The sequence below is a fragment of the Bradyrhizobium archetypum genome (assembly GCF_013114835.1).
Lineage (GTDB): Bacteria > Pseudomonadota > Alphaproteobacteria > Rhizobiales > Xanthobacteraceae > Bradyrhizobium > Bradyrhizobium archetypum.
On sequence record NZ_JAAVLW010000001.1, the window covers coordinates 1 to 115,343 of the forward strand.

Annotated in this window: 78 protein-coding genes, 1 tRNA gene and 19 pseudogenes; 40 read left to right on the plus strand and 58 right to left on the minus strand. The window is 58.3% G+C overall.

Annotation, left to right across the window (positions count from 1 at the left end; all coding sequences use genetic code 11):
• Nucleotides 1–61: 61 nt before the first annotated feature.
• The 3 genes and pseudogenes from HCN50_RS00005 to HCN50_RS33175 all read right to left on the minus strand — a co-directional run.
• Nucleotides 62–349 (minus strand): transposase, encoded by a 288-nt coding sequence (locus HCN50_RS00005; RefSeq protein ID WP_171707626.1) that lies wholly within the window; start codon nt 347–349, stop codon nt 62–64.
• 112 nt (nt 350–461) lie between these two features.
• Complete coding sequence (locus HCN50_RS34605) at nt 462–785, minus strand: aldehyde dehydrogenase family protein (protein ID WP_171707627.1); 324 nt, start codon at nt 783–785, stop codon at nt 462–464.
• 426 nt (nt 786–1,211) lie between these two features.
• Nucleotides 1,212–1,812: pseudogene (locus HCN50_RS33175) on the minus strand (aminotransferase class III-fold pyridoxal phosphate-dependent enzyme); the annotation flags it as partial.
• Between the two features lie 84 nt (nt 1,813–1,896).
• On the opposite strand from HCN50_RS33175, the pseudogene HCN50_RS00015 reads away from it, so the two are divergent.
• From HCN50_RS00015 to HCN50_RS00040, 6 genes and pseudogenes are all read left to right on the plus strand, one after another.
• A pseudogene (locus tag HCN50_RS00015) lies at nt 1,897–2,699 on the plus strand (IS5 family transposase).
• A gap of 218 nt (nt 2,700–2,917) precedes the next feature.
• A pseudogene (locus tag HCN50_RS00020) lies at nt 2,918–3,757 on the plus strand (transposase); the annotation flags it as partial.
• A 95-nt stretch (nt 3,758–3,852) separates the two neighbouring features.
• A complete protein-coding gene (gene tnpA / locus HCN50_RS34125) occupies nt 3,853–4,305 on the plus strand; it encodes an IS66-like element accessory protein TnpA (protein WP_171707628.1) in 453 nt (150 codons plus the stop codon).
• A complete protein-coding gene (tnpB, locus tag HCN50_RS00030) occupies nt 4,266–4,652 on the plus strand; it encodes an IS66 family insertion sequence element accessory protein TnpB (RefSeq protein ID WP_171707629.1) in 387 nt (128 codons plus the stop codon). Before tnpA ends, tnpB begins: the two co-directional genes overlap by 40 nt.
• Nucleotides 4,653–4,751: 99 nt before the next feature.
• A pseudogene (gene tnpC / locus HCN50_RS34610) lies at nt 4,752–6,334 on the plus strand (IS66 family transposase).
• Nucleotides 6,335–7,821: 1,487 nt separating this feature from the next.
• On the plus strand, nt 7,822–8,121 hold the full coding sequence (locus HCN50_RS00040) for a hypothetical protein (RefSeq protein ID WP_235976668.1): 300 nt from the start codon (nt 7,822–7,824) through the stop codon (nt 8,119–8,121).
• 553 nt (nt 8,122–8,674) lie between these two features.
• Here HCN50_RS00040 and HCN50_RS00045 read toward each other — a convergent pair.
• From HCN50_RS00045 to HCN50_RS00075, 7 genes and pseudogenes are all read right to left on the minus strand, one after another.
• Nucleotides 8,675–9,673, minus strand: a complete 999-nt coding sequence (locus HCN50_RS00045) for an NADPH:quinone oxidoreductase family protein (protein WP_171707630.1) — start codon at nt 9,671–9,673, stop codon at nt 8,675–8,677.
• A gap of 190 nt (nt 9,674–9,863) precedes the next feature.
• Complete coding sequence (locus HCN50_RS00050) at nt 9,864–10,547, minus strand: hypothetical protein (protein ID WP_171707631.1); 684 nt, start codon at nt 10,545–10,547, stop codon at nt 9,864–9,866.
• 287 nt (nt 10,548–10,834) lie between these two features.
• Nucleotides 10,835–12,082: a diaminobutyrate--2-oxoglutarate transaminase gene (gene ectB / locus HCN50_RS00055; RefSeq protein WP_171708386.1), complete on the minus strand. Its 1,248-nt coding sequence runs from the start codon at nt 12,080–12,082 to the stop codon at nt 10,835–10,837.
• An 830-nt stretch (nt 12,083–12,912) separates the two neighbouring features.
• Entirely contained in the window at nt 12,913–14,349 is a 1,437-nt protein-coding gene (locus tag HCN50_RS00060; RefSeq protein ID WP_235976726.1) for an MATE family efflux transporter, read from the minus strand.
• Nucleotides 14,350–15,024: 675 nt separating this feature from the next.
• Nucleotides 15,025–15,945, minus strand: coding sequence for a TauD/TfdA dioxygenase family protein (locus HCN50_RS00065; protein ID WP_171707632.1), 921 nt, complete (start codon nt 15,943–15,945; stop codon nt 15,025–15,027).
• A gap of 943 nt (nt 15,946–16,888) precedes the next feature.
• Nucleotides 16,889–17,514: pseudogene (locus HCN50_RS33205) on the minus strand (enoyl-CoA hydratase-related protein); the annotation flags it as partial.
• Between the two features lie 1,062 nt (nt 17,515–18,576).
• A pseudogene (locus tag HCN50_RS00075) lies at nt 18,577–19,258 on the minus strand (IS701 family transposase); the annotation flags it as partial.
• On the opposite strand from HCN50_RS00075, the pseudogene HCN50_RS00080 reads away from it, so the two are divergent.
• A pseudogene (locus HCN50_RS00080) lies at nt 19,249–19,651 on the plus strand (transposase); the annotation flags it as partial. The pseudogenes HCN50_RS00075 and HCN50_RS00080 sit on opposite strands and share 10 nt — an antisense overlap.
• A gap of 137 nt (nt 19,652–19,788) precedes the next feature.
• On the opposite strand, the gene ald reads toward HCN50_RS00080, so the two are convergent.
• Nucleotides 19,789–20,901 carry an alanine dehydrogenase gene (gene ald / locus HCN50_RS00085; protein ID WP_171707635.1) on the minus strand — a complete coding sequence of 371 codons (1,113 nt, stop codon included), beginning with the start codon at nt 20,899–20,901 and terminating at the stop codon, nt 19,789–19,791.
• 286 nt (nt 20,902–21,187) lie between these two features.
• On the opposite strand from ald, the pseudogene HCN50_RS34615 reads away from it, so the two are divergent.
• Together HCN50_RS34615 and HCN50_RS33210 are read left to right on the plus strand one after the other, a co-directional pair.
• Nucleotides 21,188–21,337 (plus strand): annotated as a pseudogene (locus tag HCN50_RS34615) (IS701 family transposase); the annotation flags it as partial.
• A 78-nt stretch (nt 21,338–21,415) separates the two neighbouring features.
• Nucleotides 21,416–21,640, plus strand: coding sequence for a transposase (locus tag HCN50_RS33210; RefSeq protein WP_311966950.1), 225 nt, complete (start codon nt 21,416–21,418; stop codon nt 21,638–21,640).
• A gap of 358 nt (nt 21,641–21,998) precedes the next feature.
• Here the strand turns inward: HCN50_RS33210 and HCN50_RS33215 are convergent, their stop codons facing one another.
• The 5 genes and pseudogenes from HCN50_RS33215 to HCN50_RS00110 all read right to left on the minus strand — a co-directional run bounded on the left by HCN50_RS33215 (nt 21,999) and on the right by HCN50_RS00110 (nt 29,645).
• Nucleotides 21,999–23,744, minus strand: coding sequence for an amino acid adenylation domain-containing protein (locus HCN50_RS33215; protein WP_311966951.1), 1,746 nt, complete (start codon nt 23,742–23,744; stop codon nt 21,999–22,001).
• Between the two features lie 750 nt (nt 23,745–24,494).
• Nucleotides 24,495–25,052: pseudogene (locus tag HCN50_RS34620) on the minus strand (formyltransferase family protein); the annotation flags it as partial.
• Nucleotides 25,053–26,023: 971 nt separating this feature from the next.
• Nucleotides 26,024–27,862 carry an ABC transporter ATP-binding protein gene (locus HCN50_RS00105; protein ID WP_171707637.1) on the minus strand — a complete coding sequence of 613 codons (1,839 nt, stop codon included), beginning with the start codon at nt 27,860–27,862 and terminating at the stop codon, nt 26,024–26,026.
• 138 nt (nt 27,863–28,000) lie between these two features.
• On the minus strand, nt 28,001–28,147 hold the full coding sequence (locus tag HCN50_RS33220; protein ID WP_376700233.1) for a transposase domain-containing protein: 147 nt from the start codon (nt 28,145–28,147) through the stop codon (nt 28,001–28,003).
• A 310-nt stretch (nt 28,148–28,457) separates the two neighbouring features.
• Entirely contained in the window at nt 28,458–29,645 is a 1,188-nt protein-coding gene (locus HCN50_RS00110; protein WP_171707638.1) for a TlpA disulfide reductase family protein, read from the minus strand.
• Nucleotides 29,646–31,510: 1,865 nt separating this feature from the next.
• Between HCN50_RS00110 and HCN50_RS00115 the strand changes: the two genes are divergently transcribed.
• Both HCN50_RS00115 and HCN50_RS00120 read left to right on the plus strand, forming a co-directional pair.
• A complete protein-coding gene (locus tag HCN50_RS00115; protein WP_171707639.1) occupies nt 31,511–31,693 on the plus strand; it encodes a hypothetical protein in 183 nt (60 codons plus the stop codon).
• A gap of 1,229 nt (nt 31,694–32,922) precedes the next feature.
• Nucleotides 32,923–33,117, plus strand: a complete 195-nt coding sequence (locus HCN50_RS00120) for a hypothetical protein (protein ID WP_171707640.1) — start codon at nt 32,923–32,925, stop codon at nt 33,115–33,117.
• A gap of 1,279 nt (nt 33,118–34,396) precedes the next feature.
• Here HCN50_RS00120 and dctA read toward each other — a convergent pair.
• Nucleotides 34,397–35,719, minus strand: a complete 1,323-nt coding sequence (gene dctA, locus HCN50_RS00125; RefSeq protein ID WP_171707641.1) for a C4-dicarboxylate transporter DctA — start codon at nt 35,717–35,719, stop codon at nt 34,397–34,399.
• A gap of 355 nt (nt 35,720–36,074) precedes the next feature.
• Nucleotides 36,075–36,276 (minus strand): annotated as a pseudogene (locus tag HCN50_RS33225) (beta-ketoacyl synthase N-terminal-like domain-containing protein); the annotation flags it as partial.
• A 572-nt stretch (nt 36,277–36,848) separates the two neighbouring features.
• Here HCN50_RS33225 and HCN50_RS34380 point away from each other — a divergent pair.
• Nucleotides 36,849–36,994, plus strand: a pseudogene (locus HCN50_RS34380) (DUF736 family protein); the annotation flags it as partial.
• Nucleotides 36,995–37,130: 136 nt separating this feature from the next.
• Here the strand turns inward: HCN50_RS34380 and HCN50_RS00135 are convergent.
• Nucleotides 37,131–37,431, minus strand: a pseudogene (locus HCN50_RS00135) (DUF736 domain-containing protein); the annotation flags it as partial.
• A gap of 917 nt (nt 37,432–38,348) precedes the next feature.
• On the opposite strand from HCN50_RS00135, the gene HCN50_RS00140 reads away from it, so the two are divergent.
• The 8 genes and pseudogenes from HCN50_RS00140 to HCN50_RS00175 all read left to right on the plus strand — a co-directional run bounded on the left by HCN50_RS00140 (nt 38,349) and on the right by HCN50_RS00175 (nt 44,082).
• Entirely contained in the window at nt 38,349–38,993 is a 645-nt protein-coding gene (locus HCN50_RS00140) for an anthranilate synthase component II (RefSeq protein WP_171707643.1), read from the plus strand.
• Between the two features lie 185 nt (nt 38,994–39,178).
• A pseudogene (gene pabB / locus HCN50_RS00145) lies at nt 39,179–40,380 on the plus strand (aminodeoxychorismate synthase component I); the annotation flags it as partial.
• A gap of 330 nt (nt 40,381–40,710) precedes the next feature.
• Complete coding sequence (locus HCN50_RS00150) at nt 40,711–41,013, plus strand: GNAT family N-acetyltransferase (RefSeq protein WP_235976729.1); 303 nt, start codon at nt 40,711–40,713, stop codon at nt 41,011–41,013.
• Nucleotides 41,010–41,654: an arginase family protein gene (locus tag HCN50_RS00155; protein WP_171707645.1), complete on the plus strand. Its 645-nt coding sequence runs from the start codon at nt 41,010–41,012 to the stop codon at nt 41,652–41,654. The genes HCN50_RS00150 and HCN50_RS00155 overlap by 4 nt, the downstream gene beginning before the upstream one ends.
• A gap of 77 nt (nt 41,655–41,731) precedes the next feature.
• Nucleotides 41,732–41,959, plus strand: coding sequence for an arginase family protein (locus HCN50_RS00160; protein ID WP_283812046.1), 228 nt, complete (start codon nt 41,732–41,734; stop codon nt 41,957–41,959).
• Nucleotides 41,956–42,267: a chorismate mutase gene (locus HCN50_RS00165; protein ID WP_171707647.1), complete on the plus strand. Its 312-nt coding sequence runs from the start codon at nt 41,956–41,958 to the stop codon at nt 42,265–42,267. The genes HCN50_RS00160 and HCN50_RS00165 overlap by 4 nt, the downstream gene beginning before the upstream one ends.
• On the plus strand, nt 42,267–42,845 hold the full coding sequence (locus HCN50_RS00170) for a hypothetical protein (RefSeq protein ID WP_171707648.1): 579 nt from the start codon (nt 42,267–42,269) through the stop codon (nt 42,843–42,845). The genes HCN50_RS00165 and HCN50_RS00170 overlap by 1 nt, the downstream gene beginning before the upstream one ends.
• Nucleotides 42,846–42,876: 31 nt before the next feature.
• Nucleotides 42,877–44,082 carry an MFS transporter gene (locus HCN50_RS00175; protein WP_171707649.1) on the plus strand — a complete coding sequence of 402 codons (1,206 nt, stop codon included), beginning with the start codon at nt 42,877–42,879 and terminating at the stop codon, nt 44,080–44,082.
• A gap of 163 nt (nt 44,083–44,245) precedes the next feature.
• On the opposite strand, the gene HCN50_RS00180 is transcribed toward HCN50_RS00175, so the two are convergent.
• The 3 genes and pseudogenes from HCN50_RS00180 to HCN50_RS00190 form a co-directional block, all read right to left on the minus strand.
• Nucleotides 44,246–44,884, minus strand: a complete 639-nt coding sequence (locus tag HCN50_RS00180; protein ID WP_171707650.1) for a J domain-containing protein — start codon at nt 44,882–44,884, stop codon at nt 44,246–44,248.
• Between the two features lie 295 nt (nt 44,885–45,179).
• A complete protein-coding gene (gene speD / locus HCN50_RS00185; protein WP_171707651.1) occupies nt 45,180–45,572 on the minus strand; it encodes an adenosylmethionine decarboxylase in 393 nt (130 codons plus the stop codon).
• A gap of 103 nt (nt 45,573–45,675) precedes the next feature.
• Nucleotides 45,676–46,179: pseudogene (locus tag HCN50_RS00190) on the minus strand (transposase); the annotation flags it as partial.
• Nucleotides 46,180–48,037: 1,858 nt separating this feature from the next.
• Here HCN50_RS00190 and HCN50_RS00200 point away from each other — a divergent pair.
• The 4 genes from HCN50_RS00200 to HCN50_RS00215 all read left to right on the plus strand — a co-directional run bounded on the left by HCN50_RS00200 (nt 48,038) and on the right by HCN50_RS00215 (nt 58,829).
• Nucleotides 48,038–54,505 (plus strand): non-ribosomal peptide synthetase, encoded by a 6,468-nt coding sequence (locus HCN50_RS00200; RefSeq protein ID WP_171707652.1) that lies wholly within the window; start codon nt 48,038–48,040, stop codon nt 54,503–54,505.
• Complete coding sequence (locus HCN50_RS00205; RefSeq protein WP_171707653.1) at nt 54,498–55,898, plus strand: MATE family efflux transporter; 1,401 nt, start codon at nt 54,498–54,500, stop codon at nt 55,896–55,898. The genes HCN50_RS00200 and HCN50_RS00205 overlap by 8 nt, the downstream gene beginning before the upstream one ends.
• A 658-nt stretch (nt 55,899–56,556) precedes the next feature.
• A complete protein-coding gene (locus HCN50_RS00210; RefSeq protein ID WP_171707654.1) occupies nt 56,557–57,885 on the plus strand; it encodes an MFS transporter in 1,329 nt (442 codons plus the stop codon).
• Nucleotides 57,886–58,622: 737 nt separating this feature from the next.
• Nucleotides 58,623–58,829, plus strand: coding sequence for a hypothetical protein (locus HCN50_RS00215; protein ID WP_210264785.1), 207 nt, complete (start codon nt 58,623–58,625; stop codon nt 58,827–58,829).
• Between the two features lie 335 nt (nt 58,830–59,164).
• Here HCN50_RS00215 and HCN50_RS33235 read toward each other — a convergent pair whose 3' ends face one another.
• The 11 genes and pseudogenes from HCN50_RS33235 to HCN50_RS00260 all read right to left on the minus strand — a co-directional run bounded on the left by HCN50_RS33235 (nt 59,165) and on the right by HCN50_RS00260 (nt 68,051).
• Nucleotides 59,165–59,455: a hypothetical protein gene (locus tag HCN50_RS33235; RefSeq protein WP_235976669.1), complete on the minus strand. Its 291-nt coding sequence runs from the start codon at nt 59,453–59,455 to the stop codon at nt 59,165–59,167.
• A 148-nt stretch (nt 59,456–59,603) separates the two neighbouring features.
• Nucleotides 59,604–60,305, minus strand: a complete 702-nt coding sequence (locus tag HCN50_RS00220) for a hypothetical protein (RefSeq protein WP_235976670.1) — start codon at nt 60,303–60,305, stop codon at nt 59,604–59,606.
• A gap of 27 nt (nt 60,306–60,332) precedes the next feature.
• Nucleotides 60,333–61,347 (minus strand): annotated as a pseudogene (locus HCN50_RS00225) (nucleotidyl transferase AbiEii/AbiGii toxin family protein).
• Nucleotides 61,340–61,933 (minus strand): DUF6088 family protein, encoded by a 594-nt coding sequence (locus tag HCN50_RS00230; RefSeq protein ID WP_171707655.1) that lies wholly within the window; start codon nt 61,931–61,933, stop codon nt 61,340–61,342. The pseudogene HCN50_RS00225 and the gene HCN50_RS00230 overlap by 8 nt, the downstream one beginning before the upstream one ends.
• Before the next feature lie 81 nt (nt 61,934–62,014).
• Nucleotides 62,015–62,245 carry a hypothetical protein gene (locus tag HCN50_RS33025; RefSeq protein ID WP_210264730.1) on the minus strand — a complete coding sequence of 77 codons (231 nt, stop codon included), beginning with the start codon at nt 62,243–62,245 and terminating at the stop codon, nt 62,015–62,017.
• A gap of 153 nt (nt 62,246–62,398) precedes the next feature.
• Nucleotides 62,399–62,527 (minus strand): annotated as a pseudogene (locus HCN50_RS33240) (nucleotidyl transferase AbiEii/AbiGii toxin family protein); the annotation flags it as partial.
• On the minus strand, nt 62,485–63,351 hold the full coding sequence (locus HCN50_RS00240; protein ID WP_235976671.1) for a type IV toxin-antitoxin system AbiEi family antitoxin domain-containing protein: 867 nt from the start codon (nt 63,349–63,351) through the stop codon (nt 62,485–62,487). The pseudogene HCN50_RS33240 and the gene HCN50_RS00240, both read right to left, overlap by 43 nt.
• 507 nt (nt 63,352–63,858) lie before the next feature.
• On the minus strand, nt 63,859–64,293 hold the full coding sequence (locus HCN50_RS00245) for a hypothetical protein (protein ID WP_171707656.1): 435 nt from the start codon (nt 64,291–64,293) through the stop codon (nt 63,859–63,861).
• A 127-nt stretch (nt 64,294–64,420) separates the two neighbouring features.
• The gene (locus HCN50_RS00250; RefSeq protein ID WP_171707657.1) at nt 64,421–64,786 is read right to left on the minus strand and encodes a hypothetical protein; all 366 of its coding nucleotides are present in this window, start codon (nt 64,784–64,786) and stop codon (nt 64,421–64,423) included.
• 164 nt (nt 64,787–64,950) lie between these two features.
• The gene (locus tag HCN50_RS00255; protein WP_171707658.1) at nt 64,951–66,432 is read right to left on the minus strand and encodes a hypothetical protein; all 1,482 of its coding nucleotides are present in this window, start codon (nt 66,430–66,432) and stop codon (nt 64,951–64,953) included.
• Entirely contained in the window at nt 66,417–68,051 is a 1,635-nt protein-coding gene (locus HCN50_RS00260) for a VPA1262 family N-terminal domain-containing protein (protein ID WP_171707659.1), read from the minus strand. The genes HCN50_RS00255 and HCN50_RS00260 overlap by 16 nt, the downstream gene beginning before the upstream one ends.
• Nucleotides 68,052–68,340: 289 nt before the next feature.
• Here HCN50_RS00260 and HCN50_RS00265 point away from each other — a divergent pair, with 289 nt between their 5' ends.
• Both HCN50_RS00265 and HCN50_RS00270 read left to right on the plus strand, forming a co-directional pair.
• A complete protein-coding gene (locus tag HCN50_RS00265) occupies nt 68,341–68,793 on the plus strand; it encodes a mobile mystery protein A (protein WP_171707660.1) in 453 nt (150 codons plus the stop codon).
• Nucleotides 68,790–69,380 carry a mobile mystery protein B gene (locus HCN50_RS00270; RefSeq protein ID WP_171707661.1) on the plus strand — a complete coding sequence of 197 codons (591 nt, stop codon included), beginning with the start codon at nt 68,790–68,792 and terminating at the stop codon, nt 69,378–69,380. Before HCN50_RS00265 ends, HCN50_RS00270 begins: the two co-directional genes overlap by 4 nt.
• A gap of 28 nt (nt 69,381–69,408) precedes the next feature.
• Here HCN50_RS00270 and HCN50_RS00275 read toward each other — a convergent pair whose 3' ends face one another.
• Both HCN50_RS00275 and HCN50_RS00280 read right to left on the minus strand, forming a co-directional pair.
• The gene (locus tag HCN50_RS00275; RefSeq protein ID WP_171707662.1) at nt 69,409–70,737 is read right to left on the minus strand and encodes a hypothetical protein; all 1,329 of its coding nucleotides are present in this window, start codon (nt 70,735–70,737) and stop codon (nt 69,409–69,411) included.
• A 69-nt stretch (nt 70,738–70,806) separates the two neighbouring features.
• A complete protein-coding gene (locus HCN50_RS00280; RefSeq protein ID WP_171707663.1) occupies nt 70,807–71,508 on the minus strand; it encodes a hypothetical protein in 702 nt (233 codons plus the stop codon).
• Between the two features lie 210 nt (nt 71,509–71,718).
• Between HCN50_RS00280 and HCN50_RS00285 the strand changes: the two genes are divergently transcribed.
• On the plus strand, nt 71,719–76,131 hold the full coding sequence (locus HCN50_RS00285) for an NACHT domain-containing protein (protein WP_171707664.1): 4,413 nt from the start codon (nt 71,719–71,721) through the stop codon (nt 76,129–76,131).
• 38 nt (nt 76,132–76,169) lie between these two features.
• On the opposite strand, the gene HCN50_RS00290 is transcribed toward HCN50_RS00285, so the two are convergent.
• The 9 genes and pseudogenes from HCN50_RS00290 to HCN50_RS00330 all read right to left on the minus strand — a co-directional run bounded on the left by HCN50_RS00290 (nt 76,170) and on the right by HCN50_RS00330 (nt 87,423).
• Entirely contained in the window at nt 76,170–77,102 is a 933-nt protein-coding gene (locus HCN50_RS00290; protein ID WP_171707665.1) for a hypothetical protein, read from the minus strand.
• A 312-nt stretch (nt 77,103–77,414) separates the two neighbouring features.
• Nucleotides 77,415–77,501, minus strand: a tRNA-Met gene (locus tag HCN50_RS00295).
• Nucleotides 77,480–78,151 (minus strand): annotated as a pseudogene (gene tenA, locus HCN50_RS00300) (thiaminase II). Before tenA ends, HCN50_RS00295 begins: the two are co-directional and overlap by 22 nt.
• A gap of 923 nt (nt 78,152–79,074) precedes the next feature.
• On the minus strand, nt 79,075–79,515 hold the full coding sequence (locus HCN50_RS00305; RefSeq protein ID WP_171707666.1) for a hypothetical protein: 441 nt from the start codon (nt 79,513–79,515) through the stop codon (nt 79,075–79,077).
• Between the two features lie 224 nt (nt 79,516–79,739).
• Nucleotides 79,740–82,556, minus strand: a complete 2,817-nt coding sequence (locus HCN50_RS00310; RefSeq protein ID WP_171707667.1) for an AAA family ATPase — start codon at nt 82,554–82,556, stop codon at nt 79,740–79,742.
• Complete coding sequence (locus HCN50_RS00315; RefSeq protein WP_171707668.1) at nt 82,553–83,140, minus strand: hypothetical protein; 588 nt, start codon at nt 83,138–83,140, stop codon at nt 82,553–82,555. The genes HCN50_RS00310 and HCN50_RS00315 overlap by 4 nt, the downstream gene beginning before the upstream one ends.
• Nucleotides 83,137–84,879 carry an ABC-three component system protein gene (locus HCN50_RS00320; protein ID WP_171707669.1) on the minus strand — a complete coding sequence of 581 codons (1,743 nt, stop codon included), beginning with the start codon at nt 84,877–84,879 and terminating at the stop codon, nt 83,137–83,139. Before HCN50_RS00320 ends, HCN50_RS00315 begins: the two co-directional genes overlap by 4 nt.
• Nucleotides 84,880–85,013: 134 nt before the next feature.
• Nucleotides 85,014–85,658, minus strand: coding sequence for a hypothetical protein (locus HCN50_RS00325; RefSeq protein ID WP_171707670.1), 645 nt, complete (start codon nt 85,656–85,658; stop codon nt 85,014–85,016).
• Between the two features lie 49 nt (nt 85,659–85,707).
• Nucleotides 85,708–87,423 (minus strand): PQQ-binding-like beta-propeller repeat protein, encoded by a 1,716-nt coding sequence (locus HCN50_RS00330; RefSeq protein WP_171707671.1) that lies wholly within the window; start codon nt 87,421–87,423, stop codon nt 85,708–85,710.
• A 180-nt stretch (nt 87,424–87,603) separates the two neighbouring features.
• Between HCN50_RS00330 and HCN50_RS00335 the strand changes: the two genes are divergently transcribed.
• From HCN50_RS00335 to HCN50_RS00350, 4 genes are all read left to right on the plus strand, one after another.
• On the plus strand, nt 87,604–88,305 hold the full coding sequence (locus HCN50_RS00335; RefSeq protein WP_171707672.1) for a recombinase family protein: 702 nt from the start codon (nt 87,604–87,606) through the stop codon (nt 88,303–88,305).
• 348 nt (nt 88,306–88,653) lie between these two features.
• Nucleotides 88,654–89,148 (plus strand): helix-turn-helix domain-containing protein, encoded by a 495-nt coding sequence (locus HCN50_RS00340; RefSeq protein ID WP_171707673.1) that lies wholly within the window; start codon nt 88,654–88,656, stop codon nt 89,146–89,148.
• A 350-nt stretch (nt 89,149–89,498) separates the two neighbouring features.
• The gene (locus tag HCN50_RS00345; protein WP_171707674.1) at nt 89,499–90,077 is read left to right on the plus strand and encodes a hypothetical protein; all 579 of its coding nucleotides are present in this window, start codon (nt 89,499–89,501) and stop codon (nt 90,075–90,077) included.
• 426 nt (nt 90,078–90,503) lie between these two features.
• Nucleotides 90,504–92,456 carry a DEAD/DEAH box helicase family protein gene (locus tag HCN50_RS00350; RefSeq protein WP_171707675.1) on the plus strand — a complete coding sequence of 651 codons (1,953 nt, stop codon included), beginning with the start codon at nt 90,504–90,506 and terminating at the stop codon, nt 92,454–92,456.
• A gap of 80 nt (nt 92,457–92,536) precedes the next feature.
• On the opposite strand, the gene HCN50_RS00355 is transcribed toward HCN50_RS00350, so the two are convergent.
• Both HCN50_RS00355 and HCN50_RS00360 read right to left on the minus strand, forming a co-directional pair.
• The gene (locus tag HCN50_RS00355; protein WP_171707676.1) at nt 92,537–94,375 is read right to left on the minus strand and encodes a site-specific integrase; all 1,839 of its coding nucleotides are present in this window, start codon (nt 94,373–94,375) and stop codon (nt 92,537–92,539) included.
• Between the two features lie 303 nt (nt 94,376–94,678).
• Nucleotides 94,679–94,949: pseudogene (locus tag HCN50_RS00360) on the minus strand (cation:dicarboxylate symporter family transporter); the annotation flags it as partial.
• A gap of 277 nt (nt 94,950–95,226) precedes the next feature.
• Here HCN50_RS00360 and HCN50_RS00365 point away from each other — a divergent pair.
• The 6 genes from HCN50_RS00365 to HCN50_RS33255 all read left to right on the plus strand — a co-directional run bounded on the left by HCN50_RS00365 (nt 95,227) and on the right by HCN50_RS33255 (nt 99,237).
• Nucleotides 95,227–95,433, plus strand: coding sequence for a type 2 periplasmic-binding domain-containing protein (locus HCN50_RS00365; protein ID WP_171707677.1), 207 nt, complete (start codon nt 95,227–95,229; stop codon nt 95,431–95,433).
• A 3-nt stretch (nt 95,434–95,436) separates the two neighbouring features.
• A complete protein-coding gene (gene modA, locus HCN50_RS00370; RefSeq protein ID WP_171707678.1) occupies nt 95,437–95,949 on the plus strand; it encodes a molybdate ABC transporter substrate-binding protein in 513 nt (170 codons plus the stop codon).
• 11 nt (nt 95,950–95,960) lie between these two features.
• A complete protein-coding gene (gene modB / locus HCN50_RS00375) occupies nt 95,961–96,647 on the plus strand; it encodes a molybdate ABC transporter permease subunit (protein WP_171580803.1) in 687 nt (228 codons plus the stop codon).
• Entirely contained in the window at nt 96,644–97,867 is a 1,224-nt protein-coding gene (gene modC, locus HCN50_RS00380; RefSeq protein ID WP_171707679.1) for a molybdenum ABC transporter ATP-binding protein, read from the plus strand. Before modB ends, modC begins: the two co-directional genes overlap by 4 nt.
• Nucleotides 97,868–98,037: 170 nt before the next feature.
• Nucleotides 98,038–98,784 carry a molybdate ABC transporter substrate-binding protein gene (gene modA / locus HCN50_RS34625; protein ID WP_376700234.1) on the plus strand — a complete coding sequence of 249 codons (747 nt, stop codon included), beginning with the start codon at nt 98,038–98,040 and terminating at the stop codon, nt 98,782–98,784.
• Nucleotides 98,785–99,057: 273 nt separating this feature from the next.
• A complete protein-coding gene (locus tag HCN50_RS33255; RefSeq protein WP_235976672.1) occupies nt 99,058–99,237 on the plus strand; it encodes a DUF2478 domain-containing protein in 180 nt (59 codons plus the stop codon).
• Between the two features lie 847 nt (nt 99,238–100,084).
• Here HCN50_RS33255 and HCN50_RS00395 read toward each other — a convergent pair.
• A complete protein-coding gene (locus HCN50_RS00395) occupies nt 100,085–100,300 on the minus strand; it encodes a hypothetical protein (protein WP_171580801.1) in 216 nt (71 codons plus the stop codon).
• A gap of 500 nt (nt 100,301–100,800) precedes the next feature.
• On the opposite strand from HCN50_RS00395, the gene HCN50_RS00400 reads away from it, so the two are divergent.
• Together HCN50_RS00400 and ahpD are read left to right on the plus strand one after the other, a co-directional pair.
• Nucleotides 100,801–101,355 carry a peroxiredoxin gene (locus HCN50_RS00400; RefSeq protein ID WP_171580800.1) on the plus strand — a complete coding sequence of 185 codons (555 nt, stop codon included), beginning with the start codon at nt 100,801–100,803 and terminating at the stop codon, nt 101,353–101,355.
• Between the two features lie 6 nt (nt 101,356–101,361).
• Nucleotides 101,362–101,889 (plus strand): alkylhydroperoxidase, AhpD family, encoded by a 528-nt coding sequence (ahpD, locus tag HCN50_RS00405; RefSeq protein ID WP_171707680.1) that lies wholly within the window; start codon nt 101,362–101,364, stop codon nt 101,887–101,889.
• A 231-nt stretch (nt 101,890–102,120) separates the two neighbouring features.
• Here the strand turns inward: ahpD and HCN50_RS00410 are convergent, their stop codons facing one another.
• Genes HCN50_RS00410 through HCN50_RS00425 form a run of 4 tightly spaced genes read right to left on the minus strand, consistent with a single transcriptional unit; the run spans nt 102,121 to nt 105,045 of the window.
• Nucleotides 102,121–103,656 carry an E2 ligase fold family C protein gene (locus HCN50_RS00410; RefSeq protein ID WP_171707681.1) on the minus strand — a complete coding sequence of 512 codons (1,536 nt, stop codon included), beginning with the start codon at nt 103,654–103,656 and terminating at the stop codon, nt 102,121–102,123.
• A 3-nt stretch (nt 103,657–103,659) separates the two neighbouring features.
• Entirely contained in the window at nt 103,660–104,148 is a 489-nt protein-coding gene (locus tag HCN50_RS00415; RefSeq protein ID WP_171707682.1) for a Mov34/MPN/PAD-1 family protein, read from the minus strand.
• Nucleotides 104,145–104,762 (minus strand): putative metal-binding protein, encoded by a 618-nt coding sequence (locus HCN50_RS00420; RefSeq protein WP_171707683.1) that lies wholly within the window; start codon nt 104,760–104,762, stop codon nt 104,145–104,147. The genes HCN50_RS00415 and HCN50_RS00420 overlap by 4 nt, the downstream gene beginning before the upstream one ends.
• On the minus strand, nt 104,755–105,045 hold the full coding sequence (locus HCN50_RS00425; protein ID WP_171580795.1) for a DUF2604 domain-containing protein: 291 nt from the start codon (nt 105,043–105,045) through the stop codon (nt 104,755–104,757). Before HCN50_RS00425 ends, HCN50_RS00420 begins: the two co-directional genes overlap by 8 nt.
• 994 nt (nt 105,046–106,039) lie before the next feature.
• Here HCN50_RS00425 and nopM point away from each other — a divergent pair.
• Nucleotides 106,040–107,778: pseudogene (gene nopM / locus HCN50_RS34385) on the plus strand (T3SS effector NEL-type E3 ubiquitin ligase NopM).
• A gap of 615 nt (nt 107,779–108,393) precedes the next feature.
• On the opposite strand, the gene HCN50_RS00435 reads toward nopM, so the two are convergent.
• The 7 genes from HCN50_RS00435 to HCN50_RS00465 form a co-directional block, all read right to left on the minus strand.
• The gene (locus HCN50_RS00435; RefSeq protein WP_171707684.1) at nt 108,394–108,690 is read right to left on the minus strand and encodes a ferredoxin family protein; all 297 of its coding nucleotides are present in this window, start codon (nt 108,688–108,690) and stop codon (nt 108,394–108,396) included.
• Between the two features lie 32 nt (nt 108,691–108,722).
• On the minus strand, nt 108,723–110,030 hold the full coding sequence (locus HCN50_RS00440) for an FAD-dependent oxidoreductase (RefSeq protein ID WP_171707685.1): 1,308 nt from the start codon (nt 110,028–110,030) through the stop codon (nt 108,723–108,725).
• Between the two features lie 10 nt (nt 110,031–110,040).
• Nucleotides 110,041–111,150, minus strand: a complete 1,110-nt coding sequence (locus HCN50_RS00445; protein WP_171707686.1) for an electron transfer flavoprotein subunit alpha/FixB family protein — start codon at nt 111,148–111,150, stop codon at nt 110,041–110,043.
• A gap of 940 nt (nt 111,151–112,090) precedes the next feature.
• Nucleotides 112,091–112,432, minus strand: coding sequence for a nitrogenase stabilizing/protective protein NifW (nifW, locus tag HCN50_RS00450; RefSeq protein ID WP_171707687.1), 342 nt, complete (start codon nt 112,430–112,432; stop codon nt 112,091–112,093).
• A gap of 194 nt (nt 112,433–112,626) precedes the next feature.
• Nucleotides 112,627–113,814 carry a homocitrate synthase gene (gene nifV, locus HCN50_RS00455; RefSeq protein ID WP_171707688.1) on the minus strand — a complete coding sequence of 396 codons (1,188 nt, stop codon included), beginning with the start codon at nt 113,812–113,814 and terminating at the stop codon, nt 112,627–112,629.
• Between the two features lie 173 nt (nt 113,815–113,987).
• On the minus strand, nt 113,988–114,482 hold the full coding sequence (gene irr / locus HCN50_RS00460; RefSeq protein WP_235976675.1) for a Fur family transcriptional regulator Irr: 495 nt from the start codon (nt 114,480–114,482) through the stop codon (nt 113,988–113,990).
• Nucleotides 114,483–114,504: 22 nt separating this feature from the next.
• Nucleotides 114,505–115,221: a nitrogen fixation protein NifQ gene (locus tag HCN50_RS00465; protein ID WP_171707690.1), complete on the minus strand. Its 717-nt coding sequence runs from the start codon at nt 115,219–115,221 to the stop codon at nt 114,505–114,507.
• Nucleotides 115,222–115,343 lie beyond the last annotated feature (122 nt).

The window sequence follows — 115,343 nt, forward strand, 5'->3', positions numbered from 1 at the left end:
TGCCGGCGGATCGATAGCCTCTCATGATCGCGCTGAAGCAATCCTCGGCGATCCGGCGCGCTCATCTTCCGGACCTCCTGGCTAAGAAATCTCGCTCGACAGTCAATTGTCCGATCTTGGCGTGGAGTTTCTCGACCTCCAGTTCGTGGGCCGCCTCGCCATCCCGACCAGCGCCCGCGTCGAACGCCCGAACCGCTTGATCCTGAAGCTGCTTCTTCCACGCATAAATCTGGTTCACATGCACCTGGTAGCGCTGCGCCAGATCCGTAACCGTTGATTGCTCTCGCAGCGCCTCCAAGGCGATCTTTGCCTTCAGCGCCGCTTCGATTTTCCGTCTCGTCTTCTTCATGGTCCGCTCCGTTTATCAAAACGGAACGGCATCCGCACCACCTAAGCCGCCGGTCCAAAATCCGGGGTCCACTTCAGTTGACCTCCGAGATCGAGGACACACCGCTGCATTGTCAGCCGCTAGCTTCGCCAGTTGCTAACTGCCCGCCGTCCATCTCGTGAATGTCTGGGCTTTCACGACCGATGATTTTAAGAATGGTCGGAGATCTGCGCCGGCGGGCTGAATGCCAGAAGAGGCACGCCGACCGAGGATGCCTGCCTCCTGCAAGGACTCTGCGATATGGCCGGCGGCACTCGGGCACTCCTTCAGCACCCTTGAGGATCATGGGACAGCCGGCTGCGAGGGCCGCGGCGAGCTTGTGGGCGATCAGAATGACAGAATAGTTCCCGGGCGTGAAAGTGGCAACGACGCCGGACGGCTGCGGCACGATCACCACGTTGCATCCATCGGGATCGAGCGCATAGCTCCTCGGCCTGCCCGTTCGATTTCAACATTTCCACGGCCCTGGCGAAGCTCTCCTTTCGCATCAGCTATGGTTTTGCCCTGTTCATCCGACAAGGCCTTTGCAGGGCCCCGAGCTTCACACGAAGCATCCCGGCGGCGGCAAACCAGGAGCGCGCCACGCTGCCGGCGCGGCCGCCCAAGTCTCGCGCTCCGCTCTCAAGCGGCCTCGTTTAGATCCAGTCGTGGTGCCAATGCCACACGAGCGAACAACCTCCTCCGTTGCCGGATTGATCAGGGGGATCGAAGTGCCATGGCTACCGCCACGCCGCGCGCCATTAATGAAAACACTCGTAGCTCTTGCCATGGACATTGCGTGCTTTGTTGCTGCCGAGCCAGAGGTCACGGTTCTATAGGATGGTTATCTTTGCGTCAGTCTTTGTGGTCGCTTTAAGGCATGCTCGTCCATCACCGGGCACACCGCCATCTCTGCGATTGCCATTATCTCATCAAGTTCGCCCATTGTTATCACGAGCGGCGACGGGAAGTCGAAAATAGTGCGCCATTGCATGTGTGACCGGGGAATTGCGCAGATTTCGGCTTCAACCGCTTCTGGAGATACGCACCGACCTCACGTGCGTTGCCCGGAAGGTCCTTCCTTCAACTAAATCAAGGACTGCGCTTGCAGCCGCCGCCAATTGGATGACCAGAGTAAGTGTAGCCGTGCGAGAACGTACCGACCCGATCCGCGCCCTCTTCAGCAACCTGGTAGACTTTCTCCCTACGATGGCGGCCGACAGCGGAAGGTGGACCGAGTCAGGCTTTCGCGAAGTGATCAGGTCAGGTTCAATACAGTAGTTGTTGCGATCCGAACATAGAGACTGTGCGACCGACGCCCGTGATAACCTCGTCCGAGATCAGATATCGTGCTTCCTGAGGACCAGTTGGATGGCCTGCTAGTATCCTTCCGGCGGCGGAGTTACGCCGCCAGTACCGAGGACAGGCTCGCCGATGAAAGCGCCGTGTCCGGACCTTGACGTGCGATCGGCGATTCTTGTCTGGAGGCTGTTAGGAGCTGATTAACCGTAAGATCTGAGGCTTGCGGGATGTCGATTTCCCGCAAAGCCTATCCCTCTGACGTCTCTGATGATGAATGGGCGTGTCTCGCGCCGCATCTGACGCTTCTGCCGGCGGAGAGCACACAGAGGGTCCACGCCTTGCGCGAGGTGTTCAACGGTCTGCGCTATATCGTGAAGATGGGCGCGCGCCATGGCGCTGGATGCCGAACGATCTGCCGGCTTGGGAGATCGTCTATCAACAGGCACAGCGATGGTTGCGCGCGGGCTGCTTTGAGACCTTGGCCGAAGATTTGCGCATTGTCCTGCCCGTTGCGGTGGAACGAAACGCGCAGCTGACTACCGCGATCATCGACGGCCGAACCCTGCGCTCGACGCCCGAGAGCGGTGCTCGCTCGGGTTATGATGGAGCCAAGCGCAAGAATGGGGCGAAGCTGCACCTGGCGGTCGACACGCTTGGTCCTCTTCCGGCTCTCAATGTCACGCCCGCCAATGCCGACGATCGCGCCGAGGTCCGCCCGCATCGCCAAAGCCATTGAGGCGGAGACCGGCGAGAGTGTCGAGATCGCATTTGCCGATCAGGGCTACACCGGAGAAAAGCCAGCGGCAGCTGCAGCGGACATGGCATCGCCCTCGATATCATCAAACTGCCAGAAGCCCAGCGCGGCTTTGGGCTGCTGCCCAGACGCTGAGTGGTCGAGCGATCCTTCGCATCGGCCACCCGCTTCCGAAAGAGTACGAGCGATGCGCACAGACCCTCGTAGACCTCCATCTCATTGCCTTTGCTTGGCATCATGTTCAAAAACGTCGCTAAACTCGCCGCAGGTTCATAATAGCGAGCGGAAGCGTATAGACATGATCGATCGGTCAAAAACGTCATCAGATCGCCGATTGTGTTGAAAAACTCGCCTGTTGAAGGCGCGGAAGATCGCTGATTCACTTTGTCCTAGTGGGCGGGAGATGTGAATCGATGATGGGTCCGCGGCAGGTTGATCAGGCGGCGCTGTTTTACGAGTTCTCGCTTGAGCGGCACGTTCCGGCCACCCACCTGCTGCGCCGCTCTGTTCGGGAGTACCTCGACACCCTGGATGAGGCCGCTTGGGGCGCCGCGAGTGATACCGTGCCGAAGTTCATCTCGAAGTCGGACCCGGCCGCGCAATGGACAGGCGCTCACAAGGGGCATGCCTTCTTTGCCTATGCCAACAACTACCTGATCGATTTCAAGGCAGCGATCATCGTCGATGTCGAGGCGACGCGCGCCATCCGGCAGGCCAAGGTCGGCGCGGCACGCACAATGATCGAGCGCACTGAAGAACGTCTTGAGCTCTGTCCCGAACGCGTCGTCGCCGACAGTGCCTATAGGACCGCAGAGATGCTAGGCTGGCTGGTCGACGAGCGGTCGATCGAACCGCACATTCCGGTGTTCGACAAATCAGCCCGGACGACGGCACTTTCTCGCGAAGACTTCGCCTATGATCAGCAAAGTGACGTCTACATCTGCCCGGCTGGAACGGTGTTGGCTTCCACGGGGACCTTGGTGAATGATGGAGCCACACTGCTCTATCAGGCTAGCAAGCATGACTGCGATCCTTGCGAACTGAAACCGCGGTGTTGTCCGAAGACGCCCTCCCGCAGGGTCCCGCGTTCCATCCATGAAAAGACCAGAGACGTTGCGCGCGAAATTGCGCAAACTGATGCCTATGTCAGATCCCGGCGCGATCGAAAGAAAATCGAGATGCTGTTTGCCCATCTCAAGCGCATCCTGCGCCTCGACCGGCTCAGGCTAAGAGGTCCCTCAGGCGCTCGCGACGAGTTCCTCCTCGCTGCCACGGCGCAGAACCTACGCAAGCTCGCAAAGCTGATCCCGCTGCCCACGCTCCAGTCCGCCTAGGCACAATCAACGTGCGCGTCATTCAGGGACCACATGCTGAGAGCTGATCTGGTCGGTTAGGAAGATCTCGTGGATTGGTTCGTCACGAGGTCACCATGTCAAAAGATAGTTGTAAGGATGGCGATAAGGATAGGCATACGCCTATCCTCGAAGACGGCGCCGACACGCTGCCGCGTGTCGAGATCATCACCGGGACCGGCCGGCGCCGGCGCTGGTCGACCGATGCGAAAGGGGCGATTGTCGCAGAGAGTTTTGCGCCGGGTGCAAGCGTGTCCGCGGTGGCGCGGCGACATGACATCAGCCCAAGTCTGTTGTTTCTGTGGCGTCGTCAAACGACGCGGGCGAAGGGCGCGGAGCGCGGGGCCGGAGACGTGCCACCTGGCTTTGTGCCGGTCGCGATCACCGGCTGCGGGGGCAAATTGCGGTCGTGCGAGCAGCAGGCGGCAATCGAGATCGAGGTCGGCGCGGTTCGCATCCGTGTGAGAGAGACGGTCGACCGGCGGGCACTGTGCGAGGTGCTGGCGGCAGTCGGGACGGTTGGCCGCTGATCGGGCTGCGACCCGGGCTGTCGATCTGGATCGCGACGCAGCCGGTCGATTTCCGTCGCGGCATGGACTCGTTGGCGATGATGATGAGCGAGGCGTTTGGAGCCGATCCGTTCGACGGCGGACTTTATATCTTCCGTTCCAAGCGCCGAGATCGCGTGAAGATCCTGACCTGGGACGGAAGCGGTCTTGTCCTTTACTACAAGCGAATCGAGGGGCAGTTCACCTGGCCGCCGATCAAGGAAGGCGTCATGCCGCTGTCTCATGCTCAGTTCTCGGTGCTGCTCGATGGCTCAGACTGGAAGCGTGTGCCGATGCGTGTTGTGGATCAGCCAGCACGAGCTGGTTAATCCTTATCAAGAGTAGTTCGTCATTCATGCGGAGTTGTTGTACGATTACGCTGCATGATTGATTTGCCTTCCGATCCAGCATTGCTCCGACAAGCCGTGATGGCGCTATCGTCACGGCTTGCGGCGTTGTCGGCGGAATGCGGCGCGCTGGCAGCCGAGCGTGATGCGGCGATCGCCCAACGCGACGCTGCGGTCCAGGAGAACGACGAGCTCCTGATGATCCTGTCCCAGTACAAGCGCACGATCTTCGGTCCCCGCTCCGAGTCACTGGATCCCGGACAGCTGTCTCTCTTCACCATCACGGCGCAGGCGGCTCGTGCCGCCGCCAACGACGACGTGACAGGAGGCAGGCTGCCTGATGGAGCGGAAGGCCGAGGAAAGCGACCGGCGCGACGCAACCGGGGAAGCTTCCGGAGCACTTGCCGCGCATCGACGTCGTGATTGATATCGAGAGCCACATCTGCCCCTGCTGCGGCGAACGGCTGCACAAGGTCGGGCAGACCGTCAAGGAAGCCTTCGATGTTATTCCGATGCAGTACCGGGTCAAGCGCATTGTGCGTCCGCGGTACGGCTGCCGGGGATGCCGCCAGAGTGTGCTGCAGGCACCCGCGCCGGCCCAGGCGATCGACGGCGGGATGGTGACGGAAGCCTTGCTGGCACCACATCGCGGTGATGAAATATGGCTACCAGTTGCCGCTGTATCGGCAGGAACAGATGCTCGCCGCGCAAGGCATCACGCTCGACCGGCAGACGCTGGCCTCGTGGATGGGCCGCGCCGCCTGGTGGCTGAAGCCGCTTCACACGCTGTTGCGCGACACAGTGATGTCCTACCCGCGACTGTTTGCCGACGAGACGCCGCTGCCGGTTCTCGATCCCGGCCATGGCAGGACCAAAGTCTGCCAGTTCTGGGCGATCGCCACCGATGACCGTCGGTGGGGCGGCCTGGCGCCGCCGGCGGCGGTCTACATGTTTGCCGAGGATCGCAAGGCGATCCGCGCCAAGCAGCTGTTCGGGGGACTACCACGGCATCCTGCAGGTCGACGGCTATTCCGCCTACAAGGGCCTGATCAGGAACGGCGGCAGTCTGGTGCAGCTGGCTTTCTGCTTCGCGCATGCGCGGCGGAAATTCTGGGACGTTCACGGCGCGACGAAGTCGCCGATTGCCGCGGAAGCGCTGCAACGGATCGCGATGTTCTACGCCATCGAGGATCGCATCCGCGGTCTGCCGGCGGCGCACCGGGCTGCGTTGCGGCAAACCGACACCAGGCCGCTGATCGACGGACTTCAAACCCTGGCTCGAGGCGCGACTGCTGGAAGTCTCGAAGAAGTCCGGTCTGGTCAAAGCCATCCGCTACACCCTCAAACCATTGGGACGGCCTGACGCGCTTCACCGATGACGGACGCATTGAAATAGACAGGAATACGGTCGAGCGCAGCATCGAGCCGATAGGCCTGGGAAGAACTACTTGTTCGCCGGCAGTGAAGGCGGCGCCGAGACATGGGCCATTCTCGCGTCGCTCATCAACACGGCAAAGCTGCAAGACGTCGACCCGCGGCACTACCTGAGCGATGTTCTCGAGCGCATCGTCTCCGGGCGTACAAAGATCAATCAGCTGCACATGCTGTTGCCGTGGAATTGGAAGGCCGAGTGCGACAGTTCGCAGGCAAAGCTCGCCGCCTGATCAGTTCGACGGCAGGGCATCTGGCACTTCCTGCGCATCGCTGGTCGTCATAGATCTCCTCGCGGATCACGCGCAGCGTCACCTCGTGCAGATAGACTTGCAACGCCCTCTCCAGCTCGCTGAACTCCGGCAGCAGAACTTTGTCAACGAAGCCTCGTGACGCACGGATCATCACCGTGTTGCGTCGCTGGCGGTGATAACGAAACGGCCGCAGCCCGTACCGGCGGCAAAGCGCCAAGAACAGGTGCCGCACCATTGGTTAGAAGTGAGAATTGCTGCTCGATCGGTGGATCGTGGCGAGCCAGCTCCTCGACCCGGGCACGCACCCGCTGTAGCGCAGCTTCCGCCGCAAGGCGCTCACCAGCAGTTCAGCACCCGCAAACAACGCCTCGATCTTCCGAAGCTTCTCGCGTAGCTGCGACTCGCTGGTCATTCCGAGGTCCCGTTGTCCGCTCCACCCGCGATCACCCCATCATCACGCTATGGCAGCGTCAATCACCTCGATCGGACAATCCAAAGCATTCCGCGCAAGTCAAGGCCGGGCACGGTGATTCTCTCGTGACGCTCACCAATCAACGACCCCGTGCGCCCGGCGCGTTGTCGGACCCTAGATCATCAGTTCGCGGGCTTCTTCAACACAATCCGCCAGTTGAAGTCGCCAGTGGATTTAAACGCTGGTTTTGCCGCAGGCACGATCGAATATTTTGAGCAGTTCCAATTTTTCCATGGAAGCCCGGACATTAAGTGCTTCAAGACGATGGGATAGCGCGCCAATGCCAAACGCATCCTGCATGAGGACACACAAGGTCGTGATCCTCAAGCGAACGTTCGAGCTCTGTACCAGGCGACCGGCATCATCTTTCTTCCATTCTCGTCGTGCCGTCCATGTCCCATTGCAGACCCCTGATGTCGGAAAGCCACCGACAAAAGCGACACGACCGTCCGCCGGACCTTAGCGGGCAGTGCGTTTCTTTCGTCAGGCAGGGCGCGCATCAGGTTTGACGAGTGGCACGCCAATTGCTGGGATGGAAGAGAAAGAGCCTCCGTCAACGCTAGGAATTTCGCTCCAGAGATTGCCCTGACGCCTTCCATACTGATCCTAATGGACGCGTCGATAAAGCTTGTGCTTGACAGCGTCGAAGCGGCAAGCATCAACGCGGTTGCCGCGAACTTCACCAAGCCGACCAGGGACATTGCTGGCATTTTCGACAGAACACCTGCCAGGAGGTTGTGCTTGGCTTCGGCGCAAGTGGACAGTTTTACAGCCAGAGCAAACCAGGCGCGTCGTTCCGGGTGATTCTCGCGGCGGACGATCGCCGCTCTGAGGAAACTGACTGAACCATGGTCTCGCAGTACCGCACGGCAGATATTGGATCGCGGCAAGTCAAAGCTTACGACAGGCTGATACTTTTGAAGCGGCTATAGTACGGATTTGGAAATGTCGGCTGAGGAGCATACTCTTCTAAGGTCATGGACGGATGATGATCATGAAGTGCGTCGAACCTCCTTCGTGCAACTCCACGGCGCCGACCGTCTTTGTTGGTAGGAATCGTCGTGGCGCCTGGGTCGTCCGCGAACAGAACGGCACTTTTGGTGGCCTGTTCGTGACCCGCGCCCAAGCGCTGAAATACGCGCGGTTCGAGAATGGCCATCATCCAGAAACCATCGTGGAGGTGTCCCGCGAAATTGAACTCGATATCCCCGCCGACACGTCGGCGCAATCGAGGACGGTCGAGGTGACTGAACCTTGCAGCGCGCCTGCGGGGAGCAGATCGTTGATATCGTAATTCCGCTGACGCGACCATCTAGTTTTCATAGGGTGATCATCACGGGCGGCGAACACTCTAGCCAACCTCAGATCATTTGCAGTGGATGGCAGCAGCCCGCCAAGGCCCATGGCCGCGAATTCTAGGCCGACTACGTCGCTCCGCGTTGCCGATGGACGCTGGTATCGCAATAGTTTCGAGCACAGCCTTACCGAGATCGAGGGGCCGGCTCTCCTAAGGGATCGATCTCGGATTACTCCACGACGCCTTGCGGCGTGCGCTGAAACTCTGAACACGTGGAATTAAATCATCGGATCAGGAAGGCGCCTTGAAACGCGACCATATCATGCCCAACGTTTCAAGCCTCCGTCGTTTTTTAGCAGGGATCGACTAGCGCGCCTAGGATGCCTGGCCGAGCCGCGGCCGACTCCGCTAAACGGAGCCATGGCACGCCGGCCTACACAGCGCACTGGCAACCTCGCCGCCCTGTCATTATCGAAAAGCGATGAGCTGGGCGTCTGCGATTGCAATAACCAGGTCGAGCTCGCACGCCACTCGAATGCTACTTGTGAATTCAATCGATATTGACGACGATCTTTCCCATTGCCTTTCGAGTTGCCAGTTGGGCGATGGCATCGCCCGCTTCTGCCAAGGGGAAGCGCGCCGATATGCAAGGTCGCAGCTTGCCAGCTTGATACCACTCGAGTAATTCGGCTGCAGCGCGACTAAAATGGTCAACGCTACGGTCAAGCCACGGCCCCAAGAACACCCCGACGATTTTGCAAGACTTAAGTAAAGCAAGATTGAGCGGAATCTGTGGGATGCCTCCGGTGAATCCTACAACGAGGAAACGACCATCCCAAGCTATCGCGCGCAAAGCCGCCTCTGAATAGTACCCGCCTACAACGTCACATACGACGTGAGCTCCGTGGGGATCGCAAGCCCCTTTGAGAAGGCGTGCAACTTCTCTGCGGGAGGATGCATCGAACGGCGCAGTTGGATATATCACCGCGCGGTCTGCTCCGTGCTTTCGGGCTAACCTCGCTTTCTCAGGTGTAGAAACTGCGGCCACAACGCGAGCACCCATCGCTTTGCCAATTTCAATTGCCGCAAGGCCGACGCCACCAGCCGCTCCAAGCACAAGGAGAGTTTCACCGACTCTCAGTGCACCCCTCTCCTTCAATGCGTAGTAGGACGTACCGTAGGTCAGAATGAACGCGGAGGCTTCGTCAAACGGCATTTCGTCCGGTATCACGGCACAACGGCTCGCGCTTATGGCAATCTTCTGCGCCATTGCCCCCCATCTGGAAAATCCCATGACGCGATCGCCTAGTTGAAACGAGGAAACGCCGCCACCAATCGCTTCGACTATGCCAGAAAATTCGGCACCCGGAGAAAATGGCCGCTTTGGCTTGAATTGATACTTGTCCTCTATGATCAGTGTGTCCGGAAAGTTTACCCCGCTGGCTTTGACGCGAACGACGATCTGGCCGGGGGCAGCCACCGGGTCGTCAACCTCTTCTAGAACAAGCGTCTCGGGCCCCCCGATCGATCTACTCATAATCGCTTTCATGCCTGCTCCGTGTGAACGGTGTAAAAGAGAGACTCGAACCAAAGGAGCGTATGAATAGCCAGCTCATCATGTACTCCTCCAATGTTGGGTGCCTAACGCTCTCCCACGTCTTAGCGACAGCGTAGCATACAAAGATTAAGTGGCACCCGGTTGCGCCGGCGAAAATGATGGGGCTAGAAGAGCCCTATGTCTATCGTTGATCAATCTCGCTCCTCAACTCCTCGCCGGTTATCCAAATAAGCCAATCGTCGTCCACAATGTGGTATGCTACCAGCTGCAATATCGACCCACCGGGTTCACAATGTGTATATCCGTTTTGCGCAACAACGCCCTTATCAACTCGCCAGCGCGGCACAAGTCCACATACGAAGTCAGGAGCCCACATTGCAAACGACACGCCGCGTGCTATTCCCGATATGATCTTGGGTATGCCCTGTCCTCTAAAGTCTCTGCGCACCCAAAGATCCCCGTGATAAGCTACTTTCCCGGTTATCTTCTTCGCGCTTGGTGCTATGCAAGTACAACGGTCCTGAGGATGCGCATGCACAGTTGGGTCGGCGTAAAACGCTTTCAGCGAATGAAGATGTTCTGCAAAGTTGCTGTGCGAAAGGTCATAAAGTCGAGCAGCCTCTAGAAGCGCAACCTCGTCATACTTATCGACGCCTATGATCCAATATCCGTCGCCGGATTTAATTGGCGAGCGATCTGGCCGGAAATTTGGATATGTCGGCCCCTTTGTTGGAGTGGCGCCCGTGATCGAGACGTACTCATGAAAATCGAATCCTATCGAAAGCTTGATGCCTTTTTGAGCGGCGGCGCCATCATATACCCGAAGGAAACGTGAGACTTGCAACGGATTGACCACGCCTGTCATTGCTATACCTTGGTCCTGTGGTGACGAGCTGCGTTCTCGCTATACGGCGCATTACTAACTGACGGTACATCATTAACAACGGATCGTTTGGCAATGCCACGTTTCGAATGTCGCCGTTTCAACTCTCAGCGGCCTAGGCTGCGCAAAATCCTCCATCGGACGATCAGCTGAGCAATTTCGGCCAGCTCCGCCGATTACCCGATACTCTCCCCGCGCGGTCACGCGATCCTCCCCCGACTCTCATCTCGTCTGGCTGAATGCTGGAGGTCGAGTCACTAGGACCCGGCCTATCTCACTGTTTCGGCCAAAGCTTCCTCGAATATCTCAAGCCCTTGGTTCAGTGTCTGAACGTCGATCGTCAGCGCAGGCAAGAATTTTACGACCTGATCAACAGGCCCGCATCGCTCAACAATCAATCCCTTCTCAAAGGCCTTCCGAGTCGTAGCCTCTGCAACTTCAGTCGTGCGGCAGTCAAACCCCAACACCATGCCCCTCCCTCGAACAGCAAAACTATTTTCGTACTCGGAGGCGATGGCCTCAAGTCGGCGCCGCATAAGTTCTCCTATGCTTTGAACCCCCTGCGAGAACGTCCTGCTACGCCAATAAAGATTTATAGCTGCGGTTGCAGATACAAGTGCAAGGTTGTTTCCTCGAAACGTGCCCGTGTGTTCTCCTGGCCGCCAAGCGTCGAGCCCCTCTTTGATCAATAGCATTGATAATGGCAGACCGTACCCGCTTAGCGATTTCGACAATACGACAATGTCTGGCGACAAAGCTGCGAACTCGAAGCTAAAGAATTCACCCGTGCGACCACAGCCCATCTGGATATCGTCAACGATGAAAAGCGCGCCAACATCCTTTGCTGTCGCCTGAATTGATTGCAGCCACTCCTTGCTAGCTACGTTTATACCGCCTTCCCCCTGCACAGTTTCGACGAGAATGGCAGCTGGACGATCGATGCCGCTGCCCTCGTCCATTAATACCGTTCGCAGATAGTCAGCCGTATCAACAACCTGCTCAAGATAGCCATCAAAGGGCATGAAAGTTGCGCCTGATAGAGAAACGCCGCTGGCTGTGCGATAAAAGCGGTTACCGCTCGCGGCAATCGCTCCTAAACTCATGCCATGATATCCATGCGTAAATGAAATGATGTTTTGACGTCCTGTGACTTTGCGTGAGAGCTTTAAAGCTGCCTCAACAGCATTAGCACCTGTTGGCCCCGTGAATTGGAACCGGTACTGCATATCCCGCTCCCGAAGTATGACAGAGCTGAAAGTCTGCATAAATTCGAGCTTTGCAGGAGTGGCCATGTCAAGCCCGTGGACTACGGCATCCGATGCTAGATACTCAGTAATAGCTTCTTTGATCCGGTGGTTGTTGTGGCCATAGTTAAGCGCTCCAGCACCGGAGAGGAAGTCAATGAGTTTCCGACCATCCTCCGTTAGCATAATGGAGCCGCGCGCTCGACTAAGAATGGCCGGAAACGAACGTGAGTACGAACGGACATTTGATTCTAGGATTTCGAAAGCCTGCATACTATGTGACTCACCAATCGATCCACCCATGGCCATTCCTTCGCAAGTATGAGACTCAATGAGCACGCTCGCTTCTGTCAAATTGCCCGAGCTGTGGACGTAGCGATCTCGGTGGGACCCATGTTGCACGACGCGTGTCTCCCAAAATGGCTGCACTAACGTACCTGAGAACCGGGCAAAACGAACCTATTAATGCTAGTAGTCTTTCAGAATTTTGTATGTACCCTGCCCTGTAGGCCGCGTGTCAACCCCTGGGCGGCGACACTGCGATAGTTGCCGCGGCTGTTCTTCTTGTCTGACAAGCCCGAAGAAGCGCTCGACCCGGTTGAGTCATGAAGAACTGAGCGGCGCTAGGTGCACGAGCCAAGGCGACCTTTAGCCACCGCTTGCCCTTGTCGTGATAATCTTCTTCATGGCGTTACTTTTCTTCTCGTGGCTTCGATACCCCGAGCTTAAGAGCTCAAGGCGAGCAACGCCGCTCCTCCTATTTCAACGGCCGACGGGACATTCCCCAGGCAGACACTTACTTCGCTAGAATCTTTAATCTTTGGGATCTGGGCGAATTCCGATATCCCTTGTCAGGTTAAGCGAGGTCAACGGGGGCAACCGAATCGCCGTTGTTCACGACTACGAGAATTGATTGACAGCTCGTCGCCCCGGACGTCTAGTCCGCGTTTTAGAAGAAGCCCCGACAAAAGCATTTCCCAATACAACTCTTTGACAATCTTCAAGGTTTGCGAGCAGAGCCACTTCATCGAGCGTCCGGCATTCATCGACTCCAGGGTAGCGTGGCCGTCTGCTGCAGATCGCGCAATGTCCATCTGGCGTGATCAAAGATGTTGGGATACACCGCAGCGCTCGCCTGCAATAGGATCGTCCCGCGCAGTCCTTTGTTGGTTCTGAAGAGCAAGCCTATTTACGAGCAGGTGGAAACGCAGGACGAGGAGCCCCGCATAGACGGTCACTCCGATTGATAAGCCAATCCAGATACCAATGGCACCAAGGCCGATCTTCAATCCAAGCACGTAGCTAAAGGAAAGGCCGATCAGCCCTAGAGCGGCCCCGGCAAACAGAAGCGGCACCCGCGTGTCCTTAAGTCCGCGCAAACTGCCCGCCGCAATGACTTGCACGGCATCACTGATAAAGTAGCTCGCGCCGACCGAAAGGAGCTTTGCGGCTAGTCCGATCGTCGCGTCGGTGTCGCGGACCGATTTGTCCAGAAACAACTCGGCAATCTCAAAACGCGCGGCGATTACCCCAAGTGTTAGCATCGCGACGATCACGATACCGAGCAGCATCGCGGCTAGACCTGCCCTCTTGATGCCGGGACCGTCGTTGCGGCCGACCGCATGGCCAACGCGCACGGCCGCCGCCATGCTGATGCCGAAAGAGATCATGAACAGGGTCGCTGAGACCTGAAGCGCGATTTGATGAGCGGCAAGCGTGATGGTGCCGATCAGGCCCGCAAAGAGCGCTGCGACCGACACTAGTCCGTACCCGATCAATGAGGCGATTGAGATCGGCGCCCCGATTACGATCAACTGCCGCATTCGGAGCCAATCAAAGCGCCAGAGATGTGCAAGCACGTGGTAATCGCGAAAAGGGGGACGCATTGTGGCGAACCACAAACCGGCCAAAAAAGTCCCACAATTCACTAGGGTGGTCGCGACACCTGCCCCGAACAGCTCCAGCCGGGGCAGGCCGAGCTTCCCATAGATCAGCAGATAAGCCAGCAGGGCGTTGACGGGGACGGCCGCGAGCGTGATCCACAAAACCGGCTCCGGTCGGTTGACCGCGCCCATGAAACTACGGATGGCCTGAAAGCATAGCGCGGGCGCCACGCCCGCGGTCAGTCCGAACAGATATTGCTGGGCGAGGCGCGCCGCATCCGGAGCCTGGCCGAGACCGAGTAGCAATTGCTCGCCCCGCAGCGCAACCGCCATGATCGGGAGCGACAGCACCAGCGCCGCCCACAGCCCCATGCGCAGCGAACGCCGTACGAGGGATAGATTATTTGCCCCAAACGCCTGCGCCGTCAATGGTGCGATCGGCGCCAGCAGACCGACGCCGAAGATGAAACTAACGAGATAGACCCTAACGGCCAGTGCTGCCGCGGCAAACGCCTCAATGCCGATGCGCCCGATGAAGGCAAGATCGGTCGTCATCATCGCGACCTGCGCAACCTGGGTCAGCACCATCGGAAACGCGAGTTTCGCGGTTTCGCCGAGCTCGACAGCGAGCTGATGGCCGATCGCCCGTCTCGTCATTTCGTGTCGCGAAGCCGATACCGATTCTGTTTCGCCCATATTTTGCATGGAAATCAAGCTGCCCGGCTGCTTCGGCGACAAACGATCTCTTGTTTCACCGCGAGATCTCCGCTCTGAATTCGCGATGACCCGCAAATGCATACGCTGGATTGAATAGCGATAATCTCATATGCCCTCGCTGCGACTCCGTGATCATGCGATGCTGGATGACATCTCCTCTTCAAGGCTCGTGCCACCTTTGAGAGCTCGACTTATATGGGCTGTCGGCTCAAGCGGACGCGTCGTGGCCGGACAGCATGTCGCAAATCCGACGGTCGGTATCGGAGGCGCTTGAGCCAAGGCGAAATCATCGCTCTCGTTCGCATTGCTATCGGGCCGGCCTATCGGGTGCAGTTCCATCCGGAATACGTCCTCGAGAAGGACAGACACAGCTTGGACTTATTGCAACCTAGCACACGCTCGCTGGGCGTGAGGACGACCTGCCCCGCCCCTTGGTAAGAGCCTGTTCCAAGGGCGTAGGCTACGGCTGGGTGGACAAGAATGGCCGCAACGACGAAGGCCCGATCGCCTTGCCACGCGCGGCCAGTCTGATCTGCAGATACTGTGAGCAGCCAGCGCGCACGTAGGCGGAGCAGCGCCTGCATCGGCCGGATCTCCGTGAAATTTGCGACCGCGCTAGACGACCTTTGCGGGCGGCTGCTTCGTCAGCTTGGCACGCGATATACTGCATCGGCCGTCGACGCCGACGGGCACCTCGCCATCGATAGCCGCGCGACGAACGACGCGATCCTGGTCGCCGTAATCGTTGCTCGCACGATGCATCGTGGCGCGGTTGTCCCACATAACGACGTCGCCTTGCTTCCAGTTCCAGCGCACGGTGTTTTCCGGCGCGGTAATATGAGATTCGAATAGATCGAATAACCTTTGGCCGTCATATTTCGGGATATCAACAAAATGTGTCACATAAGCGCCGAGCACCAGCGCGCGCTCGCCGGTCTCGGGATGGACACGCACTACTGGATGCTCGGTCTCGTACTTAGCTCTGGCGTTGAGCTCGTCATAACGCTTCCTATCGGCTTCGCTGGGGCGGACGGTGACGGCGAAGTCGAACGCCATGCTGTGGACAGCCCAAAGGTCATCGGCAAGCCGTTGCAGCGGCGGGGGCAGGTCGAGATATGCGGCCGCGGTGTTTGACCACACTGTGTCACCGCCGACTGGTGGGATCACAACGCCTCGCAGCACCGAAATCTTGGGATAGCTATCCATGCAGGACCAATCGATGTGCCAATAGTCAGCCCTGACACCTCCGCGTGCAATCTCAAAGATCGCCGTCGTTCCCTCGGCAGCACCTAGCGGCGGCGGCGCAAGATTTCCGAAACGAAGAGCAAAGCCCTCCTGCTCGGAGTCGTCGAGATGACCCTGGTCGCGGAAGAAGATGACCTTATGCTCAAGCAGCAGACCATTTATCGCAGCGATCGTCTGGTCCGGCAAATCGCCCGACAGCTTGACATTCCTGATTTCAGCGCCGATGCGCGCCGCGCGTTTGATGACATCGGCACGCGGAATGACATTATCGATCAACGCCTTTTCGCTCATGGTATATCCTCCAAGGTTACGATTTCTCCACCAGACCAAGCCATTCAGCCGCGACAGATCCTTCGGTGAGCTTCTCACGATCGCCGAGGCTGTCTCGTTTGGTCCAAGCGAGTTTGAAGCGCAGCGAGCGGAACGGTAGGTAACATTGCTGGCTTTCATGACGTGATCCCCAGCAAGGGCCATGCCAGCCGCGAAGACCGCGCCTCAAGGCGTTCATTACCCAAGGAAATGGCTCATGTTTCCAGCGACAGCACAGCCTCGCGCGTTGGTTTGTCTTCCAGCCTTGAGCACGATCATCGGCGTGACCGTATCACCTCACACATCGGCGTGAGAGCCTCTATCCTCGAGGGCGGTGCGCGCGAACCCGCCGTCGATTCCCGGCGGAGCGTTTTAGTTCGGGCGCGTACTAGGCAAGGCTGATGGCCGGAACAAGACAGCCATTGTCGGGCTTCAATCAGCCGCACCAGTCCGGGAACAGGTGGTGCGCGGCGAGCCGCCACGGTGCAATCGAGAGCCGGCTGCTGATTTCGCGCGACTCGCGCCGGTGCCGGCGCCAACACGGCTGATGGTTGTGCTATCTCTGACGGCGGTGCAGCGGGGCGATCAAACACCGGCAGAGGACTGCTGGCTAGTCAGACGAACGAAAGCGCCGAACAGCACGACAAATTGCGGAGGCGCAGCGGCCGAGGGTCTTGGGAGCTCGGGAAGGGCAGACCGTCCGCTCCGCGGTTGCAGGAAGTCCTACGCGCGCGCCTCGTGCAGCTATGTTCCGATCGAATCCGACTTTTCGGCTGGAGACGTACTCCGTCGCAGACGGTTTTTGCTCGTATTGCGGTAGTCCCATCTGCTAGACTTGGCGCGATACGCCTTTTTAGTGCTGCAGGAGATATCTGGGCCAGCGAGGCTAGGGCGTTTTGCAGAGCAAGTGTTTTAAGGTCGTGTTCACCGCCAGATACTCGCGCTGGTGGGCCATCGCCTTTCAGCGAGACGCCAAGGCCGCGCTGCATCGTCTGCTTTGACGCGCGGATCGATGTTGGCGAGTTCTTGCAAATCACTTCGGCCCAGAGCTCCGCGGCTCCAGTGCTTCGCCCGCTACGGTACCACCTCATTTACAAAGCCGAGCTAGTATCCTTTGTACGCCGAGACTTGCTGGGCGGTCCGGATCATGCCAATGGCGTGCTTCGGGCCGACTTGTCGCGGCAGACGGAGTAGGCCATACCTAAGCGCTGCCAGTCCGATGCGCCGCTCGTGCGGCGCACAAGTCGCATTCTCAGAGGCGATGATAGGTCGCAGGCGAGCGAAAACTCAAACCCGCCGTCCAAGGCGACGTCATCGACGGCGCCAATGATCCGCTTGACGCATTCGAAGCGCGAGGTGCCCGGCAAAGGCGCCCTTGTCGTTCCAACTTCGTTTTCCTCCGGCGACCTGCCCTTGTCGTTGCCGGCGCAAAACGCCTTGTCGCCGTGCCCGTGACGATCGCGCTCCATTGCTTGGTTCGGCAGAGAAATCGTCGAACACCGTGTTGAGCTCGAAATCCGCCTCGATAGGCAGCGCGTTGTACACCTGCGGACCGCGACGGCGTGACGGAGATGCGGCTTTGCACTCTCTTTCGAAAATCTCAGATCCATGTTGACTACCTTGCGTTTTCTGTGGCACCTCGACTTAGCCCGGTCCATGACCTCGAAATCCGCGAACCGCATCAGCGCGCTGTCGCACCCATGTCGCAGATCTCCTGCACCACGCAGGGCCGGGGACTCCACCTCTCGAATGCTTAATACCGACCTTCGCTCCATACTGCACGAGCTCGATGTCGATCCCCCGGCCGGCGTCGATGACGAAATGTACCACTTCTTCGCAGCATCGCCAGACTCCTCTGAGGGTCGTTTTGGTGATTAAGCCGTCAACCGCGGTTAGCCAAACGCCGATGGCGGCGAAGATGACCGGGTTGATGTCGATCTCGTCGGCTAGATCGGTGCAGAGAGTGCCAGACCTGAGGATACAGTACGGCCCACGCCATCCAAGTTCACTGCTCAGCAGTAAATTGACCCAATGGACCAAGAAGAGACATACACAGCGCAGTAATTGTCGTCGGCCCATTGTTTTTGGCTAACGTCTTACTCTCGACAGCCTAGCATCTTTGAACCGGTTCGCGTGCCCTGCCGAGGAATTCGAGTGCAATCATTCACCTCATATCGCAAGTTCGTGGGTGGATTGATTGTAAATTTTGCGGTAAAGTCCTTGCGATAATTGCACGCGACGGTACGAGAAATGTCAGACATCCTTGCAACTGAAGTAATCGCTTCTGCCATATTTGCACTCTCTCGCGTGCAATGCCGGATCTATATGCGACAGTGCTTCACACCGATTCCTGTTACCTAGCGTAATAATCATCGCACTAACGGCAGGAATGGTTGGCACCCGGCGGCGCACGCGAAGCGCGACCTCAAGCCAGCGCATCAGCAGAGTCCCCGATGCCTGCGTAGATTTCATCTAGTCTTACTGCGTCATAATTTTCGAGGCCTACTTCGACTTGAGATCAGTCTGACGCAACAAGGGCATCGAGATAGTGTGGACACGAGAGCCGCGTTCAATCTTCTCCGAACGGTGGCAATTGAATTTGGAACGTGCCGTTCAGGCCGCAATGGCGGATCCCCGCGGTCGATAAGTTCCGGGAATTGCAGCTTCCTTGAACAGCTTGGTGGAGGCTGTTTCTGAGGGGGAATCGTTTCTCGCTCGGAGACCAGAAATCCGTAGGCGGCAATGCACAGTGTTGCGTGGTGGTGGAAGCCACGCCAGCTTCGCCCCTCAAAGTGACCAAGGCCAACTTCCTGTTTGAGTTCATGGTAGTCGCGCTCAATGCGCCAGCGCAGCTTGGCAATATCGACGAGATGGCGGAAGCCAATGTTCGCCGGAAGCGTTGACAACCAATATTTGGTCGGCGCCTCCTCGCCCGCCGGCCAGTCGATCAGTAGCCATTCCTCCGGCCGGCTTTCGGCGAGCCAGTAATCGCGATGTGCCGGACGGACGCGCACACGGGCAAAGCGCGAGGACAACCGTTGCGTCGTACCCTCACGCCACGCGATCTTGTGCCAGGCATGCGCTGGCAGTCCGATCGCAAGCTTCTTGGCCGAAATCGGTCGGTGCTTGCTATCACGCCGCAACAACTTTGGAGGTCGCCCATTCCCCGACCACTTCTTCAGCGGCCGCGGCCCAGTTCCAGAGGCCATACCGACGTTTGTGGGTGAATGCTGGCCACATAGCTCAGGCCAAGTGCGGTAATATTCCCACGCAGAGCGGTGTCGGTATGACGGCCACACGCTCGGCGACGTCATCGAAGCCACCGAGAAGCTCACCGGCTGCGGGATCGAACGCGCCTATGTCGATAAGGGCTATCGCGGCCACACAACCGCCAATCCCCCGACGCGTCTTCATCTCCGGCCAGAAGCGCGGGGTCTTCGGTGTGATCAAACGCGAGCTCCGCCGCCGATCCGCCATCGAGCCCGTGATCGGCCACGTGAAGACCGACAGCCATCTCGGCCGCTGTCACCTCAAAGGCCGCGACGGTGATGCTGCCAACGTCGTCCTCTCCGCCGTCGGCCACAACCTCCGCCTCGTCCTCGCCTGGTTGAGGATGCTGTTGCGCCTAATCCTGATCGCCCTCTGGCGCCGGCTCACCGTCCAAACCGCGATCAAACAGGCTTCTTAACGAACGACGACTTAATCTTCGACTCCCAAGGACAAGTCTAACCACGCTTAGTAGATTGATAGTGTCTCCCCAAAAAAAGGCCACTCCGAAGGAGTGGCCCAAGTCAGGGAGGAAACGCCCTCAACGGGGCTCTGGGATCAGGCCGCAGCCTGTTCGATCGGTGAGAATGGCAGGCCGAGACTCTCGGCCACGGCCCTATAAGTTAGCCGGCCGCGGTGGACATTGAGTCCTGCGCGCAGATGCGGATTTTCGAGCACAGCGGAAAATCCCTTGTTGGCCAGAGCCAAACCAAATGGCAGCGTGGCGTTATTCAGGGCCTGGCTCGAGGTTAGCGGGACAGCTCCGGGCATATTGGCCACACAGTAATGAATGACGCCGTCCACCTCGTACGTTGGATCTTCGTGGGTCGTCGGACGGGATGTCTCGAAGCAGCCGCCCTGATCGATAGCCACATCCACGATCACCGAGCCCTTGCGCATCGAGCTCAACATGCCGCGGCTAACAAGTTTCGGCGCACTCGCCCCGGGAACGAGCACCGCGCCAATGACTACGTCTGCCGCAAATACCTCTTCCTCCACGGCGTCTATTGTCGAGAATCTGGTACGAACACGCCCTTCGAATAGCTCATCCAGCTCCCGAAGCCGGGGTATCGAGCGGTCAATGATGGTGACCTCGGCACCCAAGCCCGCCGCCATCCGTGCCGCATGCGTACCGACGACGCCGCCTCCAATCACCACGATACGGGCCGGCTGAACACCGGGCACGCCACCAATCAACAGCCCCTGCCCGCCTGTATACCGCTTCAGGGCTGCACCGGCCGCCTCGATCGCAAGCCTGCCGGCGACCTCGCTCATCGGCGCAAGCAGCGGAAGGCTGCCACGTGCATCAGTCACGGTTTCGTAGGCGATCGCGGTGCAGCCAGACTTTATGAGGCCCTTAGCCTGCTCGGGGTCCGGCGCCAGATGCAGATAAGTGAAAAGGATCTGATTCTCTCGCAGCTGGGTCCATTCGGGCTGCTGGGGCTCCTTGACCTTTACGATCATCTCGCTCGATGCAAAGACTTCGTGCGCGGAGTCCAGAATCGTTGCGCCGGCCCTGCGATAATTGTCATCTGTCGCGCCAATGCCGGCGCCTGCATTAGTCTCGACTACCACCTTGTGACCGGCCGCCACATATTCACGGACGGCTCCAGGTGTCAGGCCCACGCGATATTCGTGCGTCTTGATTTCCTTGGGAACGCCGACCTTCATTTGCAATCTCCTTAGCTAGACCCTTTCTAGCCGGAAGAGCGATTCAAACCCGCAACGCAGATGGCCAAATGGCGAAGAAATTCAGCGAATTTGACACCATAACGCCGGTTTCCGAACAGTTAGACGCCGACTAGTCTTACTGAGTGTGCGCCGGGAGGCCGGCAAGGAATAGATGGTGAGAGTCCATTACGATGAAGGAGTAGCGACCCACATCGGCCCCAAGCCGTGCGGCAGCGTCCGTGAGGGCGCTGGCGAAGCGTCGGCAGGGGAGCATGCAGGCCAGCCATTGACCAAGCTGCGCTGGCGCATCGAGCGCGACTATCAGGAACTCAAGCAGGAAGTCGGGCTTGGCCATTACGAGGGACGCGGCTGGCGCGGTTTCCACCACCACGCGACGCCATGCATCGCAGCCTACGGATTTTTGATCTCCGAGAGGGAGACGATTCCCCCCTCAGAACCTGCTACCGCCGCCCTCTTCCCGGAATTTGCCGAGCTCGCCGAGATCATCGAGAGCGTGCCGGGGCTTGGCAAGATCACGTCGGCTGGACTAGTCGCGGCGATGCCGGAACTCGGCCAGGTGAGCGACAATGTCGCCGCTGCCCTGCTGGAGGTGGCTCCTTACGATGACGACAGCGGTCAGCGGCGGTGCGACCGCCACATCCAGGGCGGCCGCCGCAAAATCCGCAACCTCTTCTACATGGCCTGTCTCGGAGCTGCCACACGGCAAGGCCTTCGATGATCGCCTGATCGCCAAGGGGAAGGAGCCGAAGGTTGCGCTGACCGCCTGTATGCGCAAGCTCATCTGCGTCCTCAACACCATGATTGCATGGCGTCAGAAATGGGATGCGACCCGCGACAAACTGAGCGACTCCGCTCGGCTCCTGCCGAGCGCATGCCCGGCCTGAAGACCTGCGAGCGGACGGAGTCAAGGCCGTTAGCTGCCGGAGGCGGTGGCGCAGCGCCGGCCTTGAGCCCGGCCGATCACAGGTCTAGTTCAACACAGTTGCTCCCTGCACCACCACCACAGCGCCGCGCGCCGACAGGTGCTCAGTGAGCCGCGCCACGATCTCACCTGGCGATCCGCAAGCCGCGGATCTTCACCTGGTCGTCGTTGCGGCCAAAAGCTCCAAATTCCCGTCCGGCAGATACCGCACCAGGTCGCCGGTCCGGTACATCCGCGCCCCCGCCTCATTGCTGAACGGATCGGCCACAACCCGCTCCACCGTCAGCTGAGGTCGGTTCAGATAGCCACGCGCCACCCCCGCGCCGCCAATGTAAAGCTCCCCCACGGCCCCAAACGGAACGGGTTCACCATGACTATCAAGCAGGTAAACTCGCGTGTTCGCGATCGGACGACCAATGGGAGGCAATCGCGGCCAACATGCCGGGTCAGCCACAAGATGGTGCTCCGTAACGACGTGGGTTTCTGTAGGCCCATACTGATTGATCAACCTCGCCCTTGGGTGCAATTCGAAGAACGACCTGAGCATTGGGGTGACCCGCAATTGCTCACCCGCTGTATAGATCTCCCTCAGAGAGGGTAGCAGCACTCCCTTAGCGCCCCAGACCTCGACAAAATGATTCAACGCGACGAATGGGAGGAAAAGGCGTTCGATCGCTTCACCCCACACAAATTCCAGCAAGGCGGAGAAGTCCGCACGTGTGTCTTCCTGCACGAGCACGAGCAGCCCTCCGTCCCTCCAGCAACTGAACAATTCCTGGAACGACACGTCGAAGTTCAGAGTCGTGAACTGAAGCGTGCGTCGTTTGGGCGCGCCAAGCTCCGGTGAGGACCAGAGCAAATTCATCAGTGAGCCGTGGGACATTTCGACGCCTTTGGGAGTGCCTGATGATTCCAAGGTGTAGATCACATAGGCGAGATGGCGCGAGGTCAGACCAAGCGCGCGCGCATCCGGATTCGAGGCCGGCAGATTTGCCCAAGGCGGTGTCGCCGTCGCGAGATCGACCACCGTCAGATCGACGCCCACATCACCAAGCGCGACGTGCCCCGCCGCATCAGCCAGCACCAGCTGCGGCGCCGCATCCTCAAGAACCTGCCGCAGCCGCGCGGGCGGATAAGCCGGATCGAGCGGCAAATACGCGCCCCCTGCCTTGAGGATCGCAAGCAGCCCCACCACCATCGCCACGCTGCGCTGAAGGCAGATCGCGACCGGCTGATCCGGCTTCACCCCTAGCGCGATCAGATGATGTGCGAGCCGGTTCGCGTGCGCATTGAGATCGCCATAGCTTAAGTGCTCGCCCGCATAGGTCACCGCCATCGCATCCGGCGCCTGGCGCACCTGCGCCTCAAACAGCTCATGGACGCACCGCTCCGACGGATAGGGCGCCGCCGTCCGGTTCAGCTCCTCCAAGAGGTATGCGCGCTCCTCGGACGAAAGCAGCTCAATTCGCCCCACCGGCTGCTGCGCATCGGCTATCACAGCACACAACAAGTTTTGCAAATGCTGCGTCATGCAGTCGATCTGCTTGGGCGCCAAGCGACTGGCATCAAAGCGCCACCGAAAGCTCCCATGGAGAGCGCTAACTTCAAACGTCAGCGAATCACCGGAAAGCGCTGTCTCAGAATTCGGGCTTGAAGGTAAATCACCAGCGGCAGAACAGCTATTTGTGGTCACCGTCACGCCAATCGGCCAAGGTCGGCGCGATTGTAGCGCCTCCTTGCCGCGCAACGTCGGAGAGCGCGCGATAAGATCCCGCGGAAAACTATCGTTCTCCTTCAGATCCGCGCATTCGGCCGCGACCGCCCTGCGTACTCCTGCAAAATCACGACCGAGATCGATGGTCATTTGCATCGGCACGACAGGGGCGACAAGCACCTCCACCGCCCTCATTCCGCCTCGCGATCCATTCGTTGCGGGAGTCCACCCCAATTGAAGCTCTGATTCTCCCGTGATGCGGGCGAGATAGATCAGGCAAGCACTCAGCAAGTACTCAGTGCGATCAGCTGGCGACAACTCGGCCAAAGCACTTGGAAAGAGCCAGGAACTCGACTGCCATCTCGGGGTAGCCACAGCTTCTGAAGACGACAGAAATGGAAGCTGCAATGTCTTACACTGCTCAAGCCGCTGCCGCCAAAACTTCTCCCGAGGCGCCAATATTCCATGGGCAACGGTTATGCTCCGCGCCTCCTCATCGCTCAAAATCGGGAGGCGATCGCCTACATTCAGACCGGACTGCCTCGCGAGCGTCCGTGCATCCAGAGTCAGACCGTCTGAGCTGGCAAACCAAACATCAACATCCTCTGTCCTTGTCGCCACACGCCAGTTGCTGCGGTGGATGTCAACCAGGGCCCCTGCCGGCAGGCCGCAGCGTCCAGCAGATACCTCCAAGCGCCTGACTGCGACAACATCATCGCCCAGGAGCGCCTTGGGCAGACACCACGGATTGAAATGATATGGCCCATAGTCTAAGGGGCGTGTGATCGCTGAGATGTCTTGCGCGGATCGATTCCATCGCAGACAGCCCGCAGCATCCGGGTATCGACGCCTCGGAAACACACTTCCATGCGCTAGCGCCTGCGGACCAGCATGGAGCTCTCCATTCGTTAAGTCAGCTAGAAGCTCTCGGAAAGCTTCGACAGCGGCTTCATGACATTTGAGGTTCAGGGTCAACGCCGTATCGGTTGACGCAATAGAAACTTGGCGCTCAACCACCAACTCGCCCGGATTAATACCATTATTGCCACGATGCCACGCGACGTCATAGTCGGTCTCTTGGGCTTGCCGCGCCCAAGACACCGAATGAGCTCCCACATATCGCGGCAAGGGACCGTCTTGATAAATGAAAGCGCCTTCACGGACTCGGGCAAACACATCCGGTGGCAATATGAATGGATTTCCGACGGAGAATATCCACTCTACCGGATCGGCATTCATTAACGCGGAGAGCTCTTCAACATTCTCTACGCACAAGATATTGGCGCGAGCAGCCCAATCCCGGAATATGGCGTCCGCGCATAGCGCCGCGCAGACGACATGACCCATCTTACCTACTAGCTGAGCACATCTGATAGCTAGAGTACCACCACCAACAAAGATGCTGGAGCGAATTGATGCGGCTGCAGGTAGTTGGCCATCCCAATCGCCCGATTTCCAAGCGCCTGCGAGCACCGAAGCAGACCAATGTGCCATGTTTAGCTACTCCATACTGTAGGTTGGGGAATTATCGCCGTATGCGCCGCACCACATCGCGACTTAATCCGGTCACACTGGTTTGCATTCGCTCGGGAGTAACAGGGTTGAACGCTAGTCAAAGCCGGCCATTGAGAGGTATCCAGCGCGATCAACACAGTGGCCCCCGTGATGGAAACGGCAAAGCTTCACTTGATGAAGGTGCACTCAACAGTGCAGCCCTCATGACGTGGATTTGGATCAGTCAAGCAAGCTTCATCTGTCTCCGGAGGCGGGCAGCTGCGGGATCGCCATGATCGCAACAGATCTTTCACCGTCTCCCAGCAATCAGCGTGCCACCCAAAACATTGAGCAGGCCTGCTTGAAAAGGAACAACTCCATGCACTTCGCGCCGAGGCGGAGAATACTTAAGTATTGGTGTCGAGTTGCGGACAGAACGTCCTCAACTGGACATGGCTGAACACGACATACAGGTAATCAGATGACGAACGTGACCTCTTGAGGCGAACTTGCACGTCTGCTTAAGGATGACGCTCAACGGATGACGAGGTCCCTTCGGTTTTTGACGACAATCTTGTCTTGAAAGGTTTCTCGTAATGAGCGCCTGAACATCAGATCCGCCGCTAAAACCCTTATCCAAGTGGCGCAATTCAAAATCGCCAGGCGGGATCTTGAGCAATTCACTGTCCTGAAACAGTCGCACAAAAGTCGAAAATAGCCTTGGTCAACCCTGCCAATTTTATCCGACAGTACATTCACATCGCGCTTGAGGACGAACGAATAGCTTCTTTTCGTTTGGTCATAACACTCGCCAGCAAAAAGGCCCTCTCCGATGTCCTTCATTAGGCTATTGCCGCTTTCGAGACGTTCTCCCTCAAAGACAATCCATCCTACAGCTTCGCGATGATTATCGATGCAATGCCGGAGGGCTGACCGGCGCGATGCCAATCAGCTACAGAAGGTAAATAGCGCTAAGGCTTCGAGGATGCGGCCACCCATGCTTTAGTCTGGCCTGCCGCCGAGATCTGACCGAACTCGATGGCCTGCCGCTCGAACAGCCCGCGATAAACGCCGCCCGGCCACGCGATCAGCGCGGCGTGGGTGCCCTGCTCGACGATCTCGCCGCGGTCGAACACCAGGATTCGATCGAGGCTGCGCACCGTCGACAGCCGGTGTGCGATCACGATCGAGGTTCGTCCCTTCATCAGCCGCTCCATCGCCTGCTGGATCAGCGCCTCCGATTCCGAATCGAGACTGGAGGTCGCCTCGTCCAGGATCAGGACCGGTGCATCCGCCAGGAACGCGCGCGCCAGCGCGACACGCTGCCGCTCGCCGCCCGACAGCTTTACGCCGCGCTCGCCCACCAGCGTGCCGTAGCCCTTCGGCAGGTGCAGGATGAAGTCATGCGCATTCGCGAGCCGTGCCGCTTGCTCGATTGCCGCCATGCTGGCGCCGGGCCGGCCATAGGCGATGTTCTCTGCCAGGGAGCGGTGAAACAAGATTGGCTCCTGCTGCACAATCGCGATTTGGCTGCGCAACGATTGCTGCGTCGCTTTCGCGATATCCTGGCCGTCGATCAGGATACGGCCGCCAGAGACGTCGTAGAGCCGCTGCACCAGCTTGACGAACGTGGTCTTGCCGGAGCCGGAACGGCCGACCAGACCGACCCGCTCGCCGGCGCGGACGGCAATCGACAATCCCTCGTAGAGCGGCGCGCGATGCCCGCGATAAAGGAAAGTCACGTCCTCGAAGATGATCATTCCGCCCTGAATGTCGATCGGCTTGGCGTCGGGCGCATCGGCAATGCCGATCGGCTCACCATGGATGGTGACAAGCTCCTCCATGTCGTTCACCGAACGCTGCAGATTATTGATGTGCATGCCGACGTCGCGCAGGTAGGCGTGGATGACGTAATAGCTTGTCAGCACATAGGTGACGTCTCCCGGCGAGGCGCGGCCGGCGATCCACAGCAGGATCGCGCCGCCGATCACGGAAGCGCGGAAGCACAGCAGCATCACTAGCTGCACTGTGCTGCTGGCATTGTAGCGCAGCCAGCTGCGCATTAGCCGCTTCCGCCAGCGGCTGACGACACGGTCAAGCCGAGCATCCTCACGCGCCTCCGCGCCGAAGGATTTCACCACAGCATTGCAGGTGAGCGAGTCCGCCAGCGTGCCGCCGAGCCTGGTGTCCCAACTGTTGGAGACGCGCGCTGCCGGCGCGATGTAGCCGATCGTGAATGCCATAGTCATCGCGACATAGATCACCGCGCCGAGGCCGATCACCCCGCCGAGGATCGGCCAACGCAGACCGAGCAGAATCATCGAGCCCACGAGCACGGCCAGGGACGGCAACAACGCCATCAGGATCGTGTTGTTGAGCAGGTCGAGCGCCCACATGCCGCGCGTGATCTTGCGCACGGTGGAGCCGGCGAAAGAGTTGGCGTGCCAGTCAGTCGAGAACCGCTGCACTCGCATGAAGGCCTCGCGCGCCACATCCGACATCGTCTTCAGCGTGAACGGCACGATCGCCCGCAAGCCCGTAAACCGGAGTATGATCGAGAGCAGACCAAGCGCGAGGATGCCGCCGAATGCGACGAACGCCGCCTGCCGTGCTGCCTGGTCGGACGCACCTGACGTCAGCGCGTCGACCAAGTGGCCGGAATAGACCGGCATAAACAAGTCAGCGACCGTCGCGCCTAAGAAGCCGAGGAGGACGATCGTGACGCGGACGGGCTGCCTCAGCCAGTGACGGAACATGAACGGGATCACCACGCCGATTGCGGTGGGTGGTTTGTCATCTGCAACGATCATGGCGCCAGCAGTTTCTGCCACGCGCGGCGTAAGACCCTTTCGATCAAGACGCGATGTGCCCAACTGCTTGGCGCTACCCTCCGAGGCGACGCAATAATGCCCGGAGTTTGGGGGCTGCGATCGAAATCTTCTGCCCATTCATCCCCTCTTTGCATAAGCGTAGCTGAATCCTTTCAAGGTTTGAGGGTTCCTCAAGCTGAGAGCATCGATCTGAGACATCGGCCAGCCCTGCGCGATCCGTTCGATAGTTACTGTGAGCCAGGCATGCGGATCGGCGTGGTTCATCGTCGCCCGTCTGCAGAATCATGTTGATGGCCGCGTAAGTCCGGCCGCCGCCATGGCTGTACGCAAGGATGCATTTTGGTGACGAAGGAGTCGTTCAGCATTTTCGCGTAGACGTTAAGACCGTCAGAGTATTTGCGTCATGGGATGACGGCGCGGCTTTACCTACAAGATCACGTCCGCCTCGATCCGGCCGGAGGTCATCGCAATTTGAACTCGAACCTGCGCAAACGATCCAGCGCTGTGCTCGATGATCTTTAGTTGCCACTGGCCCGCCGGAGAAATGGACGAATTGGCCAATGAGCAATTCCGACTACGATTCTTTTTCAGGCTTCCTCTTCCGGCGCCTGCGCTTTGATTCTTTCGGAAACCCGTCTTGCGGAGTCGCACAAAGTGCTCCGTAGCAAGCCTTCTCACCCTTGTAGTTGGCAAGCGCTTGAACCAACAGCGACATAACCTGCTGTTTCAGTTTGTCGGGGATAGGCTTAGGACCGTCCAACGACTTCAGCGCCACGTCGACTAACTCGATCGCGCGATCCTTGTTGCCGCTCTCATAATAATATTGAGCGACCGCCCCATAGGACAGGAACTTGGAGCCGTCGCCGCGTTGCGGAGGATTCAGTGCCAGGATGTGTTCAGACAACTCCTTACCCATCGCAAAGCGCTCGGCAGGCGGGAAGTGAGAGTTGTCATTCGCCGGATCGAAGAGTTGGCGCATCGCCCCGGCCATCCACAGCTCGGATTTTTCATCGATCGCATCGCGAACCAATTGGCGCATGACTGGCAAGCCGGTCTGCAAGTCGCGCATTTTGTGAAGCAACAGATCCGCATGGAGCACGCGGAAGTTGACGTCGTCCGGCATCACAGCGACGGCCTCCTCGACCGCCGAAAGCGCCGTCGCCCAATCGTCGGCCTCCATCGCTGGCCGAAGTTTGGCGTAGATCGGCTTAGTCAACGCTCTCTTGCGCGTCATTTCGCGCATTGTGCGTTCGCCTTCGACGACCCGTTCTGTATCGGCGGCTCTAGCTTCATCGCTGGTGCGCCAGCCGCCGTTAAGAATTTTCGGCAGAACGTCATCGAGTTGCGTCGGAAAACCGATAAAGGCGATGTGGCCATCACGGTCGACGACGAACGAGGTGGGAATCCCGACAGAAAAGCTCGGATCCATCCAAAGCTTGTTCATTTCGCCTGTGTAGTCGAACCCGATCCGGTAGTTGAGATTCGAGAAGTTTTCGGTCAACCATGCGTCCAAGTTGGTTCGGGCCTCGTCCGCCGTTCGAGCTCGTTCACAAGCTGCGACTCCGAGGACCTCAACTCCGCTGTCTTTGTGTCTCTCTTGCAGCTGCACCAGATGGGGCATCGCCGCCACACACGGTTTGCACCAAGTTGCCCAAAATTCGACGATGTACACTTTTCCCGGCTGAAAGGTCGTGAGGGGCTGGCCACGCAGCCAGTTCTCCACCTTGATCGGAGGAGCTGGGGACTCCATGCGCAGCACCATGTTGTTCTCCATAACTTTGCCAAACGTTGCGCGACTTTTTGCGCCGGCTTATCTCTCTCTCAGAACGGGGCACACGGGTTCAAGGGAAGGAGCATCGCTCGTTTTGCGCTCTGGATGCACTCAGCCCTGACTCAGTGTTGCTGGATCTCAACAGCAACAGCCGTGCCATCTTCGTCAGCGCGCATTAAGCGTCTGACTACGCTTTGAAAAAACTCCACGGCGCCCAAGCCGACCGCTGTTCTGAACTTGACGGGCTTTGTGCCGCTGTCAGGTGTTGGACACGAATTGCGCCCTTCGCGCTGCCAGAAAAGCCGATTTGATGTTGTGAGTCACCGAACGAAAACTTGCTAACCCCTCTCCCTGCCCGACAGGATTAGAAGGCGAGCGATGCTGTAGATCGGAGTCGAAAAGCCAAGGCCGTGGACCGGCGACGCGTGTTCGTGTCTATGACGACGGAACATTCGCGGGGCACTGCAGCGGGTGCTGCTTGTCGGTGCGCCTTAAAACTGCCAGTGCTCGCCATCGCACCAAGCAGTTCCTGCACCACACACAGGCTAGTACTCCGATCAGTTTTGCTGTCCAGTCGCGGGTACGGGGGTTACCTGACACTCCTATCCCGTTCTAAACTCATTGCCTCCGTATCGAAAAATATATCGCCGCTCGCCTCGATGCGGGTTTATGAGGGCGTTCATCTCACAATTTTCTGACAGGAGACCCGGCTGGGCCCCCACCCCGCTGGCCCCATGAACACTCTCGTCCTAGCGCAAGCCCTGCGGATCGCCATACCGCCGATCGTCGGCTTCATAGTGCAGACCATCGAGAACATGTCGATTGCTCCGCCTACAGTTCGAGAATAAACGTCCCGATCGATCCTGCGCGCTAGATTGTCCGTAGCGAGGCCAGTTCCCCTCTGTCAATCAAAGTCAGGCAACGGCAGGCGTCAGCGGCTTCTCGCTGACGGCACTTCGCGGCAAGCGCCTAGGTAGAGCGCCTTGATTTCGTCTTGGTTGCGCAATTCGGTCGAAGGGCTGGATAGCCCGGTCACAAGAACGACCGCATGGTCGGAGCGTACCGCGACCGTTCGACTACCGTTCAGCTACCAGGATCGAGAGGCCTGTTGAGCAGATTCCGGACGATTTTTTCCTCAAAAACACCTATTATCGAGTTATCGACAAACCAAGTGCCTCTTGGCTTTAAGCCGTGAGTTCGGTGTTCTTATTGCCCTGCGTGGGCCAGTGTTGGCTTAGCGGAGTCGATCATGCCCCCAACTAACCCAATCATTCAGGAGTCGCCCGGAATTCGATTTTCAAGGATCGTCAGTTTTCTCTACGGATCGGCCGCGGACATCGCTTTCTTCATCACAATTCTATGTGCTCTCGGTTTCGCGAGCGGTTTACTCGTGCCGAAGACGATCGACACGAGCCGGCAGACATGCATGGAATCGCTTGCCGTAGAGGGGTCGGATGGCTCCGTTTGCCATGCAACACAGCGTCTTAACGCGCAAGCGCTTCAAAGACTCCTGGACACAATAAGTGCCGAAGCGCATTGAACGAAGTACTTATTCGCTGCAAGCCTCACCCAATCTGGTAGTGGCATCCGGCAGGCCGAGCAAGCTATGGCGCGGTGACGGCAGTGACAGTTTCACGTCGGCTGAATGGTCGTGTTCACAAGCACGTTTCTGATCGATCATTTCGAAGTGTTCGGATTATATCAAGTAGCACCCGATCTCGCTAGCCGCGCAAGCCAGCGCCGCATTTCGCACCCCGCTACACCACAGATTTGTGCGGCATCTCATCTATTCGGCTTTATCATCGCGTCTGAGCTGCGCCCGTCAGACGATCGGGTATCTGCTATTTGCAGCCGTGATGACCACTTACATCTTTGTCGGCATCTTCTCAATCATCAAGCAGTCTTCTGCGGCTAACGCGGTCGTCGGCGTTGGTGACAAATATGTCCCGCGGGAGATAGAGCCTCTCGCGAACGGCTGTGCCGCCGAGAGAACTGCCATTCCACCAAACCGTGATGTGCGCCTGCATTGGTTTCCTTGAGCTCTGCCACCGCCAAAACCAACCGGTTCGCTGCACGGCGTCCATTCGGACACATGGAAGAACGACGGGCTTATCGACCGGGCAATCAAGGCAAGGTCCGAGCGCGGCGCGAAGGTAGCCTAAAGGGCCTTTTCGATCGTGACGAGTCCGGGATGTTCAGCTCGCTGATCACGAGCATGGGAAGCGTGTCGCGAGGACGGAGCGAAGGCCTGGTCCCACTCGTGGAGCTCAAATTCGAGGGCTGCGGGGTTCGAGAAGACAGCGTCAAGGGCGTTCTTTTCCGAAATGATGCCGCTCGAGAGCATAACTTTATCTCAGAGGATGTGTCGAGCGATCTCACGAGAATCTGCAGACACTTGAGCGTGGCGAGTGAAGGACCAGTCAAGCCGCATTTCAAGCGGCAGGATGAGACGAGAAGGTTCTCAGCCTAAACAAATGACAATCTTAAAAGGTGCTTAGCCGAACTTGAAAATTGGCTGAGGCGGTCCAACTAGAAGCTAGACGCCACCTATCTCGGCGACTTCCTGATCGGGTCTGATCTGAGCCCCGCGCGCACTTGCGACAAGGATACGATCCCCGCGCGCGATCAGATCCTCGGTCAGTTCGCCGAAATTCCTGATCCCCTTTGGATCGCCGAAGTCGCCGCCGGCTCACCGGAGCGGCAAAGGGCAACGCCGCCGACATGCCTAGGCTTACGAGAGAGCGCCTCCGCACGCATCGCGGCGCCTAGAACTCGATCGCTTCACCGAGCGCGATCCGTCGTCAGAACTGAGGCTGGCGCAGCATGTTTGCATGAGCGGATCGTCCGTATCGGGAATTGCTCACGAACCCGAGCGAAAAGCATCCATCGCGTGGGCCAATAGTATGCCGATGCTCAAAAGAATAAGAGTCCCGACAAGAGCCGAATACATATGCCACCTCCATTCCCACGTCCTTTGAACTGCGCGACCGCTTACACGTCAAATTATTTCCTGAGCACGAACTGGGATCGCAGCCAACTGATGAGTCTGAGCCACAGCGGCTAGCTGGCAACATGTGGAACGATCAAAGGTAGAAGCTGTAAAACCCAGCTGTTCTGTTCAAACCGACGTGATAGGCGTAGCGCGGGTGACCGAAAACGCGTGTGGCTAATGTGCAACGGATACTTGGTTTCTGGCGGGAATGTCCGAAACGAACGCTCCGGCCCTTGAGATGCCTGTAGCATCTGCGCGCAAGAATTGGGGTGGCGGATGAACTTTTCAAGCTCGAAAGATGAGAGCTTATTGTCTCTTTGGGAAAGTGTGCGGCGGCAAATGTTGGCCGGTCGCGCGAACGCCGGACGTTGCCGCTTGGTTGGTAACAATCTGCGCACCTATGCTGAATTGCTTCGTTCGGAAATGGACCGGCGGGAGCTGAACTACAACCCGATTAATTGGTCTGAATAGGCCGCTCCTGCGGCATATTGATGAAAGACCTGCAGAAGCACTTGAAAAAGCTCCGCACTGATGCAGCCGAATGAAAATTGATCAGCGATCTGGCGACTGGCCTGGAAAAAGCGAGAGCTGTTCGCACGGCTTACGGATAACTTGAGTTCTGGCGTCCGAGCTCGAGCACGCCATATCTGCGAGAGTCTCCAGCACGGAGCCGGAGCAAAGAAGGTCGCATGATGCCCAAGGATCGGCTCTGGGTTCACGACAGCCGCACTTATGTGAAATTGAAGAGGCCACTAAGCTGACGCACGATTTTGCCTCTATTGCTGCCGAGATTGTCCATGATTAGACGTCGCCGGGACGAAGCGTCGGAAGGAGAGCTTCCTCGACGTAGAGGCGGAAACTGTCGCCATCCTTCGGGTCCTCGAGGAATCATGGCACCTCGATCCGGTCGTGCTGCAATGCGCCAGGAAGTCATGGTTTTCCAGCGCCGTTGCTATCACCTTTTTCTTTGAAGCTGAGCTTCTCGGCGTGGACGAACCCACTAAACGATAATCAGCCTTCCCGCGATTAGCGAGCTCGGCGACCAATCCGCGCAAGGTGAAGTCCACTTGATTCGTCCTAAAACCCAGACACGGTGTTCGCCGGAAATCACCTTCGGCCCGTGGCCGCCTATCCTGCTGGGCGCGAAGCTGCCGGTCTCCGACGCCGTCGCACCATCCAACGGCCGTGCTGACCGCAACACCGAACTGTTTAGCCGCCGCGTTGCAGGGCAATCCGCCGGGAACAACTTACAACGACCCGCTTCCATATCCTCGAGTAGCTTGCCTATCCATGCTGGCCTTCAAGCCGAGCCCTCATGGTAAAACCAGAATTCTCCTGATTTGAGAACCCGCGATTTAAGCTGCCCTCATCACGCTTTAGATTAGTCCGTCCGCGGCTTTGTTCCACGGCTTCTTTAGACCCCCTTCGAGATGGCGTCGCTGCACTTCGCTAAAACTTTCCCTCATGCGGTTGAATAGATGGCTTCCACTTTCAAGCAGTCGTTCATAGTCGGCACGCATGAGAAACCGCCCGGGAAACCGGGGATTTCTTCCCCTCGTCTAACGGGCAGCCTTTTAGACGTTATTCCGGGCGCTCAAGAAGCGAGCGAACCGTCAATCCAGAGATCGCGGCGAGAGATTCCCGGGTGCGCAATCCAAATCGGCTGCTGCCGACTTGCCCCACTAAGACTCGGGAATTCGGGTACGCCCGAGTTCGACGTGCCGTGGAATGACGGATAGAATGCAGCCGCCTACCCCGTCGTCTTCGAGGTCTCGCTCTCGGTGGGATCGATTTTCTGGTTAAGCCGCGCATGCAGCGTGGCCTGGTCGAGTTCGCCCTCCCACCAGGACACTAATACCGCGGCAATACCGTTGCCCGTGATATTAGTAAGGGCGCGCACCTCGCTCATGAATTTGTCGATCGAGAACACGATTGCCATGCCCGGCACCAACGCCGGATTAACCACTGAAAGCGTCGCCGCGAGCGTGATGAAGCCGGCCCCGGTGATACCACTTGCGCCTTTCGAGGTCAGCATCGCCACGACGAGAATGGTCAGCTGCTGGCCGAAGCTGAGATCGACCCCGAGCGCCTGAGCGATAAACAGCGTTGCCAAGGTCATGTAGACGTTGGTGCCATCGAGGTTGAAGGAGTAGCCGGTCGGCACCACGAGGCCGACCACGGGCTTGGAGCAGCCCAGCCGCTCGAGCTTCTTCATCAATTGCGGCAGCGCGCTTTCAGAGGACGAGGTGCCGAGCACAAGCAAGAGCTCGTCCTTGATATAAGCGATAAACTTAAAGATCGAAAAGCCAACGAAGCGCGCGATCAGACCGAGCACGACCACCACGAACAGCGCGGCCGTGGCATAGAACAAGGCGATAAGACCGATCAGATTGCCGAGCGCCGACGGTCCGAACTTACCAATCGTGAAGGCCATGGCACCAAACGCGCCGATCGGCGCTGCTTTCATGATAATGGCGATGACGCCGAACACCGCGTGCGCCGTGTCGTCAATTATGCCGCGCAACTTCTCGCCGCGCTCACCAAGGGCCATCAGCGAGAAACCGAACAGGATCGCAAACAAGAGCACCTGCAGGATATCGCCGCGCGCCAGCGCGCCGACCACGCTGTCGGGAATGATATTGAGGATGAAATCGACGCTTTTCGAGGCTTCCGCCTGCTTCACGTAGTTGGCGACGGCTGCGGCATCGGGCTTGGCCGCAAGGCCGTGGCCGATCTGAAAAAGATTGCCCATCACTAGGCCGAGCACCAAGGCAAAGGTGGAGACGATCTCGAAATAGACCAGAGCCTTGAGGCCGACCCGGCCGACCTTTTTCGCATCCTGGATGTGCGCGATGCCCGAGACTACGGTGCAGAAGATGATCGGCGCGATCACCATCTTTATTAGCTTAATGAAGCCGTCACCGAGCGCCTTGACCCAGTCGTTAGTGGCGAGCGACGGCCACAGCCAACCGACGAGGACGCCAATCAGAATCGCGATCAGCACCTGAACGTAGAGGATTTTGTACCAAGTTCGCGACGCCCGCGCGGTCGCCGCAGTTGCGATGGTGGTCATGACGCTCCTTCCCATACGAACTCGAACACCGAGCCGTCGCGCGTTGAGAGGCGACGGCATCAGACGAGCCTTTCATGCCAGCCGTGTGCGATTGAAGACGGCAATGTCGGAAATCCGACAGCCTGCAGCGTGATTCCAAAGGCAGGCTGGCTGTTACGTGTGTTTTCTCTCGTTAAGCAAGACGCGCACCACGCGCGAATCCATGCGGCCGTTCAACCCGCCAGACGGTGAACCGACAGTCTCCTGACTAGCTTGGCCGAATGCCAAAAACCGTTCGTGCCACCGAAGGAAGAGACGTTGTTCAGCGCCACGCGCACCTTGCGCTGGCGCAGCACATTGGACATGGCGTCGAGATCGGCGGGCTGCTTGCGGTCGATGTCATGCTCCGATAGCGCCTTGAGGTCGGCGCCGATCCTGACCTTCAGCTCGTAAAGCTCGGAATTGACGATCGGGCCGATGGCGGAGCGGCCTTCGCGCATCTCTTTCCAGCTGGAGGCGGCGCAGGTGCCTAAGCCGCACAGCCCGCCCATTCCGGTAATGACAACGCGCCTCCCCATTCAGGCCTTCTTAGCGTGCAAGCCGTGGACAGCTTCAACCATGTCGCCGATATGCTCAAGAGTCGACCACGCATCATCCGTGTTCATCTCGATCTGCATGCAGTTGGACTGGTCCAGGTCGTAGATGAGGTCGTCAACTCCGGCGACTGGATGCCACGCAAGGTAAGTTCCGTGTCGATCGTTGTCTCGACGCCGCCCGCGGGTATTCCTTGGTTTTGGCGATGATTTCCATCGCAAGTTTGATCTGCCATCCTGTTGCTTCCATCAGGCGCCTCGACGCGAACGCGACGCCGTTCCTCAGCCGAGCCGCGTCGCCGATAGAAGCAGTGACGTAATCGGTTGGGTCAAGTGCTGTTGCCAATGCAACATTCCGCAACATTGGTAAAATTGATTTTTTGGATGGTAAGCATCCACGCTCCGTATCATTTCCTCGCGCAGGACAAGAAAGTCGCACCCTGGCCGCCCTCGACAGCGGCCGGCCCCTTCGGGTGCCAGTCGACCGCCTCCGGTCTGCCGCCAGCCATCGGGGCCGCGATGGGCGCGGCCCAGGAAAGTGAAAACAAGACACGATAATGGCGACCATCGGCACCTTCACCTCGAATGGCAATGGCTTTTCCGGCTCGATTCGCACCCTCGCTCTAAAGCCAAGGCCAAGCTGGTCCGCGTCGAGAACCCCTCTGAAGGCCCGCACTTCCGCATCTTGGGGGCTAATGCCGATCATGCGTAGCGTGGGATTATGCGGAGTCGTTGGCTGTTAGTCCCGGTTTTCGAGGTCTTTTGTCGCTGTGCCGCTCCGCATAACGGGCTGCCCTCCGCGGTGCCTCGCCTGTTGCGAGGCACCGCGGTGTCGGCCAGCGCGACCAGATCAGCGCAAAGTCGCCATCGTCGCCTTCGAAGAGGTTGGCGTAGATGGGCGCGGTGAAGGACCGATCGTCGAGCTTAACCGAGTAGTAGGTGCGGTTGTTCTTCGAGGTCCGGCGCCAAGCGGCAACGATCTCGACCCCGGAGACGATCACGCGCAGGTAATGGCGCCTTGTCGCTGGTGGAGACGGGCTCGCTGGGGACAACGCGCGCCTTGGCGTCGATCGCAAGCGTCTTGATGGTGCCGGTGTAGGTGCCATCGTTGCTGCGGGTGAACGAGCCGATCTGGGACATGGTGGATCTCCTGTGCTGTGTTCAAGCAGGCGACCATCGCGGCCTTGTGGCGATCTTGAGCCCCGGGGCGGCCGACCCGCACCGTCAGGCCGCCGCACATGCGGAGGACGGCGTGCGGCGATCTTGTTGCTGCGCGAGGAGCGGCGCAGCCGCGTGCAAGAAGATCGCCGGCACGCTATTGCGGGGAACAGGCCGTCTCGCAGACCACATCTCGGGGTCCGCCCAGCAGGGCCCGTCGGTCGCAAGGCATCACGGCACGCCTGGAGAACCACCCGCTCCGTCGGGCTCGCATGGCATGATGACCTCCGGTCCTCTTCACAGCGTCAGGTCGGCACAGTGCGCATGTCGGCCATCGGCGACGCGATTAATGCGTCGCTGCAGTCAACTACCAACGCTAGTGATTGATCCAAATGAAAGACACGGCAATCATTCGTGAACGTTGGGCCGATCGAACACCACGTGGCGCGAGCATCACATGCAAAGACTTCGGCATGTAACATCAACCAAGGGTCCGCTCTCGCAAACGAACTTGGTGCGCCGATTCGCCGGTCGCAGAAATGCCGCGTGCGCAGGCTCGATCCGGCATATTTTTCTCTTGGAGGTAGATGAACTGTTCAGTGTGATCGCAGCCGCAGGCCCAAAGGCCTCGCGCATTGGCCTGTCAATCGTCCGCCCTCTGGGCTGCCGACAGCACCTCATGATTCCAACTTCGCCGACGTAGGCGAGCACATCGTGGACTCAATCGTGGCAGCTCTCGGGCAGATCAACTCGTGAGCCGCCCGAATGAGGCAGAGCTCGGCCAAAGAAGATTCAAAGAAGGCAGAGCATCCACGTCAGTATTCTTTCACGCCGCCGCATTTCGGCGCAGCTCAGTCCTCTCATAGAATGGATTAGAACGTTCGCAGCAGGGAACGAAGATGGCAGCAAGCGAGACAAGCTTTAAGCAATCGGTGATCCTGATCGACAACTTCGATTCCTTTACGTTCAACATCGCCCAGATGGTTGGCGAGGTAAATGGTAAAGAAGCCACTGTCTTGGATAACACTGTGCCGTGGAGGGAAATTCGCAAAATCCCTCATGACCGCATTATTCTCTCGCCGGGACCAGGAAACCCCCAAACTTCAAAGGATGTCGGCTCGACGATGGATGTTCTGGCCGGCAGCGCCGTTCCGGTCTTGGGCGTGTGCCTGGGACATCAATGCATTGCTCATTTCCATGGCGCAGCCGTGTCCCGAGCACCGGAGCCGCTCCACGGCCGGATCCGCAGCATCACAAACTCCGGAACAGATCTTTTCAAGGGGCTGCCGCGTTCTTTCAATGTGACGAGATACCATTCTCTGACAGTGACAGGTGATCTTCCGCAATGCCTTGAATGCACGGCCATGAGCGAGGATGGCATCATCATGGGGCTGCGCCATCGGCAGCGGCCCCACTACGGCGTGCAGTTTCATCCAGAATCCATCTGCTCCCAATACGGACGAGAGATCTTTGTCAACTTCCTCTCCGATGCATGCGCCCCGTCGGCAACCCAAGCCTCGCTTGCGGGCCTGGAAGTGGCCTGATGACCGAGGACGTCTCGCACCTCCGCGACTTTCTTTTCGAGACGGTCACGTATGTGGCGAGAAGTTCAACGATCTCATGCAGGGTAAGCGCTGAGGACGTTTTCGTGCGCCTCTTCGGGGGTACGCAGCCTGCTTTCTGGCTGGACAGCAGTAGGCTCGTGTCCGGGCTGTCACGCTGGTCCTTCATGGGAGAGCTTGGCGGGTCACGCAGCTATCTGGCGTCCTACGATGCTTCTCGGCAGGAAATCCGGATCGCGCGAGACGACCGAGGCTCTCCGACAACCGTCTCCCGATCGATTTTCGACCTTCTTGCCCATAACCATGCCGCTCACAAGCTGCGGGATCCAGGCGATGTGCCCGATATTCCCTTTAAAGGCGGCCATGTAGGCTATTTCGGCTACGAACTGAAGTCTCTGACCTGTGGCGTCAGTTCCCCACCCTCGAAATATCCGGATGCCTGCTTTATCTTCTGCACCAGATTCCTCGCCTTCGATCATGAGAATGACCGCATCCACATCGTTGCGCTTTACCCCGAAGCCGAGGCGGTATCCGACGAGGCCGCCCTCTGGGTCAGCAAGACCCAGCGTGACATCGAGCGCATCGAACCGGCCCCCAGTGTCACACCATCGTCTCCCGCAAACAGCGCTCCGCTTCAGTTCAAGCTTCGTCAGAGGCGGGCCCGGTACTTGGAAAACATCGAACGATGCCTTTCTGAAATCCTTGCCGGCGAGACCTACGAGGTCTGTCTGACAAACGAGATTACCGTTGAGACAGAGATCGACCCGCTCGGTCTTTATCGGATCCTAAGACGGAGAAACCCGGCCCCATATTCCGCTTTCCTCAGGCTTGGAAATATCTGTGTTGCCAGCTCTTCCCCGGAGAGATTCCTGAGGATCGACAGCAACCTCATTGTCGAGACCAAACCGATCAAGGGAACCGCGGCTCGACATGCAATCCCAGAGGAAGATGAGCGGATTGCAGAAGAATTGCGCCTGGACGAAAAGAGCCGGGCGGAGAATCTCATGATCGTGGACCTGATGCGAAATGACCTCGGCCGCATCTGCCGCACCGGGAGCGTTCATGTGCCAAGCCTCATGCACATCGAAAGCTACAAAACCGTCCACCAGTTGGTAAGCATCATCCGTGGCGAACTGGCCTCGCCAGACGATATCATCCCCTGCATTTCTGTGTGCTTTCCGGGCGGATCGATCACGGGGGCGCCCAAGATCCGCACCTTAAAATTATCGATGAGCTCGAACAAGCACCTAGGGGCGTCTACACGGGGGCGATCGGCTATTTGTCTCTCTGCGGGGAGGTGGACCTAAACATCGTCATCCGAACTATCGTCTGCCAGGGACGGCACTTGAGCATCGGTTGCGGCGGCGCCATCGTGGCGTTGTCCAACCCCAACGCGGAGTTCGAGGAGATCCTCCTCAAGGCGCGCGAGCCGATCCGTGCAATTGCCGAGGCCGTAACAGGCGACCCGGATCATGCCCTGGTGATCCATGGCGCAGATAATGATGCGAGCGAGGAAATAGTACCCAATTCCGCACATCGTGTTCGCCTGGCGAGATTCCAGGATCGGGACACTATTGCTAAGTGTGTGCAGGCACTTCTCACCGAGCTCGGAGGACCGGGACCGCAATTCGAGCTACAGGCCGCGGTCGGCATTGCTGGGCAAATGGCCATGGATTCGCGCCTCGGCTTCGCCTTGATAATGGAGAATGTGCCGGCTGCCGAAGTGATCGGCATTGCCGTCGTCTCCCAGGTCTCCGCGGTCAGGGCTTCAGGCCATTATGGCATCCTGCAGGAGCTCTGGGTCGATCCGCGCTATCGCTCGGCTCAACATGGGAGAGGGCTTCTGGCGGCCGTGGACCGCGAGGCGCGAGCGCGGGGATGGCCCATGATCGAGGTGTCTCTTCCCCTGGCCGGCCGCCCCGGCGCCGAGAGGTTGGTCGCATTCTATGAAAGCATGGGCTTCACACCTGCGGGCCAAAGGCGACGAAGGAGGCTTCTGTGACTTGGCTAACCGTACACCTGACACCGGCCTCCTCCGGCCCTGCGGGCCTCATCGCCGATGCGACGGGTTCAATTAAGTCTTCAAGGGAAGTGGAGGACCGAATCAACGAGATCCGGACAGGATTGCAGAGCTCGCCCGGTGTTCAGTCTATCTCGCCCTCTGAAAACATCGCGGACAAGGTGATGACGATCCTGGGGAGTCTTCATGATCCAGGTTACCTTGAGGCGCTCCGGCTCGGGCCACATCCACGAGAGCCCGAAATTACCGAGCTTGCCAGTCGATATGCAGCAGCCGGTGTGCCGCAGAACACATCCGTCGACGCCGGAAGCTATCAGCGCGCGCTTTTTTCCGCCGCTACCGGCTTCGCAGCCGCGACCACGATCGCCTCTAAGCGAAGTCCGGTCAGCTACGCACTGTGTCGGCCGCCCGGGCATCACGCGGGGCGCAGCTTCATGGGCGGGTACTGCCTGCTCAACAACGCTGCTGTCGCGGCCCTGAGCCTGCGCGCGTCGGGCTTCCACAGGCCGGCCATCATCGACCTCGATTTCCACCCTGGCAATGGAACAAGCGATGTGCTGAGCGCACACCCGTCCCGCAACTTCAACCAGCACTCGGCAGCCACAGGTATCTTGAATTTCTGACCGACCCGAGCGCGGCAGAATACATATCGGCGCTTCGCGGGCTTCTGGAATCCGACTGGGCTATCACGCTGGATGTTCTGGTTGTCAGCTTGGGCTACGATATCGTCGTTGGAGATCCGCATGGCGGCTGGACGCTTCCGCCAGACGTCTACCGAGAAATCGGCCTGGCATTGGCCACGATCGGCAAGCCGATCTGCATCGTACAGGAGGGCGGCTACCGACTGGACGCGTTGTCGGCCTGCGCAGCGCATTTATCCGCGGGCCTGCGAATTGGAATGAAGGAAACAGGCAGGAGCCATACATGAACGACACCTCAGCCCCCGATGCTGGCCTTCTTCCGTTTCGAGACCTCATCAACGAGTTGGACAACCAACTGGTGGAGATCCTCAGCCAGAGACTCTCCATCTGCGCTAAGGTGGAGCGTTACAAGAAGAAGCGCGGGATCGCGATGATGCAACCCAATCGAGTTGCAGAGGTAAGGGCACGCTGCGCCGAGCTTGGGGCGGAACGCGGCCTGCGCAGGGAATTCACTGAAGATATCTATGATACTATCATAGAAGAGGCCTGCAAACTCGAAGCCAAGATCATAGACGAGGAGAGGATCGTCTCCTGATGGTCCGCATTTACACGCTCGGCCCGGCGAGAAGCTGTCACCATCATGCGGCCCTCAAATATCTCGACTTCCAACGGATCGAGCTGCGAGACATCATACTCGTTGACGAACTCGTCGCTGCGGCGGCGGAGGCCGCAGATCGCGGAGACAGCTATGTTCTCCAATGCAGCGCGCACCTGAATGTCCACCTCCTAACCGAGAAATTCCGCAATCGGCTGCAGGTCGTGGACACCTTCATACTGCCTACTCAAAGCATCGCGGTCGTCAAACGCAAGGATGTGAAGGAGCCTCGGACACTGGGACTCCCCGAGCCAACGGTGGGGTATATCGACCCAAAAGCATGGAATAAGCTGATTTTCGAAACAACAAAGCCGGTTGTAGAGAAAAAACTCCTTGAAGGCCTATATGATGCGGGGGTTGCTTACAGCAGATCGGCGCTCGAACATCCCGACGAGCTTGAGATCATACAGGAGATCGGCGAGGTGGTGACGACGTGGCTGCTATACGGCCCTCGTCCCCGCTATTCGGGCACGATTATCGCCAGCCCCTATCCTGAGTTGCATGACCTGCTGCCTTGAACACATCACAATAAGCTGAACCAGCACCGTCATGAGCTTATCCCCTCCTGATACGCGAACGAAACTGATCCTTGCCGCTCTGACCATCGCTGCGTTCGCGATTGGCCTAGATACGTTTGTCGTCATCGGGGCACTCGAAGTGATTTCTCGTGACCTCAAGATTTCAACCGGTGCGGCGGGCTGGATCATCTCGATCTACGCACTCTGCTACGCCGTTTTCGCGCCGCTGAATGCCTGGATGTTCAAGGCCGTAAGCCGCCGCAATGTCCAGATCCTATCCGTTTCAATCTTCATCGTCGGCAACCTGATCTGCGCAATCGCTCCGAACGTTCTAACCCTCGCTGCAGCTCGCGTCATTTCGGCCTACGGCGCAGCGATGTTCACCCCGGCGGCCACCGCACTGGCGGCCGAGCTCCTGCCGCCCGCTCGCAAAGGGTTGGCATTGTCCCTCATCTTCGGTGGCATGACCGTTTCACAGGTTGCGGGTGTTCCGGCGACCAGCTGGATCGCGGATGCCATCGGCTGGCGTTTCGCCTTCGGTTTTGTCGTCGTTGCCGGGCTTCTCGCATTGCTGATTTTCGCCCCTATAATGTCCGGTGTCTCTGCCAAGGCGCCAGAGCGCGGAAACGGCCCGGCTTCGAAAGACTTCTCCAAGGTCGTCTACGGGATTCTTTCGGTTACGCTATTTGTGGTTGTCTCCGAGTTCATCGTTTACTCCTATGTGAGCGTCTTCATCACCGGTTCTCTGCTTACCGGAGTGCCGCTGCTCTCAGCCGCGCTCTTTGCGTACGGTTTTGGAGCTGTGACGGGAAACGCAGCGTGCGGCTTTCTAACCGATCGTTTCGGCCCCTACAAAGTCCTTATTGCGGCGGTCGGCGCACAACTAATCCTTCTCGTAGGTTTGGTTGCATTCGGGCACCATGGTGCCTTAACCGTGCTCATCGCTTTTCTTTGGGGCAACGTGAGCTATATGTATCTGGTTCCGATCCAGCACCGGCTTCTCGGTCTGGCCGGGGACAGGTCGAAGCTCGTTCTGGCAATGAACAGCTCGACCACCTTCGCAGGAATCGCCATCGGCGCTTTTCTCGGCGGCATCCTCGTCGAAATCAGCGGGGTCACATCCCTTGCTGTAGGGTCCATCCTGATTGGCCTCATCGGCGTCGGACTGGCTGTTGCCTTCATGCGCGATGTCGCACCTGCAGAAGCTGCGACTCCGGCATGCCTTAGGTTCGACTAGGGCACACGACCCCATGAGCCAATAGGTAACATTGCTCAGCTTCGCCCCGACTACGACAACTTTCATTAATCTAAATCGGGGGAAAAGGCCTGCTCCAGATTTAGGGTTCGACCGATCTGCGGGATGCCCCGCAACGTCCAACGAGTGAGAGACGCGCGGGGCGCTACGCCTCGCGCATCACGGTCTTCAGATAGTTGTACGCCTTGATGATCTCGATCAGGCGGTCTTCGGTGGAGCGGTCGCCGCCATTGGCGTCGGGATGGTGCTGCTTCACCAGCGCCTTGTACTTGGCCTTGACGTCCTCGAGCGTGGCTTCGGCGGTGAGCCCCATCACCTGCAGCGCCTTGCGCTCGCGGGTCTCGCGCTTGCCCTGCGCGCCGGGGCCAGGCCGCCAGCCAGCGCGGCCGCTGAGTTCGGCAAACACGTTGAAGGGATCGGCGGCGCCGCCGAGGTCTTCCTCGACGTTGCCCTTGCCGCGCTTGGCGCTGGTGTTGGCGTCGCCCATCTTCCAGTTCGGGCGATGGCCGGTCAGCGCATCCTTCTGGTAGCGCGCAACCGCTTCCGGATTCATGCCCTGGAAGAAATTGTAGGACCGGTTGTACTCACGGACATGGTAGAGACAGAAGTGCCAGTACTCGCGCGCGTTCTCGCGCCCCTTCCGCACGCGGTGCGAGCCCTTGTTCTGGCAGCCCGACCATTCGCAGGGGACGGCCTCCTGACCCGCCTGCGCCTTGCGCTTCGCACTCCCCTTGGTAGGCTTGATGCGAATGGAGTCGAAGAATTTTGATGAATCGATCGGCATGGCTGACTTTGACTACGCAATACTAAACGCTTCAAGTCCTAACATTGCGAATACCTCTCCTTCGACTACGCCATTGACGGAAAGCGGATGCCAAATTATGTCCGCCGCCGCCATGAGCACCAAAGATGTTATCATAAACGAGTTGCGTGAAGCTTTCACACCCGAAAGCCTCGCGGTGAAGCTTTCATGCTAGAGGTTAGCTCAAGATGTTTTTCGATTGCGGCAGTGAGCTCGATAGACCCACCCGGGGCGGTCGGAAACATGACCGGCTATTCCAGAAGATCGACCATCTGCTTCAACGCGTCGGCTCGATCGACACACCTCTCCGGAAGCTGCGGACGTCAGACTGTTCGGGCTGAAACGCCTCAACTAGAACTGGCACGGCGCTCGCAGGATCGCTGTTGCCACATACGAAAACATCAGCGGCCGCGTAGGACCTCTCAGGCCAAGTATGCAAGGTAATGTGCGATTCAGCCAACAAGGCGATTGCGGAGACGCCGTGGCCCGGACAAAACTTATGAACGTGAAGGTGGAGTAATGTCGCCCTCGCCGCACTGATGGCTTTTCGGATTGCGTCTTCCGCAATGGCCGGATCGTCGAGGTTCTTCGCTCCCCATAGCTCGATGAGCATATGCGTCGCACCGCTGGACAGAGCCGGTGGGGCTTCCTTCTCGTTATCAATAGTCATTAAGAAATCTCCATTGAATTTCGGTCCAGCAAGCTGAGCTATTCTGGATTTAGTGACGAGGTGATCAGGCGCTTGATTTGCCGGCGCTTGGATGCCCTCAAATGCCGTCGTTAAATCTGACAACTGCGACGACCTTCGGCGACTGATTTATGTCGTTGAGCTGCCGCCAAGTCCTTGATGCGCGATCACCAGCTTGAACGCCATCGGCCTGGCGGTGGTTGGCGACAAGGAGCCTTTCGTCCGCACCACCCTGTATCGCCCCGGGGCGAACACGCTCTCGATGAGATCGGTGGTGGAGCGCAAGTGATCCCAATGTTCGGCAAGAAACTCGTAGAAGGCCAGCAGTGCATCGCGATCCTTGACCAGGCATTCGATCGCCCGGCCGTTCTTGGCCCAATACTTCTCGGCGAAAACGTCGATCGCCGCTTCGGCGGACGCTCGGTTCTCGCCCCATAGACCTCGCGCAAATCCTTCTTCATAGTGGTCTGCACAGAGAGTGGACCTTGTCCAGGACGTTCACAGTCTTGTGCATCCAGCATCGCTGGTGGCGTGTGCCGGGAAAGACCTCGTCGAGCGCCTTGTAGAAGTCGAGCGCGCCGTCGCCGACATTGGCCAAACTCGTTGTTATTGATGACGGCGCCTTGATTGTTTTGCCAAGCCACGCCTCGCTTGAGGTAGGCCAGTGTGTGGCCCTGCGCGCCAAAAGCGTAACCGAGGCGACCGGCCCCGGGGACAAGACGTTTGGACTTGCCTTGCAGTTTGCGCTCAGCACTGTGCCGGAGGCCGCGAGGCAGGTATTTGTGCCGTTGGAGATAGCACCGCTGGGATTGAGTTTTACGCCAAACACCCAGCTATTCTTCTGCCGGTTGTAGCCGATCTGGCCGCCTGCCAGGAACACAGGAGTATCGAGGACGCCGCCGTAGACTGACGGACCGTAGGGATTACTGAAGGATTTTTGGCCGAAACCAACGCCGACGTTCCCGCCAATATATCCTCCGGACCAGCTCAACAGGGCCAGTGGCAGTTGTACTGCTGGCTCAAGGTGCGCCGAATTGGCTGCACCGCTTGCGACCAGCGCAATCGTTGTCGCTCCCCAAAAACGAACTCCAGATCGCATCAAACACTCCGCGGCGCTTTCCCGATCCACAACCGAGCGCTTCAAGCTGGCATCAGTGATGGCACCGCGACTGAAGCAAGCACCGTGCCGCTTGGAAATTTAGGGGGCTACAGTTACTTCGTACCGGGTGCATGCGTCAGGTTGTGGACAATGGTCTTGAAGCTGACAATCGCGCTGTAGCGTCCGACAGTATGCTGCGCAGCAGGAAACCGCCTTCCTCGCTGCAGCAGTAGCAGGAGATTCTTATTCGCCTGGGCAGGCTTTCGATCTCACCTATCGAGGCTCAGAAACGGTGAAAGCCAATAGATATTACCGACGAGCGGAGCCGGCCTGGACGCTGGACCCGTCTACCCGCACAGGGAGCGCACCGGCTACGCCGCGCGTTATCGAAGTTCGGCTGGTTGGGAAGACTCATAACGAGCGATCAATCACGCAACGCGGCACGCGTAGGAAAGGCTCATCATCGGTGTCTTCCAGCTTACCACGAATACCGCGTGATAATAACAGGCCGGCTCCGGCTTCGCCGTAGTGCTGAGTAGCTTTGCCACAACACTATTCTTATCGGTTCTGCTCTAGGAGGGAGTTTCCGAGCATGCGTCTCAGACTAAGAAGGCGCCATCCGCAATTCCATTCCGGTTCGCAAAGCCGTATCGGTACGCCCCTTTCGGGTCGACTGGACGTCGCCTGCCGTTCACAGCAAACGTTTGTGAGCGCGTTTTCGTGTGCACCAAGGTAGACGACTTGCGAACATCAGCAGACCAAGGACCCCGCGGTGGGATGGTTCTGCACGCCCACGACTCGGCAAGCCGCCCATAGCTATCTCGTTATGGCCAAGAGCGTCAAAACGCTTGAGCGCGCAACGACTGCCCTTCAGCGTCTATGCGAACAACGCCGGCCTCGTGGAAAACGGTAACACGCCTCTGTGTTGGTTCTTGCACAATCGACGTTACCGCTTGGTCGCCGCGGGCGACCTGTAGCGCGGCGAGCGCCAAGTCCCCGCTTTCAGGAGGAGCGCACCAAATCATTGTGCAGGCGCCTACAAATGAAAGAACTCACAAGCCGGAGCGAGTCTCTGGGCGCGCTTGGTTGCGGATGCCATGCAGACTACCCGCGTGTCTACTACAAGATCTGGTAGATGCCAACGCCGACTTGAGGCCCTAGCGTCCGGCCGTGTTCCCCTGCCGATCATCGCGGAAACGGTGTGAACGAAGGACGAGAAGCTAAGAAACGGACAAAACGGCACAGTATGACTGGCAGAACCAGGGTGGCTACGCATTGCACACGCTCAATCAGGATCCTTGGTGTTCTGATTTAAGGGTCGCAGAAGGCGACGAATGGCGAGACGCGTATGCCTACGGAAAATCGATCAAGCAAAAATCAGCTTGTGGAACTGCAACCGATCGACCCGATCACGGCGATCGATCACCTTGCAAGATCGGATCCGGAGAGGGTTGCGCTGAGGTACGGCGCGGACGAACTCACCTACAAAGCGCTGCGATTAAGGTCGGATGCCCTCGCAAGGACGTTACGAGAGCGGGGCGCTAACGGCATCGTCGTTGGCTATTGGGGTGAGCGGGACCTCGACTGGGCGACGGCGGTAGTTGCAATTCTGAGGGCTGGAGCAACGTACCTGCCGCTCGATCCATCGTTACCGGCGTCGCGTACATCATTCATGATCGAGCAGAGTCGCTGCGCTCTGATTATTGGCCCAGACCAGCCAGATTCGCTCAGCAAATTGCAGGCGAGCAGCAAAGGCACGACGCAATTCATAGCGATAGAGGCGGCGCTGCGCGAGGGCCAGACTTCGCCTGTTGTACCACCATCGCGCGAGGATGGACTCGCCTACATTCTGTTTACGTCGGGTTCGACGGGCAAGCCTAAAGGCGCAATGATCGAGCGCGCAGCCCTAAACAATCATTTGGTGGCAAAGATTGATGCCCTCACCCTCAGTCGGACGGATTGCATCGCGCAGACGGCATCGCACTGCTTTGACATCTCGCTGTGGCAGCTTCTGGCAGGGCTTTGCGTCGGAGCCTCGATCGCGATCATTGATGATGCGACACTGAAATCGCCAGTATTCCTTCAAAATGCAATTCAGGGATACGGCGTGACGGTTGTTCAATTCGTTCCGTCGATGCTTGCAATATTTGTTGAATATCTGCAGTCGCTTGCGGCGGCTGAGCGAGCTCTGGACAGTTTGCGGATTATTTCAACGGTCGGAGAACCTCTAACACCCGGACTGGCGCGTGCGTGGCTGGCCTTGTATCCCCGGGTCCCCATTCTCAACCACTACGGGCCGACCGAGTGCGCGGACGGCGTTACGCATCATCTGGTTTCCGTGGCGCCTGCGCTGGCTGACCCTTATGTGCCGATCGGCAAACAGATTTCTAACGTTGTGGTTTATGTCGCCGACGGACCGAGGCTGTGCAACACGGGAGAGGTCGGCGAAATCTGTGTTAGCGGCGTTGGTGTCGCCGCTGGTTACATCAATGATGATGTTCGCACCAAGGATGCCTTTGGGCCAAACCCGTTCTCAAACAACCCGTCGTTCCAGCGCCTATACAGGACAGGTGATCTCGGGCGCGTTCGTTCCGATGGCCTTTTGGAATGTCTTGGTCGACGGGACCGTCAGGTCAAAATCCGCGGGCACAGAATTGAGCTGGGAGAAATCGAGGCCCGCCTCGCCGCTCATCATTTGGTACGTGGCGCCGTCGCGGTTGCCTCCGTCTGCGCAGGCGTAAAGCTTATGGCGAGAGATATAACCAGGGCCGAGGGGGACACTGGATCAAGACGACTCATTGCGTATGTGTCAGCTCCGGCTGAAGTAACGGAAGGCGAGCTTCAGAACTTTCTTGCCGAAGCGCTTCCCACCTACATGCTCCCAGAAAGGATCATCCACGTCGGCGGTATTCCACTGACCAGAAACGGAAAGGTCGATTTTGCAGCATTGCCGGACCCGACCAGTGTTCGCCCTCCAATGTCGACGCCATTCGAGGAGCCGCAAACAGAGCTCGAAGCCCAGCTGTGTCAAATTTGGTGCGGCGTTCTGCGTATTGAGAACATTGGCGTGAATGACCAGTTCATGAGCCTCGGCGGAGACTCGCTCCGGGCAATGCTCATATTGGGCCAGTTGAAGACCAAGCTCGGAGTGAGAACGGATTTCAGGCTGGTCCTGAATGGAACGATCCGATCTCTTGCGGCTTCGATCTCGGCCCGAGTCGACTCCAAACCGTGCACAGCCCCGACGCACGGAAAGCTCATGCGATCGCCTCTGACGCGAGTTCAGGAGCACCTTTGGTTTCTCTGGCAGCTCGATCCGTCTGCCAGGAACTACATCATTCAAGGCGGCCTGCGGGTAAGGGGCATGATCGATCTGGCGGCGTTCAATCGCGCCTGGACCGATGTCGTTCACTCCCATCAGGCACTTTCGGCATGCTTTATCGACGAGGACGGTCCGGTTCAGCTCTTTGATGCTCCGCAAGACGCAAGTCTTGAATTGACTGATGCATCTCATCTCACGGCGCAGGAAGCTGAGGAGCTGATCGCAGAGTTACGGCGAACAGAGCTGAACGGCAGCTTTGATCTCAGCCAAGGCCATCTGTTTCGCGCGCGCATGATCCGTTTTGGTCCCGACAACCATCTCATATTGATCACTGCTCACGAAATTATCATCGATGCCTGGTCGATCTCTGTTCTGCTTAGGGACCTTCGACAAAGGTACGTTGATGCCGCGGCGTTTTTGCCAGAGAACCGCGCCTCACTCTCGACCTACGCGGCCTGGGAAACACAACACGTTACTGCAGAGGCGCTGGCCAACCAACGTAGCTATTGGCGTCGTCAAATTGGTGATGATCCGCCGGTGCTTTCGATTGGAACGGGACGAGCGCGGCCGCAGACAAATTCTTACCGCGGCGCTTCGCATCCGGTTCTGCTTGGCAGCAAGCTCTCCAATCAGGTACGTGAGTTTGCGCGCCGACATAGCTGCACCACTTCGACAACACTCCTCGCATGCTTCAAGCTGCTGCTGCGCACGTATAGCGGTCAGGACGATATTATCGTTGGCATACCGCACGTCGTACGGGATCAACCTGGCAGCGCCGAAATCGTTGGCTTTTTCCTGAATATGCTGCCAATCCGCACCGCGATCGATGTCGGCGAGTCCTTTGCGGTTCATGCCTTGCGCGTCCAGGGCCTGGTCAGCGATGCCATCGCAAATTCGGCGTATCCGTTCGGCTGGATGGTAAGAGATACCCGGCTGCATCGCGAAGCGGGACGATCACCGATCTTCCAGGTCATGTTCAACATGTACTCCGAGGCCGCGGAGCCACTTGGCCAGCATGAGTTGGATCTGACATTCCGCGAATATGAGACCGGCTATGTAAAATTCGATCTGACCTTGTATGCACAAGATCAGGACGATGAAATTGCCCTCCAGCTCGCGTATGCGGAAGACATATTTTCCAGCGATCTGATTCTCCGCATGGCCGACAATCTGCGCTGTCTAATTGCAGCCTGCGTTGAGAAGCCGCTTGCGCCTATCAAGGATCTGAGCTTCCTCAGCGCGTCAGACGTCACTATGCTGGACTCGCTGAATAGCTCGGCGCAGCCATATGAGAGTGAATGTCCGCTTATCGAAGCGTTTGAGCAAATCAGCGTCTCAAATCCCAGCCAGGTGGCATATTTTGGTGATTTCGGTGAGATCACATTCGACCAGCTGCGTGAGCGCGTAACAGCTATCAGGTCGGTACTGCGGGCTTCTAGCGTGGGGGCTGGCCATATGGTCGCCATGCTGGTCGACCGGTCGCCTGACGTGGCCGCTGTTATTCTTGCGGCACGAGCCTTGCAGTCCATTGTTGTCCCTATATCGCCGGATTATCCGCGTGATCGGATCGAAAATATCTTGCGAGATAGTCAGGCAAAGCTTTTGGTTCACGCAAATACCTCTGATCCTGGTTTTGACGTGCCGTCGATTTGTCTGTTGAACCTTGAAGGGTGCGGCGTGCCCGCGCACGAGTTCGAGTGCAGCGACAGACCATCAGATCAGGGAATTGCGAGCCTCATATATACCTCGTCCTCAACCGGGAAGGCGAAGGGGGTTCTTATACCGGAATTGGCAATTCTCAATCGACTGAACTGGATGTGGCGACGCTTTCCTTTCGACAGTACCGACGTGATGGTTGTCCAGAAGTCCGCATCACTTGTTGCGTCGGCATGGGAGTACTTTGGGGGGCTTCTGAGAGGTGTACCCACGCTGATCTTGACCCAAGAGCAGTTGCTGGATCCAGATCTGTTGTTGTGCATGTTGGCGAGACGTCGCGTGACACACTTATTTGCCTCGCCGCCACTCCTGTCCGGCCTTATTGCTTCCCAAGAACGGCATGCGCGACCAACCGCCTTGCGGTTGGTCACAAGCAGCGCCGAACCGATGCCTTCCTGGCTCCCGGTTCGCTGGCGTGCATATTTCCCGGACGTGCCGTTGTGGAACTTCTATGGTGCTACGGAATGTGCATCCAATGCAGCGGTTTACGAAATATCGCATGCCTACGACGGCTCGCCGCTCGTCCCCATTGGGCGCCCAATCGATAACGTCAAACTCTACGTGCTCGATGCACAGTTGAAGAGAGTCCCTGTCGGTGCCGCCGGTGAACTCTGCATCGCGGGACGCTGCGTGAGCGCTGGATACTGGCGGGATCAAGATCGGACCAACCGCTGTTTCGTGCCGAATCCGTATGATGACGGACAATACAGCGTTCTTTATCGTAGTGGCGATATCGCACGCATCTCAACCAGCGGCCTTCTCGAGATTTGCGGCCGATCGGACAACCAGGTCAAAATACGGGGCTTTCGCATCGAGCTGGAGGAGATCGAAACGGTCCTTGAGTCTCATCCGGCAATCGCAAAAGCCGCGGTCGTCGCAGAAGGCGCGGATGACCATCGTCGCTTGGCTGCTACCTTGGTTCCGGCTCGCGATGGTCTCAGCTCTGGAGATATTGTCACTCACCTGCGCCACACATTGCCGTCCTACATGATTCCCGCCGACTTCCGTTTGGTTGATACTATCCCTCTTACGGCGAGCGGAAAGATAGATCGTGCTCGCCTGTCGTCCGTTCCTTACCGCGGGGTCGGGCCTGTTCCATCTGCTGAGCCCAGCACCAGGAAGGAGCGTATTCTTGCTGGAATCTGGCAAGATCTATTACGCGCCAAGTGGGTCGGAATCGATCAGAGCTTCTTTGATATCGGCGGAGACTCTCTTCTGGGCGTGCGCTGCGTCACGCTGGCGCGCAAAGCCGGACTGAATCTTACTGTCGACCAAATCTATCGAACACCGACCATCAGGGAATTGGCGGCAGACGGAGCGGCGGTTACACTCCATACCTTCCCTTTCGCAGATGCCTCATTGCCGGTTATCCCCGCAATCTCATCTTGGAACCGTCTTGTCGGCTTCGATGAGCATTTCAATATCGGCGATCTGTTCTTCTTGCCCGGCGGCGTCCTCAATATCCGAATCCTGGAGCGCGCCCTTGCCCGTGTCATGGATAGGCACGAAGGCCTCAGACTCCGTATTGCCCGAACAGACGATGGTCTACGTCTGACAATCGGACCTTCCGTGGCCGAACGCCTCGTGGAGGAGATCGATCTTGTCGGAATGCCCGGCCTACAGCAGCGTAAGGCAATCGAGAGCGTCTCAGCAAGACGTCAACATATGTTTCGGTTTGACGGCCAGACGCCTCTTGTTAACGTCACCGTGTTCCGCACATCGGAAGGCGGCGATTACTATCTGCTGGTCCTGATGCATCATTTTGTAGCGGACGGGATAGGCTATCGACTGTTTTTGGAAGCATTGGATGCGGCGTACGACGCCCTTGCCTCAGGCCACGCCGTGAGTGGTCCTGAGAACATACAAATGCTCTCTCCATGGTTGAAGCGCCTTGAGCGCTACGCCAACTGCGAAGCGCCAGCCGAACTCAAATTCTGGGAGAGCATTGACTATCCTCAGTTCAATTTTCATATCAGCGACACTCCATCGGGCGGCACGAGCTTTTCGAAAGTGACCGCAAGAGAGCTTCACTATGCACGCCTTGAAGGTCGCGTGGATGAAGCAAATTGCCGACCGCTTTGGGAGGGTCAGGCCAAATACCATCTCGAGATTGACAAAGAAGCGACAGCTGATCTGCTCAATATCACAGCCAGATTGGCGCATTGTCAGGACGTTGATGTGTTTCTTGCCGCCATATCTGGCGCCTTTGGACGCGTTTTCGGCAACTATTCGCTCTGGATTGATAGCCTTACCTCAAGTCGAGGTCGGTTGTTTGACGATCTCGATCCATCTCAGATCATCGGCCATATCAGCGAGCTCGTTCCGCTTCCCTTGAGTCTCAACGGAACGGAGCCCCGTCGCGATCGTGCTCGTTCAGTATACCGCCAGCGCAATGCCCTGCCGCGCAGGGGAATAGGCTTACGGGCCATGAAGTTCCTAAACCGAGATCCGGCCGTGCGGAGCCGGATCGATCGCCTGCCCCTCCCCCGAATTGGATTGAACTATCGAGCTGGTTTGCAGCGCCATTTTCCACGCCGTCTCTTAGGCAAGGAACCTTCTCCACTTTGGATCGGCGAAGACATGGATGAAGCGGCCGCGATTCACCTCTTCTGGTTCGATGTCGGATATCAAGCCGGCCATCTCCAGATCGAAACCAAGTATGATCCAACCGAGGTCGGTTATGAGGTGACCCGCAACCTTTGCACGGTGTTGCAACAGGAGCTGTTGCAGACGATCAGCGAATTCGGAAGAGCTCGCGACACTTTCATCCATGAATGAGCCGGATGCTGAATTCGCCGTCGAGAGCGATAGCGATATCTTGCCAAATAAACGGCAGCACATCGATCTCTCGGACTCCACTCTCGTGCGCCTTATCCTGCGGCTCGCCATTCCGTCTGTTGTTGGCTTATCGATCAACGCGTTACAGGAGGTCGTCAACGCGATCTTTGTTGGCGCACTCGGCGCGCAGGCGATCGCAGCTGTCAGCATGACCTTGCCGATCGTGTTCCTGCTCGCGGCAGTCGGACAGGGGATCGGTGTTGGAACAGCGTCGTTCGTATCTCGTCATCTTGGCGCCGGCGAGTATCTGGAGGCGAGTCGAGGCGCGAGTACTGCACTCGCGCTCGCCGCTCCGATCGGTATCTTTCTTACCGTCGCTCTTCTTCTAAATCTGCGAGGGATCTTCGTAACGCTCGGGGCCACTCCAACCATCATGCCCGTGGCGCTCGACTACGCGGCGACGCTTTTGTTCGGGTACACCCTGATGCTTCTAAACATCGTCAACGGCTTCATCGTCAGAGCCGAAGGCAATACACGATTCAGCATGTGGACAATGATTACCTCCTTCATACTCAATGCTGTGCTTGATCCCGTCTTCATATTCCTACTGGACCTCGGTGTGCGAGGCGCAGCCCTCGCAACGCTGGTATCTCAGATCGCTGCTATTAGCCTCTATATCGCGTATTATATGAAGCTTCGCGGAATAGTCCTCATTAGGATATCTCACATCTCGTTGCGAGCCGATCGCATCAGACAGCTAGCTTTCATAGGGGCGCCGGCGACCCTGACCAGTGTTCTATCTGCTGTTGCTGTTATGCTTTTGTACGGGGCTGCTGCGCCGTTCGGCGACAATTCCATCGCGGCGGTGGGAATAGCTGTACGAATCTTGACGATCGGAGCACTGCTTATCACCGGCTTCTGTACAGGGTCTCAAGCTGTCCTGGGGTTCGGTTGGGGCGCGCGCGACTTTGCTCGGGTATTAAAGGCTGCGAAGTTCATACTCTCCATGACTGTGGCTCTTTCCGTTGCGTATTCTGCGGCCGTTGTGAGTTTTGTCCGGCCCTTGGTCAGCCTGTTCAGCGATAGCGAAAAGGTCACCGAAATAGCCGTCTCGGCCTGCGTGGTCTTCCATCTCTTTTTTGGACTTTTCGGTATTCAGAGTTTCGTGACGACGATGCTTCAGTCGTTCGGGAGAGCACGCCTCAGTGCGATTGTGTCCTTGTCGAGGCAGGGCTTTCTCTTCATACCGGCCGTAATGTTATTCCCGCTCATATGGGGCTTCAACGGACTGTTGGCCAGTCAGGCAATCGCTGAACTGGGCGCCGGAATGATCGCGCTGTTCGTCATCTTCCACCAGTTCGCTGAGCTCAAACGAGCGCTCCGGGATGCTTAGTCTCGAAGGCGGTTCTGGTGAATACCTCGTCAAAATGCTTCTTATCGAACTCGCGGAGAGGCCATTCGGGCATAATCGAAGACATTGCTGTGAAAGGCCCAGAGCTCTTTTGCAAGCCGTTGCAGCGGCGGCGGTACGACAAGATGAGCGGCCACGGTGTTTGACCAGACGGTATCGCCGCGAATTGGGGATTACACGAATGCGCCTTTTGACGCCGAAAAGGTCGAGAGGCAATGGTGCGGAGCGTGAGAAGGCGGCTCTTGCCCTTGGTGCGGGCTCGATATGGCGCAGGCCTGCAGACATAATCTGGCGTCGAAAGACAACACCGATTCACGAGCTCAAGCGGTACATGTGCTGCCGGCACTGCTCTGAAGTTACAAGGCTCCTTTCAAGCGCAGCCATCTGGTTGCACTGCGCCCCAAACAAATCATCGATCGCCGATACCCGATCCGCGATGCCGAACGCGATCGATGGCGTTGTCCGCGGGGTTTCATGGACGGGGCAAAGGTTGTAATGGGCGACGTTCAGGCTCACGGCTGCGCCGTAGTGATCCAGCTTTTGAGATGGTGAGCCGCTTATTGCTCATGCGGAGCGCAAGGTGCTCCACATCATCGGCCGGAATGTTCTAGGACCGCATTTGAGACGGATCGAAGCGTGCATGGCTAAACAATTTACTCGGCGAAGTTCGAAGCCGACCCTCCTTGCGGCAGACGAAGGCTTGACCAGCCATGCCGTGTTGGGCGCGACGATCGGCAATATGCTCGAATTCTACGATTTCGGGACCTATAGCTTTTTCGCCATCCAGATTGGTCACGCGTTCTTCCCGGCGAAGGATCAGTTCGCCAGCCTGATGCTGTCGCTCGCGACCTTCGGAGCGGGTTTCGTGACCAGACCCATCGGCGCCATTGTGATCGGCTCGTACTCGGATCGAGTCGGACGCCGGCCCGCAATGACCGCCAGTTTTGTCATGATGAGCGTCGCGATACTCGTGATTGCTGTGATGCCCTCGTACGATACGATAGGGATCGCCGCTCCGTTGTTGGTGATTTTCGCGCGTTTGGTGCAGGGCTTCGCCCTGGGAGGCGAAGTCGGTCCGACGACCGCCTATCTGATGGAAGCGGCCCCGGCCGGACGCCGGGGCCTTGCTGTCTCGTTTCAGCCTGCCAGCCAACAAATAGCTGCAACGGCCGGAGCGCTGGTCGGAGAAATACTCTCCCTCACCATGACAAGCGAGTCGCTGGATGCGTACGGATGGCGGATCGCGTTTCTGCTCGGTGCCTGTACGCTGCCGGTCGGACTTTGGTTGCGCAGGTCCCTACCCGAAACGCTGCACCGACCTGAAGCGTCGGCCCTCGCCGTCGAGCCCGCAAGGAAATTGCGTGCCAGCCGCCGCATGATGAGCTTGGGATTGATCATTTTGGCCAGCTGCACGATTATCACCTATGTCACGGAATATATGACGACTTATGCACTGAACACCCTGCAAGTTGCCGCGCCTCTCGCCTTTGCGACCACGGTCGTCAGCAATGCAGTAGGCATTGCTGCCGCACTCTTGGGCGGTTGGCTCGCAGATCGGGCGGGACGCCGGCCCATCATGATATGGCCGCAGATCGCCGCGCTGCTGATGACCTATCCGGTATTCTTTTGGATCGTAGAGAGCCGCAGCCCCATGGCGCTTCTCGGAGGTCTCGGCGCGCTCACCCTTATCGGAACGATCCCGTATAGCGCCTTCTATGTCGGTATGGCCGAAGCCTTGCCCAAGCGCATCCGCGGCGGCGCTTTCGCGACGATCTACGCTGTTGCGATAGCGACCTTCGGAGGCACAGCTCAACTGATCGTCGCTTGGCTCACCCACGTTACTGGGAACGCGCTGGCGCCTGCTTGGTACATGCTTGTCGCTACCGCGGCCGGGCTCTGCGCCATGCTGATGATGCCCGAGACGGCACCGTCGAAAACTGTGGCCGCCGCGAACACGCGGAGCCCGTAACAGCTTTGGACAATGCGATACCGGGTTACGCTCCAGAGGTTCCCAATCTAATGATGCGTGCATCGGCTTCCGCTCTTTGCGGAGCCGGCCTGCCAGACGAAGGCCGACGCGACGATGCCGGGAGGATGGGCGCCGCGGCTGTAGCGACGTAAGCCTGCGTCCAGCCGGAACGATTGCTTTCACCTGTTCGTCCGAAGTTGGTGCGCACCGTTTTCGATCTAAAGGCGGCGAGAGAATTTCTCTCCGCTGAACTTTCATTCGTGCTCACTGCGACTAATTGCCCGATCAGGCCGTTTTGCTGCAAGCACTACATTGCAGCACAGCCGTATCAGACTAAGTCGGTCAAACCTGGTACTGGCGTGGCTGGATGCCGAAGCGTTTCGGAAACTGCTTCATATCGTGTCCCTTGCGATGAGGATGCATTGTTAAGCTAATGCCGTATCGCATACCACGTCATCCGCGACATTTCGTGTAAGAGATCGCGGTAGAAAATCGCTTCGTGACCATGCTTGATGGGTATGCTTCCTACGGACCGCCGGAACGCCAGCATCCAAACAGTTTCTGTGATATGGACCCCGAACGCCCAAGCTGCAGCGTCTTTGTGAGCGATCGCCGCGCGGAGGGCCCCGAAATCGCTCGATGGTGAAAGAGGATGTCGACGCGGAGCGTATGGAAGGCGCCGTACCGCCTTCATGCTGTCGACCCATGAGCCCGCTTAACTATTGAGATTAGGAGGCATGGCTCTTTCTGCGAAAAAGGCAAAGGCAGAGCCCGCCTTTCGCTTCTATCTGCTCTTCGACAAGATCCATCGAGAGGACATTCTGCACCACGCCTATGCGCTGGCCCGCGCCAATGCGGGAGCACCGGGCGTGGACGGACAGAGAAAAAAGAGTTCTCGCGTCCAAACCCAGCTTATGCCGCCTGGCCTCACGGTTACCGAGTGAAGTCGAAACTGATTGGCTCGCCGCCAGCGGAAAGCCTTTTCTCGAACCCAATACCGCGCCGCCAGTGCAGAGCTACAGAATCCTCGGTGATTAGCACTACTTTGGCAGGTTCGTGAGTTTGGTGAGCTTATCAGCATTGAAATGGACGGCATTGGAGGCTTCCGCCTGCTTGAGGTAAGTGGCCACCCCCGCGCTGTCTACGCGGACAGGTCGAATACGGCGAATACGCCTTGCAAACGACCCGTGCGTGGTCGGAGAGGAGCGACGCTATCTCGACTATCACGTCACAGATATCCGGAGGCTCGAGATTCGGGCGGAGCGGCGGAAGGACATGCTCACGATGATGATCGAGGAGCTGCCCGCCCCCGATCATGCCACGGCCTGATGATCGGCCGGTGCATCCTTCTCGACACCCACGTGCCAACGGTACGCCTGTCCAAGACGTGAAGGTCTCGCATCCAGACCTGGCGCTCAGCGTCTACGAAGGTGTGCTCGTCGCCGAAGGTATACCCCATCGTGAACAGCACGCTGTGTTCACGAACGATGCGTGATTGAAATTCGCGAAACAGATCGGCATAGGGAGAGCCAAGGCTCGAATTCTGCTTGGCAGGCGTCGGATAGATCATCACTTTTCCCGGTTCTTTGGAGACAGCCGTCTCCCGGATTGGGAAAATTCCGTGATCGTCCTCTGTCCAACTAATAGACCCGTGAATCTTACATAGATAGACAAAGCCATCCACCGCAGACCATTTGCGGCTGGTGACATCGAGTTGTTCAGCGAGGGTACCGAAACGTTGCCGGATTGAACCGCCTTTCGACAACACCGGAGAAGCCGTTTGTGTATGGCAGGCCAAGCCTATCCATAGCGGTCTCGTTGAAGAGATCGTAGTTCGTGGTGAACAACCAAGGACGCGGAAGGGATCGGTCACGCAGGACAAGCTTGCGGTAGAAGGATTCGTAGAGGCCGATGACCGTGTCGTCGCCATTCGCGAAGGCGCCATTGGTGCATTTGGCCGAAAGAAATGTTTGAACCTTCTTGATGATCGATTCGACAATCTTGAGGCTCGTTGCGGCGTCACCTAGCGAACCGCGTACCAAGACGAAGCGTAGGCTGAACAGAAGCTCCATCAGCCGCTCCAGGTTGCGCGCGTACTCCGCGGCACCGATGTCGATTCCAAACTGCTTAAGCAGAGCATCACGCTCGTCGGCTGTCGGAAATGATTGATCGCCTTCCTTGGGTGCCGCGGTGAATTCTTTGGCGAGCGGCGCCATCGTTGGAATGCCGACCTCCTTGCCATTGACCCACGACGACGAACAGCCGGCTCCCAAGAGGAATGCTACATTCTTGGCGTTTAGGGACTCTGCCAACGCCTTTCTGACAATATCGGCCCCATCGGGCCATTCATGGTCAGCCTTCTCGCCTTCGACGCCGCGAATAAACTTGAATGTGAGCTTCGATGGCTCCGCTTTGTTCACATCCGCCCATCGCGCTCCCCCCAATCTCTATTTCGCTGCCTCGTTTGCCCGGCGCGCGATATCTGCACTCCGCGCCATGAGCGCTTCAAAGTTTTCGGCATCGTCCAAGAGCAGACCGTCCTCGACCATGCGACCATAGTCGTCTTCCAGCGCTTTCGCGGCATCGCCGCCAGGCACGAGCTGTAGACCGCCATTCACGGCAGCCGCGTAATCGATCTGACTGCGGTCAGCGGCCTTCTCGGCGAAGAACATGCCCTTGTGGTGCGACCGCGTTCGCCAGCGCGCGATCCGCGAAAGCCGCTTCCGCAAGACCGGCGTCATCCAGCCGCACGACATCATGCCAGTGTCGTGCGAAGCGACCGCCGCGAAGCCGCTCCTGCACGCAGCAGACGTGGATCGCCGTCGCCTTTTCCCAGAAGGTTCGCTCGGCGTGCATCACGCGGGGCCTTGCGGTCGGAAACGTTACGCCTTCGATCAGGCCGGATGCGTCGCAGGCGATATCCCGCAGACTTGCCGGCTCGCCCATCGATCGCGCGCCGAACTCGAGCATCACGCTCGGCGCCACGTAGCCGGAGCCCGCCGCAATCGGTGCATAGTCGATGAACAGCTTCTCGCCCTCGACGCGGATCGTGGCAACCAACGCCTCCGCCGCCAACGCGCCCGCGATGACCGGCTGCGCGGTCCCCGCCACCCACTCCGGCAGGCGCTTGCGCACCTCGCTCGACCAGCGCTTCTCCTCGCTACGTGTTTTCGGCAACGCCTCGCCGTTGCCGTCCACAAGGTCGGGCACAATCGCCCGGATGTCGTAGGTCAGATCGACGTCCTCAGAAAAACGCCGGATGGCCCCGTAGGCCTTCGACAGTGACGTGCCGCCCTTGAACACCAGATGTTCGCCAAGCGCCGATCCGTAGAGCGTGGCGAGCGCCCATACCACCCACACATCCTTCTCAAGGAGGTGCGCCGGTCGTCCCGACTGATCAGCTGCGACGTTCAGCGCCTCGCGGCGATCAGCGACCGGAAGGTGGAGAAAGGCGTCAGCCATGCGCCGCCTTTCCCACGCTGCGCGCAAGCCAGGTCGGAAGTTGCGGCGCTGCCGCCACGAGCTCGCTGAAGGTGGCCGGCGAGAGCTTCCGCTTCAGTGTTTTCAATGCGGCTTCCGCCTTCTCCGGCCCAAGCCAGGCCAGCGCCCGCACCGCCTCACCCGCCTGCTTGTGAGCTAGGGCGAGTTGCCACCGCGGAGCGTGACGAAGCTCAACGACCTGCTTGCCGAGACTCACCGTTCGGCTCCGGCCGGAGGTCAGATAGACCGTCCGAACCGGCACCTGGGTCGTCAGGCCGAGCGTATTGGCCGCCGCCGCCCCGCTCGGGACGATGACTTCGCCGCGCTGGCTGGCGAGCGCCTCGACCGCCTGCTCGACGGAGGGAGCCCGCGTGCCGAACCGGCTCGTGAAGGGACGGAGATAAACGCCCCGGCCGGCCCGGATCAGTTGACCCCGCTCAGTCAAACGCGACAAGGCCTGATCCACCGCGGCGCGATTACCGAGGTGGAGCAAGCTCTTAGCCGCCAGGGGCGTACCTGCCGGCAACGCTTCGGCATGCGCGAGAATCTGTTCGGTTAAACGTTGCATGGCCGTTCTCCTGTCAGAAATCTACGCGGTTTTCTGACAGCTTTCAAGCCAACGGATGGCCCCCGGCCCGTCCATTCCGGGCTAGATGAGGGGCGCGCCCTTATCGAGCAGACCGTCCAGGAAGTCCTCCCGCGAGCTGATCGGTCCCGCGAGCGTCGCGAGGATCAGCGCCTCGACGACCTGGCGGGCCAACGCCGGCGCCGTCACCCGCTCTTTCGTCGTAATGGCCATCATGTTGCGCCCATGGAGGAATGCGCTCCGCACGCCGAAGAGTTGCTCATACTGATCGGCGAAGCGTCGATCTCCCAGCAAGCCGGCTACCCGTCCCCGCATTCTGTTCGTGCGCGCATCCCTTTGTGGCGGTCAGGCGCGATGCAAAAGTTCTTCTGATAGTCCGCGCGCAAGCCGAGCGCCGCCTCGATGGTCGTGATGTGCGCAAGAAATTCGTCCACGCCCTCGGCCAGGCGGCATGTCGCGGTGGAAGAGATTGATGGCGGTGCCGCCCTTGAGCGCGAAATCGGGCTCCGCCGCGACGAACGGGATCATCTCGATCAACAAGGCCACTTGATGCCGGTATTTTTCAGACAGGGACATTGAGGTCGTCCGGGATGGTTATGAGATATTTGGTGTCGAGTTTGCCGCCCTTGACGAGCATGCGCTTTCCCGTGCTCCGAGATTGACTTTCGCCTTGTCGATCTGTTTGAACAGGCGTGCTGATGCCGCTCCGCGAGCCAGAAGAACAGTCGTTTGACCTTGACGCTTTTGCAGTCGTTCAGAAGCGTTTGCAGCCGCCGGGGACTCAGGCTCCTCAAGCCTTCCGCCAGCGCATCGACCTGATGGAAGCTTTCGTGGCGGGGCAATTCGTCGAGCAGTTCGAGGAACGCACGTTCGGGCGTCGACACGGTGAGATGCCAGTCGAATAGTCCCGGTATTTCTCGCGTCGTACCCGACTTCGATCCGGGCTGGCTCGCGTGCGTCTTGAACAGGCTTTGCGCACGGTGAACGTAAAATTTCTGCTTGAGGGGGAGTTTGCCAAGCCAACCGGGAGCCGGTCGCGTTCCGTATAGATGTACGGTCGAAGGACCGGTCTGGCTGAGGTAGTGGGCGAGGCCTTGCGCTTCGAGGGCGGTACGTCCGCCGACGACGAGGTCGGAACCCAGCATTCGTTGAAGCGACAACGCTCTGCCAAGTGAGTTCGCCAAGTGGGCGTTTGAAGTACCCCGCACCGGTTGAACGAGCCAGCCGGCCGAAACGTATTGGCTGCGCAGACTGGTGAAGTATCCGTGCCGTTCCATCCAGGCGGCATCGACCAGAAGCCCCTGTGGGAGGGTTCTTTCGAGCTTGTTTAGCTTTCTGTCCTTTTGCTCAGCCATACTAAGTAAAACATCGGTTTTTTCAAACCGAGGGGCAAATTCCATCAGATTGCGCAGTCAGACTGAGCAAAATAACGTAAATCTAAACCAAGCGGAAACCCTAGCTAGATGGAACCCGTGCAGGTGGGGCCTTGAAATGAAACCGAGCTTTCACTGAGGGTGTGCAGCCCAACTTTTGGGAGACACCGCAATGAGCTCGCCGCTCGGACTGCTCTTACAAATACGCGTCTCTCTTCCGCAAAATGATAAATACGAAGGTGCGAAGCAGCGAACGCTCGATCAAGGAGCTGCTCAGACTCAATGCGGAATCGGATTGGGATTTTCTGACTTCGGCCATGGACATCGTTGACGATGCGTCTCGCCGCCGTCGGTCACGTGCAAAATACGGACTTGGCAGTCCCACGAAGTATGACCATCTCGGCGAAAAATATCTGCGGCTCTACGTCCTATTGAGCGCGACTTACATTCAGCAGCAATCGATCGGCACGATCTACAAAATCATGAACCTGCCCGATCCGAAGACGCTCAAGGCTTCGGGATCTAAGGCACAAGCTATCCTCGCACGGAACGGATTTCCTGGATTCTGCTACGGGCAGCAAACAGGCGTTTGTTCCTCTCCGGTTCAACCTGGACGACCGAATGTCGATCGATGTCTTCGAAGGTTACTCGCTTGCCCGCATCGAATAGAGCTTTCGCTTTCTGCATCGCCTCCTCGGAGGGTGGCCAGTAGCCAAAGTCGGTCACCAGCCGCGGGACGCGAACCCGCGTCACCAGCGACATCAGCTCCTTGTGAACGATGGCCGACAAGGCTTCCTCAGAAGTAACCGGCTCCAGGGTCAGCAGCCCCTTGATCTCGTCGAACTTCGCCGAAATGTGCAGGCGCGCTCGACTTGCCCAGCCTCGGCATTTCTCAGAACACTCTGGCTGAATGTGCCCGGCACGGACGCAATCAATCCTGTCACGGTCACAGTTGCCATGACATGCCACGTCGCTTCCTCGCGCTCCGGCTTTAGACTGACGATGTGCTCGCCTATCAACAAGGGGATCACGCCGTTCATCCAAAGCCACGCCATGCACGAAAGCAATTGCGGGCCAGATGGTTCATCGGTTAGGTCTAAGGCCGCGCTGATGAATTGTGGATGGTCATCAAATCGTCCCTCGACGTAAGGCAGCACGGTGAACGCAGTTTGCGTATCAGCAAGAAAACCATGGACTGGATCGCTGCGTTAATCTCTTGCCTGAGACGATCCGAGGTGAGACCTGCGAAAACAAGCGTCTTGATGCCGCGCGACTTCGCTGCATCTTGGGCATCGGCGGTGTCCGCCACATCGGATGTGATCAAAACATCGATTTCGCGGCGGCGTCTTGTTTTGCTGTTCAAGACAGGCAGCTTCTTCCGCTTCTCGACGAAAACTCCCGGCACCTCATGCATTATCGCAACGAGGTCCTCCAGGAGGTCTCCCTTGCGCTTAGCAGTCATTCCTTTCCCAGCCGCATCGCACCGCACGCGATTCTCGTCTCCGCTTCAGCGTCTCACAGCACGCTGTTGCGGGCAAGACGAAGGACGGCGTTAAAATGGGATTCGACTTGCTCATGAACTCGCACGGAATGCTATTTCACGACGGGTCTGGCTTTCGCTCTCAATTAGGTCGGCTGCACCGCTCCATACATGAGCTTGAGGTAGGGGCTCTGTAGGCCGTCGGGCACATACAGTGTCGTCTCCGGCAGCCAGTCTCCGCCACTCCGGGCCACCTGCGACGCATGTGCATAGGGCTGGAGTTCGGACAGCAGGCGATTGTACTCATGGACGATGTCTGAAATGCTCTCGTGCCATTGATCTTCAAGAACGGAGATCCGCCGATATATCGACGTGGCCGCCTGATCCCGCGCATCCTGGGTCATGCATTCCAATGCATACCCGACGACCGCATAGTCGAGATCCGACCGCTGTATCGCGGTGCGCCAGCCATTGTCGCTGAACCGCCAAGCACGCCAACGCTCAAATGCCGTTGTCCAGAGAACAGACCGCCGCTCGAGCGAGGCCCCGACACAAAACGCTCTCAGGCAATTGGTGATGGACTGGCGCATCGGATTCGGCTGCACCGATCTGCCCAACAAACGAATTGCGTCGACATACCCTTTGAGCGCTTCATCCGGTACGTGAACCAGGGCCCTGCCGAGCGCCGCCTGCAATTCTGGCTGCTGCGCCAGCGCGAGCATCCATCCGTCCCAACACGACGGGTCCTTCGATACCTCGATGAGGAGGTCTGTGAGCAGGGCGGCTTCGTTAGAGGTTGGCGTCCGACGTGACTGCCATTGATCCGTGAAAGAACGGTAGACGGCGGCAAACTGAAAACGTCGGCTTTCGCTTTCCAAAGCCAACCGAAGGCACTGCTCGGGGGTAAAGACCTGCGCGAGGATAAGTGCGAGTGGCGTCTTCTGGATTTTGTTGAGGCACGCGAAAAGCTGTGGCCTCGCATAGCGAAGCAAGAAGCGCATCGTCTGCGTTTGGAGGGCGCTTGGAAATATCGGAGGGAATCTACGCCAACCACCGATGATGTTCGCCCAGTCGCCTTCGGCGTCGGCTGTCAAGAAAGCTTCGACGATTTCGGCCTCCCGGATCGGCGGCGGATGTCCGCCGGCACTGACGATCGTGAGGTCAATGGATGCGGCGACTCGGCTCATTTGATTGACGAGGTTGCCGTTCGTACCAACGTCATCGGGCAGCAAGTTCCACAACGCGTTTCCGAAATCGCAGACCTGGGCAACGACGATGATGGCGGACAGCCGCGCGAGCTTCGAATCCGACGTCCCATCCCATGTACGCATTTCACCGACAAGCCAGCGCAGCAAGGATGCATATCGGGTCAGATCGACAGCACCGTCAACTGTTTGATCCGGTGGCCAAGGCGGTCGAAAGCTCAACCGGATAAAGTTGAACTGCTCATGAAAGCGATGGAATAGCTGAGCCGCTTGATCGGCGTCTTCAAGGAGGCGAAGCGGCTGTTCGATACCATCGATCGACGCTATGAGCTTATCAGGTGTCAGCGCCTCTCCATCTTTCGCGGCAAGGCCGAGCGCTTCGGCAAGGAGCGCATTGCCGGAATTGTTCACGGCTTTTTCCATACGAGATGTTCGGGCTGATCGAGCTGACGCCAAAGATCTTCGAACGCATCGCAGATCAACTGGCCATCTTCGACTCTCTGGAGGATGTGATGTTGCTTACCGAGCCCGTTAACGGACGTTCCAAGGGACCATACTTGGGCTCCCGTGCGGGTCGCCGGGAACAAGAGAAACCGATCATGAAAAGACCAACCCGCCATACCAATCCGCGCGCGGAATTCTAGGCGAAGGCCGCTCCAGTTTGACTTTATTCCGGTGAAGAAAGCGCGTTGCTGCTCAATGAACCTTGTCTTTGACGTCGACGTTGAGGACTGCTCAGCCTCGAATCCCTGCGCATCGGAGAGCGCGCGCAAATCTGCGTCGGCGTAGGGACAGTGGAACAGAGTCTTGATGATATCGTCGGCGCTTAGGTAAGGGTCCCAAAGCCACGTAGCGTCCTGTCCGTGTTGGCGAATAAGAAACCTCACATCCTCGATGGCCTCTTCGTGCAACGCTTGTTGCTGGCCTGACTGCGGAAGATACTGCTTGAAAGCGCGGCTTTGCCGCAATCGGCTTGCCTCCTCGCGATATATGCGGGACTGTCGCCATTCGCGAACGGGATTGGAAGACGCATCGCCCACGATGTTCTTGATCGGTCGCGGACTTACGCCAACGCGATAGTCGTCAAAGCCGCCCGTAGCGTTCGGGACAGAAAAAACGCGCGGCTCGCCCCCCACGATCTGCATGGCGAGTTCGATAGAGCGGATGAAACTCATTTCTCCGCTTGCCGCCAGCAAAAGGCCGTTTGGTTCGTCCCACAAAACCGCGCGGCGGAGTCCCTCTCCGTCTTGCATAGGCAACAGCATTTGCGGCTGATCAAGATTCCGGGAATTGAAGCCTGATATCGCGCCGTCATCCTCCGTCTCGCAAAGCACGCGCAGTGTCCGCGGTGGCGCCTTTGGATGCCAGGCGATATCGATGGTCAGCTCGCCCGTCTCGCGCATCTCTCCAAACTTCGATTTGATCACGGTAACTGGCAATTGCACCAGGATGTTGCCGAGGCGATCCGACAGGCTTGCCAGTCCAATGGGCACGTATTTGCGCACTGCCTCGGATAGTTCCTGCAAGGCGGGCGGATCGTCGAACAACGCCTTTAATCTGGTTTTGGTGGTATCGACCCATTCGAAGATATGCGAACCGGACCAAAAATTGTTCTTGAGGACTCGATTGATAGGGACACTGCCGGCGTTTTCGGCCGGAACGAATTGCGCTGGAATAGAGACCAGCTTGGCGACGCTTAGTGAATGTCCGGAAGCGTGCCAGGTGCCGTTCGAGCAAAGATCGTCGAGCGAAGGGACCAGCTCGGCAATCGGTTTCAGATAGCGCTTAATTCCAAATGACCATCCCTTGTGCGATCGCAGTACAATGCGCTCAGGATTCAGATATCTAGGCTGCTCCTGAGCATCCGTCAGTCTCTCTTCAGCGACCAGGATCGTGAAGATGTTGATGGGCTGAGCATGGTCAGGCAGCGAGGCGAAAACCTCGGTTACTTCAAAATGCGTGTAGAATCCAAGAAGGCCGGGCTCGATGCACCGGGCTATTTCATTTTTGGCGATGTCGGGATTCCAACTGCGCGGGAGCATGGGCGGATGTCAGATGTGAGCCGATGACCGGCAGCGATGAAGCAAGCCAAACTAGAACATTAAGGGAACAATCTCAACCATTGGATGCAGCGATCCGCTTGGCAAGACTCAATCCATACCGACCAAGACTGAATAATTTCAATAAGATATCTGTTATGATCTGAGCGTTTATTTATAAGCTATAAGATATTGCATTTTGCCATTTTAATAAGGCATGCCTTATAAATTTTGGGAAATATATGCTATACGTTATAGATTTGGAAATAAACTATATGCTATACCTTATCGTATGAAAGACGCCATCCGCCATCTCGACAGCCGCTTTGCCACGCTCAGCGCGCTCTCGCACGCCCAGCGCCCTCCTAAGGGCTGGATTCGCGCGATCCGCGACGCGCTCGGTATGACAACCGCCCAATATGCCAAGAGGCTGGGGGTTTCGCAGCCACGCATCGTGGAACTTGAAAAATCCGAGCAAGGCGGCAGTGTAACCCTCAATACGCTTCAACGCGCGGCTGAGGCCCTCGGCTGCCGGCTGGTCTATGCGCTTGTACCCGAGCGTCCCCTCGCAGAAGTTGTAACCAAGCGAGCTGCCGAGGTCGCTGAGCGGCAATCACGAGCTGTCGAGCAGACGATGCGGCTTGAGGACCAAGCTGTGGAGGACAATCAGGCTGCCCGCGCGCTTCGGGAGCAAGCGATCGAGGATTTGTTGAAACGCCCCGCGCGTCTCTGGGATGACGAATGACTGATACTGATCTGCACGCCGCCGACGATCACGCGACACCGCTGACGCCCCAAGAGCGCGAAGATCTTATGCCAACGCACATCACTTTGCGCAGCGAGTTGAACGAACTCGAGCAGCAGAACATTGCCACGGCAAACCTGTGGGCGTTTGGACGCCGCAAGGTTCCGACGCGGGAAAGTTTTCTCAAGAGCTTGCATCGGCGCATGTTCGAACGTGTCTGGCGCTGGGCAGGCAAATTTCGAACGACGGAGCGCAATCTTGGCGTCGCGCCACATCTCATCGAAGTTTCACTGCATCAGGTGCTCGACGACGCAAGGTATTGGGTCGAGAACAACACCTATCCACCGGACGAACTTGCCGTTCGCTTCCATCACCGTCTCGTATCCGTGCATCCGTTTCCAAACGGCAACGGCCGCTGGTCGCGATTGGCTGCTGATGTGTTGATCGTACAGCTTGGCGGCCAACGCTTCACATGGGGCGGCGCCGACTTGCAAACAGCTGGTGCCGCTCGTGCGACTTATATCGCTGCGCTTCAGGCTGCCGACAACCATGATCTCGGGCCACTCATCGCTTTCGCACGATCGTGAACGCCCCGCAGGCTAGCCCGACCAGGCCTTAAAGCTTTGGATTGCGGAGCGGTCTCGCACCCCAGTCAGGCTCAAGCTCGAAAACCAGTTGATCGTCGTCCTCGTCCAGGCCTCCCTTTTGCAAGCGGGCCGTCTGAATGGTGCAGCCAGCCTTGAGCTGCTGTTCGAAGAAATTGTCGCCGCGGAAGGCGTAATTCTGAAATTGCTCCTGGGTTATGCGACCGGCCAGCAGTTCGAGCACCATACGCGACGAGATACTGATCGACATGTTGAAACCTCCTTTTGTTGTGACCGTGGTCCCGAGATAAATCCCCTTACCCTGCGGATCGAAGAGACCTTGCCTGTGCCAGGAACGCGCTTGGTACCCTTCAAGCTGCGGCTGCGGCAATCCAAGCGCGATGCGGTTGAGCCTCTCGTATTCGGCGTCCCGCTGCGCGGAGGACTCGCGTTCAAAGAGAGTCACTTTCCATTTGGGAGAATTGGAGCCTGCTGCCATAAAGGGCCCCCAATTTCTGTAGGGCGAGAATACGCAGACAAGGTCGACCTTGGAGCGTTGAAGAAAATAGTGGATCACCTGTTCGCCGCTGACCTGAAACCCGCCGAGAGGTTTCAACTCGCGGAGCATGTAACAACCCGCATCACCCAAGAAAATGCATTTGAGCACGCCGGCTTCTGACTTAGACAGCTGCCGCTCCTTTGAACGCAGAGCGCTGTAAACGGGATTATCTTCAATATGATCCGCAACCGGAGGCATTGAGCAGAAAACACGTCCTTCAGGATGGACGTATTTGCGCCACTCAATAACGACGTCGATTTGCTCGTCTGTGAGCTGAAGGGTTGGAGGATTTGGCCAATCAGGCGCGGAAACCCAATCTTCTAATTTTCTCTCAAGTGCGGGCGTAAGCTCGAAATCCTTCGTGACGCGGCGGACACGGCGCAATTGACCTCCCTCTCGTCTCCGCGCCTCCATAAAGCGATAGTAGAGGTGCGCCCCGGATTTCTTTCGCTGGCGATTACAAAAATGTCCGATCTTGTCAGCCGCTCTATTCATCAAGTCCTTTCCAGAAAACGTGTCGTCGGACACCGCCCTGATTTCAACGAGCGCAGGACCACGCGGAAATAGTGTGCGCGTGAATGCATCTGGTCGAGCGCTGGAATTCGTCAGGACCGGATCTATTTCAAGATCAGCAACCTGCTGAATGCTCCACAGGAGGCTCAACTCAACTTCTGCTGCGAGCGCGTCTCTCGCGTTCTTATGCTCCAACCTCGCCAGGAGGTCGGCAGCCTTTTCGATCGTCAGGAGTGGAGCTAAATCATTGAGCATCGCCTGCAAGCGACGCCGTGCATAAACCGGCATGTTCTGTTCGGAATCGCCCCTAAAAAGCGGTAGATGCTAAGTGAGTCTCGTGCCGCGGGGAATATGCCATCAAGGCGAGGACAGCAGCTTTCTCAGCTGGTCAATGAGGCGATAGACCGCGGCAAGCGCCGCGAGCGCGGTTGCCTTATTGCAGGCCTCGCCCGACCGCAGCGCTCGGCCGGGATGGACAAGATTGCGCGCGTCTTTGGCTAGGCCTGCCTGTTTTTCCGTGGCAGTATCGATCACACCATTTGAAGTAGCAAGGCTGATCAGGTCAGCGAGATGTAGCTGATCGAGCGGCCGTTTTGGCGTGTTCGTAAGTGTGACCTGTTTTAACGCCCAGAGAAGAAGCGCTTCCAGGGCCGCACCGGCAAAAACGGTTGCCCCCATCCATTCGCGGGCGTTGAAGTCGGTCCACGCCGCCCGAATGCGATCCTCGATGCCAAGACGAACATCCGTGTCCGTAATAAAGGGCAGTTCAGGCTCTGCCGGGGGCAGCTCGTCATGACAGTGCATCATGAGCCGGCGGATTCGCTCGACCGCGTCCTTGCCGCCGACATCCCGTGCAGGCCGAGTATCGCCAACGTTCCAGAGTGCAAGCGAAGTCGCAAGCACGGCGCGACATCGCGAATACTCTAGATAGTCCATCATCGCCAGATCGACCAATTCGTTTGGAACTTGATCGAGAAGGCCTAGCAGCGCATGGACTTCGGCGCGGTAAACATATGTAACGGCGACGGCATCGATTTCGCTTCGGCTAGCGCCGAACATGCCATCAATGGCGTTTACGATCTGGCTCGGGACAACTTTGGCATTGATGATCCGGCAATAGATGATCGGTTCTGCCGAACACCGCGCGAAGAAACAACGACAATCGCGTGAGCGTACAGCAGCAGGCTTTCTATGCTATTGGTTTTATAAAGGATTCGTCGTTTCTTGGCACGGGGCCGGAAAAGCGACCTTTAGAGATTTGGGCGGCACGTGCGCGACGACTTCACCAAGCGAACCGTTACCGAGATTGCCAAGGACGTCGCTTACCGCTGCTCGAATCCTGATTGCCGGCGACCGACTCTCGGCGCCAATGCAGCCCTGGATGGGACAATCATCATAGGCGTGGCGGCACACATCTGTGCGGCCTCTCCTGGGGGCCCTCGTTACAACGCCGCCCAGATGCCGGAGGCGCGGCGGAGCAAGGAAAACGGGCTATGGCTTTGTCAGAATTGCGGGAGGTTGGTCGACGCCGATCCCAAACAGTTTACCGTTGAGCAATTGGTCAAATGGAAGCATGACGCGCAAGCACAGGCTTTCCGCGAGCTTGTCGCACCAAATGCAGCCGTCGCCGAGGAGGCTTCACGCGTCAGCGCGGCGATCGCGGCAGATGATCGACCTGTTGATGCCGCGTTCGACACGATATTCGAGAAGATTCATGCTGCCGCAACAACCGACCTTGCAACGCATAAGCGCGGGCCACTTTGGTCAGGTGCGACAGTTGAGCTCACTCTAAGGATAGACGGCGACGGCGCCGCACCGTCTTTCAGCATCGGCAAATTGCCGCTGGCTATCGAAGTCGCGCCTGACGTGACGATCGTGGCGCCACCTGGCACAGGCAAAACCACGACGCTCCTGCAACTGGCGGGGCATGCGCTCACGGCCCATTCTATCGTCCCGCTGTATTTCAGGTTGGGTGATTGGTCCGCGGGATCAGCAGGGCTGCTTGCCAGCTTGCATCAACGCGCTGCTTTCCGGACGACAAGCTCCGACGAGATTGGCGCACTTGCCCAGCGCGGCCGGCTTCTGCTGTTGCTCGACGGTTGGAACGAGCTTGCTCCGGACGCCCACAAGCGACTGCGTATCGAGATCGGGCAAATCCGTCGCGACTGGCCCTATTTGCGCATTATTGTGACGACGCGGCGGCAGGCACTCGACGTTCCGATATCCGGGCCACGGGTCGAGATCGAACCGCTGTCCGAGGATCAGCAGATTTCGATCGCGGACGCGCTTGATGGCGCGGCTGGCAGGAAGATGGTCGATAACGCATGGCGGACGCCGGGGGTTCGCGCGTTGATCGCGACGCCTTTGTACCTGTCTGCCCTGGTTAGCGGCGGCGCGCAAGGCGCCATGCCGGATACCAAGGAAGCCGTGTTGCGCTTGTTCGTCCAACAGCATGAGAAGGCGGGTGATCATGCCGAAGCTCTGCATTCGGCACTGCTGGGATGCCACACGGAGATTCTGACGGAGCTGGCGAGTCATCTCAATGCTGTCGGCGCAACCACAATGTCCGAGGCCGATGCGCGCCGGATTGTGACCACAATGGCCGCCAGTCTGCGTGAGCAAGGTCAGATTGCCGCGCCGCTGGAGCCGGCTTCAGTTCTTGAAGCGTTGACAAGCCATCACACCTTGATGCGCTCCGGCGTTGGCATCGCGTTTCAACATCAGCAATTCCAGGAGTGGTATGCCAGCCACAGGGTTACGGAGTCGATGCAGGCGGCCGCCAGGGGCGACGCCGGCGCCCGCGTTCGGCTGCGCGCCGCGATACTGGACCAGCCAGCCTGGGAGGAATCCGTCTGGTTCGCGACAGAACGGCTCTCACGCGAGAAGGGCGACGCCGAGATTGTTGCACATGCCGTGCGCCTGGCCTTGCCTATTGATCCTATGTTGGCGGCCGAGATGATCTATCGGGCGGCATCAGCGGTGTGGGATCTCGTAGGCAGCGATATCATGTCGTTCGTGGCACGTTGGCGCAGAGCCGAAACGGTGGATCGTGCCGTGCGTTTCATGATCATGACGGGCCGCCCCGAATTCGCGCCGCAGATTTGGCCGCTCGCGTCGAGCAGCGACAGGCAAACACTGATCCCGACTTTGCGCATCGCGCCGCGCTTTCGTCCAGGAGTCCTCGGTCCCGATGTGCAGACGAAGGTCGCCGATCTTCCCGAGGACACGCGGAAAGACCTGCTCGGGTTGCTCGCCGGCGAGAGCGGCGTGGACGGAATGGATCTGGCGGTCGAGCTAGCGAAGGTCGATCCGAGCCCAAAGGTCCAGGCGGATGTAGTCCAACATCTTCAGTTTCGGCTGGCCGAGCGCCATATCGCGGCCTTGCTATCGGTTGCACACGAAGAGACGTGGGAGCTGGTCGCCAGGCGCGCCTACGCGGACGATATCCAGGACGCAGAGATCGCTGAGAAACTAAGCACCATTCGAATGGTGGCTCTTGAACAGGCGACTGAACCACCGGAGCGGCTGCGCCTTCTTCTTCAACAGCCCGCCGATGACCCTGGACGCGACGCGGCGATCGCGGCCGCGATTGCCGACCCGCGGTTTCGAGCCAATGACCGGCAAAGTGGCTCACTGTATTTCGCGCAACAGGGTGCGCCGCAGGCGGTCTCGCAAGGGCTCTGTCAACGCCTGGAGGTTGGTCTTGAACTGCCATACCGCGCGAGCGAGCTTCTTCTGAACCTGAATGTGACCGACGAGGCACCGATCGCCGACTCCATTCTCGATGTGAGCCGCGAGAGTCGCGACCTCAATGCCGCTGCGATTGTGGTTGGCCCAAAGACTGTCGACGCACTGATCGAGAAATTTCTTGTGTGCGCACAAGCTTTGCGCGCCGCACGGAACGATCGCGCGCTCAGCGAGGAACGCCGTCGTCTCGAGGATAGAATTCGCGGCACGCGCGCTCCCATTTTCGCGGCAGCCATCCTGCGGAAGGCGGATTCAGACGATCTCGGCGTCATTTTATCTCTGGCTTCGCTGGTCGCTGACCATGGGGCCGAGCACGAGGATCGCAAGGTGGCGCTGGCGATCGATCCGGTAACCAAGAACGCATGGATTAACCTTCTGCGACGCTGGGTCGACACCGTGATTGCAGCGCCGGCCGCAAGAAGACATGACCTTAACGAGGTATCGAACGCGATCGGGCGCTTGGGTTTGCCGGAACTCGTGCCCGACCTAAAGCGGCTGCTGGACCAAGATCTGTCACGCCTAAGAGTGGCGCGCGCTGGCTACATGGAGGCCAGAAGACGCGGCAATATCGAGGCGGTATCTGACGCAAGCACGCTCTATGACAATCAATATCGAGCCGCTTTTATCCGCATCGGCGGCGATGAAGTGGCCGCCGTTGCCGCCCAGTATCTCGAAGACAGGGAGTTTGGTTTTTCGGCCGCGGTCGTTCTGAAATCGATTTCGGACCGACAACTCAATGTGCCTGAGCCAGACTGGCATCGTCGGTGGCCGTGGTTCGATGAAGTCGAGGCGGCGCGCAAGGCTCGCGCGATATCGCCGAGACCCAAGCCATTGAATGCACTCGCCACGCCGATCTTCGCCGCGATAGATCGGCTGGCGAAACCGAAGGCCGAGAAAGAGGACCAAACGCTCGCAATCAGCTTGGCGCGCATTGCGCTAAGCATGCCGCACGAGGATCATGATGAGCTGATCGCTCGTGTCTTGGGCTTGCCGCAGCCCTCAGCGGCCAAACAAACCCTCCTAGCCGCTATGGTTCTGGATGGGCAGATCATTGATGCCGACCTCGTCATGGGCGCAATCGATCAATGGCTGGCCGCGGCGGGGAGTGATCCGACGACAGCGTGGCACAAGCGGCAAAACACTTGGGAAATCGAGCCGTGGCTTGAGCTGCTGCCATTCACGACACGTCCGGAAGCCGTGCTCGATGGCTTGACAAAAGTCAAGGCATTCTACGGCCGCGACTGGGCGCAACGGTGGGAACGCGTGTTAACCTCGGTAGCCGCCGCGCCGGATGCGGCGGGCATAGCTCTGCTAACGAGCCTTGCACGTGCGCACAAGGATATCGCCGACGAGCATGCGTGGATGCAGGCGATCCTCAACCGAGGCACTCTCGAATCCGTACTCCTCTACGTCGACCTGTTTATCGAGCGCATCTTGGGGACAGAGCCTCACGGTGCCGACGCGTGGCATGTCGGCCGCCAATTGGCGGAATATGCGCAAAGCTTTCCTGAGCTGAAGCCTCAGTTGAGGAGGCGGTACGAGACGGTTGGCAACGATCCGGGCCGGACGATGCTGGAGCATTTCTTTGGCGAGGCGGCAAGCGACGAAGACCTTCTTGCTATGGTCAAGAAGTACGCTGCGAACAGCCGGGCCTATGATGGGCAGATGGCGCGTGCCGTAGAAGCCGTGGCGGTTGACAAGGTGCCTGTCGCCGAAGGCTCGAATTCGTACAGCATCTACCCTGCTCCGGTAGGAAGTTTGCGCAAGGCGCTGTTCGATCTGCTCAACGGTTCGCCGACGGAAGCGACCATCGCGAAAAGATGCCTGGAGGCCATCGACAAGCTTCGGGATGAACATGGTATCGCGGCCAACGATCCTCGCCACCCCGACGTGATGTCCGAGCGGCCATGGCCGCCCGAAATTGAGATTTCTTAGCGCCGCGCTGCGTGGAGCCGCCGCGAGTGCTGGCCAGCTCAACAGCGGCCCTGCCTCCCTTCGACTGCGGTCACCGAGACCTGGATGCTTGCCACTAGACTTGCGGCATTCTTCAAATCACCCGCAAAACGCTGTGGGTTGCCGGGGTAGTAGCAATGACTTCGGTCGAGTGGAAACGTCAGAGACTCAAGAGTCGCGCCTGAGGCTGATTTCAGATCGACAACTACCGTTTGTGAGCCGTTCTGAGTTCCTCCGCTCCCTGACCACGTCCATTCTGCGACGTAAGTGTCAGGTTTTCTTCCACGATTGTCGACGATCGAGACACTTATCTGACTGATCGTGCCGGATTTCGCGCGACTGCCGTCCAAAGTATCGAAACTGTCAAAAGTGAAGCGCCTCGCCGCTGGTGCGTCGCTAACTGGAGGAGCTGCGCTTGCTGATGGCGACGGTATCGATGGTTTCGGTGATGCCGTTGGGCAAGAGATCACACTGCAATAGGCATCGTTTGCAGCTTTGCGAATTGGCGGAACCGCAGCCAGTAAAGCTGTGACCGTAACAAGCAGAGCGGTCAACGTGGTTGTTCGGCTCGTCAAGCGTTCGATGAATGTTTTCTTGGTCGACGCACTCTTAGACTGGTCTGGTTGAGAACTTCCGGCCGTCTGCTGCACAGGAGAATTGACGGCCGTTCCGATGTTGGTGGTGTTGTTTACGATGTTGTACGTGACCGCTGGAAAGGATCGAGCCGGTTGGTCTGGATGCTGCTCGGCTTCTTCGATGGCATCAATTCCGTGTGCGTTAATGCGGGCCGTGTGCGGAATGCTAAACGTCTGAATCAACCGCTTATCTTTCAGGTAGCTCCAAGCATGATGGGCTTCCAGTTCCGTCAAACCGGTGCCGCTTGCCAGGTGTTCCACAAAGGCGGGGTCGGATGTCGCTTTGCTGTGCTCGTAGAGCGCTTTCAGGAGGCGCATCGCCCGTGCCTGACTGCTTCGCGGTTCGGTCACTATCGTGGCTCCTCTGACGACACCAGAAGTCTAGCAACGAAGCGCAACCGGAGCGCGCCTATTTGGACCCGTTGGCACGCTTAAATTCGCACGAGGATTTTGTGCCGCTTTGTGCCAGTTTGTGCCGTGGAATTCCTGCAAGCGGTTGGGAATCCGAGACGAAATTTCTCTAACCCATTGCGAAACAATGGTTCTCGCTCGAACAGACTGCGAACGATTTGTAAGGCATGAAAAAGCCCGCCAAAGGCGGGCTAATTCGTTGATTTCATTTTGAAAACTTGGTTGCGGGGATAGGATTTGAACCTATGACCTTCAGGTTATGAGCCTGACGATTGCCGAAAGCGTTATTCAACACCCTGGCCCGCGCGCCAGCCCATCTCCCAGAAGTCTGCCTCGAGTCGCGTGGCTTCCTTGAAGATCGCAATCAGCTCTGCCTCGCGGGCCGGCGTGGCGTAGAGATCGGCGAGATGCTCCAGTCGCCCGCGCTTTTGCCGCGACCTCCTGGTACGGCACGCCGGCGTACTCGGCGATCCAAACGCGATAGGAGTTCGTCGCAGCGTCCGCATTGGGGCGCGAGGCGAGCCGCGTTGCGATCTCCGCGTACCCGATCACGCAGGGGGCAAGCGCCACCTTGAGCGCCAGCAAATCGCCGCGCATTCCGGCGTCGAGCACGTAGCGTGTATAGGCCAGCATCTCAGCCGCCGGAGGGGTTTGTTCAAGGTCGCTCGGGGACAGCCCCCAACCGGCACAGAGCTTCACATGCAGGTTCATCTCGACATCAAGGATGGCCGAGAGGCCGGCCGCTGCTTCACGCATGTCGGCAAGTTTGGGCGACTTGTAGACCGAGAGCGCGTAGGCGCGAGCAAACTCGATGAGGAACAGGTAGTCCTGAGCGAGGTAGTGACGAAACGCCGCTTTGGGGAGCGAGCCGTCTGCCAATCCGTTGTGAAGGGATGCTCGGTGTAGGCCCGCCACTCAGCGGATGCTTCTGTCTTTAGACGCTCGAAGAAACTCACGATCTTTCGCCTGCCTTGCTTTTCCATGATCGTCTTTAGCTCGCTACCGATAGCGCATTGCGAACCGGGTGGACGCTGACCTTGACAGGCCGCCGCGATCAGCCGGTGGGTTGGCGCAGGTAATTCGCTTGCCGTCGGTCGCCGGGACTAACTTGCGTTCTCACGTTATCATCAACAGAAGGTCATGCCCTAAGTCCAGGTTTCGCTTGCAGGTTGCAGGTTTCCTGCCGCTCGCCGGCTAGCATTACTTCCCAACCAACAAGTCCCTTTGTGCCGTCAGGTGATGACGTGCGGATGCGCCGTCTTTTGGGTGGATCACCGAGATCCTCATTAGTCGCCGGAGCGGCGTGACGCGATCAAGGTTGAAACCGCGTCGTCGTCGACCTTCACCGGTGAAGCCCAGCAAGCTCGGGGCGTCGAGCCAAACAAAATGATAATCGCGATCGCTGTCGTGGGCGTTCTGCTTCCGGCCGAGTCGAACTCGGTTGCACGCCGAAGATGCTCAAACCTTCGTTTGCGGCACGGTAAACATCGCGCATTGAACGCATAGAACGCAGTCAACCAGATGCAAGCATTTCGCATGCATTGGAAGGGGATTGCATATCGTTACGGCTGTCACTGCCGTTCGAAAGCAATGAAGGTGTCGGCCCGATGCGCGCCAACCTGCGTGGTCGGATCATTGAATTAGTATGTGTTGGAGTTCGCCAACGTCCGCCGACGCTTATTCAACGGATACTCGACGACTGCTCCAAGGCTACTCTAAGTCGTTGAATTTGCTGGCGCTCCCTAGGGGAAACGAAGGGCACCGTGGGAAGACACTGAAAAACAACAGCAAATCAGCTCGGCTGCGACGGCATTGCTACCACGGCCTGCTACCACCAGCAACCATGGGCGGCGAACGAGAGCGCGCGACCGACCCACTCCTATCGGATATTCTCTGGTGGCTCCTTTCCCGCCATAAAGTCTTCGAACGTATAGTCTTCCTCGCCGGCTAGACGACGCTCTTCCCGCGCCCTCACTCGCTCGACTTCGTCGAAGCAGGATGCCGACGCCGCGCCAAGTAAGAAAAATGACGCGTAGAGGCCTACAGCCAAAACAAAGAACAGCCGAAGCGCCGCCTGTTCACCCACCCAGGTGATAATCTTCTGCACTCCCATTAGGTCGGTATGCGGCAGAGCAAGCCCCACGTCGTCGAGAAGACTTAGAACGATATAGCTCGGCCATTCACCTGTTTTGGCCCAGCTCGCGATGTCGATGCCGAGCCGTCCGATCCAGCAAACGCCGAAAAATAGCGATAAAAGCAAAGAAGCGACTGCTAGGCCCGCAACGAACGTACAACCCGCTCTGTCCCAATCGATCGTCACGCTCGCCTCCCCTTAACCGTTGAGACTTCAAGCGGCCATTTCCTACGCTTGGGCAACGGCACAGAGCATGGCGCGACGAGGCGGGCGGCGGTCTAGTACAGTTGGGTGGGTACTGCCAACCAGCCGCCCTCGTACTGAAAAGACTAGGGAATTTGCGCTCGCTTGAGCGCGCTTTGTATACGGGTTTTGCATTTTTACAAGCCGCCCAAAAGCTGCCAGCCCAACTAGTACCTGACCGAAACGCCAGCCCTTGGATTTCCCTCAAGCTGCACTACGCGCAACAGCGGGCGTTTGTCCGGGCCACCCGTTGACGCGAGTGAGAACTTCTCGATGAAGTGCCGCAACGTGGGCCTACTAGCCGTGGTGAGCACCATAGAAATATTCCGGTTGTTCTCTAGGCAAATCGCGCGAAACACATCCAACAGAGCGACGCGATTCAGATCGTCCAGATGAACGAGCGGCTCATCAAGGAAGAATGTCCCTCCGAGGCCGCGCGCCCGTGCGAGGAAAATGGCGAGAGCGAAATCCTGACGCTGGCCTTGGCTGAACCGCCAATCTGGATTCGTTGCATAATCTTCGGAAATCGCTCGCCAAGACAATGGCGACGAAGCATCTCCCTCGGATATCCGGTCATATACTTCATTAGATTGCATACGCGTGAAGAGAGCCGAAATTACTCGCACGAAGTCTTCCATTTGACGCCGCACGTGTGCGCGCCGCATATTGCGGTACGCCTGTTGCGCCGCCTCCGCTGCTAACGCATATGACGTAAGGCGTGTGCGCTCTGCCTCGATCGGGACTAACTCCGTCTCCAGCTTCGTTATTTCATTTAGATTGGACGCCGCTTCCGCTAGGCGCTCCGCTTGATTTAGCAGCTCCTCAGCTTCAGCTAACTTAGAATTATCTGCAAGAAGCTGGTTTGCCAGCTCGGCTAGAACATCATCGGTCCACGGACGATCCGGGCTTAAAGTGTACCAAGCTGACCGCAGCGATTGTATTCTAAACTCAGTATTTTCAATCTTGCGGTGCAATGCAGTTTGCTCCGATTCCAGCTCCGCTTTCGAGCGCGCATGTCGCTCCAAATCGAGTTGGAGTTCCGCGAGCTTTAGCTGGGATCGTTCGAGTTGAGCTGCGGCATCGGCTCGTCTAAGCGAAACCGCGCTCAGCACTTTCACAGCATAGAGCTCTATGGGCAAACTGTCGTCCAAGTCGCCAACCGACGCCTTGCTCGATAAATCCACTATGGGACCTATAGAGAGCAGAAACGAGACTCGGGCGCAAAAATGATCCAACACCTCCTCCATTTTCGGCCAGCGCTTCAAGCCCAAAGAGCCGATGCGGTCGAAATATGCGCGGCGTCGCTCGCCAAGAGACTCAATTCGGGCTGACAGGTCGGCAACTCGCTTTTCGTTGTCTGCGAATGTCTGAAGCCTCTCCTGAAGTTGGCGCACGGTTGCTTCAGCACTTTCAAGTTCAGTAGCTAGCCGCACGATTTCCGACGATTCTGTTTCGCGCGCTTGATTCAATGCCCGTCTGAGCGCTTCAGCGCTGCCCCAATTGTGGGCACAAACCGGACAGTGCTCCGCATGGGTCAGCATATCGACGATGGATGCCGACAGGTGCCTTAGTTGTGCAAGAGGGCTGGCAAGTCGATCATGAGTCCGCCTGAGCACAGCAGCTTCCGACGCGGCGGCTACTCGCGCCTCTTCAACACTCTGCATTTCGGCGGGAGACGGAGCATTGCGGCGATGCTCCTCAAGTGCCTTCATTAGCGCGAACATCTCCTCCTCTTCCCTAGCCATTTCCGGCCAATCCGCTCTAGCCGAGAGGCCCGCCTGCAAAACGGCGCGGAGGGCCTCAGAAGAGGGCGCCGTTCGTCTCAACATAAGCGCGTCGCGGTAAGGAACAGAGGATTCGGATGAGATGGCCAAGTACCCCGAGAGGGGCTCCGCGAAGGTGTCGGTCGCGCGCCGCAGTTCGTCATATGTCGCTTGATCTACCGAGAGCGACCGTCCTAGTTCCGCTCCCTCAGATTCAGCGGCTTCCGATTGCTCGCGCACGCTCTCAACTTCAGCTTCGATATCCTCCAGTGCCTTTGCGATGCTCCGCGATTTTTCTTGGTCGGAGGATTGTTGGTCGATCAATGCGAAGCGGTTCGGCCAGTCCGCAGCGAGTGACACTTCAGCGGACCTCTTTTCAGTCCAATTTTCTTTTCTCCGAGCGAGTTCGCCTCGGACAAGTGCAATCATCCGCCGAGCGTCTGAGACTGTCAGCTCTGACGTTGCAGAACCCGGATAGGACAAGTTAAGAAGGCTGCTCGCCTCACCGACCCTAGCGAAAGCGCTCGGAAGCAACACTTTTTCGTCTTCCCGCGATTCGGCGCTTTGGCTAGTTCTCCGTTGTTGGAGCGCCGCCGCTCTATTATCGAACAGCGCTTGCTGCTGCTTCACGTACTGATTGATGTTCTTCGCGTAGATTTCCAGCTGACGTTCGGTCTCAATTAGGTGGCCGACCCCCAGCAAGTCAGCAAACAACCGCTCTCGGCTGCCCATTGCCTCCGTATCGGAATCCAGCAGAGCGGCAAGCGAATCACCTGAAAGGAAGCGAGTCCCACGCAACCATATTTGTCGCGAGTGGTTTGCATGCGTCTTGTGAACGTTGGGTTCGGCAGCACTTGGTGCGAGCGTTTCAAAAAAGTCGGAATTGGTTACAACACTGAAGTCTTCGCCACTTCGCCGCCACTCGCACGAAGCTGTCGACCTTACCACGTCGATGGCTTGACCATAGACGTCCATGGAGCCGCTCACACGAGTCGGAGTGTCTTTGGCTGCAAAGTCGCACCGGAAGTCGGAAAGATCGGCGCCCGAATCTTCCAAGCGTTTAATGGAGTTCGTGAGCAACCACTCAGCCGCATCGCATATGGACGTCTTGCCGACCCCGTTTGGTGCATAGACGACCGTTAGTGGCGCAGACAGATCAACGTCGAGACGACCTGGTATGCCGCGAAAGCCCTCAATTCTTATGCTGTTCAGCTTGATCATGGTTTTGAAACGGCCCTTAGCTGCTCAGCGTGCTTTCGAGCGGCATTGGTAGGCTTAAGGTCCTTGATGTCGTCAAGCAGTTCGATTTGCACCGGATCTTGCAGCTTTGGTGTATTGGTCATTCCGGACGATGCCGGCGACGGTGGCAATCCAATGGAGGTGATCTTGAAGATGCGCGACCATCGAAATCCATCGTCCTCTGACTTCGACGGCCAAACGAAATGCTTGCGGCATGCCACAGGGTCTAATTCAGTCGCCCGTACGATTTCGTGCAGCGACCTGTGCGGTTCTTCGTCTAAGACGACTATCAGGTAAGCGTCCACCACGTTACCCGTTTCCCGCTCCCGGCGTATACACTGCGCATCCAGCCAATCTCGGCCTATCTGCACGTTCTTGCGAATGTCTGCTTCTGAGAGGTCCGACCAAACGGCGAGCATCTCAGCATATGGCGAGGTCCAAAGACGGCAACTTGAGGATAGGTCCGGGGCATTGCCGAATTTTTCAATCAGCGCTGGCTTAAAGTTCACTGCCGACGCGAAGTCGTCGATCGACTTTATAAGTTGAACAATATCCGCTTCAATCATTGGGTCTTAACCTCTGCTGTCTTGGCAGCCAGAGTGGCATTTACAGCTTGCAGGCAGCTCGGAACGTCGGCCTCATGCAGATGAACCGACAGATAGTCCATGTCCACTAGGAGAATTCTGCGTTTGCCTTGGGGTTCTACTGCCGAGCGAACATTGGATGGCGGGCTCGAAGTAACGTCGGTACGCCTGCGCGATACTGGTGGCACATTGGCCGCCGCTCCCGTTGCCTTGGCAAACACAATCAACGGCGTAGTTAGATGGACCTCTTCACGCCAGCGTTCTATGGCACGCCACACTACTAGTGCAAAATCTTGGGAACGCCAGACCAACAACTCGATATTATCATTCGCATGAAAGAGCTGTCCTGAGCCGTCCGATGCTTGCTGCCATACTACACCCGCCGCCATACTTAGGATACCGAGCGCCTTTGATCCCTGATCCAGTTCGACCCAGAACTTCGGAATCTGATCGGCAGTTAAGACGGGCAGCGCGTCTCTGCGACCAAGCAGCAAGAGCTGCAGGACCTCATTAGGCTTTGGGTTCACTGTAGAGATCAAATGATCTCTTAAGCTCCGCAAACCCGCAAGCATCGGCGGAGTTTTTGCGGCGGCGGGTATCGTGGCGGGCTCCGACAAGCGTCGAATGAGGCGTAGAAATTCATACTTTGCGGGATCGCTGCAACAAGGAGCAGATAGCCTACCATCTGATGCAATGAGATACCCATGTGTTACCGACCAGATATGCTTGGCAATGGTACTGAACGACCACCGGACAGGCCCTCCCATTACGCAAGCATCTGTAAGACGAGATACTGACGCGTCGATAGTGTCGGTCTGAAAGGGACGAACAGCGTTCATTTCTATCAAACTGGCCTTTCGCTCTCTGGCGAGATACACCCCGCTGTAGTCTCTCCAACAATCTTCAGGCTCCTCGCTGTGGAGGATGTCGAACGCCCAATTGCTGAGACAAACGTTCACGCGGTCCATGTCTATGAAGCGCGTCATGTCGGATATTGCTGTGCGCCACTCTATGTGGCCTTTGTGTTGCGCCAGCAGGCCCGCAACCAGGATTTTACGGCTGTCGGAGCCGTTCGCAGCGAGATGATCCTTGATCTTTCTTGCGATCAGCCGCTCGCCTGAGACGAGGGCGAAGAAGTCAGAGCATATGACGGGATATATGGCGAGGTCGTTCAGCTCGATGCGGAGGAGATTTCGCCCAGTATCAAGAGACTCAATCCTTATCTCACCTCGTTGCTCTGCAGACAACTTCTGAAACGCGATGCACGACGTGAACTGCGCAGGCTGGTGAATCCAACACCACCCACCATTATAGATGCGCCCGGCTGCAGGAGCGGTTTCAGGAGTCCAAACGGCATCTCGACTAGTGACCGACGGGACCTCGGCGACCCAAGACAAGAGCTCTGCACCTGTCATAACCCCGAAGCCACAGATCAAAATAACGGGCGCCGGATAACTGCGAATTGCTTCGTCCACCTGCTGCCAATCGCGAGGGGCGAGTGCAAGTTCCGGAAAGAGCACGACGGCGGGCCTGCCCGCTGTGACTAGTTCTCCCAGCTTTCGGTCACCGGCCAACAAATCCATCAAAGTCGCGAGGACCTCGGGACGCGGTGCCTGCGACGTCAACACCTCGTCGCCGTAAGGGCGGGGCTGCGCCACCACGACGTGGACTTGATCGTTATCTAGCCAGTTAACTGGAAAGGTTTTGACTGTAATGGACATAATTTAGTTGTTAGGAACAATGTTGCATCTTGACCGTGTACCATCCGAACTGATGGCGCAAGCCCTGTCATTCTTGTTCTAAAGTTTCAAAGCTGTTGTTTCCATGCGTGGATGACCTCTCGCCAGAGCCACTCTCATGACGATTGAATAGGCTGGGAAGCGCTCAGCTTCGCGATGATCACGGCATTGCGCTCGTTTCGCTCCCGCTGGGCCTCTTGGATTTTGGCCACCACTTCCTGGAACGATTCTTTGGGCAAGTAGTGCTCAGGACGCTCCGGCCGAGGAATTTTGTATTGGTGGCAAAGCGCGTCGATCAAATCGAGAGCCTTCAGACCGAGCTTCGACCAGTGCTCCTCACGATACTCATAGTATTCCCAATAGTCCGGCGGGAACGAATCTTCCGCCGTTGCGGCAAGGCCCTCTTTGATACCATCGAGCCTGTTCGGCATCGAGAGCACCTCATACATCAGACTTCGCGGAAGCGCCTTGTAGTCCCCGTCTGCGGGAAGCGTGAGCGTTGGATCGGACACGGTGCTTTCGAGGAAGCCTTCGCCGTCCTGCATGAGCGGGTCATGGACTGCACTGTAACAAGCGCCCACAAGCGTATCCAACACGAGCACGAGACGCATAGCGAGGTACTCTGCGTCCTTACGGTTCTTTGTCGCTGCGAACCTCGCCTCTTTGGCCCAAGCTACCAAGGTGGCTGTAAGTTGACCGATGACGGCAATCGCACCTCCCAATGCCACTCTGCCCACGTCCGACTGCCAAAATTCGAGCATTGCTTCTCCGGTCCGCTGTCTTCTAGTCACTCGGCACAGCCGCGCGAGATCACCTGTGCTCCACCTGTAGGGCGCGCTTCTGCCATGTAACAAAGGCAATGGACTTGCCCCGACCGCTGTTATTCCATGCGCCGCCGTAGGCAAGAATGCGCCGATCAACCGTGATCAGGCCTCGGACCTGGAAGCCAAGGTCAACCATCCCCAATTCCTCACCGGAATTAAAGTCTAAGGCCATCAGCTTGCCGTCTTCGGTGCCAGCACACACAGTGCCGTCCGCGAGCACTGCGACCGCAGCGTATTCGGCGGTTGTCGTCGCGCCGATCAAACGGCTGTAGATGCCTTGCCCGAGATTCACGTGAGCAACACTCCCCGGTCCGCATACGATTAGAGTGTCGTTATCGACGACCGCCATATCCTTGATCATGAAATTAACGGGGATACGCCGAAGAACTTCCAAGTCCTCATCAACCAATAGAACCTCCTCTCTGGAGGCAACCAGCAACTGCTCCTTTCCTCGTGGCTTGAGCTTCTGGATATGGCGACTGACTTTGGCACTTCGCACCTGAGATAGGTTCGCTACCTTCTCCCAGCGCCGCAATGTGCCGTCCCGAGAGCCTGTGATTACTTCGCCCTCAGAGAGCGCTCCCCAAGGCATAACTGCGACAGCGACCACGTTCTCCCGATAGGGCGCTCGTTCTGAGACTACGCGGCCTATCGAGGGAAACAATTCAAGACCTTCAGTCGTACCGGCCGCTACCCAGTCTTCGAACACCACGGCATCGTTGATTGTATCGCCTGACTTGGCTTGGTCGACCAATCGCATCGTTGAAGTGTCGAGCAGCAACCGCGTTCCATCCCGCCCGCACAGCGTCGCCAGCTTGTCACGCACTAACGTTCCACACAGGATTGGGCTGCTCGACAAAGCTGTCTGTTGTTTTAGGTCGATTGCCATCTCGGGCGTAGGTTGATCTCCAAACACCCGGGTTAAGAACGAGCTAACTAGGCGCGTGAAACGCCCGCCTGTTTCCGAGAGCTTTGACAGCTCTGCTAGGAAGTCCTTTGACTGCGCGTAGACCTTCTGCAACTGCCGCCCGAGAGCAGCCAATTCGGCGAGTACACGGTCAGCACCATCATTCAGAAAGCGGAAGATACCCTGAAAAATGACGTTTTGTTCTAGCGACAGTTTGATGTTGAAGACACTTGCGCTCAGGCGCTTCACGTTCAGTTTGGCATTCTTCAAAAATTCCAAATTCACATTCAGATGGTCAACGCGAAAGATGTTTATCTCGATTGACCGCTGGGTAATTTGGGCTTGAGTGAGAACCTCAGTGGCGACGGCGCGCAAGTCCTGAACTTCACCTTCTAGGGCAGCGGACGATACGCGGGGCCCCTCACGCAAGCGCGTCAGGTGGCTCTGGGCCTCGACTAGTTCGCTTCTCTCCAGCTCACGAAGAGCCCTGTCAAAGTCCGCATATAGTCGGTCCAATCCTCCGAGCACCTGATCCACTGAGTGCTCTGCTTCTGGATTGTCCCCCTTATCTCTCAGATTTTGCCGAAGATCATAGAGACCATCGCGAAGCAGCAAAATCCTTTCAAGGTCGTCGGTGGCCCACTGATCTGGCTCTAGGCTGACTGCGTCGCAGAGAGCATTCAAATCTGTTTGGTCGAGATACGGGGCGAGAGGAAAGTTAAGCCCACGCGTCACTTGAGCGATGCTCTCCGCATCCTCCCGCACTCGATTGAACAGCTGGTCTCGAACGTCCATGGGGAATCACCCTATGATTCACGCCATCATACCATGGCCGGTACTCTGCCCGTGTGGGTTGTCCAGCTATGCAAAACGGAATCCCCGTGATTCCCAAATGTAGGTCGCCACCTCAGCACGCTCTCTGTTACAAATTGATCTAACGTTCGTTACATCGATTTGTGTTTGCGAGGCTGAGCTATGGCTGAAGGCAAATTCGTCTCCTATCTGCGGGTGTCCCGCGACAAGCAGGGCAAATCTGGGCTCGGCCTTGAAGCCCAGCGGGCAGCCGTGGAGAGCTACCTAAACGGTGGCCGATGGAAGGTGCTTTCCGAATACGTCGAGGTAGAGAGCGGCAAGCGCAACGACCGGCCAAAGCTCACGGCGGCTCTGGCCCATGCCAAGGTCGCAGGTGCGAAACTCGTCTTTGCCAAGCTGGACCGGCTCACCCGCGACGTTGATCTCCTTCGGGCGCTGGCCTCCAGCAATGTGGACCTTGTGTTCTGCGACCTTCCCCAAGTGCCTCCAGGTGCAATGGGGCGATTCCTGCTCACTCAGATGGCCGCCGTCGCTGAGCTGGAGGTCGGTCTCATCGGTGAGCGCACCAAAGCTGCCCTTGCGGCGGCCAAGGCGCGCGGCGTGAAGTTAGGCAATCCCAACGGTGCCCGTGCGCTCCGGGGAAAGCAGGTAGGCAATGCGAAGGCTGTAGAGGCGCTCAAGCGCGGCGCGGTGCAGAGGGCTACCGACCTTAAGGGCATCGTGGATGACATCAGGGGCTCTGGGATCACCACGGTACGCGGGATCGCTGATGAACTTCACACGAGGGGCATTAGGGCTCCTCGGGGAGACGTGTGGCATCCGACTGCCGTGTCCCGCCTTCTCAGCCGCATCGACGCTAAATAGGAGAAATCGCTATGTACGGCTGGCGTTCGAGCTTATTTGCCTGCGACGGTCGCGGGAAGCCTTCGGGGGAACATGCGAGCCAATGGGTCCCATCTCGTCCCATGGGACCCTTTTTGAACATCATTGACGATGCGGTTTCAAGTTCCTTCGGTTAAAGGCTGCTGCCGCCGCCGAGCTTACGGCTGCAATGTGTGCCACGGGGATTTGCATCCATCTCGCATGGTCGCGGCTGCTCACGTTGTTAGGAAGCCCATCGGTCACCTCCGCATGTGTCAGCGAAGGTCGCAAGTAGCTGCCAGAGAGTAATCTATTAGTACGAGCGCTGATCTGCTTCATTCCGAGCCTCACATGAAGGAGCGCCCGGTGCCTAATGAACTTCAAGACCAATTTCACGAGCTATCATCTCGGCAGCGAGTTTTAGTTCTGCGTTTCGTCACGGCAATTCAAGTGCTGCAGACGCTCTACTACCACCTCACCACCGATCAAGCGTACACGTTCTTGGCGGTTTGGGCTGAGGAGGGACTTCCCGTGTCTGTGCTGGCGCGCCGCTGCGGTATTAAACCGGTCACTGTTTCAATGCACCTGCGTCGACTAACTTCGCGTGTCATAAGAAGTAAACCTGGTTTCGACCTTCTTACTGTCGTCGATGATAGGCTAAGTGATCTACGCTTACGTCACGTTTTTCTGACGGAGCGCGGGCATCGCCTCGCCTCTCGCATGATTGAGGTCATGCAAGACAATCCAAGGAAGCGAATTGGCCCGATGGGTGAATTGTTTTTTGAGGATGAGGTCCAAGGCTCCATTTGGCCGGAGGAAGCAAGCGATGCTTCGCACTCGCAATGAACTTCTGCGACGCAGGCACTCCGGTTTTGGATGACAGCCCGAGCGGCTTAGACGGTCCGAGATGTGCAAGCGCGAAAGGGTCCCATACACGACCATGGGACCCTTTTTGCTCCTCCGTTGCGACCCGATTTCAAGTTCCTCGGCTTTAAGCTGCCCCCGCCACTGCCGAGGTAACAGCAGCAGTGTTCTATTTCAGCCAAAAGAACCTAAAGTGATGCTTTTTCAGTAGCTTAGTCGGTAAGCGTCAGGGGGTTTAGAGAAGGGCGCATCTAAAACGACTTGACCCGCGCCCACCTGAAACCCTGCTGCCCAGCAGCAACGTTCTCGACAATCATGCGAAGGACAATACTTTGACCGACAATCATCCGAAGCCCAAGAAAGAATCCACGACTACCCGCAAACTCAAGCCTCGCAAGAAGTCGCTTCGCACCAAGGGCTCCCCACGGGTTACCCGCGCCACCTCAGACCGTCTCAAGGAGCTTTGGGCGACGCCCGAATTTCGCGAGCGCATGAAGCAGCGTGACAAAGACCGCATCGATGCTGCTAAAAACAATCCTGCTGCCTTCAGCAGACTAGGTATCCCCGATGGCATGAAGCGTGCCGAGGCCATGCGTATATGGACTCAGGCTAACGCGTTGGCCGATAAGTTCATCGCGGCCCTGAAGAAGACCGGCGAAATACTTGATGATCCCGATGCAGCAACCGTGTTGTACAAGGGCTTCCGTGTGCCCGCGACGGATGACGGGCTGGCTGAGGTGGCACTACGACAAGCCTTCGTGCTCGCTGTAGGCCCGACGTCTCCTCACGTGAAAGCCAAAGCTCTCAACATCGTCCTCACTTACACACGCGCCAAGCCCGCCAATAAGTCCAAGCTACTGCTGGGCGAAGTGACGGAATTTCTTGACGCAATCTCAAACGAAAATAGCTGAATGCGACAAAGGCTTTGAAATGACGGCCGCGCTCAGAGGCCAACCTTCGCACCGACAGGCTTCCATGGGCACCCTTGCCCCGAAGAAAACCGATGATCTCTTTGTCGCCCAACGTTCCATCAGGGACCTCAGGAAGCCCTGCGGACGTCACTGGTAAGCCCTAGGTCTTGTGGCGCCTTGCTCCTGATGAGACCGAAGGGGCCTAGGTGACTCCTAGAAGCTGGCTAAGGCGCTGGAGAAGCGATCACCCACATAGCAAATCAACTTATCTCAACCCGTAGCTGCGTCCATGAGGGATGACAGCCATAGCCGGGCACTGCCGACATCAAGATGCCAAGTGCCCCGATCCCAATGGGGGGCCAACTTCTAAAGAAATATCTTTTAGAGACCTCACCCCCATTAAATTCTCAGACAAGTTCCAAAATTATGACAGCCTACATCGGCCTACACGAGCAGTATGCTCTCGTGCCGCCGCAGACCTTCGTCGAAAGGTTCACCCAAAGGTGGACTGAAGAGTTCGACATGCCTGCCAGTGAGCCCCTAAGAAAACTCTGGCGCACTATGGCAAATACCTACCAACAATCAATTATGTCTACCGCTCAAGGTCAGCCAAGCCGCTGGCGTGTTCTCCAACCGCCTACCGGCTCAGGGAAGACCATGGGAGCTGTGGTGTACTCTGGCCTTCAGGCTGAGCATAACGCCTCCGCTGCACCCTGTGCGAAGCCTGTCGGAATTATGATTGTAGCACGCCTCAAAGCTCAGGCTGATGAGGTGGTGTCCGATATCAACGCTTACGTCGGCCGGCAGGTCGCTGTTGCGGACCACACGGACCACAGGGCTACTCGCGAGCGACTATGGGCGAGCGACGTTGTCGTTATCACGCACGCGGCTTACACGAGTGCTAAGAAGACGCTCTCGGGTTTCAGTGCAGGCCGGTGGCACGACCTGACGCATTGGCGAGGTGGAAGACGTCTTCTCACAATCGTTGACGAAGCGTTGGCCAACGTCGTGGAACATAGCCAGCTAAAGCTCGACGAGTTAAGCCGCACCATTGGGCACATTACGCAAGAAATGCGCCTGTCTCACCCGACTGAGGTTAAGGCCTTAGAGATCCTGCGCGAGAGCATGCTGTCCCATGCCGCGGCCAATGATCGCTTCGGTGTAGGCACGGCACTCGCATGGGAGGCCGGGTCCAGTCCGGCTATTGCGGACCTTACCGCGCTGCGCGCCGACATGCGCAATCTTCGATACGACAAGATCAACGGAAAGGACGACGAGAACGAGCGTCAGAGGTTAGCTCAACGTTTTGACAAGACGCTGGCGTCCGCAGAGGCCCTATTGGATCAGTACGCCTTCATGACTCTGCAAGGCGTCCAGCACTCTCTCAACTCTTCAGCGTTAACCGTACCGTTGGAGCTGCCCGGGCCTGTCGTGCTGGACGCAACAGCCGGCGTTGATCTGATGTATGACCTAATGGAGGACCGTGCGGACATCATTCCAACCCCAAAAGGTGTTCGCGACTACAGCAACGTGACGCTCCACGTCGCGCGCACCGAACGCATCGGGAAGTCTGCGATGGAAGAATTAGCCGGCCCACGCTTCGCAGCGTTGCAAGCAGATATTTCCTCACGTCTGTCGCCTGAGCGGAAGGTGCTGTTTTGCGTACACAAGAATGTGGAGCATCTCGTGCCGACCCATGCAGACCTTGGCGTCGCTGAAGCTCAAGCTGCACATTGGGGTGCCGTCGATGGAACTAACGCGTTCAAGGATTTCGATACGGCTGTGATCTTTGGATTGCCCTTCCGCGACCACGTGTGGGGCACAGGCGTCTTCTTTGCGTTGCAGGGTGTTCAATGCGACGACTGGCACGACAACCCAACCTGGAAGCAGCACGAAAATGTCCGCGAACTTTTGCAGCGTCGCCATCTGGCAGCATCAATCATCCAAGCTGTAGGTCGCGTTCGTCTTCGGAAGGTAATCGACGAGCAAGGCCGCTGCGCTTCGACGGATGTGTTCATCGTTCTGCCAAAAGGTGAACGCGGAACCGAAATACTCGAATACATCCGGCAAGAGTTGCCGAATGTCTCGGTGCAGAGTTGGGCTTTCGAACCGGACGGTCCAAAGGTCCGCGTGAAACTATCGGGACTTCCACAAGAGCGCTTGGTCACCTTCATGAGCAATCGCAATCCTGGGCGTACCTCCATGAGCGTGATCGGCCGCGAGTTTGGCCTGAAGCCCCAGCAACGAAAGGATCTGCAAAAGGTACTCCGTGACGAAAACCACCCAACTACACTTGCACTCAGGACGGCCGGCGTAATCTACGGGTCAGAAGGCAAAGGACGAGGAGCGAAGAGCTTCCTCATGAAGTCAGCAGCTTAGTCTCTCACGAACAATGGCCGCACACAGGTTCCTTCTCTGGAGCCCGCGTGCGGCCATCTTTTACTAAAAGCGAACGCGTTTCAGCGTGACGCGGTGCTCTGGACCTTGATTGTCTTGGTTCCGCGTACACGCCTCGCATCCGGCCGGACACGCGACAGGTCCAAGCCGGGATAAGAAACTTTGTCGATCGCTTCTTTGAGAACTTTCGCGCCCCAACGCTCCAGCATGCGCTTGGCACCGTAGGTGCGGCCAACAGACTTCCCGCTGCTGCGGCCGGTGAGAGCATCACGCAGCTCTTCATCGGGCGTTGTGCGCCTGAGCGCGTCCTGAAAGCCGTGACGGAAGCTATGGAAAACTTTACGGGAGTCCTTGAGACCCACGTGATTGCGAAGGTAACGGCCCCACCATTTTGACCAAGCACTCAGCGAACCCTTGTGTTGAGGAGCAACAGACGGAAAGAGCCACGCTTGCTCACCCTCCTTGCGTCTTGCTGTCACGTACTTCAGGAAGCCGAGAGCGACGAGTTGGGGATGCACCGGCACCACACGCTCGGAAGTTTTCGTCTTGAGCCGCCTCCCAGCCTTGGTGTCTCGAAGAAACCACATGAGCGGAACGCCCGCCTCCTCGTCCTCACGAATGTCGGAGACACGAAGGCCCGCGTATTCGGCCTGACGCGCGCCAGCGAACAATGCGAGAAGCGGCAACCACACACCTGCGTCGCCCTTGGCCCCTGTAGGCAGCTTGTGTTCGGTGAAGAGCGGTGCGTCAAAGATGATCTGGAGGTCGCAGGCGTCGAATGGCTCTCGCTCCGACTGCTCCTCATCGAGCCGCATCTCATCGAATGGGTTCGACCACAGCATATCGTCGGGAACCAAACCATGATGATGGCCCCATCCGGCTATCGCTTGCACGGCTCCAAGTTGCTTGTTCACGGTCCCCGGGGACACCTTGGTGACCGTTGGGTGCGTGCGACCGTATTCGCTCAGCTCGGGTAACGATGCCTTCAGCAACGCGCCTCTGCGTATCTTGGGGACTAACTGAAGGGCTTCGCGAAAGGCCCGAGCGTGAGACCGCCGCATATCCGAGATGGCAACATTGCCGTGCAGTTGGATGAACATTTCCACTGCTCGCCCATATTCGTGCTCCGTACCCTCTGGCCTCTCCCGTTCCTTTTTCCACCCCTCAAAGGCCTCCCTGAGCGTGCCGGAGGCGCTGTGCGCTGTGACTTCACCTAGCTGCGGGGTCGGTATCGGCTCGCCAGAATTCCGCTGCTTGATGTCCTTGAGGCCTCTCACGCGTGCAGAGAGCACCGCCATTCCTAGCCGTCTGTACGACTGGCTTTTGCTGTCCAAGTTCAGTTGGAATTCGTCTAGCAGCTCTTCCAGATCGAGGCGCACATGAGTGACGTCGCCTTTGGCCAAGGCAGCCATTGCGTCTGGCAAATCCTCGGATAGTGCGTGCGTTCGCTTGAATACCTCGCGGTCGGAGAGACCAGCCTCGGGGAGTTCGCCCACATTGAACGGGGTGTTGAACTCGATGCCTGCCGCAGCGAGCTGCTCGGCAACGCTTTGGAAGATTGGCTCAGAGCCTGTGCCCTCCTGTCGTTCCTCCTCGTCGGCAGCCAAGACCGAAGCATAATAGAATTCGGCCATTCGCTTTATCTGCGCATCGGAGAGCGACGATATTACAGGACGCTCCTTGAGTAGTGCCTCGGCACCGGCCAGTGTCCGATTGAAGTCTGCCAAGACGTGCGTGGCAGCAACGTTCGCCTCCCTCAGCACCTTAGTGCCGAGGGATTTCTTGAGAAAGACCTGCTTGGGTTTCTCGGAATTGAGGAGGCGTGCGACTGCTTCTTGGAGGCGTTCAGGCACCTTCCGCTGAGCGTAGTACGTCCCGTGTCTGTCCTTGATCAGTCCCATCAACGCGCGCATCAAAGCTACGACCTAGTGCTACCACCGGAGCGCAGTCAAAGCCATGATTTGCGTGATGTTTTTGAAATCTCAGCGCTTCTAGAGCCGCTGGCGCTCCCTAGGGGAATCTACCCCCTGTTTCAGCCTTGAGAGGGCTGCGTCCTGATCGCTAGACGAATGGATCTAAACCATCGAGCAGCTAAATTTGCGATCTCATCAACTCATTACAGCGACTTCTGCGTCCGGCACGTGGTAGATCTACCACATCTAGCCCATTTGAACTTACACACATGGTAGGTTCATTGGGGGATATAAGCGTCCGACCTTTTTCGCATGATGGATGTGAGCGATGCCGGAAGCCACCTTACAGAAGATGATCGGCGCGATCACCATCTTGATCAGCTTGATCAGCTTGATCAGCTTGATCAGCTTGATCAAGCCGTCGCCGAGCGCCTTGACCTAAATTAGTCGCGAGACGGTGACAGTAGCGGACGAGGACACCGATCATGATCGCGATCAGCACCTGGACATAAAGGAGCTTGTACCAGGGTCGAGACGCCCGCGCGGCGGCCGCAGTTCCGATCTTGTCATGATTTTCCTCCCCCAATACGAACTCGCATATCTGACCGCCGCGCGTTGAGAGGCGACCGACATCACACGAGCGGCCAGCTTGTCCGATTCAAGACGACGATATCGGAAGTCCGACAATCGGCAACGTCAGCCAAAGCAGGCAGTTACGCGTTTTCGCTGGCCATGCAAGGCGCTCACCAGATTCGGCGAGCGGCACGCCGATTGCTGGGATCCGGAGCAAACCCGCCGCTGCCAAAGTGCTCGCAGCGGCCCCGTCTCAGGACTGCCCGATGAGCCGCGCTCGATCGACCCCGATTAAGGCACTGATGCCGCTTGTGCTCGGAAGTGAACAGTCGGCGAACATCAATGTCACGGTTGCCGCCGAGTTCACCGAGCCGGCCGGGGACATCGCATCCTTCAAGCAGAAATCCGGACAGAGGGCCGTGTTCGGCGCGAGCCGACAGCTTTATAGCCAAATCACGCAAGGCTGGTCGTGACAAATGATTCTCACGGCCGACGATTCCCACCCGAAGAAATTGGTCGAGGATGGTTTTGCTGTACGTGAAGGCCGGCTCACCTACGCTAGCGGCAACCTGGTGCTCTGGAGCAGGACGGCGAAGTTCGTGAACGGCTTCGACACGTTCAGGACGTCATCTATCCTAAAATTACAGATCTGCAACTCCGCCGCGGCGCTCTATGGCGCTGCGGTGGAAGCGATGAAGGCCATCGACGCCTATGAGGGCATGCAACCGAAGCTGGTCGAGGGCGCAACCATCACGCAGGCCTACCAATTCGTCAAGACGGTCAATGCCGAGCTCAGCGCCGCCCCGCTTCCGCAACTCGCAGACAGCAAGAGCGTTTCGCGCTGGCTCGTGCCGCAGGAGTTTGTGACCCGATCTTCCAGAACGTGTTGCGATTGCAGACTGACGCCGATAACCGAGCGACGCGCGCCTGAAGGTCCCGGTAGCCTACGCAATTATTACGCGAGCATGACAACGTGCTCGAATACTTGAATTTGACGCGCATGGATGGCTTTTCACCAGAAGTCTGGCAGTCCCTCGGGCTCACGATCGAGCTCGCGAGCGTGACGACCGTGATCCTGCTGATCATTGGCACGCCGCTCGCGTGGTGGCTAGCGCGCTCGAAGAGCCTTTGGACTGAGGCGGTGGCCACGATCATCGCGCTGCCACTGGTGCTGCCGCCAACAGTACTCGGTTTTTATCTGCTCGCCCTGCTCGGCCCGAACGGCCCGGTCGGCCTTCTCGCCGCTCTCTGGGGCGGGCGCACGCTGGCCTTCACCTTTGCGGGGCTCGTGGTCGGATCGGCTTTGTCCGCGCTGCCTTTGGTGGTGCAGCCCATCCGCAATGCCTTCGCTACCATAGGTGACCGCCCGCTGGAGATCGCGGCCACTCTGCGCGCCTCGCCCTTATATGCCTTCTTCACGGTCGCCCTGCCTCTGGCGCGACCGGGTCTTCTGACAGCCGCCGTGCTTGGCTTTGCGCATACGATCGGCACGTTCGGCGTCGTGCTGATGATCGGCGGCAACATTCCTGGGCGCACCAAGGTGCTGTCGGCCTTTCTCTTCGACTTTGTCCAACAATCGCGCTGGCGCGAAGCAAGCTGGCTTGCCGGCGCCATGGTGATGTTCGCCGTTGCGGTAGTCCTCACTTTAACCTTGATTGACAAATACAGCAGAAGGAGGAGCACGTGAGGACAGCCACACCGGGCCGGATTGAAATTGCCTTCAGTGGCAGTATCGCTAGCTTTCCACTCGATACGCAATTCAGCGTACCGGCCAAAGGCGTGGCGGCGATTTTCGGCCCGCCAGGCTGCGGCAAGACTGCGGTGGCGCGCTGCATCGCCGGCCTCGAGCATTTGCCGGCCGGCTTCTGCGCCATCGATGGCGACGTATGGCAGGACGAGACTACCTTCCGCCCACCGCATCTGCGTCCCATCGGCTATGTGTCTCAGGACGCTAGCCTTTTTCCCCATTTGTCGGTCAGGCGCAACTTGCTTTATGGTGCGCCCAAACCCAAACCGATGCCGATCGCGTTTGATGAGGTGGTCGAACTGCTCGACCTAGCGCCGCTGCTCGACCGCTCTCCCTCGCATCTCTCCGGCGGGGAGCGGCAGCGCGTAGCCATGGGTCGCGCGCTGTTGTCTCAGCCCAGACTGCTTGTGATGGACGAGCCGCTTGCTGCGCTCCACAGCCGCGCCAAACGTGAGATTCTGCCGTTCGTCGAGCGCCTGCCCGAGAAGCTCGCGCTGCCGATGATCTACATCGGCCACGACATGGCGGAGATCGAACGCTTTGCCGATTATCTCGTTTTGATGGAGCGCGGCATGGTAACCGCGGCTGGGCCGCTACATGTCTTGCAGAGCGATCCTACGCTGCCGCTTGCGACTAGCCACGAAGCCGCCATCAGCCTTGATGCCGTGGTGAGCGGCTATGATGGGCGCTATGGGCTTCTTATTCTCCGCCTTAAAGGTGCGCGCCTGTTGGTGCCGGCCCCGCCGCTTGCACCCGGCGTGCACCAACGGCTGCGCATCGCCGCCTGCGACGTCAGCGTCGCGCGCGAAGCGCCGCGCGCGGGCTCCATCCTCAACGTCTTTCCGGCGCGCATCAGAGCCTGTTTGTCGCTCGGCACGGCTGAGATCACGCTGGTTCTTGCGCTCGGCACCGGGGGCTCGGGCGCGGAGATTATGGCGCGCATCACGCGTTTCTCCTTTGATTCGCTAGGGCTCAAGGATGGAATGGACGTATTCGCCCAGCTCAAGCACATCTCGCTACTCTCGGCCTCTGAACCGCCACCGCAAACCATATCAGCTTCCACGCCAACAGCAGAACCTGGACAGGCAAGCGCCGCGGCGTGCAACGAGAAGCTCGGCACGAGAGGCGAGCGGCATCATCTTAAGCCTCCACTCTTGTAGTACCACGCGTGTGCGGTTGAAGACGCCGATATCGGAAGCACGACAAGCCGACCCAGCTATTCGACAGGGCACGCTGGCAGCTATGCGCGTTTTACTGTCGTCAACCAAGGCCGCGCACCATTTTCCTGAACGGCACGCGGATTGCTGGGATGAGGAGCTAAAGAGCCGCGATGGCCAAGCCCATCGCAGCGGCCCCGTCCCAGGAATTCCCGATGACGCTTACCCGATTGATCCTGATCAATTCAATTCTGACGCTGCTTGTGGTCGGAAATGCAGAAGCGGCAGAGATCGATGTGGCGGTCGCTGCGAACTTCACCATGCCGGGCAAGGAGATGCAGCGTCGTTTAAGCAGAAGACCAGACGAGGCCCCGTTGAGCTTTGGCGCGAGCGGACAGTTTTACGGCCAGATCACGCAAGGGTCGCCGTTTGAGGTGCTTCTCTCGGCCGACGATGCCCGCCCGAGCAAACTGGTCGAGAACCGTGTCGTGGTTCCGCAAAGCCGCTTCACCTGTCCGATCGGCAACCTCGTGCTGTGGAGTTCGACTCAGAAGTTTGTGAACGACGCGGAGACCTTCGCCACACTGTCGATCTACAATCCGGCGGCGGCGCTTTACGGCGCAGCCGCGGAGCACGCTGTGAAAGAGCTCGGCACCTGTGAGTCGACGCAGCCGAACGCGGGATTCTCGCGTCTTTCTGGGACGGACGCACCCTCCCCTTCACCTTTGCAGGGCTTGTGGTCAGATCGGTTTTGTACGGGCTGTCCCTTGTGGTGCAGCCGCTTCCGAACGCCTCCGTGGCCAAGCTGGCTTGCCGTCGGCATGGTGACGTTCGGGCTTGCGGTAATCTTCGCCGCAGCGTTGATCGAGAAGCGCATCGCAAGGAAAGCACGTGAGGACAGCCACACCAGAGAGGATTGAAATCCCTTCAGCGATAGGCTTGCTAGCTTTGCGATCGATGCGCAGTTCAGTGTACGGGCCAAAGGTGTGGCGGCGACCTCCAGCACGGCGCGCATGATGCGCCGCTACCTATACGCTAAGGCTCAACTATGGAATTGACGTATTCGCCCAGGTCAAAGGTCGTCTCGCTGGTTTCACCACCTCTGAACCCTAGGGCATCGCGCCATCTACGCCAGCAGTAGATACTGGACAGGCAGGCGCCGCTGTGTGAAACGAGCCAAGAGGATTAAGCCTATGATCGCCAACCTTGCCGAGATCGATCCCAAGCGCGTCGCGGCAATCCTCTACAGGCCGGAACAAGACGCGGATAGACTGCTCGGCGACTTCACCCAGGATCTCGCGCGGCAAGGCGTGCGCGTCGGCGGCATCGTCCAGCGAAACTTCAAGGGCGCAAACGGCACGAAACCATGCTAGCGCTCGACGTTTCTCCAGGAAGGAGGCGTCCGGCCAGGGCCTGCGAGGAATTTGCTGATGCGATCATTGCTGGCGTGCCGCTCCTCACCGCTGTTCCCGAAAAATACCATGCCGCCTGCGGACTTTCACCGGAGATGTCGGCACGACGCTGCTGTGCTAGCGACAGATCGTGGAGGGACGGTGGCGCGACATCGCCCTGCGCCTCCGCGCATCCAGGCGCATTCCATCCCGTTAGCGGCTATTTACTGATCATCAGATCCGACAGCTTCATCACGGCGGGAGGACATCCACAATTTTGACCCGAGAACGTCCGCGGCGGCCTCGATCTTGGCGAATGCAGCGACGCGCCAAGGCCCGTAGCCGCGAATTCAACGCCGATGAGGTAGTTAAAGAGTTGCTGATGGACGCTGTGTTGCAACAGTTTGGGGCACCGCCTTTGGCGACCCCGCCGGCGTACGTCTCTCCTACGGCATCGAAATTACCGTCGAACATTTCGGCCCGCGCATGCGTCGGAATAGCAGCGAGGCTTATTGTTCAATTCCCGCTGCCGAAATGTTTGCTGTCCTCGGGGAGAGCGCCGATAACTCAATTCCCCAAAGCCGTCCGGATCGCCGTTACATCGCCAATGACAGACGCGATGTTATAGGAGGGCTTGGCGCGCTTGACATCGACCTCTGTGCTCGCGTTGAACGTGAAGTCTCTTCTCACACGAGGGCCATGAGCGAGCCTTGACCTCCCAGAAAGCGAGCCGCTGATGCAGCGAAGCAATCCATCGTGCGGCAGAAGGAGAGAATAGATTAGTTCGTCGCTCCGCTCCCCGCAATGATGAAGAGAGAGCGCAGCCGCGCTACGGCCGCATGAACATGAAATCCGTCGCTGGATCGCAATTATCGGCGACGAAGCGCAGCTCCGACTGAACGTCGTCGACTGGCCGGATCTCGAGATATTTCGTGACCACACAACTAAGCAGCGCGCGGCAAACGCTGTCAGTCCCAAGACCTGCGCCCTCCGCCTCCGCAATGGCGGCGGAAAAATGACGTGTCGCGATTTCAGTTGCTGACATCCGTACCTCCCAATTCTTCCAGATCACTCCTTATGCCTAAAAGCATCTACGCTGCCTTTGATCCTGGTCAACGAATCTGGCTCGAGCTCGCTCGGCTACTAGCCCCGATTCGGCATCGATCAAAACAAGGTCAGTCCCAGCTCCCGCTCCACCTCACATCAGCGCGTGCGCGTCGTGAGGGCGACCAGTGGCTTGGCGGAACATTGCCGCGCGCGCTGAGTTCATCTTAATTAAGCGCATTCTTTTGGCATTATAGCACACCCGAGCAGTTGGGCTAATCGTTCAGAGGCGCGCAACCGGTCGAGCATGGCAACATGCTCAGTTATTGAAGCAGGACGGCAGGACCATTCAATCGAAACCATGCTGTTGAGTTGCCTCCATGACGAGCATCCGATTGTTGCATTTCCGCCAGTTGAATCGCGAGATTACCTGGCATATCGCTTGCTTCGCCTGAGGCCGGAATCATCGGTTTCCGCGCGAAGCAATCTTGTGAGGACAATATGCTTGGAATTGGAAGTAAGTTGCCGTCGTTCGAAATCACAGGCGTGAAGCCCGGTTTTCATCTGCACGAGGAAAACGGGCAGAGCGCGTTCGAGACGCTGACGGAAAACAGCTTTCCTGGAAAATGGAAAGTCATCTTCTTCTACCCCAAGGATTTCACCTTCGTCTGCCCAACCGAGATCGCGGAGTTTGCGCGGCTATCGAAGGATTTCGCCGACCGCGATGCGGTCGTGCTAGGCGGTTCGACCGACAACGAGTTCTGCAAACTCGCTTGGCGGCGCTCGCACAAGGACCTGCAACATCTGCCAATCTGGCAGTTTGCCGACACTAAGGGCGGGCTGGTCGATGGCCTTGATGTGCGTTCGCCCGACGGCGTCGCCTATCGCTACACATTCGTCGTCGACCCCGACAATACGATCCAGCACGTTTACGCGACCAATCTAAATGTCGGCCGCAGCCCGAAGGACACGCTGCGCGTGCTGGACGCGCTACAGACCGACGAACTCTGCGCCTGTAACCGTGAGATCGGCGGCGAAACCCTGAAAGTTGCTTGAGGCATCATGTCGATTGAACAGCTAAAGGACCAGACCCCCGATTTCGCCAAGGACGTCAGACTCAACTTGGCGTCGATGATGTCGGATGAGACGCTATCACCGCAGAGCAAATACGGGCTGTTGCTCGCCACCGCGATCGCGGCGCGCAATCCCGTGGTGATCGCCGCAGTGGAATCTGAGGCCGCCGTCGTAATGACGCCGGCCGCGGTCGCGGCGGCGAAATCCGCGGCCTCCATGATGGCGATGAACAACGTCTACTACCGCTTCGTTCACCTCGTCTCCAATCCGGAATACAAGACGATGCCGGCGCGGCTGCGCATGAACGTGATCGGCAATCCCGGCGTGGACAAAGCCGATTTCGAGCTGTGGTCGCTTGCGGTAAGCGCAATCAACGGCTGCGGTGCCTGCATGGACGCTCATGAGAAGGCGCTACGGGAAGCCGGCGTCAGCTCGGCTGCCATCCAAACCGCAGTCCGCTTTGCCGCGATCGTGCAGTCGGTTGCGGTTGCGATCGAAGCGGCCGGCACGGCGTGACCCCAGGCGGTGGAGTGATCCACCCCCTCCGCGCTCTTGTCGAGGGTATTCTGGATTCAAAATCCGGCTGATAATCCAACAATTTCAAGGCGCATTTGGAAAAAGGCGGCACCCTCAGCAATTTCACTAGCTTGGCAGCCGTCTCCAAATGAAAACAGCGCGTCCGGGCTGGAGCGCAGTTCGCGGCGCCTACCGTGAGACGAGGCCTTCCAATTAGGGATCAGATCGAAGTTAACGAGCTCTGCAGCTTGGGTACTTTCGTCGGTATGCAGCTAAGAAGTCTTCGTCGGCGCAGATGCACCGTCCCGACGTATCTTTCGCCTTGGGATCGTGAAGATGCGACGCGAGTGGACGAAGCAGGTTAATCCGTGTGCTTGTGGTCTGCAGGTTCAGAATCCCGGAAGCGTGTTTCACGAGATCCGCCGCCAACATTATGCCAGCGAGAGCCGACTGAAACGACAGCGGCACAACGGCTCTCACAGGCTGCGCTCCGTCCGTCAGGCGCATGACAATCCCCCCGCAGATTGCCCGCTGGTGAAACGATCGGACGGACTGGCCGACAAATTCTTTAAGGGCTTCAGACGAGATGTCGAAGGCCTTGGCGACACGCTCGACGAAACCTACATCCACCGCCCTGTTCGTCTGAAGGAGATCCCGGATCTCCTGTTGCGCCTCCGGCATCTTCAGCTCCTCAGCCATCTTCTCGTCCTCGTCCTTTATCTTCTCGTGAGGCAAGTAAAGGCAGGCCAGACATGCTCGGCCGTCATCAAAGCCATGGCGCGACACTCCAAGATCAAGCTCCTGTGTCCAGGCGTTTACGATCCATTTCGGCGACGCCCCCTGCACAGCGATGCGGTCCGGAGCGTTGTCCAATGCGACAGCGACTCTTTCGAACATCCAATCCTTACGGTTGCTCACATAGCCGTCCCATTTGGCACGATGCGCCGACACTTTCAGCGCCGTGTCAGCGAGCGCGGCACGCGCCAGATCCACTTTTGGTGAGCCAACATCGCATTGGCCGGCCAGCACGTAGCGCTGCAGATTCGAGAGGTCGACGTCTTCGTCGTCCACCAGACGGAGCGATCCCTTAAGGCTCGCCGTGCGAGCCAAAGCCCAAATCGCGCCATTGCCGATCGCGCCGAGCCCGACAAGGTGAGTCTCGCCGATATCCGTTCCTTCCAAACCCTGATCGGAGTCACGGGTACCCTGGGCGTAGGTCAGCATTGAGAAATCGATAAGTTCGTCAGCGTCTCCCCGCTCCAGCTGGTCGGCAAATACCGTCCGAAAGACGTTGGCTGCGGCGAAGCATGACGCAGCTCCCGCGCCAAAGGGATTCATTGACTTGCCGGAGCCAACCAGACCACGGCTCGAAAGCTTGGCTCTCCATCCCTCCGAGCCGATGAAGAAGGTCGGACAGTTAGTGCGTGACGCACTGCTTCCCACGACCACGGAAACCGTGACGGCCTTCCTGGTCTTGGCGAGCTCGATCTCAGGATTTGTGGACTTCGCCAGGAACTCCAGGATTGGAACATGATCCTTCGCCTTTGCATCGAGCGGCCGCAGCGCGATCGTCGGATAAAGGCGCGACGACAGCCTGATGATCATATCCAGGCTGGCCCTGCCTTCTGGCGACTGCACGGCTGCGCCGTCGAAAGACACCCCAATCACTTGCGCGGCAAGCCTGTCCTCGAACGCCGACATCTTGAAATTGGTCAGCACCCGCGACGCCGCCGACGCCGCACGGTCCATGAAGTTGGCCATGGCCATCGTTCAATCCTTGATTAAAATCATCCGCGTAACCTGGCCAACCGACAGGGGGCGCCACACTCCAGCCCCGTCAAGCCGGTACGATGCTACGTTCTTGAGATCGAAAGGCACTCGCGCGAAGTCCGGCACGACCAAAGACAAGCACCCCACCGTCGTGGCGATTGCGTACTCGTCGTCCGTGCTGGAATGATACGCTCGGCCCGGATGACTGTGTATCTGGGCAATGAGCGCAAGCTTCTCCCGGTACAGCCACACATTTATGCGATGCAGCTCTTCAGCTCCTGTCACAACGCACACCCCGTCGGCAGTACGTATGTGGCGCTGGACAGGAATGAGCGTCCTATGGACCTGAAAATGGTGCGCCGTCTGACGGCCTACCCAAAGGCCGAGACCTTCATGCCCTTCACGCCCCACTTTCCGCAAATGGGCATGGAGTTCGTCCACGCAGCCACGCGGTACCGAGAGGGACGTAACGTCCGCGATCTGATTCATTCCGGTACGGCCAGCAATGACGGCAGCACGTTCACCGCCGGGATCTGGACCTGCACCTGGTAATGCTCGATCGGTGACACCCCGTGGTGCCAGATCTTTTCGAGGATAAAAGCTAAGGATCCTTCGCCAGAGCTTCGATGCATCAGCCATGAATCACCCGTGTGAGCGGGATTGTCGTGGTATTCGCGAATGCCGGGAAGACAAATAAATGGCCGATCATCAGGGCTGTTGTACTGAATCATGTTTGTCACTTGCACCCCGCCCTGCTGGGCGAGCGCCAGAATGGTTTCGGGAGTTGCGCCGGGGATTGCCGCACGGCGAAGAATTTGCACCTGGAGCAATTTGGCGGGTATCGGTTCGCGCGTGAAAGGATCCACGAAACTGACGGAGGGCGGCCGCAGATCATAATCCGTAAAATTCAGCACGATGGCAGCGACGATCGGAGGCGGTCTCGGCTTAGTCGCCGCGAAAACCACGAAGATCTCCGGAAACTCTGCGTCAAGCAGGATCCAGCCCCTCTTGCGATAGGCCGATTCCATGCTCCGATAGTTTGCAAGCTCCCGCTCGAACTTTACGCGCGAGACCTCGGGATCGACAGTTTGGAGATCAGCCACCGGCCACGCCAGCCTTGAGACTCAGGAACAGCGTCACTTCCTTGCCAAATCCAAACTCGCCTACCTTCTTGTCCGGATCCAACAGCTCGCCCGCTTCGTTCTTGATCTCCCAATTCTCGGGCGGCTGAGCCAGGTTCTTGGTCTCCTCCAGCGCCTTTTGGCGCACCACATGCAGCGGCTGCTGCTCTACGGCCTTAATGACGACAGGCTGACCGTTCACGATCATCGTGAATTCGACGAAATCCGTGCCCTGATCACTTCCCGGCTTCTTCTCATTCTTCATTTTTGGTCCTTTTTTGTGTGGGCGACGCTTGGAATCGATGCTGCCGATCGTATGCAGGGGACGACGTGTTAAAAAAGCGAGCGTGCCACAAGACGCAATCGAAAAGCCTTCATTTGACGCGTGCGTACGCAGTTTTTAGGCGTTAGCGCTCTTTCGTCCACATCTCCGACCCGTTGCGGCTTGAGCCGCCCAGACCGGCGGCCCGCCAGTGAGCAACGTCCGGAATACGTCTTCGCCACACTGGCGCGTGAGGCTCAAGCTGGACAACCGATGCCTCGTGCCCTTCAACGGCTTTGCCGAATGCGCCCCAAGCGAACCCCGAAACGAAGAAGGATGTCGTCTGGTTCGCGCTAAACGAGGATCGGCCGCTCTGTGCCTGCGCTGGCATCGGGACCGAGTTCAAGCCGACCGCGGCACCATCACCTCGTTTACGCTTTCTGATGACGGCCCCGAACGCGAGTTGTCGAGCCTAACCAACGCAGGAGCGGCTTAGGCATAGAACCCCAGCGCGGCGCTGGTGCGTTATCTCAACGGCGGGCAGTGGAGCCTTTTCGGCCGAGTACGTGAAAACGAAGAGCGTCAAGCGCGCCGAAAGCCCCAAGTTCGCGACGGCCCTCTCACATGTCAAGGCAATCGGTGCCAAGCTGTTGCGAAGCTTGACCGGTTCACCCGCAAGCTGGACTTGCTTGGCCGCTGGTGGCAAACCGGACCACCTGGGGTGTTCTGCAGCGACACTCGTCAGCTGATCGACAGGTAGGCCTGCTAAGTGCAGTGACGGTCCTCCGGACTTTTCTGGTCACGAGATGGCAGAAAGCTCGCAGCAGTATCGATCCATTTGCCGCGGTTGGGCTCGTGTGAACCTGTACCGGCTCGTGTCGGTCGGGAGCCGCAGCGCACGTGCACAGGCTCTCGAATGACAATTGCGCTGCGCAGCCACTGCTTCGCGACCTTAAGAAGCGGGGGGTGTATTCTTGTTCTGACGACGGAGAAATTGATGAACACAGGACAGGCACAGTGGAGTGCAGGTTCTTCCTCGGCCCCTTCTGAAGAGGGGGAGCAGGAAGGCCACCTCGGCGGCCTCAGCCGAGCCCTGGCGGATTGGGTCGAAGTCTTGACAGGATATCGGACCCCAGCCTCCGCGCGCGCGCAGATCCTGGAAAACTGGGTTGCCGAAGAGGGGCAGGGCGAAGCGGAGAATCGGCAACAGGGGCGCACACGAATTAGGGTATCGGACAACACGGGCTCGCATTCGGTAGATTTGTCATCCCTCTCCCTGACCGCTTTGCCCGCCGCCCTGCCGCCAAGGTTGCTGGAACTGCGCGCCAGGCACAACGAGCTAAGCAGCCTGCCCGCTAGGCTCCCACCCGGTCTCCAGCATCTTCTCATTAGCCATAACCGGTTGACCAGTTTGCCAGACGCTCTTCCGGCGACCCTCTCTCGGCTGGAGGTGGCCGATAACAGATTGATCAGTCTGCCGGCCAACCTTCCGGCTCGGCTCGAGATCCTGAACGCAAACGACAACCGACTAATTAGCCTGCCCGACGCTCTCCCGAGCAGGCTCACCTCGCTCGCGGTTAGTGGCAATCAGCTGACCGACCTCCCCGAGTCCCTCCCATCGGGGCTCATTGAACTCGATCTCAGCAGCAATCAATTGGCTAACCTCCCCGCCCCCTTCCGAGCACGCTCCAATCGCTCAATCTCAGCGGTAACCGGCTGACCAGCCTGCCTGAGGGTCTTTTTGAGGGTCTTCTACCGAGTCTTAGCTACCCGCATCTGGAAAACCTCGAGTTCGGGGATAACCCGCTGCCGGACGACGTCCTCGCTAATCTGGCGGCGGCAGAAGCGCCACCGCAGCTTGCGCAGCAATCTCTATATGAGGCTGCCGCGCACTGGCTCGGAGACGACCCGGCGGCGCTGGCCGAATGGCAGCACTTTGGGGATGAGCCAGGCGCCCAGGACTACGCAGGGTTCCTAGAGAGGCTACGAGGGACCGTAAACTACGGCAATGACGAGTTTCGGCACGCAGTGGCTGATAATCTGCGGCAGGCGGCGGCCGACCCGAGATTGCGCGAGCAGTTTTTTGCACAAGCTTCCGAGGCCAACGCGAGCTGCGAGGATCGTGTTACCTTGCACTGGAACGGTATGCAGACCGCGCGCCTCAACGCAGACGTCGAGGACGGGGTATATGACGATCGCCTTGGCGAACTGATCCAGCGCGGCCGTATTGCGTTTCGCTTGGAGGCGCTGGACGAGATCGCGCGTGACAGAGTCAACTCGCTCGTCAGCGACGACCCGAACGCAGACGACATCGAAGTCTACCTGGCCTATCAACATCTGCTGCGGGAGCCGCTGGAGCTCAGTCACGTCGCCCCTGACATGCGCTTCCTGGCGGTCTCTCACGTAAGCGAGGATGATGCGGCGCAGGCGCTGGACCTGGTCCGGGAGCGGGAAGCGAACCAGTTCAGCGACTACATGGCAACCCGCTGGCAACCCTGGGAGACGGTGCTGAGGCGCATCGCTCCGGACGAACATGCAGCGATGCAAGACCGGCTGGTCGAAGCCATGGGCGAAGAGTTTCAAAGCCGCCTGGATCAGCGACTGGCCGAGCATGGTCTGCTAGGCGACGCGGATGCCGAGCGGGTGCTCGGAGCCCAGGTTCGAAACGAGATCGCTGGCGAGATCAAACGCGAGGTCATGCACCGTCTGTTCGCAGACCGCGGCCTAGAACAATGAGACTTCCCAAGAGTCCCGCAGAAATATTTATCATTGCTCTGTGGCGCTAACTAAAGATCGATCGTGAGGGATCGCCCATCGCTGCCAAGGTGCCTTTGCACCTTGGAAAGCGTGCTGCCGTCGATCAGGCCCTTTCGGTCTTGCCGAGCCAGGAAAACTCCCGCGCGCGAGGCCAACGCGCAGTTCGCTACCGGTCTGGCAAGCCAACTCGGCAATGAAGATGAAGATGCCGCAGACCTCAGCGCTCTTGCCTTCGTGCCGCGTTGGTTATCTGCGTTCGGTCGAAAGCCGCTTCGGGAGGAGAGCTCCGTCGGTCGAAAAGTCGTTGAGGAGACCAAAGGCACGCAGCGGTGAAACTATCGTTTCCAGCGGCGCTGTGCTGCCACCACCTCGGTTCGATGACGCAGGTACATGGTTCAACGCTCGACAGCTTGTCAAAAAAGCTGGAAAATCTGATTGCGAGGCAAAGCTCCCGCGACCCTTTCGTACGCCGGGCACGTCACCAGCTACCGCCATTTGATACGGCCTCTCCGCACAAGCAGGGCGCGGAGACATGCATCTGCCGTGAGATCGTCTCAATAAAAGGGCGATCACACTGCGCCTGCCGTGCAGCTCTCATCCGAACTTGAACAACACACCGTATCCGCCACGCGGATAGCTCCATTCGATGTCGCCGGTGGGCTCGCCGATAACGCGGCAGGTGCCGCACTCGATGCAGCCGTCGACGGTGACCTCGACCCGCCCCTTATCGTTGAGCTCATAGCAGCGCGCCGGGCAGACCTTTAAAAGTGCAAGCAGCTGCGGGGATGGCTTCGTGTGTGCGCGCACCTTGATGTGGGGACGACCGACGTCGACGAGATAGCGGTTGTAGAACAGCTTGTCCTCGACACGCACTGATGTCTCGACATTCATATTTCAGCTTCCTTGGCTTCGATTTTGACTGGTTAGCGCCAGGCACGGGCGATGCGGAATGCATCGCCAAATAGACCGGTCCAGGACCGCGCGTTGACAAAGGATTTTAATGTCACCTTCTCTTTCTCAGCCTTCGGCGTACCGTCGACGCGTACATAGTTCTGCATCGCCCTGGAGACGAGCTGCGGATAGGTGAGAAAGAAGTTTTGCGAGTTGGTATGCATCAGCATCGGCATATCCTTGTGCTTCTTGAGATCCTTAATCACGAAGGAGTCGTCCAGCATCTTCTTGTAGACTGACAGATTTGCCGCGGTCATAGGTTGGCGGTGCGATTTCACCTGGACGATCGCTTCCGCCGCGATGCGGCCCGAAGTCATCGCGAGGTTAGAGCCCTCGCGATGAATGGCGTTGTTGAGCTGCGCCGCATCGCCGACCACCACCCAGCCATCGCCATAGAGCTGCGGGATCGCCTTGTAGCCGCCTTCAGGAATGAGGTGCGCGGAATATTCCTTGACCTCCGAGCCCTCGATCAGGGGCGCAACGGACGGGTGACACTTGAAGCGGTCGAGCAGCCCATATGGCGTCTCTCCGGTGCGCTGAAAGTCGGCGACGATACAGCCGATGCCGATCGAGATGCACTCCTTATTGGCATAGATGAAGCCCATTCCGGTCATGCCACGGGAAATGGTGCCGGCCGCTTCGACAACGAGGCCTTCGTCGCCCTTGAGATTGAAATGGGCCTCGATGGTCTCACGCGGCAAAAAGTGCATTTCCTTAACCGCGAGTGCCACCTTGTCGGGCTTGGGCCTCTGGCGCAGGCGCGCACGCGTACCGAGAAGGCCATTCACGCCTTCGGCCAGCACCACGACATCTGCGTGGATTTCGCCGTCGCGGCGATCAGTACGAACACCGATGACTTTCCCATGGGCGTCCCGCGCGAGCTCAGTGACCGTGGTCTCGCACAGCACGGTCGCGCCGGCCTCGCGCACTTTCGAGGAGAACCATTTATCGAACTGCGCGCGGATGATCGTGTACCGGTTCGGCCGCTCCTCGTTGAAGTCTTCGGAGCGGTAGTGCACGCCGAAATGGGAGCGATCGTCCATTATCCAGAACCGTTGCTCGACGAGATGACGTTCGAGCGGCGCGTCATCGCGGAAGTCCGGGATCAGCTTTTCGAGCATGTCGGCATAGAGGATTGCGCCCTGGACATTCTTCGATCCGGCATATTCACCGCGCTCCAGCTGCAGCACCTTCATGCCGCGTTTAGCCATAGTTAGCGCCGCCGCGTTGCCCGACATGCCGGCGCCGACCACGATTGCATCGAACTTCTCCTCGATCACAACAACCTCCTTAGCTCGCGATCCGGTCGCGCGAATGCGGCGAAAGCCGTGCACGAAATGCGGCCGTCAGCGCCGGTAACAAGTGCATAGCGTCGTTGACGACGCCGATGTGGGCAAAATCAAAGATTGGCGCGTTCTTATCGGTATTGATGGCGACGATCAGATCAGCGCCCTCCACGCCGACCCGATGCTGGATCGCGCCGGAAATGCCTGCGGCGATATAGAGCTTTGGCCGGATGGTCTTTCCCGTCTGCCCGATCTGCCGGTCGGAGGTGACCCAGCCCTTTTGTACCAGCGGACGCGAACAGCCATATTCGGCGCCGAGCACGGCGGCGAGCTGCCGTACCAGCTGGAAACTCTCCGGCGAACCCAACCCCAGCCCGCCGGCGACGACGACGTCGGCATAGGCGAGATTGGATTTGGCCGAATCACGGTCTGGCACAAAGGACAGCACCTTGGTCACGATGTCTTCTTCGAGCAGGCGGAGCGGATGGATGATAATGCGGGCGGCATCGCGCTCGACACGCTCTGGCATCGGCATCACGCGCGGGCGGACGGTTGCCATCTGCGGCCGGTAATTCAAAGTGTAGATCGTGCAAAGCAGCGATCCGCCAAAAGTCGGACGCGTGGCGGCAAGCGAACCATCCGCGTCGACGTCGAGCTCTGTGCAGTCGGCGGTGAGACCCGTCAGTAGTGTGGTGGCTACCGAGCCTGCAAGATCGCGACCCAGCGTGGTGGCGCCCAACAGCAGGATCTCTGGCTTGTAGGTGTTGACGAGATCGGTCAGCGCCTTGGTGTAGGACTCGTTTCGATACTCCGACAGCACATTCTCGGTCACGAGATAGGTTAAGTCGGCGCCGTAGCAGAAGGATTCGAGCGCGGCCTTGCGTGTAGTCTCGGCCTCCGGGCCGATGACGACCGCGGCGAGATCAACCTTCAGCTTGTCGGCAAGCTTGCGGCCTGCACCCATGAGTTCCCAGGAGACGGGATGCACCTGGCCGCGCTCCTGCTCGACGAAGACCCAGATGTGCTTGTAGGCCTTAAAGTGCTCGGGCAATTCTTTTTTGATTCCTGCGCGGCCGCCCGCGGCCGGCGTGGGAGCTTTGGTGATGTTGCTCATAGGTTTGAATTCCCCTTAGAACCTGCGCGCCTGCGCCACAAGATCGGTCTTTCAGCTTGGGTTGGTCCTTCAAGTGGCTTTCATCAGCACCTCCGTCGGCTGCTTGGCGGCTTCCACCAGCCTCGCCTTCTCGGCGCGTAGCGACGGCGCAAAAGCTGACGATGGTCGGCGAGCCGGGCATTTCGAGACGCCTCGACGCGGCCTCCCGCGCGCTCCACTTCACAGCCGGCCCCACCGCCGCGCGCCGGCCGTCGGCCACCACGGCGCGGCAAATCTGGCTGGTTTGCTTCTGCCACGGTTGACCAGATAGAGCAGCCTTGTGCGCCGCCGCGTTCGGCGGAGCACTCCGCATCGACCATAGTGAGCGCGGTGATCTCGCCGCCGAACTTGTCACGCAATTAGTCCACGGCCTCGCCTTGGCGCCCCTCTGAATTGGGAACCTGCTTGGTGCAAACGATATTTTGCATATCTTCTCCAGACTAGCGTAGATCGCGAGTTACCCATTGGCGGTCATCTCCCGGTCAATCCCAGCCTCAATGGCGTCAAGGGCAACTTCGAACGGCATTAACACGAGCGTGAGCCATAAGAGGATGCCGGCGCGAACGGCGAGCAGTAACGGCAACATGATTGGTGTCTTGCTCCAAATCTCATCTCGGACGGCAACATCCTGTGTAGTCGGCGCCAATGAGCGGACTTGGCCGGAGAACAGCAAGTGTCGTACCAGTTGGGGACAATCAAGAATTGGACGTGCAATCAACGACTTGAGAGAGGTCATAAAGACCGGCCGTTAGCATCGCCGATCCTACAATTCCGACATACGTCGCGAATGCGACAGCGCCGCTTCGCGCATTACTGTACAGAGTTGATCTGGATGAAGAGGAATATGGCACAACGCGCTGGACCGACTTGGCTTGGGGCAGATCTGAACTGATATGTGAGGCTATTTCAGCGAGCTTAACAGCACGAACGCCGCCGGTTTCTTGGGCTCCGCGACCGCATCCTTCAACACCTTGAACACCCGCTGGTCGATTGGCGAGGACGCCACGAAGTCGGCATAAGCCTGCTCCAGCACTGCCTTGCACCGCGCCGTTACCTCGGCCTCCGCGCTACCTTCGAATTCTTCCTTGGCGAGATATTGTCCCATGCGCTTTAAGATATGCAGGCGCGCGACATTGACGATCTTCGGATCGTAATCGACCCCAAGCAGCGCAAAAAAATCTTCGGCCGAGGAGGCCTTGTTGAGCCGATCCAGGATTCCGACTGCCGCCTGTGTGTTGCTCATCGAATTATCTCCTTTGGGTTAGATCGCCGGCCTGTGGTCGGGACCCGACACCGGCTCGTACCTTGCGACGCAGCTTCTCGCAGGCGGCGATGCATATGGCCTCCAGGCTATGTCTTCGCGGATCGGCGAGGGCTTCCGCGGCAGGTCGGCGGTTTCGAAGTGATTGGCGGTAATGATGCCGGACCACGGCCGCCTCACGCACCATTGGTCAACGAGCGCTCGCAGACGTCGCGCCAGATCGCCACCACCGTCTCGCACGCGACCGGCCGCTTGTGCTCGATCGCATGTTTTCGCACTCGCGACAGGATCTGTCTTGCCTCCTCGGCGCTGGCGGCGAGCTGCAATTCGTTAAGTAGCGCGGTGATCGACGACAGCCCGGAATGCTTGCCGATCACAATACGGTTGGAGCGACCAAGCAAATGGGGGTCGAGCGACTGATACGTGCGTTGATCCTTCATTAGGCCATGGACATGAATGCCGGATTCATGGGTGAACACATGCTCACCGACGATCGCCTTGTTCAGAGGAATCGTGCGTGTGGCCGCGGCTGCCACCACCGCGGCGACGTTCTCCAGCTCCGGCAGCACGATGCCGGTGTCGCGCCCGTAGAGCTGTTTGAGCGCGACCGCGACTTCTTCCAGCGGCGCATTGCCGGCCCGCTCGCCGAGGCCGATGACGGTCACCGAGGCATGGCTCGCGCCGGCCTTGATGGCGGCGAGCGTATTGGCGGTCGCGAGCCCGAGATCATCATGGCCGTGAAATTCGAGCTCGAGATCGGTGGTCGCGCGCAAACGAGCGATCAGCGCATAGGTGGAGTCGGGATCAAGCACGCTGAGCGTATCGGCAATACGAAAGCGCCGTGCGCCCGCGGCTTTTGCGGTGGCGATCAGCGTGATGAGAAAATCGACATCTGCGCGAGACGAGTCCTCGCCGCCGACGGCAACCTCAACTCCCCGCTCGCGGGCATAACTGACCACCCGTCTCACCTTCTCCAGCGCCAGTTCGCGGTCACCGCCAAGCTTGGCGGCAATCTGCACGTCAGAGGCCGGAATCGAGACGTTGACCATCGACACCTTGGCCTCGATTGCCGCATCGACGTCGACTTCACGCATCCGGCACCAGCCGATGCTGGTGAGCGGGAGACCGGCCTCGACCACGGCGCGGATAGCCGCGATTTCCTCGCTGCCCATGGCAGGCGTGCCCACTTCGATCTCGAGGACGCCGGCCCGCGCCAGGGCCTGCGCGATCGCCACCTTTTCATCAGAGGTGAAGGCAACGCCAGGCGCTTGTTCGCCGTCGCGCAGCGTCGTGTCGTTGAGCACGATTGGACTTCCCCATGCCCTCTCTGACCATAACGGTTTGGCAGAGGTGGCGGCGATCATGTGAGGCTCCTTGTTCTTGGCAAAGCAAGGCTTCAGCAACCCGCATGCCACGCCGGCACCACCTCCCAAGCTATTGAACAAGCGCGCAGTTTTCGGCACAGCCGGATTGTCGCAAACGCGACAGCCTCGCAAAGTCGACGCTTCGGCTTACCTCACGGCGCGATGGTATGGCATCAACTCCGCTTGCGGCTCAGATGGATGATCAGATCGACGCAGGAGACTTCGTGGCCTGGCAGCGGCTCGGGCACATTCACAAGCAGGAGATCCGCATCGGGAATATCGAGCAGGATATCCTCGCCGTGCAGATAATAATGCGGATGCGGCGAGGTGTTAGTGTCGTATAACGATCGAGACCCATCAAGACAAATCCGGCGCAACAGGCCGGCTTGCGTGAGCTGGTTCAAACTGTTGTAGACGGTAGACGGTGAGATCGGAAACCCGGTCTCGCGCGCCTCGGCAAATAGCATCTCTGCGGTGACATGCCGGGCGCCCCTGGCAAACAACAGCTCGCTTAAGATCAGGCGCCGGCGCGTCGGTCGCAGCCCGGCCTTGAGCAACACATCCTTCCAGCCCGCGTCGGGAGATCGCCCGCTGAGATGGGCAGAGGCCAGTTCCACCTGCACCTCGTCAAAGTCCGTGCGATCGCCGGCGTCCGGAAGTCTGGCCAACGGCCGATCCATCCGATGTCGCTCACATCGGCCAGGTGCCGGCGGCGACCGGGACAGCCGCCTGCAGCAGAACGTCGCGCCGACGCTCGGCCATCCGGCTCTCGCCGCTTTCATCGCCGAAGCAGAGGTTGAAGTCGTTGCATTGCGTGCACACCGGCGTCGTGCACATGACAAGGCCGTCGTCCTCGCACAGCGTGCGATAAAAGAAGCGCTTCCATCGCATATTATTGGTATTGCGCGCGGCCAGCGGCGCGAAATGGCGGCCTAGCAGCCGGGATAGTTCGCCACGACCGCGCAAACCGAGATCTTCCCACAAGTGATTTGGCTCGATCGCGCGACGCGCGATCATCGCAGCTAGCCAGTTGCCGATGTCCCCTTCGGTCGAGCGTTGTGCGAGCAGGAGATCACGCAGCATTGCCGTCTCCTCGCTCTCATTGCGCTTGACACGCAAAAGCAACTCCTCGGCGTTTATCCGGATCGACGGGAAGTACTGCTCCAGCAACGCGGCCAGCTCATGGCTGGACAGACCGACCTTCTCTGACACCAGACCACCATCCATCGTGGCGGCCGCCAGAATAGAAGCCAGCACGTGGCGATCGAAATTGCTGTCACTGTTTATGTCAGCATCTGCTGGGTCCGCCCCAGTGAGCAGGCGGTAGGTCGCAATTCCCCTATGCCGCTCATCGTTCGCTTCAGTCGCTCTGGCGGCCATAAGCGGAAAGAATTGCGCTTCGGACATGGATTGCTGACCTTTCCACAGTGATCACGTATGCTCCGCTGCGTCGTGATGCTGGTCACTACATCTTACGCCGGAGCGCCGACCTTCTTATTGAGCATTGGGAAGGCCGGCCTCCGTCGGCG

Excerpts from the sequence above, each read along its gene's own strand:
- HCN50_RS00215 (WP_210264785.1), top strand. The coding sequence starts at position 58,623 with ATGGCTCTTTCTGCGAAAAAGGCAAAGGCAGAGCCCGCCTTTCGCTTC.
- HCN50_RS00425 (WP_171580795.1), bottom strand. The coding sequence starts at position 105,045 with ATGAAGAATGAGAAGAAGCCGGGAAGTGATCAGGGCACGGATTTCGTC.
- ahpD (WP_171707680.1), top strand. The coding sequence starts at position 101,362 with ATGTCGATTGAACAGCTAAAGGACCAGACCCCCGATTTCGCCAAGGAC.
- HCN50_RS33220 (WP_376700233.1), bottom strand. The coding sequence starts at position 28,147 with ATGAACCACGCCGATCCGCATGCCTGGCTCACAGTAACTATCGAACGG.
- HCN50_RS00415 (WP_171707682.1), bottom strand. The coding sequence starts at position 104,148 with ATGAATCAGATCGCGGACGTTACGTCCCTCTCGGTACCGCGTGGCTGC.
- HCN50_RS00275 (WP_171707662.1), bottom strand. The coding sequence starts at position 70,737 with ATGCCGGTTTATGCACGGCGTCGCTTGCAGGCGATGCTCAATGATTTA.
- ectB (WP_171708386.1), bottom strand. The coding sequence starts at position 12,082 with ATGCAGGCTTTCGAAATCCTAGAATCAAATGTCCGTTCGTACTCACGT.
- HCN50_RS00200 (WP_171707652.1), top strand. The coding sequence starts at position 48,038 with ATGCCTACGGAAAATCGATCAAGCAAAAATCAGCTTGTGGAACTGCAA.
- HCN50_RS00050 (WP_171707631.1), bottom strand. The coding sequence starts at position 10,547 with ATGACAGGCGTGGTCAATCCGTTGCAAGTCTCACGTTTCCTTCGGGTA.
- HCN50_RS33255 (WP_235976672.1), top strand. The coding sequence starts at position 99,058 with ATGATCGCCAACCTTGCCGAGATCGATCCCAAGCGCGTCGCGGCAATC.
- HCN50_RS00255 (WP_171707658.1), bottom strand. The coding sequence starts at position 66,432 with ATGGAAAAAGCCGTGAACAATTCCGGCAATGCGCTCCTTGCCGAAGCG.
- HCN50_RS00270 (WP_171707661.1), top strand. The coding sequence starts at position 68,790 with ATGACTGATACTGATCTGCACGCCGCCGACGATCACGCGACACCGCTG.
- HCN50_RS00265 (WP_171707660.1), top strand. The coding sequence starts at position 68,341 with ATGAAAGACGCCATCCGCCATCTCGACAGCCGCTTTGCCACGCTCAGC.
- HCN50_RS00335 (WP_171707672.1), top strand. The coding sequence starts at position 87,604 with ATGGCTGAAGGCAAATTCGTCTCCTATCTGCGGGTGTCCCGCGACAAG.
- HCN50_RS00060 (WP_235976726.1), bottom strand. The coding sequence starts at position 14,349 with ATGACGAGACGGGCGATCGGCCATCAGCTCGCTGTCGAGCTCGGCGAA.
- HCN50_RS00315 (WP_171707668.1), bottom strand. The coding sequence starts at position 83,140 with ATGATTGAAGCGGATATTGTTCAACTTATAAAGTCGATCGACGACTTC.
- HCN50_RS00280 (WP_171707663.1), bottom strand. The coding sequence starts at position 71,508 with ATGTTCGGCGCTAGCCGAAGCGAAATCGATGCCGTCGCCGTTACATAT.
- HCN50_RS00340 (WP_171707673.1), top strand. The coding sequence starts at position 88,654 with ATGAAGGAGCGCCCGGTGCCTAATGAACTTCAAGACCAATTTCACGAG.
- HCN50_RS00410 (WP_171707681.1), bottom strand. The coding sequence starts at position 103,656 with ATGGCCATGGCCAACTTCATGGACCGTGCGGCGTCGGCGGCGTCGCGG.
- HCN50_RS00445 (WP_171707686.1), bottom strand. The coding sequence starts at position 111,150 with ATGAGCAACATCACCAAAGCTCCCACGCCGGCCGCGGGCGGCCGCGCA.
- HCN50_RS00395 (WP_171580801.1), bottom strand. The coding sequence starts at position 100,300 with ATGTCAGCAACTGAAATCGCGACACGTCATTTTTCCGCCGCCATTGCG.
- nifW (WP_171707687.1), bottom strand. The coding sequence starts at position 112,432 with ATGAGCAACACACAGGCGGCAGTCGGAATCCTGGATCGGCTCAACAAG.
- HCN50_RS00110 (WP_171707638.1), bottom strand. The coding sequence starts at position 29,645 with ATGGTGCTGCGCATGGAGTCCCCAGCTCCTCCGATCAAGGTGGAGAAC.
- HCN50_RS00065 (WP_171707632.1), bottom strand. The coding sequence starts at position 15,945 with ATGAGCGAAAAGGCGTTGATCGATAATGTCATTCCGCGTGCCGATGTC.
- HCN50_RS00355 (WP_171707676.1), bottom strand. The coding sequence starts at position 94,375 with ATGGGACTGATCAAGGACAGACACGGGACGTACTACGCTCAGCGGAAG.
- HCN50_RS00140 (WP_171707643.1), top strand. The coding sequence starts at position 38,349 with ATGGCAGCAAGCGAGACAAGCTTTAAGCAATCGGTGATCCTGATCGAC.
- modB (WP_171580803.1), top strand. The coding sequence starts at position 95,961 with ATGGATGGCTTTTCACCAGAAGTCTGGCAGTCCCTCGGGCTCACGATC.
- HCN50_RS00230 (WP_171707655.1), bottom strand. The coding sequence starts at position 61,933 with ATGCAACGTTTAACCGAACAGATTCTCGCGCATGCCGAAGCGTTGCCG.
- HCN50_RS00325 (WP_171707670.1), bottom strand. The coding sequence starts at position 85,658 with ATGCTCGAATTTTGGCAGTCGGACGTGGGCAGAGTGGCATTGGGAGGT.
- HCN50_RS00175 (WP_171707649.1), top strand. The coding sequence starts at position 42,877 with ATGAGCTTATCCCCTCCTGATACGCGAACGAAACTGATCCTTGCCGCT.
- HCN50_RS00180 (WP_171707650.1), bottom strand. The coding sequence starts at position 44,884 with ATGCCGATCGATTCATCAAAATTCTTCGACTCCATTCGCATCAAGCCT.
- HCN50_RS00115 (WP_171707639.1), top strand. The coding sequence starts at position 31,511 with ATGACCACTTACATCTTTGTCGGCATCTTCTCAATCATCAAGCAGTCT.
- HCN50_RS00210 (WP_171707654.1), top strand. The coding sequence starts at position 56,557 with ATGGCTAAACAATTTACTCGGCGAAGTTCGAAGCCGACCCTCCTTGCG.
- dctA (WP_171707641.1), bottom strand. The coding sequence starts at position 35,719 with ATGACCACCATCGCAACTGCGGCGACCGCGCGGGCGTCGCGAACTTGG.
- ald (WP_171707635.1), bottom strand. The coding sequence starts at position 20,901 with ATGAAGGTCGGCGTTCCCAAGGAAATCAAGACGCACGAATATCGCGTG.
- modA (WP_171707678.1), top strand. The coding sequence starts at position 95,437 with ATGATTCTCACGGCCGACGATTCCCACCCGAAGAAATTGGTCGAGGAT.
- HCN50_RS00205 (WP_171707653.1), top strand. The coding sequence starts at position 54,498 with ATGAATGAGCCGGATGCTGAATTCGCCGTCGAGAGCGATAGCGATATC.
- HCN50_RS00120 (WP_171707640.1), top strand. The coding sequence starts at position 32,923 with ATGAACTTTTCAAGCTCGAAAGATGAGAGCTTATTGTCTCTTTGGGAA.
- HCN50_RS00310 (WP_171707667.1), bottom strand. The coding sequence starts at position 82,556 with ATGATCAAGCTGAACAGCATAAGAATTGAGGGCTTTCGCGGCATACCA.
- HCN50_RS00400 (WP_171580800.1), top strand. The coding sequence starts at position 100,801 with ATGCTTGGAATTGGAAGTAAGTTGCCGTCGTTCGAAATCACAGGCGTG.
- HCN50_RS00350 (WP_171707675.1), top strand. The coding sequence starts at position 90,504 with ATGACAGCCTACATCGGCCTACACGAGCAGTATGCTCTCGTGCCGCCG.
- HCN50_RS00290 (WP_171707665.1), bottom strand. The coding sequence starts at position 77,102 with ATGCGCCTCCTGAAAGCGCTCTACGAGCACAGCAAAGCGACATCCGAC.
- speD (WP_171707651.1), bottom strand. The coding sequence starts at position 45,572 with ATGACTATTGATAACGAGAAGGAAGCCCCACCGGCTCTGTCCAGCGGT.
- HCN50_RS33235 (WP_235976669.1), bottom strand. The coding sequence starts at position 59,455 with ATGATCTATCCGACGCCTGCCAAGCAGAATTCGAGCCTTGGCTCTCCC.
- HCN50_RS00260 (WP_171707659.1), bottom strand. The coding sequence starts at position 68,051 with ATGCTCCCGCGCAGTTGGAATCCCGACATCGCCAAAAATGAAATAGCC.
- HCN50_RS00150 (WP_235976729.1), top strand. The coding sequence starts at position 40,711 with ATGGAGAATGTGCCGGCTGCCGAAGTGATCGGCATTGCCGTCGTCTCC.
- HCN50_RS00105 (WP_171707637.1), bottom strand. The coding sequence starts at position 27,862 with ATGATCGTTGCAGATGACAAACCACCCACCGCAATCGGCGTGGTGATC.
- modA (WP_376700234.1), top strand. The coding sequence starts at position 98,038 with ATGGCCAAGCCCATCGCAGCGGCCCCGTCCCAGGAATTCCCGATGACG.
- HCN50_RS00365 (WP_171707677.1), top strand. The coding sequence starts at position 95,227 with ATGAGCCGCGCTCGATCGACCCCGATTAAGGCACTGATGCCGCTTGTG.
- HCN50_RS00045 (WP_171707630.1), bottom strand. The coding sequence starts at position 9,673 with ATGAAAGCGATTATGAGTAGATCGATCGGGGGGCCCGAGACGCTTGTT.
- HCN50_RS00165 (WP_171707647.1), top strand. The coding sequence starts at position 41,956 with ATGAACGACACCTCAGCCCCCGATGCTGGCCTTCTTCCGTTTCGAGAC.
- HCN50_RS00240 (WP_235976671.1), bottom strand. The coding sequence starts at position 63,351 with ATGGAATTTGCCCCTCGGTTTGAAAAAACCGATGTTTTACTTAGTATG.
- HCN50_RS00005 (WP_171707626.1), bottom strand. The coding sequence starts at position 349 with ATGAAGAAGACGAGACGGAAAATCGAAGCGGCGCTGAAGGCAAAGATC.
- nifV (WP_171707688.1), bottom strand. The coding sequence starts at position 113,814 with ATGATCGCCGCCACCTCTGCCAAACCGTTATGGTCAGAGAGGGCATGG.
- HCN50_RS00250 (WP_171707657.1), bottom strand. The coding sequence starts at position 64,786 with ATGACTGCTAAGCGCAAGGGAGACCTCCTGGAGGACCTCGTTGCGATA.
- HCN50_RS00465 (WP_171707690.1), bottom strand. The coding sequence starts at position 115,221 with ATGTCCGAAGCGCAATTCTTTCCGCTTATGGCCGCCAGAGCGACTGAA.
- HCN50_RS00170 (WP_171707648.1), top strand. The coding sequence starts at position 42,267 with ATGGTCCGCATTTACACGCTCGGCCCGGCGAGAAGCTGTCACCATCAT.
- HCN50_RS00435 (WP_171707684.1), bottom strand. The coding sequence starts at position 108,690 with ATGAATGTCGAGACATCAGTGCGTGTCGAGGACAAGCTGTTCTACAAC.
- HCN50_RS00330 (WP_171707671.1), bottom strand. The coding sequence starts at position 87,423 with ATGGACGTTCGAGACCAGCTGTTCAATCGAGTGCGGGAGGATGCGGAG.
- tnpA (WP_171707628.1), top strand. The coding sequence starts at position 3,853 with ATGTCAAAAGATAGTTGTAAGGATGGCGATAAGGATAGGCATACGCCT.
- HCN50_RS00320 (WP_171707669.1), bottom strand. The coding sequence starts at position 84,879 with ATGTCCATTACAGTCAAAACCTTTCCAGTTAACTGGCTAGATAACGAT.
- HCN50_RS00040 (WP_235976668.1), top strand. The coding sequence starts at position 7,822 with ATGAAGTGCGTCGAACCTCCTTCGTGCAACTCCACGGCGCCGACCGTC.